This window comes from Peribacillus sp. NPDC101480 (assembly GCF_050277335.1).
Lineage (GTDB): Bacteria > Bacillota > Bacilli > Bacillales > DSM-1321 > Peribacillus.
On record NZ_JBNNSB010000005.1, the window covers coordinates 1 to 115343 of the forward strand.

Here is a 115343-nt window from a genome sequence, read left to right on the forward strand (position 1 = left end):
TTATTTGCCGTGAAAGAAAAATTAAACCCGACCCGGGCAGAGATGATTGAATTTCTTTTCACTTCCGCTGCCTTCGGATTCGTGGTTGCAAACAATGCTTCCATTTCCGGAGCGGCTGGCGGCTGCCAAGCAGAAGTGGGCTCGGCAAGTGGAATGGCCGCGGCTGCGATAGTGGAACTGGCGGGCGGTACACCAAGCCAAGCTGCAGAAGCGATGGCGATCACATTGAAAAATATGCTTGGTTTGGTTTGTGACCCAGTGGCTGGATTGGTTGAGGTTCCTTGCGTGAAACGTAACGCAATGGGTGCCTCCAACGCGATAACGGCAGCTGATATGGCGCTTGCAGGCATTACGAGCCGCATTCCATGTGACGAAGTGATCGATGCCATGTATAAAATAGGCTTGACCATGCCGGTTGCACTTCGTGAAACGGCAGAAGGCGGCCTGGCTGCGACTCCGACCGGACGTAAATTGGCAGAGGATATATTCGGTTCCTTTAAATAAACCTACATCGCTCAAATATGAAATCATAAGTTTGCTCTGTATTGCAATAGCAAAACAAAGTCACTTCTAGTTATAAATTTGAACCCGTTCAGGAGATCAGGGATATAAGGCGAACCCACGCTACATTACGGAACTTCTGGTTTCAGAGGAATTAGTTAAGTTATCCATTGTAGGTTTGAATCCCATTGATTATTAATCCTCGATGACAGATGCTGATTTTTTATGAATTTAAGTTTACCATTGATTTTATTAACGTGGCTGCACAGTCACGGTTATTGTTAAAACATCACTCTTTTAATTGATGGGGCGTAAATAAAAAATAAAATGCGCTCCTTAATGTTTCTTATTAAACATAGTATGTTGATAAACGGTATCCAATATATCCAAGACTGTCTTTTCTGCACATTAAGGTAAAAAGGCAAAGTAGCATTTTTGCCGATTTTTAGTTTTTTTGTATATGTAAAGAATGAAGAATGTGAACGTGTCTTATGGGATATCTTTCATTGCCGTATAGTCAGCCTTTGGCTTGAAACTTACTCGTCCTTTAACCGAAATTCACTTTTTTTTTGGCCAGCTGTTGGAGAGTCTTGTAGGGACAAAAATCGTTATAATTCCTAAAAAAGAGAGTATGTTCTTTTGGAATCTCGCTACACAAAAAACATCCTATTACTGCTCTAAGGTACGAAGGGGAATTTGCAACAATAAGACTACATTGTCTCCAAGCCCCTTTACAGTTTTGAATATCATCAATATTAAAAAAGATAATTTTCTTCCATATGGCAGGAATCTTGATTGACGATAACCTCAATTTCTCCTCGAATAACGAAAAGAATTTCAATTCATCAAACACCAGCCGAATATAGTGGTCTTCATATAAAAGAATCCTCTATTTACAAAAAGGAAATAATAATAACGAACAATATACTTTGGTGAAATCACCACACATTTTATTATATTTTGCCAAAGCACCGCAGTGTTACGGTGAAAGAACCGAAAGTTTCAGCGGTACATATTAACCTGACGCAAGAACATGTTCTTGTTCGGGCTAAAGTCCCGCGAATGCTTGTTATTGCACAGCTGGAATAGATTATTTTGGATTGATTTTTCTCTAAGTGGGAATGTACTATTATCCGTGTATTTCTTCATATTTTTAGATCAGAACAGGTTTTATAAAGGTAAACTGCGAGCTGTACTTTTAAGTAATTTTCAAAATGGCTAAAGTCCATTTTAAGAATATCTTCAATTTTTTTTATACGGTGATAAAGAGTATTTGCATGGATATGAAGATCTTTTGCCGTGGCAGACATGGAACGATTATTTTGTACATAGGTGATAAGAGTATGCAGAAGTTCACAGTGTTTCTCCTGATCTATCCATAACAAGGAAAACGTCTCAGAGAGGAATAAGTTAATTTCTTCAGGTGGATGGTGTAAAAAAAGGCGGCTGATTCCAATATCCCGGTAATGGACCATACCCTTTTCCTTTTGTTTTTTTAAGTGAAGCAGTGCTTTCTCAGCCTTCGTATGATTTTCTTCTGCTTGGCCAGGATTGTAATGTCCGGTACTAATCCCGGCTCGGGCTATGACTTTAAATCGTTCGTTCCACCATTTTATGCTGCTTTGGATCATTTCTGTAAAATAGACTTCACGGTCAGCATTTTGGGCAGAAGAAAACAAGGTGATTTTATTGTTATAACTAAAAAGAAGACAGTTCTTATCTGGAATTTTCTCCTTAAGGTGCGTGAGTAGAACCAGTGCATCGTTTTCCAGAGAATGTAAATCGGCATTGCCCTCTAATTCGATTAAGGCGGTTATATAATAGTGATGATAAATACCTAAATCCTTTGCAGCCACTTCAGCTTGATGAGGATTTTTTATTTTCAAAAACTGTTGATAGGCTTCATAGATCTTCTTATACATGATTTCAGTCTGTGATCTAAGTTTCATAATTTCAAGCGAGAGAAACGGAGCTCCCTGTTCAATTATTAGGCAATCGAGCTCTGACAAAGGAGAGTTCCCTTCTGCAATCAAACATCCTAAAAAGATCGATCCAGATCTAATCGGATAAATATAACGATCAGTATGGGTGTTATTATAGTGTGATCCGTAAGCTGGCTCTGTTTTATTCATATAGAGAAGAAATAGATCATCAAGATTTCCGACCCAATGCGCTCCGTGTACTGGATAGAGCTTTCCTTCCAGGTAATCTGCATAGACCAGTCTTTTTTCCATCAGTTTGTTCAATTCGTTGATAATGACATCCAGCCCTTTATTCTGTGTCGACAACCGAGTGAGAAGATTGTGGATATCCGTCCTCTTTGCTAACAGTGTATTCGCTTTTTGGAGCTGTTTGGTTAAATGAGTGAATTCATCAAGGTTTTTCTGCACTTCAGTGTGGAGCTGTGCATTATGTATGGCAATAGAGGCCTGAGCTGCAAAGCTTTGTAAAAGAAGGAGATCCGTTTGGCTGAGACCATCTTCTATATCAAAGCAATGAAGGGTCATCACTCCTATTCGTTTCGTTCCAAATGATACGGGCACAGATAATATAGACTGAATATTCCGATTTTTGAATTGAGCCCTTTCGATCGTGTCCATATTTTCAATACTTAAGTCAGCCATGCTGTCATAAATGGCTTTTGTTGTATGAATCAGGCTTACGTTGCCATCTCTGAAAACTTTTCCTGTAATGGACTCGCCTACTTTTACCTTAAAGTTGATTATATAATCTTCAAATCCAATATATTCCTTAATGATCAGTTTATTCGAATGCTCTTCATACAGTTGGATATATCCCGCCTTAGCAGATTTTACAATATTTAAAGCATAATGCATGATTTTCTTCAGCACTTCACCTATTGCAAGAGTCGAGCTAATGGCTTGGAAGCTTTCCATTAAATTCATCATGTCATATTGTGCCTTTTGATTTTCTAACTTCAACTGATGAAGAGAGACATCTTTGCTATTCAAGTTTTCCCACCTCCAATGTTGAAACCAACACGAATATCGTTCAAAAATTGTTTAATGCCACATTGTCCAGTTATCTGATATTTTATAATATTTAGTAAATAATGAAAAGAGATTAAACTCTTTTCTGATGATTGAGAGATTTCAAAATTGAAAGGGGGAAGAAAGTGGTGGAAAGCGTTGCATATATAGAACTGGAAAGTAAGTTTGAAGATCTTGTTAACATTAGACGGGATTTGCATATGTACCCGGAATTGTCATTTAAAGAAGAAAGAACGCCGATGATCATTGCGAACTTTTTAAGTGAGTGTGGTTTGGAAGTAAGAACGGGAGTAGGTGGAAAAGGCGTTACGGCATTGTTAAGGGGAGAAAAGCCTGGAAAAACAGTTGCGCTTCGTGCTGATTTTGATGCACTTCCGATCCAAGATGAAAAGGCTGTTCCCTATAAATCAAAAATTCCAGGCATCATGCATGCATGCGGCCACGATATTCATACGGCCTCTCTACTCGGAACCGCTTATGCGCTAAGTAAAGTAAAGGAGCATCTTCATGGGAATGTGCTGTTTATTCACCAGTTTGCTGAAGAGGTGATTCCAGGAGGCGCAAAAGCGATGATTGCGGATGGATGCCTGAATGATGTTGATGTCATCTATGGTGCTCATGTTTCATCGGCGCTTCCGGTAGGACAGGTTCACTTTAAAGAAAAATTCATGATGGCAGCCGGGGATAAATTTAAAATCCTGATTAAGGGAAAAGGGGGGCACGGATCGATGCCTCATCTTGCAGTGGATCCTGTATTTATAGGGAGCCAGATTGTGATGAATATCCAACAAATCACGTCCAGTCGTATCAATACAACTGATCCAACTGTCATAACAGTCTGTTCGTTTGAGGGAAGCAGCAGCTATAATATCATTCCTGATCAAGTAATTTTATCCGGGACAGTTCGAACGTTTTCCGAGGAAGCGAGAGATCTTGCCAAAAAGCATATTAGTAAGATCGCAGAGGCGGTCTGTAGTAGTGCCGAAGCCGTATGCGAGATGACGTATGAATACGGCTATCCTTCTGTATGGAATAATCCGGAGGAGGCAAATCAAGTTAAACGTATAGCTGAAATGGTTGTAGGGAAAGAAAATGTGTCGGAGGGCCCTTTACTGATGGCAATGGAGGATTTTTCCTACTATTTAAAAGAAAAGCCTGGTGCATTTTTTAATGTAGGAGGAATGAATTCTGACATTCAAGCTGTCTACCCTCATCATCATCCGAAATTTGATGTGGATGAGATGTCCATTCTTCTGACTGGGAAAATGTTCATTTCGCTCGTGTTTAATTACTTTAACAGTCAAGATCCGAAAATTGGAGACTAGTCAATTTATTAACTGTGATTGCAATGTTAATTGAGAAGGGGGAAAAGGCTTATGCAAAGCAGTCCAAGTCCAGTAAAAAATAAAAAGAGACATATGATCCTTGCACTGCTGTTTTTAGGTTGGTGTTTATCTTATCTTGATAGAATGGCCATGAATGTAGGGATTGTTGAAATCGCAAAGGACTACAATCTTAGCCCGTCGGTGATGGGGGTAGTGCTAAGTAGTTTTTTTGCTGGATACGCTTTAATGCAGGTACCTGGGGGATGGCTTGCCGACAAGTTTGGTTCTAGAAAAGTCATCGTTGTTGCTATTTTGTTTTGGTCATTGTTTACCGTTTTTACAGGGATGGCTTGGTCCCTAATGTCCATGATTATCATTCGCTTTATGTTCGGCCTAGGAGAAGGTGGGTATCCGGCAGCAAGTTCCAAGGCGATTGCAGATGTTTTTCCCAAGGAAGAACGACCAAGTGCACAGACGACAATGATGTCATCCAATTCACTTGGAGGCGTAATAGCACCGCTAATTGCCACACCATTACTTGTCTTGATAGGTTGGAAAAATCTTTTTATTGTCATTGGTATAGTGGGTGTGTTAGTGGCAGCGTTGTTATGGTATTACTTAAAGCCGGAAAATATGCAGGGTGACAGTTCGGAAAAGGAGACTTTAGAAAAAACATCTTTTAAAGATTTAATAAAGTTTCCAATTGTATGGCAATTATCTATAATGTGGTTCGGGATGAGTACGCTTATATGGGGACTTACTTCATGGATGCCTCCTTATCTAGTAAGAGAAAGGGGTCTTGACCTCCTGTCCATGGGTATGCTTACCTCCATTCCAGCACTCACTGGCGCGATCGGTATTATAATAGGCGGTAAACTCGTCCAATCCTACTTGAGTGGAAAGGAAAAGTATCTGGCTATTGTAAGTTCTATCTTAGTCATTTTGTTTCTGTATTTAATAATCACCGCACCATCCGTTACTCTTGTCATTACGTTTCAGTCTTTGTGTACAATTTTTCACGGCCTCGTTTTTGCCACTATTTTTGCCTTGCCGCATAAAGTATTTTCAAAGAATAATATTGGATTGGTAATTGGGGTTATTAACCTTGGCGGGATGATCGGCGCATTTCTAGCACCGATGGTAATGGGTTATTTAATTGAAACATTCAACGGATCCTATACATCAGCTTTCGTTTATTTAATCCTATGCGCTGTTTTGACCATCATTGCAGCAGTGGGACTTAATATGAAAAAAGGTCTTTCCGTCATCAACGATACAATGATAATGAGCAGCGGAAAATAAACGTGATGTCAAGGACAACATCCACTCGAAGCCATATATAATGTGAACTGGCTCAGGTGCACTAATATATATATAGGTACTTTTTTAAATGAGTTGAACTATAACGCAGAACGCACGCGCTTTTTAATATAACGAAGTCTTAGTTCCATTTTATCTAACCTGACCTTGCCTAAGCTGTAAGCCTTCAGGCAGGGTAAACAGGTTTCTTATATATTGCTGTTATTACGCTAGGCATAGAAACGTACGAAAAGGCCAAGGCTTTTTTGAAAAGCGCTTTGCTGCTTGTTTATCTCTTGATTTACTTCCTTGGAGGAAATACTTTGCTGTAAAGAATAGAGATTCTCAAACGAGTGATTGATATTTATTAACAAAACGAGACAAAACGAGACAACAATCTCATTTTGTCTCGTTTTGTTTCGACTGAAAATAGATAAAGTCCCAATTTTACCGCCCCACATTTTGGCACGGCAATTGCAATATATTAAATTGACTCATTATTAATGATTGGGGGCTGAAAAATGGAAACGATTCAATCGAATGAAATAAAGTTATCTCAGGACAAGGCTTATTGGATGTACAAAAAAATGCTGGAAATCAGAAAATTTGAAGACCAGGTTCATGAATCTTTTGCAAAGGGGATATTGCCAGGGTTTGTCCATTTGTATGCTGGGGAAGAAGCGGTAGCTGTCGGAGTATGTGCTCACCTATCCGAAAAGGACAGCATTACAAGCACTCACAGGGGGCATGGTCATTGTATAGCAAAAGAATGTGATCTTAACGGGATGATGGCTGAAATCTATGGGAAAGTGACAGGGCTTTGCAAGGGAAAAGGCGGTTCCATGCATATTGCCGATTTGGATAAAGGGATGTTAGGCGCGAACGGGATAGTCGGTGGTGGCTTTCCGCTCGCATGCGGTGCAGCATTAACTGCCAAATATAAAAAGACCGATCATGTTAGTGTTTGTTTTTTTGGTGATGGTGCCAACAATCATGGAACATTCCATGAAGGGATAAATCTGGCGGCAATCTGGAAGCTGCCCGTTATATTCATCGCTGAAAATAATGGGTATGGGGAAGCCACGCCTTTCAACTATGCTTCAAGCTGCAAAACGATAGCCGATCGGGCGATAAGCTACAATATCCCGGGTGTCCGGGTGGATGGGAAAGATGTATTGGCTGTGTATAAGGCTGCTGAAGAAGCCGTTCAGAGAGCTCGCAGGGGAGAAGGCCCATCATTGATCGAATGTGTTACTTATCGTAATTATGGCCACTTCGAGGGAGATGCACAGAAGTATAAAAAAGAACAAGACAAAAAAGAGCATAAACAAGAGAAAGATGCGATTGCCCTATTTAGGAATTACTTGCTGAATCAGAATCTGCTGGCGGAAAAAGAACTGATTTCTCTTGAGAATGCCGTTGAGGAATCTATTAAACAAGCAGTCAAGTTCAGTGAAGATAGCCCGTATCCAGAGGCATCCGATTTATTAAAAGATGTTTATGTATCCTATTAAACTATAAAAGGAGGAATTGAGATGAGTAGAAAAATCAGTATGTCACAAGCAATAAATGAAGCAATGGCCATGGCAATGAGAAAAGATGAAAATGTCATCCTTATGGGAGAAGATGTAGCCGGCGGTGCAGAAGTTGATCATTTGCAGGATGACGAAGCATGGGGTGGTGTCTTAGGTGTCACAAAAGGATTGGTTCAAGAGTTTGGCCGGGATAGAATTCTTGATACACCCATTGCGGAAGCAGGATATATGGGAGCGGCAATGGCAGCCGCTTCGACAGGCTTGCGACCGATTGCCGAGTTAATGTTCAACGATTTCATTGGCAGCTGTTTGGATGAAGTATTGAATCAAGGTGCGAAGTTCCGCTATATGTTTGGCGGTAAAGCACAGGTTCCCGTGACGATCCGTACGATGCATGGTGCAGGGTTCAGGGCTGCAGCTCAGCATTCACAAAGCCTTTATGCCTTGTTCACTAGCATTCCAGGATTGAAGGTCGTCGTTCCCTCTTCCCCCTATGACGCAAAAGGGCTCTTACTTTCAGCCATTGAAGATAATGACCCTGTCATCTTTTTTGAAGATAAAACGCTATACAACATGGTAGGGGAAGTTCCGGAAGGCTACTATACAATCCCAATCGGCAAAGCTGAAATTAAAAGGAAAGGCTCGGATTTGACTGTCGTTGCCATCGGTAAACAAGTTCACACCGCGATGGAGGCTGCTGAAAAACTCACAGCGAAAGGCATTGAAGTTGAGATTGTTGACCCGAGGAGCTTGTCACCACTGGATGAAGAATCGATTCTCTCTTCTGTGGCAAAAACAAATCGTTTGATCGTGATCGATGAAGCGAACCCAAGATGCAGCGTCGCAACGGATATTGCTGCACTGGTGGCTGATAAGGGATTTGACACGCTCGATGCGCCGATTAAGAGGATTACGGCACCACATACACCTGTACCTTTTTCTCCACCGCTTGAAGATATTTACCTTCCTACATCAGAAAAAGTGATACAAGTCGTTTCAGAATTATTGGGGGAGCCTTCCATCCTAGGGGTGTAAATAAATCCATATGATACATGCTCCAGCTTTTATAGAACTGAAAAAGTTGGAGCAACAAAACCAATGATGGACAAACAAACCATTCTGAAGGGAGAAATAAGATATGGCTGTCGAAGTGGTAATGCCGAAATTGGGCATGGCAATGAAAGAAGGTACTGTTTCATTATGGAGTAAGGCTGTTGGGGATGCAGTCGAAAAAGGTGAAGCAATAGCCAGCATCAATTCAGAGAAAATAGAAATGGAAATTGAATCTCCAGCTGAAGGTACGATTTTGAATATAGCTGTTCAAGAAGGACAAGGAGTACCTCCAGGAACCGTTATCTGTCATATTGGAAATCCGAATGAAAAAATAAAGATCGATGAACCTGTTGCTGAAGAAACACAGTCGAAAATTGCTGTACAAGAAAAGCCGAAAACAATAGAGTCACCCATTTTGCCAATGGGAGATCGATTGATGATCACCCCGGTTGCACGAAAAATGGCACAGGCAGCGAATCTTGACATCGAGACGATACAAGGTACCGGGCCAGGCGGAAGAATCACAAAAGAAGATGTACAGAAAGTAATCGAGAAAAGGGATTTGATGCCGGTAAATACAGAAAAAAGCATAGTTCCCCCACCCCAACCTACTTTAGAGAGACCGCAGCAGATTCCTGTGACCGGAATGAGGAACATCATCGCTAAACGTATGAAGGAGAGCTTGCAAAGCAGTGCCCAATTAACTATAACGATGAAAGCTGATGTCACTGATCTGGTCATTTTGCAAAAACAGGCTGCTGAAACACTGCAAAAACATGAATCAACTAAATTGACTATAACGGACTTTGTTGCGAAGGCTGTCGTGCTTTCACTTAAAGAGCATCCTAAAATGAATAGTGCTTATATTGAAGATAACATCATTTTTTATGAGCATATCCATCTTGGATTAGCGGTGGCCTTGGAGAATGGACTTGTTGTTCCCGTCATAAGAAATGCCGAAAATTATACCTTAAGACAGTTATCGAATAAGGGGAAGGAATTGGCGCGATGTGCACGTGACTCTCAATTGCCTATTGAAGACATGCAAGGGTCCACTTTTACTATCAGTAACCTCGGGGCATATGGAGTTGAGCACTTCACACCTATTCTCAATACACCGGAAACGGGGATACTCGGAATTGGCTCTGCTTACGATACCCCGCTTTATATTGGCGAAGATTTGGAGAAGAGAACGATCCTGCCACTCAGTTTAACTTTTGATCACCGTGTACTCGACGGGGCACCCGCGGCTGCCTTTTTACAAACACTAAAACGGTATTTAGAAGAGCCGATCACCGTGATTTTATAGAAAAGGAGTGAAACTCTTGAATCGTATAGCAATTATAGGCGGAGGTCCTGCAGGGTATGTAGCGGCAATCACTGCTGCCCAGCAGGATAACGAAGTCATATTGGTAGTGGATGGGCCATTGGGGGGCACCTGTTTAAATGAAGGCTGCATGCCAACGAAGTCATTATTGAAAAGTGCCGATACGTATGACTTGGTGAAAAATGCCGGGCAAATGGGAATTCGCCTTCCCTCCAATTCGATTGAAGTAGATTGGGATACCGTACAGGAACGAAAGAGAGAGGTCATATCTAAACTAGTGAACGGCATTCGATATTTAATGAGTAAGAATAAAATAAAAGTCATTCAGGGAAGGGCTTCCATCCTTTCAAGTAATCGACTGCTGATCGAGAACGGAAATAAAAATGAAGTAATCGAGGCAAGTAAGATCATCATTTCATCGGGGTCAGAACCGATTCCACTACCTTTTGCGCCGTTTGATGGTGAATGGATCATCCACAGCGGCCATGCCATGTCACTTCCTGCCATTCCCGATTCGCTGATAATTGTCGGAGGCGGTGTCATTGGATGTGAATTTGCCAGTATTTATAGCAGGATGGGCACCAAGGTCACCGTTATCGAAATGGGGGAAAAGCTGCTTCCAGGGGAAGATGATGATATCACAAGGATTCTGCATGACGAATTGAAAAACCAAGGCGTTACAGTCCATACCTCCACATCTGTCAAAAACATCAATGCAACCAGTAAGACGGTATATATAGAGAATAGCGATGGCAAATTGGATGAAATGCATGCTGATTACGTACTCGTATCAATAGGGAGAAAACCAAGAGTGAACGGAATGGGCTTAGAGGGAAACGATATTGATTTTTCCCGACTTGGCATCTCGGTGGATGATCGAATGCAAACAAGCAATCCATCGATTTATGCTTGTGGTGATGTGATAGGGGGCATACAACTTGCCCATGTAGCTTTTCATGAAGGACGGGTGGCGGCTCTGAATGCCTGCGGTCAATTTGCACAAGTGAATTACCGGGCAATTCCTCGCTGCATTTATACCTCCCCGGAGATTGCCAGTGTAGGCTTGACCGAAAAAGAAGCGCGTAATAAATATGGAGAGATTAAGGTTGGTGAATTCGCTTTTTCTGCAAACGGGAAAGCGGTCCTTTCCAATAAACCGGTAGGAAAGGTCAAAGTCCTTGTGAACCCACAATATAATGAAATTTTAGGTTTTTCCATTGTTGGTCAGCATGCAACAGAATTGATTGGTCAAGGAACGGTCATGCTGCATGCAGAAATAACGGCAGATATGATAGAAGATTTAGTAGCAGGACATCCAACCTTGTCGGAATCCATACATGAAGCTCTTTTAAATGTTGTAGGTCAAGCTGTGCATTGCTAAAACTGAAGGGGGAATTTGTATGGCTAGCGGTCAACGGGTGGCGATAGTCACTGGTGCAGGTCGTGGTATCGGACGTGCCATTGCAATAAGATTAGCTCAAGATGGGTTGAATGTGGTCATTAATGACGTCAATCTGGATACGGCTGAATCGGTCGTGAATGAGATTAGGGAACTTGGACGTGAAAGCTTTGCCGTTAAAGCGGATGTAAGCAATAGACGGGAAGTATTTGAAATGGTGAAGCAAGTTGTGGAACGTTTTGGACAACTGGATGTTATGGTTTCAAATGCAGGAATTGCACAAATAAAGCCTCTATTGGAAGTAACTCAAGAGGATCTTGAACAGATTTTCAATATAAATGTAAATGGTGTCCTCTTTTGTCTGCAAGCCGCGGCTGAACAAATGAAAAAGCAAGAAGGCGGGAAAATCATAAATGCTGCCAGCATCGCCAGTTATAAAGGATTTAGCTTACTAGGTACATACTCGGCCACGAAATTTGCCGTAAGAGGAATTACACAAGCGGCAGCACAGGAATTAGCCCAGTTTGGCATTACGGTGAATGCATACTGTCCAGGAATTGTCGGGACGCAAATGTGGGATTTAATCGATGAAAAAATGGGTCAATATATGAATCTTGCTAAAGGGGAAACATTTAAAAAGTTTACAGATTCCATAACCTTAGGACGCTCCGAAACCCCAGAAGATGTGGCGAAATTCGTCTCTTATCTTGCATCACCGGATTCGGATTATATGACAGGGCAATCCATCATGATTGATGGAGGAGTTATTTTCTCATAAACTATATTGTTCAATGGAGAAGCATCATGTGAATGATCACATGATGCTTTTTTTGCAAACTCAATCTATATATTGTAAGCGAATACATAATCTACTATAATTAAAAAGACCTCGATTAACATCCTATTTTATACTCCATGGTATTTTTCCTCTAGATAGACTGGTCAAGTGAAGGTTTAAACCAAATGATTAGAGGAGGATTATATGCTATCCACTAGTTGTTATCTACGTACATGGGAACGCTTTGTCAGTGAAGGTGTTCTCGATTCAAATCGTCTGAACAAGCGAATAATGGAATCCTGGCATCGCTGCAAAAAAGATCAAGTCAATCCATACCTTAATAAAGGCAAACATATTTTGACGAATGAATTATTGGACATTCAAAGAGAAAAAAACTCGTTTCTATTAGAAGTGGCATCCCCCCAATTATCCAGGATGAATCAATCGATAAAAGAATCGGGAATGATGGCTTTATTGGTCGATCCGGATGGATATGTCCTTTCACTTTCCGGAAACGAGAAAATACTCGATGAGGCAGGCAAAATAAATTTTGTGGAGGGCGTATGCTGGACGGAGGGTGAAGTCGGAACGAACGCAATTGGAACAGCGTTGAAAACGGGTGAAGCCGTAATGATTCAAGGGACCGAGCATTATTCAATTGCCTCACACAAATGGAGTTGCTCTGCGATGCCTATTTTAAATGATGACGGTAAGATATTGGGAGTTTTGGATATATCATGTCCAGTAGAATATTTCCATCCATCCATGCTGGGTATGGTAGCCAATTTGGCTTATACGATCGAACAGGAAATGGGGGTCCGTTCCTATAAAAAGGAGCTGGCACTGACACAGCGCTCGATAGAACTTGCAGAAACCTATCCAGATCTGCCTTTTATCGTCTGTAATCACAAAGAAATGATTATCTCCGCCAGTAAACAGGTTCGCAAAAAAATCCCTCAATCCATTGGTATGGCATTGGTCGATCTGTTAAATCATGGATATCGAATCGTAAAGGAGAATCCGCTTCTATCCAAAGAGGATAATAGGATTTACGGTAAGTGTTTATTCTTATCAGAGAATTATGGTCATGAAACCAATAGGCTTTTTCCTGCTTCAATGCCTTTAGAAGGGTTTGCCTTCAAAGGGGAAAGAGGGATTAGTGAGTCCTTTCATAACACATTAAATAAAGTGAAGCTTGTTGCACCGACAGAAGCAAATGTGTATATATCCGGTGAAACAGGGGTCGGGAAAGAGCTTATTGCCAAGGCTATTCATGAAAATGGCATGCGCAAAAAAGGACCATTCGTCACGATAAATTGCGGAGCCATACCTAAAGATTTAATGGAAAGTGAATTATTCGGGTATGTTGATGGCGCTTTTACTGGGGCTAAACGGCAAGGGCACAAAGGGAAGTTCGAGCAGGCAAATGGAGGGACCATTTTTCTCGATGAAATCGGTGAAATCCCTTCAGCGATGCAGGTTGCCTTACTGCGTGTTCTTCAGGAAAGAAAAATCGTTCCGATCGGCGGCACAAAAAGCATTTCATTGGATATTCGCATTATCACTGCAACACACCGTAATCTTGAAGAGCTTGTCAATGAAGGGTCCTTTCGTAAGGATTTATACTATCGGCTGAACGTTTACCCCATTCATGTACCTCCCTTAAGGGAAAGGGTTGAAGACATTCCTTATTTAGTCAACTACTTGTGTTCGAAGAATAATTGGAATATTCCATTAACTGAAGAATTATTGAACCGTTTAAAGGAGTACAATTGGCCAGGCAATATTAGAGAGCTGCAGAATGTACTTCAGCGATTGACCATCTTACTTGCAGAAGGACCTCTTGATTATGTTAAAGTGTTGAATTCCATGCATTCCCAGCCCGTTACACGGCATGATGATTTTCCTGCATGGGAAGAACCGGGTAAAAATGGCATCAAGGGAAATGAACTGACGATCCGTGAAAAAATTCAACGTGATCTGATGATAGAGGCATTACAAAAATCAAGAGGGAATGTCACTGCTGCAGCAAAGCTTATGGATATACCAAGAAGTACATTTTACAAGCGGCTCCATAAGTATGGTATTTAGATATGCGTGTGTACATTATGTAAGAAAAGCAGACTTATAGAAATCCTTGAAAAATGAAAGGGGTATGGCAAATGAAAACGAGAATTACTGAATTATTGGGGATTGAATATCCGATTATATGCGGCGGGATGTTTCAAGTTGGCCGAGCCCCGCTCGCAGCCGCTGTTTCAGAAGCGGGGGGACTCGGCATCATCACTTCAAAAACACAGGTGACACCAGAAGGTCTCCGTGATGAAATAAGGAAAGTGAAAACTTTGACCAAGAAACCCTTTGCTGTCAACCTGAACCTGTTCCCAAGTCAAACGGCAACCCCTAATGATGAGTTCATCGATATTTTAATTGACGAAGATGTAAAAATTGTTGAAACGAGTGGCCGAAGCCCAGAAAGTTTAATGCCCAGACTTAAAGAGCACGGCTTTACCGTGATACATAAGGTAGCGAACGTCAAAAACGCAATGTCGGCAGAGAAATTAGGGGTCGATGCCATTATTATTGTAGGGAATGAAACAGGCGGACATCCCGGCATGGGTGATGTAGGAACACTTGTCATGCTCCCTCGAGCGGTTGACTCCGTTACTATACCAGTAATAGCAGGCGGGGGATTTTCGGATGGCAGAGGCCTTATCAGTGCCTTATCACTCGGTGCTGAAGGTATCGTCATGGGTACTCGCTTTATGGCAACGCAAGAAGCGCCGATTCATGATAATGTGAAGCATTGGATGGTATCGGCCAATGAAACGGATACTGTCGTCATCCAACGCAATATAGGCAGTCCGTCGCGTGTAGCATTAAATGCCGTCAGTACAGAAGTGGATAAACTTGAAAATGAAGGTGCCACTATAGAGGAATTGATTCCGCTAATTACGGGACAAAGGAGTAAGAAAGTATACTTTGAAGGAAATTTAGACGGAGGCATCTGGTCATGCGGTCAATCCGTAGGACTGATAAAAGAAATATTGACCGTCAATGAATTAATAAACCAAATCGTCCAAGAAGCAAAAACCTCGTTCGAATTCATCCAAAGCCGTATCGAATCCATTCGAACATAAATAACCTAACTGGAACATGCGATCAATAGTGATTTCGTGTTCCTTTTTTTATCTATTAGAAATAAAGTTCCATAGGTGGTCAAGAATAGACTTTATCAAAAATGCATGACCGTTATTTATAACAGAAGAATGATTTATAACTCTAACGCGAAAGGCCAATTCAATAGAAAAAAGCTACATAGCCCATCAATTACTTGCTAGCTAACTTTCAGCGACTTCTTAATAAAGACATTCACATGTTAAAAAACAAAGAAAAAGGTAATTAACATTTCGTGAGTGTTTACATAACATTTTTATTCAGCTAAATCAAACAAAACTTGAGATCTTAAAACCATTCAAATTTCTTCTGGAATTTTTGATTCCTGAAACTTTTAAATCATGTAAAAATCGATTTTTACGATCTTATTTCACTCATGATAAACAAGAACTGATTGCTGAAAGTAGGTGTGGCTCTATACAAATTTAATTTGAAGGTTTGCCTTATAACCCTTGGCAGCTTCCTATTGATTCACTGCTTGTTTGCACATATGAAAGCGGTCAATGCTTGTTATTTTACATCAAAACTCAATGGCGGTTTGAGCATCATTAAGTTTAAAACATTTTTTAAAGGTTATTCATGCTAAAGGCTGCTATGAGGTTAATTAAGAAAGCTTATATTGTAATTATGTGGCTAAATGGAGGAGCTATCATCAATTTCAGGTAGAAAGCGGAACTTGCTTGATAAAAAACCTTTTGAATTGTCATTGAGGTAAATTATACTTATATAACTTTTCATAAGTGTTAACCCGTGATTTTTCTCATTTGGCCATTTAATTTATATATAAGAATAATAAAAATGTTAAATAATGTTAAAAAACCGGGATATTTAGATTGCTACAGGTTATTAGATAACTATTCTTTGAATAGGTCTTTAGGAAAGGAAAGGGGAAGCAATATGAAAAAAAAGATTAGTTGTGCACTTACCCTAGCTGCTTTTTTAATAGGAGGGGCAATCATTTATTACTCAATTTCTATTTCTTTATACACAGCTACAGAAGATTTAAATGAATTCCCTGTACCTAAAAATGCTGAATTGGTTCAGTTAAATGAACAAGGGAATAGATATGAATGGTCAAGGGCTTCTGAAGAAGACGGCATTCCCTATGGATATGCAATGGCCCTTAAAGCGAATGGATGGAAAAAGGGGAAAAGTGAGGGAGCTTCCGTTTTATACATGAAGGGAAATAATAAAATAGATTTGATCACCACAACCAAGCAATTAGAGATCCTTAGAGTGAAATGACTAAGGATGATAAATACTAATTGAATAATCCGATCTATAGCATAAAAATGATTGAAAACGAAATATGTTAACAATTAGCAGATAAATTAAAATTCAATATATAAATCAAGAAAATTTTAATGAACGTAACTGATGTGAAATTAGCTTAAATCCAAGAAATCTTATTGCGAATTTAGACCGAATTTTTAATTGAAGATCAATCATTTTAATTGGAACAATATTTATTTAAGTTTTAAAGTATAAGTTAACAATGACGACTAATTAATAAAAAAATTATAGATAAATAATGGCAATGAATTTAAATATAAAAAATCCGTATCACGTCTCACTAAGTTAAGTATTCTTAAGATATGAGACGAAATTAACATTAAAAATATAACTTCCTATAATATATATTATGTAAACTAGAATAAAGAATTATACAAAATGATCACAGCTTCATATTCCTCTTTTGTACACAGACACAAAGTTTAATACATTCATTTGGGTCATTAATTTGAGTACATAGTGTTATTAATCCACTTAAAACCTCACTACTTCACTATATCTGTTTTGATATACAAATTCGAGTACATTATAAACAATACAATCAATTTAACTGTAAACACACATACCACCGTTCATAAATTAATGAACGGTGGTATGTGTGTTGCCCTTTCAACCTATACCTCCTCGCTGGATAAAAATTTCCATTCTAGGTAAACGATATAAAGTTCAGAGGGGCGGTCTTTTCTAGGGTTTTAAACCCTTCCATTGATTAAGGAGAATTCTCTAATTTGGTGACCTTACAGGAGCTTACAAATTAATACCTAAATATGATCCGACGCCAATAACTAGTGAATTAATGATGGGGAAAGTTAATTTAGCAAATCAAACGATTTTAGATCGAGGAAAAAGAGAAAAGAACGCTTCCCTCCCCTTCATCCCATTGTCTTTCCGTTAATTCAAGACTATTAAGCAATTCTTTAGAGCAGCAAAAACATACAGTAATCCGCTTTTATAATTTAAAAAATCCGCTCTCCGTTGTTCTTCAATATCAACAGGATCTACACTTTCTAAAAGTTTAGTCCAGCGTTTATACAAAGCTACAGGCTTAATATCAATGTACAATCAGAAAGTCCCCCACAAATCCCTTTGTCAAAAGCTCGATTACATGATTTTCTGCTGATATAGCCAGATTAACACTAACATAGACATTCATATGATTACTATCCGAATGATGAAGCTAATATTACAAACAGTCCACGCTCCTGAACGATTAGCTGTTCATTAATTAAGTCTTACAGTATCTCGGAATTGGATTCAGAAAGAGTAAAATAAATTTTTCTTTGGTGTACATAATATAGGGAATAACCAATGATAGTAAAAGTGTTATGAAAAGGGTGAACAAATGGAAAGAAATAGCGCGATTGACTTTATTAAATTTTTTGCAATTTTTTCTGTTGTAGTCATTCATGTATTCCCAAGGGATAGCCAAATTGGTCTATTTATTCTCGATAACATCTCAAGGTTTGCGGTGCCATTCTTCTTTACTGCCTCTGGTTATTTGTTCGGTAAAAAGATGATACACACAAGGGATTCCATTGATTATTTTAAAAGGTACATTATAAAAATCTTAAAACTGTATTTGTGCTGGCTATTCTTTTATATGATGTATGATGTTCTTATTCTTTATAAAGCTGCTGCCGATGTCCCAAAGGAATTTGGGCAATACATTAATCAATTTTCATTTCTTGACCTTATATATTACGGAACTGGGACTAGCGGATACCAATTGTGGTTTTTAACCGCATTAATTTGGAGTGTTATCATTCTATTCGGTTTTTTTAAGTTAAATAAAGCAAGGCTACTTTTAACCATTAGCCTAATATTCAACTTGTTAGGTCTTTTCGGACAATCGTACACGGTGATCTATGATCTTCCTCTAAGTACACGGGATGCTTTATTCATTGGTCTTTTTTATACAACTTTGGGATTCTTCTTTGCGTATGATAAATTCTTTAAAAAGTCAAGAGCAATAACAGCCAAAACCAATTTATTATTAATTTTTATCTTCTTTACTATCCAAGTGGTAGAAGGATACTTATTAGAAAAGATATTATCAGGAAGTCATGGGGAATATTTTATTTCTACCATCTTTTTAACTGCATTTCTTTTTTTATTTGCATTAAATAATAAAACATTGGGGAAGGATTTGTTCATTACTAAAGTAGGAGGAAGAGCCCTGGGTATATACATTGTTCATGTAGTCTTCATCGATATTTTTGATTTAATTATATCGGCAGCAAAAATGGATCATATATCCGACAATTTATTGTTAAAACTATTTGAGACACTCCTTATAATTTCTATGTCGTACATATCTTATGACCTACTTCAATATTTCAAAAGGAGTTTAAGCAAATTGATAACAACCAGATAGTGAAAAGTTACAACGATAAAGGAGCATTAGTCCTGAAGTCCCGATGCTTCTTCGTAATATTTACGCTTGAAAAACCATAGGTCCACGCTTTCTTAATACGAGTATACTTACGCGTTGGCTTATAAAAAAAGCACCCTTTTTGACGCTTGTTCTTTGGAAGTATACTAACAACACTGCCGTTTTAGTCCTGGATGAAATTTTACTGAATTAACATACCCGTTTGTTCAAAAAAATGATCCTTTGCAACCCCTATTTTATTATTTGTTTTCCTTCTACTCCACTAAAGACAGATTATTGTAAACGCTAGTATACGATCCATCTAATAGATATTGTTTAGTTGATATGCATAGGATACTATCCCATACATATCAACTATGCGATATTTGCTTGAACCAGTTATATAAACAAAAGTAAATGCCTCTCATAATGAAAAATCCTCCAACAGAATGCTGGAGGATTCTTAAGATTATCATTTAAACTTATCCGGAAACTGCTTTACAACTCCCGCAGAGATAGTATCCGCCATTAGGATTATATGTGTGACCCCTTCGTCAATTGAAACGATTCTTCCGTTCCAATTTTTTGCTAAGCTTGCAGTTAAATCATTTGTCACTAATTTCAAATGCATATAAAGCAAATTTTTTAGATCTTCATTTTTCAAATAGGGGTTGGCACCGCTAAGGAAAGCTGCTATTTCATCAGCATTTCTATACCATTCTTTATTTAGCTGTTTCACCAAGACCTCATTTCCGCTTTTAGCCGCATCTACAATCTTTCCCGCAATAACAATATGCTCCTTAAGCAAATCCGTAAGTTTGTTCCCAGCTTTCTCTCCGTATACTGGCTTTATAGCATTTCCAATATCCTCCTGATTTTTCAGAAGCCTGGCCAATACCTGTTTTTGATCCTCCGCTCCAGCTGTCGTTGCACTTGTAATGTAATTACTTGTCCACAATACATGATCAATCCAAAGTTTCCTGAATTCATTTGCGAACTTTACCTCAGATTGACTAACACTTTGCACCTGCGGTTTAGCGTATGCACTGGTTGTTCCAGACACCATGTTTAGAGGAAATAAAAAAATGAAACCCATCAACAATAATTTTTTCATAACACCATCTCCTTCCAAAGTTTAAAAACACCTTTTTATTATTGATATATGGGATTTTAATATTCATGATAATGATTCTACTTACCCTATTAAACGGTAAATTGGACTTGGATGAGCTCACATCGTCCTATGTAAGCTGTTTTTCTATAAAAGTATTAATACACGGACACTACAACGTCGCAATTTGCACTTAAAATATGATGAATTAATGTTTAAATTAATTGAAACTTCAAGAATAAGGTGCCAAGAAATAGTGGATTTAATATGGGAGCAAGTTAATATAGAAAATCAAACGAATTTTATTTAGAGTAAAAGGGGAATTAGACTCCCCCTTCTTCTCAATATCTTAATGTCTTTTTGATTGATTCTGTCACTTGGAACTTCCTATAAAAGATAATTTTGTTCTAGTACTTCATTAATTTTTTCTTTATTGATATTTGTAATCTGCCTGTTAAAGCTATTTACTACATGCTTGATATAGGAGAGTTTGAACAGAATGGCTCTCTTATTCATTGATGAATTCTAGAATTCATTCATGGTTTTTTGCCCCTCGACATGCCTTCCTGGACAAAATTGCAGCAGCAAAAAAAATCCCAGCTGGAAGCATAGGATCTTTTTTAACTTAAATATAATTAAAGTTTGTTCTCCACCGGATGAACTGGCGCTTCCTCTATACTACTGTCGTCAGCAGACTTTTTAGACCAGTAAGTCGCGAGAATTGGTCCGGATATGTTGTGCCATGCAGCAGCCAGGACACTTGGAAGTGCCGCCAGAGGACCGAAATGTGCAGTAGCAAGCGCAACGCCCAACCCTGAGTTCTGCATGCCTACCTCAATCGAAATTGCTCTTCTATTCACTTCATCAAGTCCAAGCACTTTCGCTGCTAAGTAACCGAACAGCAGCCCAAATCCGTTGTGAAGCATTACGGCAGTGAAAATCAGGAACCCGGATGCAGCAATGCTAGTTGCATTGCCTGAGACTACTGCACTTACAATCGTAATGATAGCTGCTACCGAAATAAGCGGTAAAACGGTTAAGCTTTTTTCAACTATTACAGGGAAAAACCGCTTAATGGCCAAACCTAAAACAATCGGAAGAAGGATGACTTGGATAATGGACTTAAACATATCAAAAAAATCAACAGGCATCCATTGTCCTGCGAGCAAAAGCAGAAGCAGTGGCGTCATGATTGGAGCCAGTAAAGTTGATACCGAAGTCATAGCTATCGACAAAGGTACATTGCCTTTTGCCAGATAAACCATAACGTTAGAGGCTGTTCCGCCTGGTACACAGCCGAGCAAAACCAGTCCTGCAGCTAATTCTGCTGGTAAATTCATGAGTTTCGCAATAAGGAATGCCACAGATGGCATGATGATGAACTGGGCGCAAACCCCAATTATCACGGGCAGTGGTTTAGTAATGATGATTTTAAAATCAACGGCCTTCAATGTAAGCCCCATACCAAACATTACAACGCCAAGCAATATTGTAATATATCCCCCCAATCCCAAAAATGGCCCTGGAAAAATAAAGGCAATGACGGAAATTAAGATAACCCAGACAGCAAAATATTTGCCTGCTAATTCACTGAATGCTTCCAATACTTTCATTTCATCACACTCTTTCTTGCATGAATATTTTACTAGGATTTAATAAATTATCTGGATCAAGGGCTTCTTTAATTTTTTCCATCACAAACAGAGAGTTCCCATGTTCTTTTTTCTGATATTTTTGTTTACCGACCCCAACTCCATGTTCACCAGTGCATGTTCCCTTACGCTCAAGGGCATATAGGACAATTTGTTCATTTAGCTGTTCAGCTCTTTTAAATTCTTCCTGATTTTTGTTATCGATCATTAAGAGCACGTGATAGTTCCCATCGCCTACATGGCCGACGATCCCACCGGTAAGGCCTAGTAAATCAACAGCTTCCCTTGCATGGTGAATTGCACCAGATAGCTCTGAAATCGGAAGGCAGACATCAGTCACCATCAGTTTTTTTCCAGGATTGCCTTGAATATAAGCATAGGCAAGATTATGGCGAGCTTCCCATAGGCGGTTCCTGGCAGCATTATCTGTCTCAAATTCAATATCGAGACAATTATGTTCTGCTACTATTTCTTTAGTGAACTCTACATCTTGCTTCAAACCTGCTTCATTACCATGAAACTCCAAAAATAGTGTAGGCGCTTCGTTATAGCTTGTATCACTATAGAGGTTAACCTGCTTCATTGATGGTTCATCGACAAGCTCCACCCTTGCGATTGGAACACCTGACTGCAAAATGGAAACAACAGCTTCTACCGCATTGGTCAATTCCGGAAATGATGCTCTTGCCGCCATAACGTGTTCAGGAATTCCGTAAACTCTCAACGTCAATTCCGTAAAGCAGCCTAGCGTTCCCTCAGATCCAACAAAAAGACCGTTTAGATGGTAACCAGATGACGATTTAGCGGCCAAATTGCCAGTATGAATAATGGAACCATCTGCAAGAACCACTTCAAGATCGCGGACTTGGTCACGCATCACACCATATTTAACTGATGTCGTTCCACTGGCATTTGTTGCAGCCATTCCGCCAAGAGTTGCATCAGCACCCGGATCCACTGAAAAAAACAAACCGTATTTTTTCAGTTCTTTGTTTAGTTGCGATCGCGTTACGCCAGGCTGAACCTTAACGAGAAAATCGTTTTCACGCACTTCAAGGATTTTATTCATTAGTGAAAAATCAATGGTTATGCCTTGATGGTAAGGTATGACATGCCCCTCGAGGCTTGATCCCAAACCAAAAGGAACCATCGGGATTTTGAACATATTTGCTAATTTCACTATTTCACTTACTTGCTGTGTTGTTTCTGGAAATACAACAATATCAGGAAGACTTACAGCATGATATGACTCATCTCTTCCGTGTAATTCTCTCACAGTCTGGTTTTCTGTCACTTGATTTTCCGAAAGAACTTCCTTTAAAGCTTTTATCAAATTTACACTAGCCGCTTCCATTCAATTCTCCTTCTTTCTGCTATAACCTCTATTTTTGTCCTATCAAAAGTTTTGGTCGCTCCATACCAAGAATTAGTATTGTATTAATAAATGGTTTCCCCCTCCTTACTAACTTAAATTGATATCGCTTCCATTTATGAATGGTTCGACATGGACCATTCTTTATCATTACATAATTGGTCTAACCAATTTTCATTATACTAAATTTTTTGACTTTTTCAACAATTATCCTTTTATTAGAATTCTCCATGCACAAATGCTTATAATGTTAGTGATTATAGATGGTTCCCCACCCGTATTAGCAAAATGAAATCACCTGGAATTGCCAAATGAATGAGAATGACTGAAACTATATCTATTATTGGTCTAACCAATTTTAATGTTTGATTTTTTAAAATAATTATTTGTTTTGTTATAAAATTGCGCTTCCCCTTGATTCATAAAAGAATGCTTGTTAAAATTATTCGACTATTAGTCGTACCAACATGATTTTAGGGTTGATGTTGAAGGATGTGAAGGAAGTAATGGATTCTATACCAGTTAAATCCCCAAAAGTGTACGAAATCATCTTCAATCAAATTAGGGAATCTTTTATTAGCGGTGAATTGAAACCAGGAGATAAATTACCCCCTGAACGGGAGTTGTCCAACCGTTTTAAAGTGAGTCGAACATCAATCAGAGAGGCCCTTCGAGTATTGGAAATTAACGGAGTCATTGAGGTCAGACCAGGTGATGGGACATTCATCAGAAAATCTGATGTTCAGTCACTGATCGAACAGCTATCCACCTCAATCATCAAAGCTGAAGACAACATGGTCTATGAAATGCTTGAAGTCCGTCGAGTAATTGAAACCGAATGTGCTTTTCTTGCTGCACAGAGAGCAAACTCTCTTGATTTACAAAATATCCTTAAAGCTCTAGAAGAAATGGCACGGTCGGAACATGATGAAGAATTAGGTTTGCGAGCAGATTTACATTTCCACTATAGTATCGCACAAGCCACAAACAATTCCATATTTGCTGGATTGGTCCATACCCTTAGTGATCAAATGAAAGATACTATCCGTGCCACCAGGCGACATCGTTTCGCAAAACCGGGTCATTTTCAAGAAACGCTTCAAGAACATAAAGAAATCTACCATTCTATCGCACTAAAAGAAGCGGACAAAGCCAAGCAATTAATGGATGCCCATATCCTTCGCATTAGAGAACAGATGGCCACGGCTACACTTGAAAGCATTGGAGATGACGCCAAAATTGCTGCTTATCAAAATGAAAAAGACCATCAACGTAATGCTGAAGGTGATAAATAAGCGTCCGCTCGCGATATAACTAACCAGAACATGGAGGTATACCTGATCTTTTTAGGTGACCAATTAAATTTGACATTAAAAAAGCGCCTTTCTCAGAGGGCGCTAAGCTGGTTTTATTATAGTTAAAAAATTGATCCCCTATATAAGTAAATGTTGTTTTTATCCTTTTGACATAGTGTAGTAATCAACGTTACATTCTTTTAGTGCATCATCAATCAATATAAGCTGATCATTAATCATTGATAAGTAGGAAATATGATACTCATTAATTTGTTCCTTTAACTCCAACAGCAGCGTTTTGTCCCTAAGTACAAGGTAAATCTCGTCTGGATGTAACATATCACTTCTCCTTTTAGTCAAGATATTACCTTTTACCCAAATTATTACAAACATTAACTTTTAGATGTTTTGTACCATATTTAACAAAGGATATTTAGCTGGAGTTGGGCAATAAGTTTTTTATTGGAAACCTGTCGTATATTAGTCTTTAACGTCGAATATGCCCCCTTCTTACTTTATTGTGTTAGACTTAATAGATAAAACCATATTTTCTTGGGTTTAATTGACTTTTCTTAGTCACACATGTATTAGGAAAGGAGTGCATTAAATGGAGAAAATCAGCGTTTTTCTGGATGACTATCGGAAAGCACCCGATGGCTATGTGTTAGTCGAGACTATTGACGAATGTATAGAGCTATTGCAAAACTTTGAAATTGAACATCTCTCTTTGGACCATGACTTATTAAATAAAACCAGGAATGGTTTTATGCTTGTTCAAAAGATGGTCAAAGAAAAACTATTTGCCAATCGCATTACTATTCACTCTGCCAATTCAGTTGGCGGTAAAGCAATGTACAACTGTTTAAAGCAAGCACAACTGAATTTAACTATGCCCCCTGCCATTATTGTATCCTTACGACCATTGCCCCTCAAATTCTTCCCGTCAAAGGTACTGCAGCATTATATAGATATACGATAAACTCTTCTAAAACTCAATCTCAATGTTTCATATTGATTTTATTAAATCTGTCAGTAGGGGTAGGTAAGCTTTCCAAATAACAATATCTTAGAAGGAATGCCAAGTCCTCCCTAATAAAATAAGACCTTTAATGGCAGCAACTTTATTTTATAAGTTGTTGCTATTTATCATGATGGAGTTCACTCTAGTAGATAGATTACTAGTACATGCATACAACAAGTTTCCTGCAGTTTACGCCTATCGCCGCAAACATTTTTATGTATTTGGGAAAGGGAAAAACATTCACCCTCTCCCCTCGCTTGAAATAATCACAACAAGGGATTCGTTATAATCCGTTCCAACACTAATATTACTTTTGAGCTGGTGAGGCTTTTCACAGTTTGTGACTAGTTTTTTTCATTTCGGATTATGCGGACAGACTGCTCTGCCATATACTCCGCTCCTCTGGAAACATTATATACGACTGCGTATTCAGCACCTAAATATTGTAGAATATTTTGTATCTCATGAAATGGATTCTTTTTTCCGCAAGTATAAATATCAATGGCAGCATAATTCTTCTCTGGCCATGTATGAATGGACATATGTGAGGTGGATAGTATTAGCGTTCCTGTAACACCATATGGTTCAAATTTATGAAAGCTGCGATTCAAGACAATCATTTCCAACCGCTCTGCTGTATGATTCAATTGTTTTTCTAGTTCCTTTGCGTCATCAAGAATACTAGATTTACAGTTAAACGCATCAATAATGACATGGAATCCTTTAGTTTCCAATGTTTGTTCCCCCTTCTCTATCAATCAATGGGCCCAAATCACTTAAATCCATAAGTGTGGCACACTCCATTACTATTTAATAATTACAGTTTATGCATGTATGAGTGATTGCGATTGGACAACCTTTTTAAAAATCCGCAAAATCACAAATAATTAAGTCATTTATTTACTTACGGGAGTATGTATAACATTTGGAGATATCTTTAAAATTATACAAAAATATCGCCAACATAATAAATAAAAGTTGGCGAATCCCTAAAATAGATTTCAATAATCCATTTCCTGCTGATAAAAGCGATGAAGTGTGAGTTGATCAAGTGTATTTACTTCGGCATTGATACGCCCATAAAGGTGATAATTCTTAAATTGAAACAAAGAAGATAAATCTTTTGGAAGAGTTCCATAGGGGACATTAATTGATAGTTTATCCATGCGTTTCGTCCTGAATTCCTTTGCAGCTATATGAAAGCCCCAGTCACCAAAAGATGGAACGATTGTGTGGTAACTCATGACATCGAACCCAACACTCCCGATTGTCTGTCCTATACTCCAATAAACGAGCGGGGCATCATCCGGTGAATTGGATTGACAGACGAGTACGCCTTCATCTGCAAGGAAACTGTATAGATGGCTAAAAAGCTCTTTTGTGTATAATTTGGCTAAGATTTCATTTGCTGGGTCCGGGAAATCCACAATGATCACATTATATTTGCGAGTATTTGACGAAACGTATTTCTGGGCGTCCTGGATATGAACTTTTACACGTTTATCAAGGAATGATCCCTCGTTAAGCTTTACAATCTTGCGAACACTCTTTGCTACTTTAATGATTTCCGAATCGATATCAACAAGATCAACACGTTTGACATCACTGTACTTGAGGACTTCTCGAAGGGCTAGTCCATCTCCTCCCCCTAAAATTAAGACGCGTTTCCGTTTTTTAGACAGAGCCATCGCAGGATGAACGAGTGCCTCATGATAGATGCGTTCATCCAATGATGAGAACTGCAGTTGTTCATTGAGATACATTCTTATATCTTTAGCTTCCACTACATTGATATCCTGATATTTGCTAATCCTTTCATGAAGGACTTTATGCTTGAGTGCCTTAATTTCCCTGAGACCAATTTGGTCCCAGATATCTCCGCCGTTAAACGTTCGGCTTTCGTCTTGCATCCCATTCTTATTATTCATTTTAATCTCCTCTTTATCTTTGATGTAATGTCTCCGTTAAGGCTAGTATATGAAGGCCCTTGCTAGAACGTTTGCACAATTGTCCCATTAATTTTATTGGGAGAAAGTTACTGTTCATGAATCTTAATATAATGACTCACTTGGGATATCAGTAGTGCAGATAGAAGGAATCCTTAATAAAATAGATCACTACCGGTTCAGAATCTAACAGGGAGTGATCTATTTTGGTCCAAAAGCCATAAGTGTTGATTTAAGTCATGATTTCACTTCATTAAAATTTCAGCAGGTCTCCTTTATGCGCTTCGAGCATTTCATCCAGTATTTTTTGGCAATGGTGTCTGATGGTACTATAGGATTTATCGTCATCGCCACTAAAGCTTTATGATAATCTCCTGTGACAGCTTCAGCAGCGATCCTTTCAAAAGAATTAATTTGCTGGACCAATCTTGGACTGCTACTGGCAGATCGCCAATGCTGATTTGTCTTGGCCCTTCTTTGGTGACCAGATTCATTGGCTGATTCATCTGGAATACTCGCTATCGCCCCGTAATTGCGTATATTGACTGGCTGAATATCCCGCTTATCATTGTAAATCGAATTGATGAGACTGCAGGCCGCTTCGCTGTAATACGCTCCACCCTAGTTGAGCCGGTTTAACATTAAGTTCAGGATCTCTATACAATTCAAATAGGTCCATTTTTCAGTTGTTGAATGACCTCAGTCTGCGTCCCATTTATTGCTGAAGATTCCTTTTCTTCGATAACGGCTTTTGAATAGCCAAATGTTGCGTAATACTCGTAAAATACAAAAAAAGCAATTCACATGAAGTGTAATTGCTTTTTTTAGAAATATATGTTCGTGCTTCATCCACTCACACGGTGGATTATTAATTTTTTTCGCCTAGTTTAATTAGATCTGACATTACTTGTTTTTTACGATGGATAAAATCGTAATGGTGCTAATAATGCAAAGCGTGCCAAGCCACTCGGCAAAGCCGAAGGTTACATTCAGCCAGAAAACGGATATTAAGGTTGCGGATAATGGTTCAACCGAAGCAAATAAACTTACCTCAGAAGCCGAGATGAATTTGGTACTTTCCAAATAAAAATAAAAAGCAATGATCGTACCAAAAATGATGATGAATAAAACCGCTGAAAATGAAGGTAACGTCCAATTGCCTTCAAATGCCCATGGGGGATGGATGATGCTAAAGCATATGCCTCCAATCAACATGCCCCATCCCACAACAATCATCGCTCCCCATCTAGAAAGGAGTTTATAAGGCTGCAATGTATAGAATGCCAATGCAAAGGCTGATGTTACTCCCCAAAATACTGCCCACCCGGAAATGGATAATGTACGTATGCTTCCTCCCGTCACAAGCAAAAAGGTGCCTAAAATCGCTATGATCACAGCTACACTCACTGTAATGCTTGGAAAACGTTTGGAGCGAATGGCTAAATAACAAGTGATCAGGGCCGGTGCCAAATATTGAAGGACAGTGGCAGTGGCTGCGTTGCCATGTTCAATCGCTGCAAAATATGTGTATTGAACAGCGAGCATTCCCAGAATGGCAAAAAGGATAATATGAAGCGCCTCTTTTTTGGTTTTCCAAATCTCAAAAACTTTCAGCCTTTCATTCTTATAAGCGACACCCAATAAGATGATTCCAGATAGCAACAAGCGTACAACAGTGAGCCACTCAGGACTGAAACCTTGCTGCTGAAACAGATATTGAGCTGCCGTCCCTGACACTCCCCATAACGCAGCGCCAGTCAGTACTAGTGCAATCCCTTTGTTTCTTGAAGGTGATATAGCAACTAAAGTATCATTACTCATTTTTTTCTACCCCGCTTTTTACACGTTCCGTATGGGCTTGAATTCTTAAATAACTTTCTTTCCAATTCTTTTCTATCACCTTAAGCACCATAGTGAGATTTTCATTCCTTAATGCCTGTATAATCTGATCATGCTCATCAACGGAAAGGTGAACATCACTTACCTGATTGAAATAAAAAAGTTCCATTCGTATAAGTTTTTGTTTAAGTCCCGATAGAATCCGCTTCAATTCATCATTTGTAGAAAGATTGATGTAAATGGAATGAAAGTCATTATCTTTCTGAACGGCGACTATTTGATTTCCTTCGTCGATTGCTTTTTTCACTTCATGATTGATGGCTTCCATTTCTATTAAGTGGTTTTCTTCAATGAAATCAAAAGCCTGTTCCATAGCCAGCTTTTCCAGTGTCCAAACAATGGAGTATATGTCTAATACCCCATCGAATCTAATAGGGGAAACAATAGTTGAACGGCTCGGCTTGGTCTCGACAAATCCCTCATCCTCAAGCCTTAATAGTGCTTCTCTTATTGGGGTTCTGCTTACTCCCAACTGCTCGGCTAATTCTTTATCGCGTAATTGCTGGCCTGGCGTTAGGATTCCCTGCACAATCCAATCCCGCAAGATCATGTATGCTTCTTCACGTACAGAAGTACGTTTTATTTTTTGAGATGAATTTGTATGCTTCAACGGCTATACCTCCTTAAAATACAGATATATAATATGCAATATATCACATATTGCGTGCCGTAGAAAGAAATTATAGAAAATTTAAATCTTTGATACTTTCTTAAAACATCAAGCACATTTTTACATGATAAAAGGGAATCCTTCCATTGTAAAAACATTTCTTTTGGAATGATGAAAGTAATCCTTCTACCATGAGTCCTCGAGCTTTAAGATTTACAACGATTCACTGAAAAATAGTTCTATTTTTCAGAATATCCATAGTATGTATTTTTAAATTCTTAGAACACTAGACTGAGACTTACGGCATTTTAGTTTAATGCTCTTAGAACTCACAAAGATTAGATAGTTTTCGCAAATGAAATGAATACTTCTTCAATTTACTGACCATATTATGTGAAATTCGGTGTTTCTAAAAAAATGTCTTGAAAATATCTTGGTGCTGACCGCACACATTACATGAATATTCTATTTCCAATGCATCTTCAGTTACTGTATGAACTGTCTCTTTTTTACAAGTTTCACAAAATCTCTTTTCGGATATTTCTTTCATTTATCATTCACACTCCGTTTTATCATCAATTTTTGTACCCTTGTTAATATTATTTTGCGAATATCCAACAGAAAAAATACCTTTTTCCTGAAGTACCTCAAAAAGAAGGTAAAGAACTCAGTGAAAAAGGTAATCAAATTGTTAATTTAACCTTGGATTCCAATACATCAAAGCTGCATGAAACGGATATTCGTATTCGAAAACTCCCTCTTTTTCCAACACATATTTATTTAGGACCGTTTTTACTTCATCATAAGAAAAATGATCATCAAGAATTTTTGTTGTATTATCTCGGATCACTTCTTCATAGGTGGAATAGATTTTTTTACTTTTCAATTTAACGATCTTACAGTCCGCCAGTATTCCAAGTTGATACAAAACATTCAAGATGTGTATGTAATCCCTTTTTCTTAAATTGATCGTATATCCTCGTTGCTTCAATTCCATATAATGAGGTTTTTCTGGTCCGGTTGTCATACCTACTATCACTAATCGAGCTGCAGAATCATTCATTTTTAATAAGGTTTGACCGATTTCTGTCATACGGTAATAACAGTTAAAACCAAATACTACATCATATTTGACTTTTTTTGTCTCACTTTCCCACTTATCATGAATCAACTCCATGTTTTCGAAACCTTTTTCGTTCGCCTGGGATTCCAAAAAATTAATAATGCTTTTGGAACTATCTAAACAAGTTAGCTTCCTGACTTCTTTTGCAATTTCAAATGTATAATTACCCCATCCAGGTCCGATTTCCAATACATGATCATCCTGTTTTAATAATGCCAATAGCTCTTGCTGCACAAGTTTTGCATAAGGGTCCGCTTTATGTTGTTTTTTCGCTGCAACCTTGGAAGCCCAAAAAGCTTCTTCTGCAGCATCATCCTTTAGCCTGTTAGGTATGTTTCCTGTATGATCTGCCATCGCCTGTTTCCAAAGTTCAATATAATCTGTCATCTTTTCTCCCCTGAATTCGTATGTATTTATCGATTTTCAAATTAAAGCAAACAGCCAAATACTTCCTCTTTTAAATATATTAGCATACTATAGCTAAAACTTTGTTTTACACATAAGAAAAAGGAGCAAAAACTTTGCTCCTTTATCAACTATTGCTTATTTGTTTATACTTTTATCTTTTCGATAAAGCTGACCACGTATTTTCAAGCCATTTATCAAAGTCAGCTCCTTTTTCACCCTCATATGTATCATATATATCCATTCTCATCTTCTGGAGTTTCTCTTTGAATTCAGTATATGTGTGATTTTCTGGTAAACTCTTCTTGATCCTGACTAAGATTTTGGTCAAACCTTTAACCAACTCGCCTTTTTTCCTTGCTGGCAATTGAACATTTTCACCTAAACTTTTCAATTGACGGTAGGCGGCCTCTTGAACTTTATATACAGAATCATTACTCATGATATTTGTGAGAATGTCGATTACTTGTTTATTTTTTGACTGACCTAATTCTTCGATCGCATCTAAACGTTCTCTCCAATTAGATTTGCGATTGGCAGATTTTTTTAATTCCTCATAGTTGGCAGGTAACTCGATACCCTTTGTTTCTTTGTTGTTCAAATGAATCATTTCTCCTTCTGTCTTAGTAATCCGGATATCAAAAATGTTAATCCGATACTACAATAATCCCATTACCAGGAATGGTTTATTACATTCCTTATTATACCCTTTTCTATATTTTAATATAGTTAAATTTGTTATTCATCTGTTGTATCCTCAATCAGTCGGGTGCCGGGGGTGTGATGCTTTGCTTCTACAAACTTACCTGCACCTATAGCTCAATAAGTAGCTTCAACAGTAAAAGGCATAAATCCTGCCTGGATTCATGCCCCATAGTTGACTATGAAGTATGCAGATATTAAAAGCACAAATCTAGTCCACGTAATGTTTTTTATAATCTGGATGGATAGAAAACTTTTTACGTAAATCGGCGAGGTTTTCACCAAAACTTTCTTCTAATAGTTCTCTATGCTTCTCCATGATTTCCATCAGATACAAATCATGGATCATAACTTCTGTAATGGGCATCACTAATCCTACATGCATGGTCCATGCTGCACGGCTATCTTTGCCAAGCGAAACAATGCCTGCTACTACTTCTGAATCATCTCCACTGATAACAAGCCATCGTCCGCCATACTCTTCTGTAATTGCATAGCCCATATAATGGAGGTAAACATTAGCAAAATCACAGACGATTTCCCCATAGGCAATAATTGTTACATTGACTCCTTTATTTGCTGCCTGTCTCAGTTCATACTCTAATTCTTCGAATTCATCTTCCCATATCTCTAAAAGTATTCTTTTTTTAGCAGATAATATACAAGCTTTTACCTTATCGAGTATTTCATTGCGTCCCATGATATTCCATATATTTTCACGGTCATTTGCAGAACGTTCAAACTCCGCTAATGATTTTTCTGCCCGTTCAAAATTCTCTTCTGCTTTTATCCGACGGTTTTTTATTAGCTCCTTTGCAGGTACAGGCGTATATTGAGGTGTGTTTCCAGGACTAACCAGAATATCTCCTCTTATTGCAAGACTGTCCAGAATTTCATATATTCTTGAACGTGGTACACCGGAGTTTTTTGCGACTGCATAGCCTGTTAATGGCGATTCTTCCAATAAGGTAAGATATGCTTTCGCTTCATATTCGGTAAAATTTAGATTTTTTAATGTTTCTAAAATGTTTTCTTTCATAATCCCTCCAAAACAACCTTAGTCGCTACCTTTGTAACTAATATTTTAACAAAATCTGTTGACGCTTTCCATTTTCATCTAATATACTTACATAAGTAGTTACTTAAGTAGCAACTAATAAGAAGTAAGGGAGAAATAGTATGGATAGCTTACTTACATACATATCAATTGTTGCAATGATGGTTATTATACCAGGAGCAGATACTATGCTCTTAGTGAAAAACACGCTTAGCCATGGTACCAAAGCGGGACGGTATACGGTTCTCGGAATGGCAACGGGACTTTCTTTTTGGACGCTTATTGCAATTCTTGGACTATCTGTTGTGATTGCAAAGTCTGTGATTCTTTTCAGTGCAATCAAATATTTGGGAGCTGCCTATTTAATTTATTTAGGAATAAAAAGTTTTTTTGCTAAAAGCGTCTTTTCTTTAAAGGAAATTCAAGCACAAGCAAATACACCTGCAAAGCATTCAAATCGACATAATAAAGATTCCTTTATGCAAGCATTACTTAATAATATTCTTAATCCAAAGACCGTTTTAGTTTATATTACAATCATGCCGCAATTTATCAATTTGAATGGAAATGTAAACCAGCAATTGATTATATTAGCTTTCATATTAACCTTACTCGCTGTATTGTGGTTTCTATTTCTTGTTTATCTAATTGATTATGCAAAAAAATGGATGAACAACTCCAAATTCCAAAAAGCATTCCAAAAATCAACAGGCTTAATATTAATTGGTTTTGGTATAAAAACAGGAATTTAATTTCATTTACCAACACATCTTCTTTGATTCCATCCGTTCAGAAAATTGAACGGTTTTTTTATAAGTATGTAACGTACAGCTAACATACTGTAAACTAACCTGCACCGATAGTTTTAAAGAAAAAGCTTCCTTAAAATCTTCCATCCGTATATATGGCGCTGCAATATTGATCTGCAAAGATATTTTTCGCCTTACATCATCAATGGAGAATGATCAAGTTCCTAACATAAAAACGTCAGTATTTTCTCATAAGAGAAGAAAATACTGACGGGTAATCCCTACTATGAAGTTTAAGCATCCTGTCAATCCAAGCCACAAGCCTTGGCAAGTATTTCAACAAGGTGCATACTTTTCATTTGGTTCGCCGCTCCCTCCCTCTGGATGCCAATGCTCATTTGCATTTGGCATCCAGGGTTAACCGTCACTACGGTTGTTGCTTTGGTTTCTTTTAAGTTCTTCATTTTCTCATCAAGAATTTTCATGGATTCATCAAAGTGGAGAAGATTGTAAATACCTCCTGATGCACAGCAGCGGTCAAACCCTTCCATTTCCACATAGGAAACCCTTGGTATGGATTGCAATAATAAACGAGGTTCCTTTTGGACCTTTTGAACATTGCGTAAATGACATGAATCTTGATAAGATACGATGCCTTGCCATTCTTCAGTAAAGGGAAGCGGCCCCAATTGATGAAGAACTTGACTGATATCTTTTGATTTTTCCGAAAAAGCCCTTGCCGCCCCAGCCCATTCGTGATCATCTGACAATAGATGTCCATATTCAAGAAGCGAGGCGCCGCAGCCTCCTGCGTTATTTACAATGACATCCGCATCTGTTTTCATGAAGGCCTGGATATTCCTCTTTGCCAACGCTTTCGCTTGTTTTATTTCACCTTGATGGGAATGCAGGGCTCCGCAGCAATTCTGATTTTCAGGGAGAATGACCTCACAACCCACTAAGGTGAGCAACTCAATGGTAAGGCGGTTTATTCGTGACATCATGGAATCCATGATACACCCATTAAAAAAAGCCACCTTTAATTTCGTTTCCCCTTTTGCTGGCATTATCATACCTGTCCGGATTCGTTTGGAGGACGGCTCGATGGCTGGAAGTGCTTGTTCTAAATGTGCAAGGGCAGGGGAAACCTTTTGCAGTACATTTGTTGAACGGATAAGCTTGGATAAGCCTGTTTTTTGATAGAGATGTACTGCACTTCCAATCCTATTCATTCGTTTTGGATATGGAAAAAGATGAACCAATGCCATTTTTTTGATCTTAGTCATATTATTTTTTTGGTTTGCTGATGGGGAGTTTTCAATGGCTTCTTTTGCCGCTTCCAGTATATGTCCGTATGGCACTCCGACAGGACATGCTGTTTCACAAGCACGACAGCCCAAGCATAGGTCGATCGGTTCAGCTAAATCTTTTTGGAAATCTATTTTTCCTTCGGCTGCCATTTTCACTAGATTGATTCGACCGCGTGGAGAGGCGGATTCAACACCCATTGATTCATATGTAGGACATGCTGGTAAACAGTAACCGCATTTAACGCATTGGTTTGTCCAATCATAGACATTAGAATATAAATTTTGGAGCGCTGCATTTGTCTCGTTCGCTTTGACAGGTAGATTCATGTAACCAACACGACCCTTGTCTGGCCTTTATCAGGAAAAATCTTACCTGGATTCAGGATATTATTGGGATCCCATGCTTCTTTTATTTTTTTCATCATATTCACCCCTGTTATTCCTAATTCCATTTCCATATATGGTGACTTTAAAGTACCGATGCCATGTTCCCCGGAAAGGGTTCCGCCTAGTTCGATTGCTGCTTCAAAAATTTCACTGACTGCAAGCTCCACTTTTTTCATTTCCGTAATATTTCGTTTATCAGTAATGATGTTAGGATGTAAATTGCCATCCCCTGCATGGCCGAATACAACCAAGTTCAACCCGTATTTCTCCCGGATCTTGTTTAATCTCTCCATCATCGCCGGTATTTGACTGCGTGGAACGGTCGCGTCTTCAGAAATTTTTGTAGGACCCATTTGTGTAATGGCCGGGGAGACCAATTTACGCGCACTCCAAATCGTTTGTCGTTCCTCCTCTGTCTCCGCTATCTTGACATAGGAAGCACCTTCCGCCCTGCATATATTGGCGCATTTATTGATTTCTTCCTCAATCGCCAATGGGTGACCATCTATTTCTATGATCAAAATGGCTTCTGCCTGAAGAGGCAAACCGGAAGGCCGATAGCTTTCAACTGCACGGATGCAAGCATTATCCATCAATTCCAGTGCAGATGGTAGAATTCCTGACGATAAAATGCTGGTAATGGCATGGCCAGAGTCTATCAAATGATTGAAATGGGCGACAAATGTTTGTTTAGATTGAGGTTTTGGTATTAAGCGGATGATTGCCTCAGTAACGATGCCCAAAGTACCTTCCGATCCCACGATCAATCGGGTCAAATCATACCCTGTTACATTTTTTACGGTCTTTCCGCCAGTACGAATGATTTCTCCCGTCGGGGTTACCACCTCCAGGCCTATCACATATTCTTTTGTCGTTCCGTATTTCAATCCCTTTGGCCCGCTGGAGTTTTCTAATAGATTCCCGCCTATAGTGGCTACATTGGAGCTGCTTGGATCCGGCGGGTAGAACAAGCCGGCTTCTTCAGCCTTTTTATGAATATTTGCCGTAATTACACCTGGAGAGACAATGGCAAGCATATTTTCCCGATCAATGATCAATTTATCCCGTAAAAGGGTCATATCAAGAACCATCCCCCCTTTAACAGGTAAAGGGCCGCCACTTAGCGAAGTTCCAGATCCTCTAGGGTAAACAGGTATTTTGTGAGTATTAGCCAATTTAACCACTTTACTGATTTCCTCCGCATTTTTTGGCTGTATAACGATTTCAGGTAAATATTCCCCAAAAGAAGCGTCATAGCTATAACAATACCTTTCTGCCAAATCAAGGAACATTCTGTCACCTGGTATTACCTGACTAAGATCGTCCAAGGCTTCTTTCTCCATGCTTTTCACTTCCTTTCTTAATAGTAAGTTGGAAAAGAACTATTTATATGTAATATAATGGGATTTTATGATCCTGCTAGATATAATGATGAAAAAAAGGAGGTTATTTTTTTGAAAATTGCATTGATTCACGCAACCACAACTGCACTAAAACCAATTGAAGTGGCCTTTCGGACAGTTGCTCCGAACATTGAACTCCTTCATTTCATGGACACGGGTCTTCTCCCCTTGATGGAAAAGAGCGGCAAGTTAACTCCGGAAATCACCCGCCGCTTTTCTTCATTAGTGAATATAGCCTATGGGTCTGACGTTTCATGCATCCAACTTACTTGCTCCGCCTTTAATGACATCACTGCAATTTTACAACCTCTATATCCTGTAAAGTTATTTCGTTCAGATGAAGCCATGCTTGATGAAGCACTTCGCTACACTAGCATCGGCCTGGTTTCAACCGTAAAAGAAACACCGATTGCCCTTCAAAATTACTTATTAAATAAGAATCCGGACTGTATGATCGAGTCATTGGTCGATCCAGGGATCATCCATTTATTATCACAAGGAAAAAGAAAGGAACATGACGATCGGGTTAAAAAGATGGTGGAACAATTGGATGGAAAGACAGAAGTGATTTTGCTTTCACAATATAGTATGGAACATATTGCAAAGCAGGTTAATCCTTCTGTTCCTGTCCTAACGGCCCCTCTATTGGCTGCCAAAAGGTGTTTCGATCATTTGAATGGAACGTACAGTTGAGTTTTCTTCGAAAAAAATCAGAGCTTAGCAAGCATGATCGTTTGTCACATCTTATATATCGTTTTTAACCGTTTGTATGATGGGAACCGCCAAAAACTTTCCCGACACCTTGAATTTTTTCAAGAATTACGATTAGAAGGACTGATATGAAAATAACCACGCTTGACACGGATGCAACGATTGGATTGTAGGCATCCTGCATTTGCGAGAAAATCTCGATCGGCAGCGTTCTCATTTCCGGTGATACCATAAAGAGAGAGACCGTTACATTATCAAATGATGTCAAAAATGCGAATAATCCCCCTGAGATGGCCGCGGATCCAATTAGCGGCAGAGTCACTTTCATGAATACTGTTAATGGATTCGCTCCTAGAATGGCAGCAGCCCGTTCGAGATTGTAATCAAATCCACTTAAACCGGTTAAGACGAGCCGCATAACATAAGGTATGCAAATGACGATATGGGCAATTAAAAATCCCGTAGACGTACCGGCAAGCATCATTGGTGTAAAGTACATTAAAAGTGCAATCCCTAAGACTAATTGCGGCACACTTAATGGTGAAGTTAATAGGGCCGTAATATACGATTTTCCAGGTATATCATACTTTGCGATGCCAAGGGCACCCAAAGTGCCGAATATGACGGAGAAAAGGGCAGCTAATGCTGCGAACTTCGCACTGTTCAAAAATGCTTCCAAAAATTCAGGACGCTCCAAGATCTTGGCATACCATTGAAGTGAGAAGCCTTCAGCCGGAAAACTTGGATAATTGGCACTTGTAAAAGAAGCGGGAATAACGACAATGAGCGGTATCAAGATATAGATAATGGCCAACACGGCAACAGCGATCCGCAGGCCGCCAAACGTTTTCATCATCGGAATACCTCCTTGAATTTCCCTTTTTCAAACGCTCTGGTAAAGACCGCTACTGATATGACAGTGGTTGCTAATAGAATATAAGAAAGTGCAGATCCGAAAGTCCAATGCAGCAGGTTATTTATTTGATCATAGATGACAACAGGCATCACTGGCACATTGGCTCCCCCCATCAGTGCAGGGGTTACATAAGCACTCATTGACAAACTGAATACGAGAATGCAGCCAGATACGATACCAGGGATACTTAGCGGCAATGTAATCGAAAAGAACCTTCTGAATGGGCTTGCCCCAAGTATGGCTCCTGCCTTATCGAGAGAAGGATCGATATTATAAAGACTCGCAACGATGGATAAGATCATGAAAGGAAGATATGCATTGGAAAGCCCGATCACAACTCCGATTTCCGAAAACAATAGTTTCAATGGTGCATCTATTATGCCAAGGGCCATCAAGGTTTGATTAATCGTTCCGTTAGGCAATAGCAGGAGGTACCAGCCAAAATTACGGACAACAATACTTACCAAGAGCGGTGACACGATCAAGAGAGTGATATACCCTCTGACCCGCGCTGAACTTTTGGCCATCGTCAAGGCTACCGGATATCCAAGAAATAAAGCAACCAAGACCGAATATAAACTGATCTTCACTGTCAGCCATAAAGAAGATAAGTAATAGCTATCGGAAAATAATTGTGTATAGTTTTTCAGGCTATAAACTGCCTCCGCTCCTCCCAGATTATCTGTGGATATGAAGCTTAAATATAAAATGTATAACATCGGGATGACAAAGAAACCGAATATGAAAAGTAGAATAGGCGTTAAAAGGAGTAATCCTGGCACCCATACTTTCCTTTTCTTGATTTTAGGTTTCTTTTGCGGCTCAATAGGATTCGTATCCTTTTCTATTTCTTGACTAGCATAACTTCTGATGGGCTCCATCCAATCAACACCTCACTTCCATTTTGCCATGATGAATCGAAAGCGGAAGCTAATACTTGAATACTTTTCCCCTGTAATAGAACATTGATTTCCCATGAGGTACCAAGATAATTAATTTGGCTGATCTTAGCACGGTGGAAATCCAAAGGAGATGTAGTTTTTTCATCAAGAGAAACAATTTGCAGTTTTTCTGGTCTAATATAAAGCTTCACCTCATCCCCGGTTTTCAAATCACTATCATTTCCCATGATGTTATTTGCATCAACATGAGTGATATCAGGCCCTATCTTGACTGAAACTTTCCGCTTATCCACAGCAGACACATTCCCTTCAAAACAATTCGATTTCCCGATGAATTGAAAGACGAATTCTGTCTTAGGATGATTGTAAATCTCAGTCGGTGTACTGATTTGTTCAATTTTCCCTGCATTCATGACCACGACCCGATCAGACATGGAAAGAGCTTCTTCTTGATCATGAGTCACAAAAATGGTCGTTACGCCAATTTCCTTTTGTAAACGCTTTATCTCGGCCCTGAGTTCATGGCGCAGCTTTGCATCAAGGTTTGAAAGCGGTTCGTCAAGCAAAAGGAGCTCCGGTTCAACTACAAGTGCCCTGGAAATCGCAACACGCTGACGCTGCCCTCCAGATAATTCCCTTGGATAACGATTTTCCAATCCTGACATTTTCACTAATTCAAGCGCTTTACTTATTTTCTTTTTTTGTTCAGCTTTACCGACCTTGCGCAGCTTCAAGCCAAAACTAAGATTTTCATAGACAGTCATATGAGGAAAAAGCGAATAAGTTTGAAAAACCATTCCTAAATCTCGCTTATAAGGCGGAACCTTCGTAACATTATTGCCCTTAATATGAACCTCGCCCCGATCTGCATCGAGGAACCCTGCAATGAGGTTCAAGGTTGTTGACTTTCCGCAACCGGAAGGCCCAAGAAGAGTGAGTAACTCTCCTTGTTTCACCTCCAGGTCAATGCCATTGAGGACAACATTCGCTCCAAATTGTTTAAACGCGCCTTTTATCTCTACATCATTTTTATTTGAACCGAACCCCTGAACTGCCTCCAGGTGCTGCCTATTAATTTCCACATCTTTTTTTAATACTTCCATGTGATCAACACGCTCCTTTTATTTGAGTTTTTTCCCTAATTCAGGAGTAACCTCTTTCGCCCATCTGTCTGACACCTCGGCACGGATTTCGGCAAATTTGGCGAAATCAGGTTTGAATGTTTTATCACTTGCTTCAAGACCGATTGACTCTTCATATTTCTCTGGGATTTTCATGCCTTCTACCGTCGGATAAAATCCTTTTTCGGAAATTAATGCTTGAGCTTCTTCACTGATTACATAGTTGATAAATTCAAGGGCTTCTTTGCTATTAGGTGTATTTTTCACTAGACCTGCGCTGAAGGCTTGAAGCGGCACGCCTTCTTTAGGCACGGCCATCTTAATCGGAATGCCTGAAACGGCTAGTTCACCTATGGAATAACTTCCCATGACCGTTACGTCAGCAGCTCCTTGTTGGATTGCTGGCATCATTTGCGTTGAGTTTTTATAAAATGTATTGGAATACGCTGCAAGATCTTTAGCCTTTTCTAGACCTGGCTCCATATCTTCCGTACTGCCGCCGTTTGATATCGCCAGACCATTAAGGGTATTGAAGCCCCAATCATTCGTAATATCTGAAAATGCCGTTTTACCCTCGTACTCAGGAGAAACAAGATCATTCCAGGATTCAATTGATTTTAACCCTTTCTTTTTGAAGGTTTCCGTATTATAAGCTGGTGCAATGACTAAACCGAATGCTGGTGCGGCCGCCTTTTCAATCGGAATGAAACGCGGGTCCACCGATTTCATATTGGGAACATTGGACTCATCAATTGGTACGATCAGTTCCTTCTCCTGAGCGCGAATTACATCAACCGGTACAAAAAGGGCAACATCTATTTGCGGAGCGTTTTTCTGTAATTCGACTTTGGATAGGATTTCACCTGATAAACCGGAAATATAATTAACAGTGATTCCCGTTTCTTCTTTGAACTTTGGTGCAATCACATCTCGGATGGCACTTTCAATGACACCGCCATTACCGGCTATCGTAATTTTCTTCTCTCCTTTTTCCCCTGCACTTGTTTGTACGGATTCCCCCGGTTTTTGAGGAGTGGGGTTACCACAACCCGCAAGAGCGATCAATACTATTATCGATAATAGACTCATCAGTTTTTTCATTGTCATTGCCTCCCATTTTTCATTGATTTTCAATAATTCCTTGTTCGGTAAAATAATTCATGGCTCCTGGATGAAAATCGAGTGGAACTTGTTTGGTTGCTTCATCTATTGAAATATCAGAAGCAGCCGGATGTGTATGCTGCAGTTCAGGCAGATGTTCATATAATGTTTTCACAAGATTGTATGCATGAGGGTCAGACATTTCCTTGTAGGTTACCAAGACGTTTTTAATTGAAATAGTTTGGACATTTTTCTTCATTCCCCTGTATGTATCTCTAGGAATTTCATCATGAGTATAAACTCCATATTGTTTCTGAAGACGTTCAATGATGTCTCCTGGTATTGGAATGAAAGATAGCTCCATTTGTTTGGATATGAAAGCGATTTCATTATTCGGAATTCCCGAAGAAAAGAAAGCTGCATCAATGGTACCATTTCGTAATGCTTCTGCGGATTGTGAAAAAGAAAGATAAGATAAATTCAATTGTTCAGTCGGTAAATCAGATTCTAACAATACCCGCTCTGCAATAAGTCTTGTACCGCTTCCTGCCGTTCCCACACTAATGCGTTTACCAACTAAATCTTCTAAGGAATCCATATCATTTTGTTTAGCAGTAACAATTTGAACATAATTAGAATATAGGGCCGTTAAAGCTCTTAACTTGGATTTATCCGTCTCTGGCAAATCCAGTACATCCACTGTGGTAAAACCAATTTCTGCCCGATGGAGGCTAACCAATTCAGTATTTTCGATGGAAGCATCGGTTACCTGGGTTCCTGACACAGCTCCATTATATTTTTCATACATATTTGATAATCTTTGTCCTAATGAAAAATAAACACCTGTCATATCTCCAGTCCCAATGATTAGCATCCTATTATTTAAATCCTGTCCTTCAGAAGTTAGTTGACTCTGAATCAAGGTAGAAGCAGGTTTAGAAATTTCCTGCTGCTCATTCATAAAAGAACATCCTGTCATGAAACAAAATAACAAAGCGACTTTTATAAAGAGTGCTCCATTCTTCATCTTGGCCCTCCTTTCTTAATGAATTTAGATGCAAATATCATGCCAAGTCGATTTTCTGCTTTAATACGCAAATCCTGCCGATTTTTTGGGTGTTACTCAAGTATAAACCGGCAATTTTTTCCGGTTACACAGAAAAAAATGCCGGTTAACACGATAATCCTGTTATTCTCCTTTTGAAATGAGCTTGATTTTATCACGAAGGCTTCTTTCAGAAATTTTTAAGATTTGAGCTGTTTTTTGTCGATGGTTTTTACAATATTGAAGAGTCGCCGTTATGACCTTTTCTTCTATCTCTTTCATGGAAATGCCAATGGGAATCCTAAAACTGTTAAAATCGTCGTCATTGCCATCCGGCTGGAGAATGAACTTCTGTTCTTGTACATATTGCGGCAAATCGGTTTCTTCCATTCTTTTCGAGTTTGATAGGGCCACAGCATATTCTATAATGTTACCAAGCTCACGGACATTCCCAGGGTAATGATAATCCAGTAAAATTCGACGTGCGGTTGCCGAGAATGTCTTTTCTTCACGTTTCATATCCTTAGCGTGCTTTTTTAAAAAATAATCCATAAGGATCGGTAAATCTTCTTTTCTATCTCTTAAAGGCGGCATCGAGATGGGAATGACATTTAGCCTGAAATACAAATCCTCCCTAAATTCCCCTTCCATCACCATTTGCTCCAGGTTTTTATTGGCTGCACTTATAATCCGGACATCCAATGAGATTTTTGTATTGGATCCCAGTGGCGTCACTTCCCGTTCCTGCAATACCCTTAATAATTTAGCTTGAAGAGGAAGGGGCATTTCACTAATCTCATCCAGAAAAAGGATGCCTCCATTAGCAGCAACGAATTTCCCTTCCTTCCTCTGAGTTGCACCGGAAAATGCTCCCTTCTCGTAACCGAATAATTCAGATTCCAGCAGCATCTCAGGAATTGCTGCACAATTGACAATCTGCATGGGATTGTTTTTCCTTCTTCCCAGCGTATGGATGTTTCGGGCTACAAGCTCCTTACCAGTACCACTCTCACCCGTGATAAGAACACTGGAATCAATATCTTTCACTCTTTCTATCATTGAGAAAATACGCTGCATCGCCTTGCTGTTACCAAGGAAGTTACCAAATCCCTTTTGAATCTCTAATTCTTCATGTAATGTCTCCAATTGATTGGACATCTGTTTGAATTCGGCTGCCCTCATCAACAGCAAAGAAAGTTCTTCAATATTAATTGGCTTTTCAATATAGTAGTAGGCTCCTTTTTTTATAGCCTCGATGGAAGTTTCAATGGATGAATAGGCAGTCATCATGATGACTGTCACGTTAGGTGCTATTTGTTTGGTTTTCTGTAGGACATCAAGTCCACTTTTATTCCCTATTCTCAAATCAAGTAACACAATATCAAAGTGCTGATTCTCGATCTTTCGAAGACCCTCATCGGGGTCAGTAGTTGTTACGACTTGATAGGAATCTTCCAATGCAAAGCTAAGAGCGGTGCAAATAGCAGGTTCATCATCAATCACCAATACATGCATTTTCATATTACTCCTCCTCTTTCCAGGCTTCTATTCGATATATAAAGGTAGTAAAATGGTGAATTTCGTTCCTGAATTAGGATAACTCTTCACATGGATATCTCCGTTATTCTCTTTAATTAGCCTATACGATAACGTAAGTCCCAAACCGACTCCCTTTTCTTTATTTGTGAAAAAAGGTTCGAAAATATGGTACAGTTCCTCCTGTTTCATCCCTTTTCCTGTATCGGATATGGTAATCCGCCCTGTCTTTTCGTTCTCTTTATCAATGGTGATATTAATGGTCTTTTCCTTTGTTTCTTCAACGGCATGAATCGAATTCAACACCAAGTTAAGAAGTACTTGTTGAATTTGTTGTAAATCTATATAAAAAATAAGGTCCTCCTCAATCGTCTGCTCGAAATTTATTTGGTTTTTTTCCATTGTCACCTTATGAAAAGCAAGTAATGATATAAGTTCATGAGCGTGACAATTGGTAATATTTGGCGGACGAGGACGTGCATATTCAATTAAATCGGTAACAATCGCATTCAAACGATTAACTTCTGTAGGCAAGTGTTCCATTAGAACTTGTCGGAATTGAGGATTATCATATTTACTCGGAAGTAAATCAATGAATGTTTTTATCGATGTCAAAGGATTCCTTATTTCATGTGCGACACCTGCAACGAGTTGACCAAGAGCGTGCAGCTTTTCTTGTGTGACCAATTTTTTCTCCAATGTTTTCTTTTCGGTCTCATCACTCATGGAAAGCAAATATCCGGTTTGTATATCTTCAGAATTGAACATCTTATGCATCGAATATGAAATCATCTTCTGTTCATTTTCCTCATTAAGTACAAAGATCCGAAAAGAACCCGTACGATTATTCTCCCTTTGTTCTTGATGTAAAGCTTCGAAATTCTTCATTAATTGTGAATGATTCATAAGATTCAGAATCATTTCCTTGGAAATGTTGAGAATGTCCGATGCCTTTGCATTGCAGCTGGTAATCATGAAATCGAGATCGAATGTTATGATTCCATTATTGATATTGTTTAAGATTTGATCTTTGAATGCTTCTGCGTTAGCGATGTTTTGCCTTTGTTTCTCTAAATCCTTATTTAATAAATGTAATTTTAACGTCTGGTTATGAACGGATTTTTTTAGCTTTTGATTCCATATGTAAATGAATAGTAGGATAAGGGCTACTGCAGTTAAGCTGATAATCAACCAGAATATGAATTGCTCCAGCCTAGCAATTTTTTGATTGGATTGTGGCATGACCCATTTATCAATTATCCCATTGATATTCCGGTTTGCTTTAAGTTCTGTCAGTGTATTATCCATCATGAAAAGAAGCGATTGATTCCCTTTTTTTACTGCAATCGTATAATCCGCCGGTTCAATGACTTCATCAAGAATGATGTAATTCTTTTCTTGGCGGAATTTTTTCAAATAGAAATCAGCAGTCCATTTGTTTCCGATGAATACATCTGCACGGTTGTTCAATAATGTTAAAATACCCGAGTATTGATTCGAAACGGTCGTTAAATTTGTATTCCTCATATTGAGAAAAGTACTGATTACTGGAGTGTTATGGTCAAGGACAACATGTGAATCACGTAGATCCGTTAACGTATGAATTTCCTGTTTCCTTTTACTAGGAATGATTATTGATTGGGACATTGTAAAATAGGATTGAGTGAAATCAAGTCGGTTATCTTTTTCGGTATTATAGGTACTTCCAACAATGGCATCAATTGTTCCGTTACTCAAGGCTTTTTCGGCTTCTTCCATCCTCATCGGAATATATTTGAAATCTACGCCATTATATTTTGCTATTTCCTCCATTAAATCAATATTGATGCCTGTCAGCTCACCAGCTTCATTTTCAAATGAAAATGGAGGAAGAGCACTTTCTCCAGCAATTATAAAAGTCTTTTGTTCAGCAAAAACAGCGGGAGACCAAATCGTTTGAACATAGACTATCATGCAAAATATACTTAGTTTAAACAGCTGCTTTTTAATTAAGAGCCCTCCTTCTGTGTCAAAATCCTTGCAGTCAGTGTTTCTCGCACCATGATAATATACTTCTCCAATAAGGGCTTGAACCCTTTAAAATGCAAAGAATTCTTGACACAATCTAACAATTTCCTACAAAAAGTTGTGTAATTCTGTCTTAACAAATAAATTTAACCCCAGCAACCTTTGCTGGGGTTTAGGGTAGAGATAGACTTCTTATTTTAAATTAGAAGAAGAGCCAGTTTGCTTTTTTTAAAAATCCAGTTGATTTCAGAATTTCGCTCCCTTTCCGCCGCCTGTCTGCCAAGCCTCCTCGAAGCAAGCGTCTGTTTAGACTCTGCTAGCCAGTTATTCGGGCAGGAGTCTCGCATATTTCTTCAATCTAATGGGGGTTTCATTCTAAAAAAATGAAGGATAAACATGTCTTTCTTTAAAATCATGGTTGGCATTGAGACACTTCGGAACATATAGATGCATTGGCATTTTTATGTTAAAGTAATTTCCATTTCAAGGCTTATTAACATTTGCCGTAACGCTCCAAGATGATAAGCTGAGTGGGCAGTGGTCGCATTTTCATTTGTCAGCCATTTTCCTAAATCGGAATTTCAAAAAAAGCCCAATTTCCCAGTATTAAATTGAGAAATTGGGCTTTTTTGTTACTCGATAAAAGCACCCTATAATGGAATAACACATTATTTTCATTACTTAGTTTCTTTAAGGATCATTACTTTTTTTTCTTATCGAATATACTAATCCTTTAATCCCTTTCCATTGAGAATATTCTGCATACATTTTTCAACTCTTGACTCTCGAGTTTTAGATTGTTTCGGTTGAGAAAAATGAAGAATGTATGCTCTTTGCCGTCCCGGGGTCAATGCTTCAAAAGCAGTTTTCAAGGCAGGGATTTCATCGAATTTGTTTTGAAGCTCATCAGGAATTATGAATTCTTCGTTCTTTTTAAAATTCACTTCCAAACCGGCTTTTTCAACTTCAATGGCCTCATGAATATAGGCTTTCAGAATGGTTTCCGTTGCAACTATTTCTTGAAGATTGGTGAACCGAATCTGGCGCGCCCCCTGTACATTCTCCGTTTGTTGGATTAGAATCCCATGGGTATCCTTTAACAAGGCACCTTTGTGAAACAGAAGCGCACAATATTCTTTAAATCCATGTATTAAAACGATGTTTTTTTTCTCAAACGTGTAACAAGGATGCATCCACTTAAATTCTTCGGTCAGCCCACAGTCAAGAACGATATTTCTCAGCGTCTCATATTCTTCCTTCCACTTTTTAGCTTTACCTAAAAATTCATCAACCTTAGGATTCATTCTACTATTTGACATCACGGAACACTCCTCTTTCCGAGCAGTTTGCTTTTCTTATGCGTTAGCTAAAAACTAAAAAACAGGTTCAGAGATTTGATCTTACATTTCCTCTAACAATTTATTAAGATCTTCGCCCATTTTCGCCCAACCATATTTCGCACCATTGAACGCTTGATCTTCTTTTTCGAATCCTGATTGTTCAAGATGTAAATAGGTTGTTCCATCCTCGTGCTTTAATGTCCATGTGACTGTAGTGTTTATCCCGCTACCTACCCAAGTGTAAGATAATCTATAAGGCTCCTCAACTTCAAGAACTTCGGAATCGATAACTAAATTCCACTGTTCATTCCGGAACTGAAATTTATGTCCGACGACAGGTCTAATATCATTAGCCATTACCCACTTCGCAAGAGTATTTGCATCCGTTAAGGCGAGCCATACCTTCTCGATTGGGCTCTTAAAATTAAAATCTTGTGATACTGTTAAATTCATCTTTTGTTCCTCCTCTAATATTTGGTTTAAAAGCAGCATTCTTTCACTCCAGAATTTCCTGTAAAACGATACCCAATCCTCAATTTCCCTCAACGGGGCAGCATTCAGCCGATAACGCGTTTCCCTGCCGATCTTTCTGCTGATTAAGAGACCAGCCTCTTTAAGGATTGTCAAATGCTTTGAAACCGCAGTACGGCCCATTTCAAAATGTATAGTCAACTCATTGAGTGGCAATTCTTCCACGTCCGCCAACAAACGTAGCAATTTACGTCTTGTTGGGTCAGCGATGGCTGCATAAATATCACGCTCTTGATTTTTCTCGTTCAAAATCACCCCCCCTTTTAATTGGACACCGATTGGTGTCTTTTATTATATGACACCAATCGGTGTCCTGTCAATTTTAGTATTGACACATGGTATTTGTTTTATTCTCCTATCATCAAGTATATAGGTTCCTTATTTTCTAGTTGTTCAAAAGATTAAGCTTCAACCTTATTAGATCCTTTTACAACTAAATTTCCCTGTTTGATACAGTACATTTGTTAAGAAACTAACACTTATACATAAATAACCAATTGTTAGCCGCTTTTTTTGCAAAAGATCAGAATCGAAAACGGGCATCCTAAAAAACTTCGTAAGCTTGGAAGTAAGCAGCGATATATCCTCATTGATAAGCAAAGTGGAAAGAATTTAACCGGCATCAATATCAGGCAATGCTCTTAATCATTCGCGAGGGCGGAGGTTTATTATTCCTTGATTCACTAGACAAATTGGGTAGAGATTATGATCGTATCATTCGAGAAAGGAAGTATATCCCCCGATATCCGAAAGCAGATATGAGACACATTTGATAGGAGGAAATCCAGAGGGTGAGGGTGATACGGGGGAATTAATGGTGAACAAATTTTAAATTCAACTTTCAAGTTGATTGGATCGGGTGTTCGAGACTCCTGCGGGAAAAGCGTGTCCAAGGAGACCCCGTAGGAGAGCGCCGAGGAGGCTCCCGGACCGCCCGCGGAAAGCGAGTGCCTGAAGAGGAAATCAATTACAAACCCTCGATATAATAAATTATTTGTCTATTTCAAGACTTTTTAACATTTGACGTAATGCTCCAAGATGATAAGCTGAGTGGGCAATGGTCGCATTTACATTTGTCAGCCATTTTCCTAAATCGATTGTATCGATTTCTTTGAAAAGAGTTACATATTCCTTATGTAATCCCTCCCTTATTTCCGCCCATTTCACCTCATCAACTTGAGCAATGGTCCAGCTTTCGTCCCAGTCTTTTTCAAAGTCTGTGCCACTAATCATTGTTCGGATTACCCATAAATAATACCGTGTGTGGTCTGAGTGAGCAGCAATGGTTGATCCATTTATGGAACGTGAAGCGTCTTCTGCGGTTAAACCATCAAGTGTCCCAAAAATCCCTGTATTCGGTCTTGAATCTGTATAATAGCTCCCATCATTTCCCGGTCCTTCAAACGTTTCTTTCAAAAGCATTTTTATCGAACTTTTCAACATCTCGCTCATCTCAAATCCCCCCAATTAATTTAATCGACTTCATTACTTTATAATACACTAAGACAAATCTATAATCGTTTATATTTTGTTAAATTAATCCAAAATTCCAGAAATTTAAAGATTTACTCTAGGTATGGATTTTCCTTTTACTTTTAGTGCATTTATGAACCTTAAATGGAATTTAACGCTGCTCTAAACGTGATAAAAAAAATAAAAAGGAACGGCCTTCAGTTTGTAGACAAAAGGACTTCGGAATTAATAAATTCAAAAAGAAGTCACTGGCAGCCTCAATTTTACGAACTAAATGGTTAGCTGGCATCAGTTGATATAAAGTAATCATTTCCAGTTGACTAGCTGAATGGAAAAATGTTTAGAAAGCATCCTCATCACCTCAAGTATTAGTAATTCCATTTTTAACAATGAAGACTTTAGGCAAAAGGGTTCTATCTAAAAGTTTAAAACAAAGTTGATTGGAGCGGGTGTGCGAGACTTCTGCGGGAAAAGCTAGTCCAGGGGAGATCCCGTAGGCGCAAAGGCGCCGAGAAGGCTCCCGGACCGCCCGTGGAAAGCGAGTGCCTGGAGAGGAAATCAGCGTTCAAATTGTAAAAACCGTAAAAAAACTGTCGACAAACTAGATTTTTATCGAGTTTGTCGACAGTTTGAAGGCCATTCCTTAAATAAAAAGGAACGGCCTAAAATATTTATCTGTCTGAAAATGCTAAGTCAAAAGTTTTAGTAGCTTTTCAATCGCTCCTCCAGGGACACAATTCTAAACTTTAACTCTTGATTCGAGTCTAAGCCCCCTATTACAATTTGATTATCTTCCGTAATCGTGACATATCTGAAGGTTTCTTCGCCGTGAATCTTTATTTTTGTCTCCAATGTCGTTTCCATTTTTGCAAAAACTTGATCTGTGTATGTAAGCGGAAGAAGATCATCTAATCCTTCTTCAGGGCTTCCGAGCCACTTAAACATGAAATCTTTCAATGAATATTGTTCAATCATCGATAAATGATTTTTAAAAATTAATTTGTCAATTGTTATCTCTTTCAACTTAACCACTCCTCAATAGTAACTAAAGTTTATATGGATAAACTCATAACATCAAGGGCATTCCAATGACAAACCATTACATTTTGATTACTTGCTGACTAAATAAACCCTTTCCTTCGAAAAAATGGAGTTATGTTACCTTGAAAATAAATTGGAGAATGATTTTTTTAAAAAATACGACTAGGATTAACATGTAGAGGGATTATTTGCTGAGATTTGCACTTTTTGGTATGGATGATTATCCGTGAAACAAGGATGTTCATTTCAGTCGAAAACAGCCTCCATTTGATTATGAAATGAAGGCTGTTTTTCTTATATGAAAAATGAATAAACTACCTTCAGTTAAAGCCATTAAATTATAATTCTTGTTTTCCTTTAACACCATTTATCGAATAGCTGATTTTAATGTTGGCATTTAATGAGTGATATACTGAACAGTACGTATTTTTGGATAATTGAATTGCACGGACCACTTTATCTTCAGGCAGATCACCCTCTAATAAATAGTGAATATGAAAATCGGTAAACCGTTTAGGATGATTTTCCGATCGTGCCCCTTCTATTTCTATTTGAAAGGCCTTTGTTTCAAATCGCATTTTTTTTAATATCATTACAATATCAATACCTGTGCACCCAGCAAGAGAATGTAAAAGTAACTCCGTGGGTCTGGCTCCGCTATTTTTTCCTCCTGCTTCTTCGGCAGCATCCATCTTAATTTCATGTCCCGACGGAGTTGTGCCAGAAAATGCCAGTTCCCCTGTCCATGTAATCATTGTCTTCATATATTTCAATTCCTCCCTTTCTTGTTGTTTTGTTCTGTTCTAAAAATAGTCCGTATTTCCATTTAACGTAAATGCATATCATTTAATTATTTAAAAATATTTCCCCAATGGGGTCAGTGCGTAAATATACAGTGCACTGGGCTTCTGGATTTCTTATACTCTAACTTTTGATGACTTTCCATACCTTATATTCTTCCCACAATACCTAATTAGTTAGTCATACTGTAAAATTTGAACATTGCCTTAAGGCACTCGCTTTCCATGGGTGGTCTTGCGCCCAGTGCGCCTCTGGACGCGCCCTTCCCGCAGGAGTCTCGAACACTGGTTCCAATCGACTTTGTATTAAATTTTAGATTGAAACACTCAAAAAAACATTCCAGGTGATTTAAGAAATCCGCTACCTTTCCGCTGACTGCCTGCCAATCCTTCTCGACGCAAGCGTCTGTGAGGTCTCGGCTAGCCAGCTTTTCGGCAGGAGTGTCGCAAATTTCTTCAACCTATTCAGGGGTTCATCCATATATTTATGTGTAAAAACAAGATGGATAACTAAGTTTACCTATAGAACATGGTTGTGAGAGCTTTTCGAACCGCCATTTTTGTATAAAATGGTTTTATTTCTTCATTTACCAAGCAGTTTTAAAGTTTCCTTCTCCACTCAAAGGAGTTTTATAACTATTATTTTCCCCATCTTGCCATGTGATATTGCCATTTTCATCTTTTAGGACGAACTTGAATTCATAAAATCGATTTGCGGCTAAAAGAAATGTTCCACTCCAGCTGCCTTCTGTGCTTTGAGTGAGTTTATATTCGTAATCCTCAGGATTCCATCTGCCTATTTCTCCTCTATCCCCAATTAAGTAAACTCCATGTGTGGCAGGTACATTTTCAACTGTGAATGTAACTGGAATGGACATGCCTTTCAATTTATCAGCCATCATCCTGAACTCATTTGTTGGATTTCCTTCATCGTCGAATAAATAGGACATCCTTAGCAAGGTAAATCCCTCAAAATCATGGTTAAAAACCATTTCTGCTATATTGTCAAAGCCCGCTTCATTGTTGATCAGCGGGAGTGCATTTTCCCCGTTTAATGAAATTCCTTTTTCATTAGCCAAAGAAGCAATATGGGTCACCAACGTCTTAGGAGCGCTATATGAAGGCGCAGTATGTGCATCTTGATCTCCCATTTCCAAACAGGTGAACGTGAGGGCCATCTTCGATTTTTTAAATTGATTCAATAATCGGGAGTAGTTATAATACCCTGCACTATACTCTGCTGAATGCGGCAGTACTGGATCATTCATTTTCCAATGGACGCCGGAGATTTTAGCTCCAATTGGAACGCCAAAGACTTCATCAAAATGTTTATGGGCAAATTTAGAGATTTTTGCAAGATGCTTTTCGAGTGCACCTTGATACCATTGCATAAAGTCGTATCCAAATTGAGTGTCGATTGCTCCGCCCCTGGTGAAAAATTCATCCCCATTTCCTGGCGGCTGAACCTCTTTCCAGTTTTTATACGTTTTGCCCCAGGCAGCATTTAATTTTTTTATTGTTGAATATTTTTCTCTCATGTTAAGCCTGAAATCACGTTTCGCTCCTTCTGTATAAGCTTGGAGCTGTCCCCTTTCAGGATATTCCCAGCCATCAGCATTTTGATAGGAGGGGTATCTTAGTTCCCCAGCTGGCCCTGCACTTAAATATATTTTAGCTATTAAATCCTTCTTATCAGCAAAGTTCACTGCAAAGGATTTATACAATTCGTTGTACTGATCGGCTGTACCTTCCCACCATGGAGCAAGTACTTCCTTATTCCAGAAACCACTTTCACTTTTGAATGCCATGTTTTCTAGAGTGTCTTTATTCCAGAGCCAACTCGGGATGGGATAGTTGCAATCGTCCCCCACATTACCGCCGCATTGATGTGTAGACAAAATGGGTACCCATTTTAAACCAGAAGCTTTTACGGTATCAGCGTATTTTTTATAATAAGACCAATCAAACTGATTATCTTTTTTACTCTCGACTAATCCCCACCAAATATCTGTCGTTATTGCATATACTCCATTTTCCTTCAACTGGGTTAACTGTGCTTCAAATGCCTCCCAATCTGTTATTTCACCCAATGGGGCCATTACATAAAGCTTGTAATCTGGTTTTACTTCTGCTATTCCAGGTGTATTTGATAAAGGAACAAAATACAGCATAAAGGTAAAAACACCAACAGATAATTTGTTCATAAAAACGCCAACCTTCCCCTATAACTTTATTCATTCGTTCATCGAAATCGCTTACATTCATTCGTTTTAATAAAGGAATTCCTATACTAGAAAGTATATTGCCTTTGGAAATATTTATCAATTATTCTGCCAGGGAAATTTAGTTCAAAACACAGCAAAGAAAAAATGGATAGTCTAAGAGACTATCCAGAGCAGCTGGTTATAAAACGATATAAACATTATCATCTTCTATTTCAACATTGAATGTCCTAACGCAACCATTATCAGGTTTTTGGACTTCTCCATTCTTGACACTGATTTTCCAGTCATGCATCGGGCAAAAGACGTGATCACCACTTACAATGCCTTCCACTAGAACCCCACCTTTATGTGGGCAACGATTTTCAATGGCCCGGAATTCACCATTTGCCAAATGAAAAAGAGCAATTTCATGAGAGCCTATGGTTACTGTTTTCCCCAGGTTTTTTGGCATCTCATTTACTGTTGAAACCTTTATCTTTTGAAGAGTTTTCCCCATTTAGGCTGCCCCCATATTCATTTATTTGATATAGCTGGAATTTTCACTTTTTGGAATAAACCGGTTTGGATTGCATTGCTCTCAATGATTTCTTTCCACGGTTCTTGCAATACGGATAAGGCCTCATCCAAGCGTTGATTAAGCTCCATCCTTTTTTGCTTATCACCAATAATCGCCTTAATGGTATCGAACCCTACACGCTCAACCCAGACAGATGTTCTTTCTAAATAATTGGCAGTCTCTCGATAATGTTGGATGTATGCACCCGTAATTTCAATTACCTCATCACTTGTTTTCACTTTGCATAATAATTCAGCAGCTCTTAAATGGGTTCCGCCGTTGCCGCCAATATAAATTTCCCATGCACCGTCCACTCCGACAACACCAAGATCTTTGATACCGGATTCAGCACAATTACGAGGACATGCCGACACAGCCATCTTAACCTTATGCGGTGTGCCTACACGTTCAAATTTCTTCTCCAGGGCAATGCCCAGCCCAATTGAATCTTGGGTGCCAAAGCGGCAAAAGTTTTCACCGACGCATGTTTTCACAGTTCGAAGGGTTTTTCCATAAGCATATCCAGAAGGCATATCCAGGTCAGCCCATACTTTTGGAAGGTCTTCTTTTTCAACGCCGAACAAATCTATTCTTTGCCCGCCTGTAACCTTAAGTAACTTAACATTATACTTATCGGCAACATTTGCTATTTTCCGTAATTGATCAGGATTAGTGACACCTCCATACATTCTTGGCACAACGGAAAATGTACCATCCTTTTGAATATTTGCATGTAGCCTTTCATTGACATAGCGGGATTCTTTTTCATCTTCATATTCAACAGGATGGATCATGCCTAAGTAATAGTTCAGTGCCGGTTTACACTTCGAGCAACCATCACTTGTATTCCAGCCGAGAACATTCATGACTTCCCGAGTATGGGTCAGATTTTTTTCGCGTATTTCAGCAACAACCTCATCTCTGGATAATGTGGTGCACGTGCATATGGATTCCTTCTGGTTTGACTTACTGAATTCAGCGCCTAATGTCAGCTCAAGAATATCGCCGACTAACGGCTTACACCCTCCGCATGATCTCGAAGCACTTGTGCAGCCTTTTACTTCCTCAATACTTGTTAACCCATTAGATTCGATAGCCGTCATAATATCGCCCTTGGTTACTCCATTACAACCACAGATGATTTCCTCATTTGACATCGCAGTGACAAGACTAACACTAGTTTCACTCGTTCCAGCGTTTAAATATTCGGAAACCTCGGCATTTTTATTGATCATGCTCAATAGGTTATTGCTTTCCTTTGTATCCCCGAATAATACCGCACCAGAAATTTTTCCATTTCGAATCATTACTTTTTTGTAAGTGCCATTCCATTCATTAAATTCCTTGATTGATTTAGCTTGTTCATCCTCGAAAATTTCTCCAGCCGAAAATACATCAACACCAGATATTTTTAACTTAGTAGAGAGCACTGAACCCTCGTAAGCTTTGTCTTCGAGGCCGCAAATCCTTTTGGCTAATACTTTGCCCTGTTCATATAGGGGAGCGACCAAACCATATACCATTTCACGGTGTTCCGCACATTCACCGACTGCAAAAATATTCGGGATTCTTGTCTCCATATAATCGTTCACGATAATTCCTCGATTGACAGGGATGCCGCAATCTTGGGCCATAGCAACATTTGGCTTAATCCCAACGGCCATGACTACTAAATCGGCGCTGATTTCCTCGCCATCACTAAAGCGCAATCCTTTGACATCAATTTCACCTAAAACCTCCTGAGTCTGTTTCCCAAGATAAAAATTCATCCCCTGGCTTTCAAGTTCCCTTTGCAGCATTTTTCCTGCTGCTGGATCTAACTGTCTATCCATCAAATATTCCGAAAGGTGAATAACATCTACCTGCATACCTAGATTCAAAAGACCCCTGGCTGCTTCAAGACCCAGTAATCCTCCACCAATGACAGCAGCCTTTTTGTTGTTTTTTGAATATTCGATCATTTTTTCACAGTCTTCAATATTTCGAAATGCTGTCACTCCTTTTTTATCAGCTCCGTTTATCGGTAAAATGAATGGGATTGATCCGGTAGCTAAAATTAATCGATCATATGCGACTTCACGATTTGCATCTGAATATATGATTTGCTTAGTGGTGTCGATGTTCGTGACAGTTTCACCTGAAAAAAGTGTAATATTGTTTTCTTTGTACCAGTTCCAATCATTTATTGTTATATCATCTATCGTCGTAGCCCCTTGCAATACATTCGATAGTTGGATTCGATCATAATTCGGATGCGGCTCACTTCCGAAGACAGTCACCTCAAACATTTCCGGTTGAATTTTCAAAATTTCTTCTATACATCTTACTCCAGCCATACCATTCCCAATAAGTGCCAATTTCTGCTTAGCCATGTTTTGTCCTCCAATAAGATTTTTTTGAAAGGATGATATGATTGATTATAGGTGACGTCACTTTTTATTGCCACAAGTGTGTAATAAAATCTTACATAGTTTTTAAAAATTAATAATTAATGTTAGTTTTTATTACAAATATTCAGAAAATTAGGATATAATATCCTTATTGATCTAGCACAAATCCAAAATGAGGTGATTTTCATCGTCCAGCAAAAAGAAACTTATTTAGACAGAAAAGTAATTTCCATAGGGGTGGTCAGAGAATTAACCGGACTATCCGATAGACAAATCCGTTACTATGAAGAAAGAAAACTCGTTTTCCCCGAAAGATCTAAGGGGGGTAACCGTAAATACTCTTTTTCCGACGTTAAGGCATTAGTGGAAATTGCCGATAAAATAGAGGATGGAGTGCAAACCAATGAAATTAGGCAGGAAAAATTAAAAGAGAACAGAAAAATTGAACAGGAAAAAATGCGAAAAAAAATGCTGCAGGGCCAATTAAATGCACACTTTGGCCTACGCAATTGATTTTCGCTAAGCAACCGCAATTATAAGCCGATTCACTACATACCGTAACTATGCATATTTCAAACTTCGATTAGCCAGGTAACAAATTCACTTTACATCTATAAAAACTGGACATGATGACTTTCATGTCCAGTTTTCATTTTCATTACAGTAAAAGTTTTTTGGCTAATCATTCCTCTTCTAAGCGAACTCCTTATCTTTTGTCTTCTCTGAAAACCATGATAGCTTCTCGGATAATTTCACCACTTCTCCTATTACAATCATTGCGGGATTGGCAACCTGCTCTCTTGTAATAATCCCCACTATTGAGTCGATTGTTCCTGTAAAAGTTCGTTGAAAACCTGTCGTTCCTTGTTCAATGACAGCGATGGCGGTTTCAGGCTTCTTTCCGCAGGATTGTAATTGTTTACAGATATATGGCAGGTTTTTAATACCCATATAAATTGCAATGGTGTCAACACCATGTGCCAAATGATGCCAATTGATGTTATCAGGTTTGCCGGTCACGCAGTGTCCCGTGACAATTGCGAAGGAACTCCCCCATTCCCTGTGAGTCACGGGAATTCCAGCATAAGCTGGCGCAGCGATTCCAGACGTGATTCCAGGAACTATTTCAAATTGAATTCCGTGCTTTACTAGTACTTCTGCTTCCTCACCGCCTCGTCCAAAGATGAAAGGATCTCCCCCTTTTAGACGAACAATCGTTTTTCCCTCCATTGATTTACTAATTAACAATTGGTGAATGTCCTCTTGAGGGACATAATGTTTACCAGGCGCTTTACCGCAATAAATATATTCAGCTTCAGGTTTACCGTATAAAAGCAATTCACGATTTACCAATCGATCATACAAGATGACATCCGCTTCCGCGATGAATTTGATTGCCTTGACAGTAATTAAGTCCGGATCACCAGGTCCGGCACCAACAATATAGACCTTACCTTTTTGCATCCTTTTTCCCCTTTTGTTGTTTAGTCATGAAAGCCCTGTGTAATTAGGCTCTGCTGTTCAATTATGATAAAACCAAAAATACATTATGATGAACGGGAAGAAAATCTCCCTTAATGAGACGTTAACTCAACTATTGGATGAACTTTTACAGCACTGACTTTAAAGCCAGGCATTTTGCATGTCGGGTCTAAATCCTGTGAAACGAGGCGATTGACATTTTGTGAGTCTGCCCAATGAAAAGGAACGAAAATTGTATCATGGCGAATGGTTGCTGACCATTTGCTTCTTACAACAATACTTCCCCGCCTTGATTCGATTTTCACCAATGTATTGTCTGGAATATGATATTTCTTTGCTGTTTCCGGATGGATTTCCATATATGATTCGAAATTTCTTGCGGCTAATGATGAGCTTTTTCTCGTTTGTACTCCTGTTAAATAATGTGACATGATTCTCCCTGTTGTTAAATAAAGGGGAAAATCCGAACATGGCTGTTCTTTTGGAACAAGAGGCACATTATTAACCACAACCATGGCCGCCTTTCCATCCGGATGGGCAAAGGACTTTTCAAATAACCTTTTTGTCCCTTTATGGTCAATGGTTGGGCATGGCCACAATATGCCTCCTTCTTTTCTTAATCGATCATATGTTATACCATAATAATCAGCGGTCCCCCCGCGGCTTGCCACTCTCAATTCTTCGAAAATCTCTTTCGCAGATTGAAAGGGGAAATACTCCTCTTTTCCAAGAGCTTTTGCTATATCACAAATGATTTGCCAATCATGCTTCACTTCCCCAGGGGAGGAAAAACTGGCTTCCCGCAAGGTCACCCGTCCTTCTAAATTTGTCATCGTTCCTTCATCCTCTAAATAAGACGAAGTAGGTAAAATTAAATCTGCCAATCTAGCAGTTTCAGAAACGAACATGTCTACTGCGACAAGAAACTTTAATTTTTTCAAAGCCTTTTTGACAAAGTTAGCATTGGGATTTGAAACAATTGGATTGGAACACATTAAAAACATGCCTGTAATTTCACCTTCATTTATCTTCTCTATCAATTCGTATGCCGATACGCCTTTACGCGGCAAATCGGCTTCATCAATTCCCCATATTCTTGCAATATGTAATCTATGTTCCTCATTTTCAATCATACGATACCCCGGCAGCTGGTCAGCCTTTTGGCCATGTTCTCTTGCTCCCTGCCCATTTCCCTGTCCAGTGATAGCTCCATAACCGGAATTCATTTTTCCTATTTTCCCTGTAGCAATAAGAATATTAAGAAAATTACGAACGGCGGCCGAACCATCTGTTTGCTGTTCAACTCCCCTTGCTGTAAAAATCATTCCTGATTCTTCTTTACCGAACATTGCAGCCGCTTTTTGAATTTGGTCGATAGGCACCCCTGTCATTTCTGCAATTTCCTCCAACTTTAAAGATGTAACATACTCTTTAACTTCGTTGTAGCCATTTGCACGGTCCCGGATAAATGCTTCATCAGTAAAACCTTCTTCAATGATCACTTTCAATAATCCGTTTGCCAAGGCGGCATCCATCCCTGGTTTTACTTTTAGATGTAAGTCGGCCATTTTCGTTGTTGCTGTTTCTCTTGGATCTACAGCAATGATATATGCCCCATTTTGTTTCGCTTTTTCGAAGTATGGCATGATTGTCGGCTGGCATTCCGCAATATTCGTGCCCGCCAAGATAATGCACTTTGTGAACGGAACCTCTGATAAGCTGTTGGTTAGGCCCCTGTCCATACCAAACGTTTGGCTTGCTGCCGAAGCAGCTGCGGACATGCACAATCGGCCATTATAATCTATATACTTTGTTTTTAAAGCTACTCTTGCAAATTTTCCAAGCAAATATGCTTCTTCATTTGAAATGGATGCACTCCCATATACAGATAAGGCATTTACACCATCTTCCGCTTGAATTCTTGTGAAATTCTCCTTAATGTGATTTAATGCCTCCTCCCAAGATATTCGAATAAATTCACCATTTTTTTTAAGTAATGGGTATTTGATTCGGTCGTTATGCAATGCATGTTGGTGTGCATTCATTCCTTTAATGCATAAGCGCCCCTCTGAGGTTGGATTATCTTTTCCAATCGTCATATACTTTTTTCTTGTCACTATTGTTTGTTCCAACAGCTGCATCTTACATTGCATACTGCAAAATGGACATTGTGTTTCATATCGTTTTTCTGATTGGACCTCTTGTTGCTTCGTGCGGAAATATTTTAATAATAATTCAGTCAAGGCTGCTCACCCTCTACTCTTTGATTTCTTCTGATACAAACATTATCCGTTTATCTAAAGGTATTTCCACTTAGTTCATTCACTCATCTACGCCATTTCTAATCGTTGAGATAGTTGCTGGCTAAGTTCATTATCAAACAAAACTTCTCTAACATGAATTAAACCCACTCGTTCAATCCATTGCCAAGTCCGTTCTAAGTAATTGGCTGTTTCACGATAATATTGAATAAAGCCGATGATGATTTCAATTGCTTCATCATTTGTCCCGGCTATACATAACAGTTCACCGGCACGAATATTACGTCCGCTGCTTCCGCCCACATATATTTCCCAGCCCCTGTCAACGCCCATGACACCTATATCTTTCGTTGTTGATCCTGCACCGTTATGCATACAAGCAGATATGCCCATCTTAATACGATAAGGTGTTGATACATGCTCCAATCTTTTTTCCAAATCTACAGCAAGTAAAAGGGATTGCTGTTTTTCACAAGAGCAAACATTCTCACCGATACATGTTTTGACGTTTTGAACGGTGTTACCATATTTCGAACTTAACGGCATGTCTAAATCAGCCCACACACCTGGAAGGTCTTCTTTTTTCACACCCATTAAATGAATCCTTTGTTCACTTGTTACCGCCACATGAGATATATCATATTTATCTGCAACATTTGCAATTTTTCGCAAGTCTTTCGCATTCGTCATCCCGCCGTACATTTGCGGGATAATAGAGTATCGATTATCACTTTGAACTGTTGCATTCTTTTTTTCATTTATGAATAGGGTTTGCTGCCTGGTCTCGTATTCTGGGTGAATCATCCCTAAATAATAGCTAAGGGCCGGCCGGCAAGTTGAACAGCCTCCGTCATTTCCCCATTGAAGAACATCCATTGCTTCTTCGACAGTTTTTAAGTCTTGGAGCTGCATTTTATACACGACTTCATCTTCCGTTAATGTAGTACATGAGCAAAACGCAGTTTGTTTCTCATCCTGAGTAGAGAGATTACTTTGAATATAGGTCAAAAGCTCGGTAACTGCCGGCTTACATCCACCGCAAGAACCGGTAGCCTTTGTGCATTGTTTAACTTGTTCCACTGTTGTTAATCCCTTTTTTTGAACCGCTTCAATGATTGCACCTTTTGAAACAGCATTACAATTGCACATGATTTCATGGTTTGCCATCGAAGCGATTATTCCCTCACCCGTACTTGGTGATTGGAACAGTGCACGCTTTTCCTCTGATGATACTAATTGGCGCTTTAAAATCATATCGAGTAATCGCGAGCTGATGTTTGTATCTCCATACAGCACAGCACCTATTATTTTTTTCCCTTGAAAAACCACCTTTTTATAAACACCATCTAATTCATCAATAGTTGTGATTGATTTCGTTGTTACATCACCAAGGAAATCTCCAACAGAGAATAACTCAACTCCTGATATTTTCAACTGGGTTGACAGGACCGAGCCTTGGTATCCGTTGCATTTCATCTCACAAATATGCTTTGCCAGCACTTCACCCTGTTCATATAGAGGTTTCACCAGTCCATAAACAATGCCTTGATGTTCAGCACATTCACCAACCGCATAAATATTTGGGATGCTGGTTTCTAAATAATCGTTTACAATAATGGCACGATTTGTATCAATTCCGCTTTCTTTGGCCAACTGAATATTCGGTCTGACTCCCACAGCCATAACGACCAAATCTGCTTCCAGCTCCGTTCCGTCTTTAAAACGGACGCGCTCTACACGTTCGTTGCCGATTAACTCCTGTGTTTCCTTTTTCAAAAGAAAATTCATTCCCTGGTTTTCCAACTCTTTTTGCAGCAAAAGTGATGCCTTTGAATCAAGCTGCCTTTCCATTAAATGGTCAGCAATATGAACGACATGCACTTCCATACCAAGGTTTAACAGCCCTCTCGCTGCTTCTAAACCTAATAAACCACCTCCGATAACGACAGCTTTTTTATATTTGCGTGAAGTTTCAATCATCTTTTGGCAATCTTCAATCGTCCGAAATGCTATGACGCCTTCTTTATCAACACCGGTAACAGGAAGAATAAACGGGACAGAACCTGTGGCAATTATCAGCTTATCGTAGTAAACTTCCCTTTCTTTGTCCGTTTTTAACTTCCGAGTCTCTTTATCAATTTTTACAACCGTTTCCCCTGTGAACAATTGGATATTGTTCTTCGTATACCAGTTTCGATCATTTATCGTAATATCTTCAAAAGAAGTGTTGCCTTGGAGCACAGTCGACAATAAGATTCGGTTATAGTTGACGTGTGGTTCACTGCCGAAAACAGTAATCTCAAAAGCAGCCGGATCATTCCTGATAATTGATTCAACACAGCGTAATCCCGCCATTCCGTTGCCTATAAGGACCAGTTTTTGTTTAAACATTTTATCCCCCCAATTAAGTACTGAAACAAGCCGATATAATTTGTAAACAAAATTCTAAATCTTAACTGAATTCTTTCCGAGTACCCACGTTTTTTTCCATGAAAGCTGAGCTAGACCCAGGATAAGCAACGCCACGATTCCAACTGCGGAAAATACTAAAAATCCTGTAGCATATGTGCCAGTAATCTGTTTTAACGTTCCTAGTATGTTTGGAACCAAGAATCCGCCAACACCTCCGGCAGCTCCTACAATTCCTGTGATAAAACCAATTTCTTTAGAAAACCGCTGTGGAACTAACTGAAAGACAGCCCCGTTGCCCATACCGAGAAATAGCATTCCGATGAACAACAGAATCGTAACGACAGTAAGGGAATAAAGAAAACTAATCCCAAACATACATAATGTGAGTCCAATAAATAAAAACATAAGCAGCTTAACTCCACCTATTTTATCGGCAATATATCCTCCGACGGGACGAAAGAAGCTTCCGGCGATGACACATAATGTAACAAATTCCCCAGCCCTAATTCGTGTTAGCCCATACTCATCAACAAAAAAGATGCTTAAAAAGCTGGTAAACCCGACAAAGCCCCCAAAAGTCACACTGTAAAGAATACAGAAATACCACGTATCCCTTATTTTAAATACATTGAAATATTCCTTGAGCGGTTTTGCAGGCGGTTGAGATGGTGCGTCTTTTGCGATTAAAATATAAATGACAAACACGATGGTTAAAGGAATCAAAGCTAATCCCATAACATTATGCCAGCCAAGAGACTCTGCAATACGCGGTCCAAACAATGTCGCAAAAAGAGTTCCGCTGTTACCGGCTCCCGCAATGCCCATCGCTAGACCCTGCAAATGCGGGGGGTACCAGCGGCTGGCCATTGGAAGTGCTGCAGCAAAACTTGCACCTGCCACTCCGAGCAAAATCCCAATTAAATAAAGCTCGGCTAAACTTTCTCCGAATAACCAACCCCAAAAAAGCGGAATCATCGTAACAAGCATCCCGCCGATCGCTGTTTTCCGCGGACCGATGCGATCAGTCAAAAAACCTAGGACGATTCGAAAAAACGAGCCTCCCAAAATCGGAATAGCCACAATCAAGCCTTTTTCAGCTGGGGAAAGCCCGAAATCCTTTGTAATATAGACACCAAGTGCACCTAATAATACCCAAATCATAAAACTGATATCAAAATAAAGGAATGAAGCTAATAATGACGGAGCATGACCGCTTTTTTTCAATTCAGATATTTTCACTTTTCATCTCTCCAATACTTTATTAATTGAATATTCGTTTATTTTACTCTTATAAAAGCAAGATTTCTTTGTTTATGTCAGAAAACATTACACACTTTTTTTGTAAGTTATAAAATGTGAATACTTTGAAGTCGTTATTGGTTAAAATTTAATAATTTCATTTCGTTTTTCCTATATAAATCGAATGATAATGTGGTTTACTTAGGTGAGGTGTAGTCCCAATCTTGTTTAAGTTATGGCAGGAGATATACCAAAGATACCTCCAATAACTTTTCCATTATCTCCATACAAAAAAAGAGAAGCCTAATGCTTAAGCTTCTCTTCCAGACTGTAGATCAACACGACTATTTAATTGAGTTTGTTTACAGTTTTAATATTGGTCCGTTAATTTCCACTCCAGGCACACACTTTTCCCGCAGGGGTCTCGAACACACGCTCCAATCAACTTTGTTATAACTATTATGATAGAAATCCTTTTGCCTACAGTCTTTTTGTTTAAAATAGAAGAAATAAAACTAGAGGTGATATCTATTCAGCGAGATTAGCTTAATATGATGATTGAATCTTCATTAGAAGGCGGGTTCTTCACACAGCACGAAATAAGGAACTTTTTCATATGATGTGTTATGAGCGGCATGAGATTTAATAATCTGATTATATCCGGGGAAAGGTTGGGTGCAATAATATGAAGCAATATCCATTTCATAACATCCCATTTCAAAATCTTCAGAAAAAAGACATGTCATTTGAAGAGGTATTCGTTCATATTGTTGAGTTCATGAAATTGAACCCTTCCGGTAACTATCGATTAATGGTCGGTACAGATTCGCAAGTACATAAAAAACATACTGTTTTCATTACGGGCATCGTGATACGGCAGGTCGGAAAAGGTGTATGGGGTTGTATAAGAAAAGTGATGATTCCTAGAAGGATGCTGCATTTACATGAACGTATTTCCCAAGAATTGTCGTTAACGGAGGAGATTGTGTCACTGTTTACAGAAGAAAGAAAAAACCAATTAATCGATATTGTCCTGCCTGCTGTATACCAAGGGGCAACGTTCACGATGGAGGGGCATATTGATATCGGGATTGGAAAGCGGAACAAAACCAGTGAGTTTGTAAAAGAAATGGTAGCCAGGATGGAATCCATGGGCGTGGAACCGAAAATCAAACCCAATGCTTTCGTCGCTTCAAGTTATGCCAACCGATATACAAAACAAGAGTAGATGTCTTTAGAAAATGTAATATTCCAAATCAACCTACACTGAATTTGTAAAGGGCTGTGAAAATAAATCAAGACAATTCTTATTGTACGGTATTTGAAAACAGCAAAAAACCGGCCTCAGACCGAGACCGGCTTCAACATTTAAAGATATAAGCCGCCATTGCCGTATTCAGTAAGAAAGTTTTAAACCACCACTCCTCAAAGTGGGTGTTTGCAGAAATAATCCTGTTGTCCAAGTCAGTGACGAGGCATAACATTCCTGTTTCAATATAAAACTCCCTATTACAGCTTAAAGGTTAAAACTTTATTATCATTACGAACAGTGCAGCTTGTATTGTTATAATACTTGAATTCCTCATATGTTACAATGTTAATTATCACCATATTAATAACCTATGGCTGACTAAGGGAATGGACGTCGTATTAGCCCTTTATAATAGCATTCGTTACAATCAAACTATTGATCAAAATAACCGATAAAATCCCCTTCGTCTTTATTTTGCAGATATAATACCGTTTCTTTGTCAGAAATAGTAGGCAGTCCAAAATTTTGTTCATACCTCTCAATTCCTTTACCTGTAATTATAATCCAATCCCCTTCCTTTCCAGCTTGTATCGCCTCCTGTATAGCAAGTGTTCTATCAGGAATAACCTTCCCATTTCCAGCAGAGTAATCGCTTTTCAGTTTATTTAGTGTCGATTCCATCCCCTCCATTCCCTCCGAATTCAGATCATCCATCGTCAAAATGGAAACATCACTATGTTCCGATGATACTTTAACCATTTCAGCCCTTTTGGTTGTATCTCGTCCACCTCGGAAACCAAAGATATGATAAATTTTTTTGGCTCCGCATTCTTTGGCAGTTTGAAGCATGTGATGTATGGCATCTGCAGTATGTGCATAATCGATGACGATTGTCGGTCCATATTCTTTCTTATACATTTCAAACCTTCCAGGCACACCGGAAAATTGTTTCAATGAAGTGAGAATTTCCTTTTTTGAAATTGGAAACATCTTCGCTACGGAATAGGCGGCAGTCGCGTTATATAAATTATGAAGTCCAGGTAAAGGTAACTCAATTTTCACAAAGTCATGATTCTCATTCAATAAAATAAAGGGATTTGTTGCAGTATTATAATTGGTGATGGTTAAATCGAAGCGATTGGATTTTCCAAAGACAAAGGCACTGACGTTCTTTTCCCGTAAGTATTCTTGTAGTCTTTCTCCCCAGAAATCATCCCCATTGATGATCGCAAGACCATTAGGTTTCAATTTTTCAAATAGAAGTAATTTTGCCAGGAAATAATCCTCCATCGTACCGTGGAAGTCGAGATGGTCATGATACAAATTCGTGAAGACACAGAAATCAAATTCAATTCCTTCTAAACGGTATTGAGCTAATCCATGTGAAGACACTTCCATTATGACAACCATGTCCCTACTTGCAGCCAGTAAGGAATTCAACTCCATGCTACCTGGAGTCGTATTATGGGAATCGACTTTGTTTCCATTGATAATATGCTGTATCGTACCAATGACGGAACAGGTTAACCCATTTTCTTTCAATATTTGCTGAAGCATATAACTCGTTGTGGTTTTTCCATTGGTACCTGTAATTCCTATCATTATTTTTTGCTTGCTTGGATCTCCATAAAACCTTTTGGCGATTAGCCCTAATGCTTTACGGCTGTTCTCCACTCGTAAATAAGGAACTTCCAAACCCTTAATATCGCGATCGCCAATCACAGCTGATGCCCCTAAACGAATTGCATCTTTAATGTAATTATGGCCATCTGACTTATATCCGGTTACGGCAACAAAAAGGTATCCCTTTTTTATTTCTTTAGAGTTATCGGTTACACCTGCGATGGATATATGTTCAACGTCCTTTGGCAAATCCCAGTTGATCGCATCTTTCAATATGTCTTTAAGGATCATTAACTTTTCTCCTTTTTCATTTAAGCTATTCACCTAACTTTTTTTGAAAATGAAATGCATAAGTTCCAACATGCCATTTTTAGTATTTACCAGTACTCTAAAAATAATTGTTAAACCAGAATTTGTTAGTTGAACAGTAAAAAGAAAAGCAGCCGATAAGGCTGCTTTTCTTGGCTATTGCTGTATAGAGGTGTGGGCACACCGCAGGATACTTACGATTGGATTTCCAGTGGTTTGGATTCGGCCTTTTGATTGTACAATGGCAAAATGAAAAACATTCCTATAATAAAAAAGAAAGCTGCGGTTTCAAATATGGCGACGAGTGAAAATTGCTCTTTCAGCACGCCTGCCGCACTCATGGTCAAAACCATCGATCCAGTGAATAATGGGCTTAAAATTCCATTGACCCTTCCAATGAACTCGCCTTCGGTTCTCTGCAATATCAATGTATTGATACCGATTTGGATACAAGGCAGCATTAGTCCATTAAAGAACTCGGCAGTAAGTGTAATCCAAAGATTTGTCGAAAGTCCCATTACCGCTAATCCAATGGCATTCACAAGCATTCCGAATGCTAATAATCTCTGAGGTGCCACTTTTTTGGCAAAAATCATCACCCCAGCTCCGCCTAAAATCATACCAAACCCATTCACCATAAATAACCATTGCAAATTTTCCTTAGGAAGTTCCAGTTGTTCGGTAACGAGAAATATAGAAAGTGGCTGAATGAAACCCAGTCCAAGCCCGGCTGCCAGAAAACATAATCCAAGCAAACTTAGTTCTTTTTTTCGCAACACATAGCTCACTCCGCTTTTCATTTCCTGCCATAACGTTGTTTTTGCTGTCTCTTCATTCAGTTTACGATCTTTTGGAAGAAAGGCGAGTGCTCCAGCTGAAAGTAAAAACGCCAGGCCAGTAATCGCAATCGAGATGTTTATCCCGAATGATTGGAAGGCAAATGTACCGAGAATCGGACCTAAAACCATAAATACTGCGAAGACGGTCTGATAAACGGACATCCCTGTCTGAATTTGACTTTCAGGCAAATGCATCTTAAATAGCTTCATGCCTGATGGCTGAGAAAATTGAGAAAGTATCGCCGAAATCAAAGTTGCGAAGAATACCATTTTCCAACTGCCAAAGATAAGCGAGATTAGCACAGCAAATACAGATATTGCACTTAATATATCACACCAAACCATCGTTTTTTTCGGACTCCAGCGGTCCGCAAACGTCCCTCCAATGAATGAAAAAATAAAGATGGGAGCAAATTCCGCTACTGATATCATGGAAATGGCAAAAGCATCCCCGTTTGTCTTTTCCATGACGAACAACAAAACTGCAAAATTCCGTACCCATATCCCTATTTGTAAAAACAGGCCAGAAAAGATAATGGCCCGGAATACACGATTTTTAAAAATGTTAGGTTCCTTATTACTTAATGTTACGGATGTGTTTTTTTCCATATAAAAACCTCCTGTGAGATTTCTGGACAGGAGGCAGTACAATACAAAATTAACAAACTAAAAGATCCCTAATGGACGGAACACAATGATCTTTGTTTGTATTTTAGTACAGACTAATCCTATCCAGAAAAAAAGTTCGTATTTAGCACGCATTTTTTCTCTTAAAGAATAGGATTAAATGATCATTGTTTAAAGGTCACCCTTCCATTTTATGCTAATTTGATAATAATCTATTTAATCTGATAAATCAAGGTGAAATTTATAAACAAAAACATTTTCCAGAAAAGTTTGTGCAATTCCCCGCATAAAAAAAGGCTCCCTATAAAAGAAAGCCACAGATCGGAGACAACTCGAATAAAGCAAGATTGCCTTCAGATTTTTCATTTAAAAACGTTCCAGTTTATTGATCGGGAGTTCGAGACTCCTGTGGGGAAAGCGGTGCAAAGGAGACCTCACAGGCGCAAAGGGCGGACCGCCCGCGGAAAACGATTGCTATACGGTCCAATCAACGTTCGAATACTTTCTTTATAAGAAGGCGTTTAATATCCTTAAGTTCCCGGGTACTGTCACTAATTTCGGTCCTTTCTTACACTCACCATCATTAGTTCATGATAATTCCCGGAATACCTCAGGCAATTGTGTTTCTTCTTTTAGTTCTCCAATATACGTTCTTGTTTAGGACTTCCCTGTACAAGTAAATGGGAAGATGGCATTAGAATTTTATGCTCATGAAGAGCAGTCATCATTTCAAACCTCACACTCCTTGATGTTTCAAAGTAATCATCAGGTTTCACAAGTCCCACAATGCATAGTTCATATCCAACATATTTAAGATTCGGATTTAAATCCGTAATGCCGATGTATCTAAAATCCTCTTCAGGTGTACCATCCTCTAGCCTTAGAAGGGTTTCACCATACTTCTCATTACAGATAAGGCATATATCCTCCAACAGCCGTTTTACCTTTTCTGGACTTTCTTGGTAGCTTACAGTGATACGCTCAATGATTCGCATTCTCCCTTTATTAAAATTTTGAATTGTCCTGATTTCACTGTGAGGGATTGTCAGCAATTTTCCTGACCATTCCCTGATCTGCATGAACCGGATACCTATTTCTTCAATTGTCCCTGAACTTGTCCCATTGAATGTAACGAAATTTCCCACCCGGAATTCATTATCTGAAAGCCTTACAAATCCCAATAAGATATCCTTAAGCATTTGCTGAGCCGCAAATCCTATAACGACCCCTACAATTCCAGCTCCAGCCATGATTCCCTTTATGTCTATAAACTGTCCAATCAGATAAATGAGGAAAAGTCCTGCTATGCCGTATCTAAGAGCAGACCGGGTAACTCCCTGTATCGTTCTTTCAACTTCTTCCACAAAAAAATTAGATCTTTTAAAGAACCATTCAACCATTTTATTCAAAATATAATAAACGGCCAATAAAAGTAAAGCCAATATAAATAGCCTCAATAACAAAAATTCTTGCAAATAATCCATAGCCCGCTCTGTAAATTTCAAGACATTCATGTTCCCAACTCCAATTTCACTTTTATTCAGAATCAATTAAAATCCAGTCATCATCCTTGCCTATTATCCCTTTATCAAGGATAAGTCTTGTTTTAAGACGGTATGAAACCCCTCGTTTATAAGGCTCCTTCAATATAGGAAGACAAAAGTTAAAAGGAATTTCATTGCTTTCCCCTGAATTTATCTCCCTTGAAGACAAAATGGTGCTCGTTTTAAGGATCTCTTCCAATCCTGTAGAATGAGTATCCATGATCAAATCACATTCGATCCTCCTTATTCTTTGCGCAAGGGTACCACCCTTAATCAAGAAATACCCATTTATGCATTCACCAGATTTATACGTATTTTTCGGAAGGATTAAATCTATTTGTGCAGAACCTATCCCTAAAAGTAACAAAGATTTTCTCAGTATCAACTAATACACTCCATTTATATTTATTTGTTTTTCTACTAAACCCTCATGTTTATACATTTCCGAAAGGGCAACCTGATCTGGACTACAAAAAAACCTTTACCATTTTGGTAAAGGTTTACTAAAAGAAAATAGACCTTTACCAATAGGTAAGGTCTGGCTAACAACAATATGCTGCCAACAACACCGAGAGCAAAGAGCCCCGTAATGACGACGTTGTTGTAAAAGCTACTCCCCTTTGGAGAATGTATTCAAGTATATAATTTATAATACGGTAGGATTAGAAAGTTTGTCAAACCTTTATATTTTATTTTTTTTAGGCGCTTCCCGGGAAATTCGAATTATTTGTACATATCTTGATATTAATGAAAATATAATGAATCAACTTGTCCCGTTATTGAAAAAGAATGAACTTCTGGGTTTTAAATAGGCCAGTTCGTGGAATATGAAGTATGTAACAGCAGTGACCTTCTATTTAAAACGCCGCTTTCAAAAAGAATAAAATGAACAAACTATGTATATTTAATGGAAAACTAAAATTATATTTAAAAATTAACAAGATTTCTCTTTTACTTGCGCCAATCATGTTGTAATATAAATGTAACAATTGTAATATTTATTAAACTTTCGTTACATAAGTATCCTATTAGGGATTGGGGAGATTAATTATGAAAAAATTTTTAGGTATGCTATTATCCATTATTTTATTTTTCACTCTAAGTGGTCAGGTTACCGCAAAAACGACATCACAGAATTTGTCTGATGCAAATGCATTAAAGATAGCCGATAATGCCAGCAAACATTTTTGGAATGCTTTACATGGATATAAAACCCGTTCATGTTCACAAAAAACTTTCAATTATAAAGGGACAGAGTATTCATACCTTTGCCAAGAGTTTAATACAAAAGATAAATTGACTACCTACTTAGCAGAGACATTTACTAATAATGCAGTTGAAAAGGGTCTGACCAAATATAATTACATTACCCATAAAGGGAAATTAGCCCGTCCAATCGGAGACGGCTTCAGCATGTTGGAGTGGAGAAAAGCAAAAATTAAATTGGTTTATCAAAAACTGAACGTTAGGTCCTACAACTTAACTGTACCTACAGTCGACGGTGAGTCAGTAAAAAGAACGGTTACCTTTTATAAATCCGGATCCACTTGGAAAGTCAATCAGTTCGATGCAGTTCAATAAAAAGTTGGTTTAAATGTAACGCCTCATATGCTGTATAGTTGGTTAAAAACTATATTTCATATGAGGCGTTTTTCTGTTTTCCCTTTTATCTTGAGAAATCTTTTCACATCATGGAACTTTAAAAACAAAAAAACACAGCTAGGTTGCTGTGCCTTAACGGATTTTTGCCTTTCGAAAGCCTTGATAGGAATCATAGGCGGCAAAAAAGATTGTGATGAGTATGAGACCCCAGTAAATCGAGGTTTTCCAATCATCGATTGAGAATAGTGTTTTTTGGTATGCAATGAATTCGGGGTTCAATAAATTAGGATTACTGATGATGATGATGAAGGTCAGAGTGGACAACAGCTGGTATATAGCATGGAATAAAGCTAATTTCAGGGTCCATTGTCTTAAAAATAATTTATAAATCGCCAAGAGAACCCCAATGATAACGACGCAAGATACCGGCAGCCAATAGGTATTCAATACCTCTTGATTAAAAGAAGGTGTTACGAAAATGAGACTGTCATTTCTTTTTTCATAGACGCCTAACAGGTTTGCTGCATTGAAATAAAGGGCCGCGAATACAGAAAGACCTAACAAACTTGCAAATATTTCGATCATGGAAATCGCTTTTTGCTTTGAAATGTTCGGAATATCTTTTAGGTTTTCCGGTGTCCATGGTTTCAAGTCTTTGGTTAAAGGGGACTGATCTTTTGAAGTATCCATGCGTTCTAAAATGACAAATGAGAGCGTCAGCCAGAAAAACACTTGGATACCTGTACTGATGATACCTGATATCGCTTTCCCGATTATGGTGAAAACCGCATCCATAACCGTATTATCACCCATTACCCGAAACGGATTATCCCCTACTAATCCAAAAAGTGAAATGACTGCAGCAATTGGTAAAATCATTTTCAACAGACTGATATAAAAATCATAATAACGCGGTCCAATCAGATGCATCGGCCGATCGCGATAACCACTTGCCAGTGTAACCGGATCTCCTAATTTTAATAGAACCGCTTTCACGTCTTGCTCCGTGTGATCCTCCGGAAGCATATCTGCGATTGTAGATTGAAGCTCAAGCCCAATATCCTCCCGGTTTTTTTCAGGCAGCCTGCGGGTCACTTCCTGAATATAAAGTTCAATCAGCTCCATCTTCTCCCTCTCCTTTTAATAATATATAAAGCTCTTGAGAAGTTTTTTCCCATTCTTCCTTTAACTGAGTGAAGATTTCTCCCCCATAATCACTTAAAGAATAGTACTTGCGCGGTCTACTTTCAGAAGTATCCCAGCTGCTGGTCACCAATTCTTGTTTTTCCAGGCGTCGAAGTAAAGGATATAAAGTACTTTGATCAATGGTAATTCCCGACTTCTCTAAACGCTGGACAAGCGAGTACCCATACTGAGGGGTTTTGAGCTGACTCAGAACAGCTAACGTCAAAGTGCCTCTGCGCAGCTCAGTGGTTAATGAATTCAGTAAAGTGCTCATCCAATCACCTCTTCCCTATACTATGTGACGTACACCATACCTTATACTATGCATCATACACTATTTTAGTTCTTACAACACCATAAAAATTAAAATATATTTAATTTAAAGCATAAAAAAGAGAAGCGTTTCACGCCTCTCCTTTTTCATTATAAATATCACACAAGAATGACCCTTAATATCATGTGATAAATTGGATACAGTGTAAGAACCCTGGGCTGTTTTCAATAAATTAGTCCCTTTGTTAAAAAGACGGAAAAATTTTGCAAGGCTTGATTCATCGTTAAGTAATTTCAGTATTTAGACGGATCCGTGCGACGGGAAGGTAACACTTTGACACAAACATACCGAGTTTGTTTTGGTAGGAAGGGATTATCTTCAAAAGTAAATTCCGTTCCAAGGATATGATGGAAAACTTAAGAAGAAGTTGTCAAAACCCTACTCGGACAATAGATCACTAGTCCGTATCAAGCTAATACGTTCTATCATTTACTAAATGCTACTGTGCAAATTTTAATGTTAACCTTTTTATGTGATAGCGCTATAAGACATCCATGTAAAGCTAAAGCTTTTCCCGGCTTGATCTTATTGCTTTATTAAATATTCTATTATCGCTTGAAAAGCATCTATTCCCTCTGAATCAGGAGAATGATAGGAAGATAATTTTACAATCACCGTATCAGCTTTTGGTGCAATGTGTATTCGCTGGTCAAACTTCCCTCTAGCTGAATATCCGCCGTATGGATCATGGCTAACCCACCATTTATTATGATAGGAGAATCCTGTAAGATAATGATGAGTACTTTCCGCAAAATATTTTTGATTCCCTCCTTTTTGAATTCCCCTTATCAAATGTTCCGGAATAATTTGTTGGCCATTGTAGTAACCATTGTTGCGCATCATTTCGCCAAATCGTGCCAAATCACGCAATGTTGCCCGCATACCGCCGCTGGCTATATCCGTACCGATTTTATCCAAGTGCATGAGCGCGTTTTCTTCTACCCCCAATTTGGACCAGATGAATTCTTGAATTAATTCTGCTAAGTTTTTCCCTGTCAAGCGTTTGACAATCCATCCCAATGTTTCTGATTGTCCGTTTTCATACTTAAATACAGTACCAGGCAATTTATCTTTTTTGCTCGATAACATAAATTCGTATAGGTTTTCAGGCCCATTATAGTTATCAGGTTTTGGTATTGAACCGGATGCAATGAAAATCGGTGTCCCACGGCCTATTCCCATTGGCGTGTCAACTTCCATATATTTCACAGGAACTTGCATATCAAGCAATTGCTGAACAGTTCCCTCACCAAGTCCTGTTCCTTCTAACTCAGGAATGTAGAAGGAAGCTTTTTTATTTAAATCCAATAATCCTTCATTAGCAAGCAAACTAACAATCAGGCCGACAAATGATTTTGTAACCGAGTTCAAAGCATGCGGCAGAAACGATTTATAGCCGTAAAAATAGTTCTCGTACAAAACTTTTCCTTTATGCATCACTAAAAAAGCATCAGTATTCGTTCTCTCGAGATACGCTAAAACACTTTCAGCATTAGTAACGTTTATTTTTGCTAAATCTAATGAATCTTTGGCATATGATAAAGGGGTGGGCCTATGGTTACCTCTCCAGATGATACGGCTGGGACTCAGTTCACCGATCTGACAATACCCTCGCAAATTTTTTTTTGAAGTAAACCAATTATCCTTAGTCACGATATCGTCTGAATTTGTCGGAAAAACCTTCATTTCATTCGTTGTAATGGACTTCATGACAATCCCTCCTGTTTTTTATTTCTTTAAAAAGATTGCTCTATAAGCACATCTTCTTTTGTTTCTTTAACTTTATTTTTAATCGTTAATGATGCAATTGCCCCTGCCAATGCAGCAGTGATTAAAAACCAGGAAGCGGCATTATATGAACCGTTGAAAAGAGTAAGGATAAACCCAATGACGACGGGGGAAATTCCTCCGGCAATTTGTCCGCCAAAACTGACAAGACCTGTTATAGACCCAGTTAATTCCTTTGATGAGTATTTAATGACAATCGTGTAAAGGGAGGTTCCGATAAACGCAATGGAAATTGCATTAAAGGTCATATAAACAATCCCTAGGGAAACAGACGTTGCATTAAACATCATAAAAAGAAAGAAACCAGAAGATATGGATCCTGCTATGGCCAAATATTTTTCTTTTCCCACCATATATTTATCTAATATCAATCCGCTGACATTAAACATAAGAAAGGAAGCAATATAAGGGATTGACATTAAAGCACTTGCTGACAACAAATCTAACCCTTTACTAACCCAATAGGACGGCATCCAGGAGATCATTCCCCAATTCACGATATTGGAAAAGAATTTTGCAATGAAGATTTGCCAAAAGTTATTGGTTTTAAATACCTTTTTATAAGAAGGTGCCTTCTTTGGAATCTGATCCTCGTTACAGATTTGTACCTCTACAGGAGTTTTTAGATGGACCCAAAGTGCCCATGCGATTAAAACGCCAATACACCCAATACTGACAAACATCGATCTCCATCCAATGGAAGCTATTAAAATTCCTATCATTACAGAACCGATCGCTCCGCCGAACGTTTGTCCAGAAAGAAAAAATGAACTTACTCTTCCTCTTTCATTTTCGGGGAAGTAATCAGAAATCGAACGCATACTGGCTGGAAATACACTTCCTTCCCCCATACCAAATAGGAAACGTAAAAAAAGTAGTGAGGCAAATGACCAAGCAAGACTCGTAAGTGCCGTAAAAAGCGAAAATGCTAAAACGGAAAAGACCAACACTTTTCGTGAACCGTACTTATCGGTAAGCCACCCTCCTATTGGATGCATCAAAGCGTAACTGAAAAAGAAGATACTTAAAACCAATCCTGATTCAAAAGAGTTAAGGTGCAGGGCTTTCTGAATGGGAATGATTGCTACATTTATCGACGCTTTATCAATATAACTTATTGCCATTCCGACAAATAGGAGAGTGATAATAATAGATTTACTCTTTTTATTGGTCGTATATGCTTGCATTCCATTCGCTCCTTTTTAAGGTATGGCTATGATTTGGACCTTTTGAGGTAATCATCACCACTGTTCGCCGTTATCATACCTATACTTATTCAATAATAAAACTTGAAATGGAAGGGCTTTCATTTTTTCTTGCAAAATATCTTATAAATAATAGACCAACCAAAGTTGGTAAAAGACATAATCGGTATGTCTACTGCATTTTATATTTACTAATTTACTAGACGTGCCGTTCCTTCCCAGAATACTCAAACAAAGTGAATTCACCTTCATTTCTTATTTTTTTAGCAATTCTATTGCAATCACCTTTTTTGGACTTCCGTTGTCCCATTAAAATTCTAAACATTCTTATGTCTCTGTACATTTTCTCGACAGGATGTCCTTTCATTAGTCCATGCCCCCAAAAGATTTGTACAGCTTTGTCGGCAACTCGATTTGCGACCTCTGAGGAAAAAACTTTAACCATGGATGAGCTCCTCTTACCTCTTCACCGTTATCAATCTTTTCTAACACATCGTAGAGCATGCAGCGCGCGGCGTATATTTCCGTTGCCATTTCCGGGCAGCATATGTTGAATCGCTTGAAATTCTCCAATCGGCTGTTCGAACTGAATTTAATGTTCCGCCTATTTCCACTAATACGTGCCCCCATAAAGCTACACTTGATTTTGCCAATTCCTCTATTACACATAGCCCTTTCAGTCTAAGTGCTTGCCCTCCTGACTCTTTCGGAAGGCTACTGCCGTAAAACCCCAGTTCCTACGACCGTTTTCTGACCCATTTAATTTGTTCCATTGAAATTTCTTTCTCTGCATCAATTTCGTGTTCCTTTTCAAACGGTAACAACTCATTGTGAATAAATTGAAGCAGACTTTTCCTTAATTCTTCAACATTTTCTATTTGTACTGCATCCTGCATCCTGTACTCCTTTCCAACTGGTACAAAAGAAGAAAATTCACTTTTTTAACGCAATTTTAATATTTTCAATATTCTAAATTTTATTTTAAATATGATTGTAAATAAAGTAAAATAGCTATATATCATATATACTTGAATGGAATTCATATTAAGGAGGGATAATTGTGCATCTAGAACAATTAAAATATATTGTAGAAGTGGCTAAAACTCGTTCTATTTCCATCGCTGCACAAAATCTTCATGTTTCCCAATCCACCATTAGCAAGGCGATTACCCATTTGGAGCGAGAATTAAGCATAAATTTGTTTACACGTTCACGGTTAGGCGCCCTCCCGACAGCAGAAGGGAAAAACATCATTAAAAAAGCGTATGAGATTGTCATAAAGCTTGAAGAAATACAGGAAGAAGCACAAACGCAAACCTCCTTAATAAACGGAGAATTTAATTTATCGGCAAGCCCCAGCTTATTTATGCCGATTTTACTCAAAACGTTAGCAATCTTTAAAAAAGACTATCCTAATTTCAAGGTTATCATGACCGAAAAAAAATCACCCAATATTATGGAAGATCTTATTCAAGGGAAAATTGATATTGGATTAGCGATGATCGATGAAGTAGATTGGAATGCTCATGAAGAGCTGGTTTATGAAACCTTATTAGAAGGGAGGGTTATGGTATGTGTCAGCCAACATTCACCATTTGCGTTCAGTGATCATATCACTCCTGAGGAGCTAATCGATGAAACCATCGTGATGTATGATGAGGGAATATGGAAGGATTCCATTTCAGCATATATGAATAGATACGGACCGATGAATATTTTATTTGCTTCTAACAATACCGAAGTCATAAAAAAAGCCGTTTCAGAAGGATTGGCGATCAGCTTTTTGATGGATATCGCACTAAAGGATGATCATTATGTAAAAAGTGGAGAAATTATTCCAATCCCTTTAATCAATATTGAACCTAGCCTCAGATCCTTCGGATGGGTCCGGTCAAAGAATAAACACTTTTCTTTAGCAGCAAGAGAGTTTTTAAAATATCTCAAATTACATATCTCTAAATTAGAATGAGGTATTACTATTACTCGCAATCCTCTGTAGAAATTCAAAAAGTTTTAAGAATAACATGCTACTAAGTACTATTTTTCAAATGCGAATTAATCCATTTCTATAAAAATTAGGAAAAAGAGGATTCACGATTACAGTGTCCATGACCATTTGCTTTTAGAAGAATTATCCATGGTCAGAATGTTGGAACAATATGGCAGTGTACCTTTAATTCAGGTATGTAACATAATAAATCGGCATGCAGTTAAGGGGTGAGTCCGTTTATCCTTCAATTGAGGCTACTGTTCCACCAGTCGTAATCAACATTAATTTTTTCAATGATAATGATTCCCCTATCTATTTACTACAATATGTTTTCAAAGAAAGTATTCAATTCGCATACATTCCATGTTTTATATTAATAAATATAATAATTCAAGATTAAAATGCTTAATTTTTGTACATCATTCAATTTTTGAATCACAGAATGGTTTTTGCTTCCTGAATCTAAGCTGAGTTATGAATTTTTTCATTGAGATACTTAATTACAACATTGATGTTTAAGCGTAAAAACCCGTATTCATCAACGTATTTATATGTTTTTAAAGAGAATATTATAGTTTTGCTAATGTTTTTATATACGTGAATCATTTCGTGAAATAAAGTAGAATAATATTCTTCTGCAATTTTAAAATCTTTAATTGAAACAATTGATTTTATGCCATGTCGGAAAATATAACGCCTGTCCAGAATAAAAACATACAAAATCCTTAAAATTTATCAGGCAAAAAAAGCGATCCATCCAATCTAAGAACCGCATTATTCCATTTAACTTTTTCTTATTCAACTAAACTGTCCCTCAATAAAAAAACTGTCTTAAAGACAGTTCCGATCTCATGATACTAAAAAAATTTTCCATAACATCGTTATCGTAACAACTCCCTCTATAAGACACACTCTGTGTAATGCCATGCTCCTAGAGGATTTGTTCAATAGCAAGGCATCGTCACCAATTTTATAAAATGCCCACCGTTAACTAAATAGGAATTCTTATAAACCTTGAGGACTAATTTCTTAAGCTAATTATTTATTACGAATCCATTCAAAAATTTCCAATTGTTTCAAGCTCTCTTCATTTAGATCCCTTTCTTTATATCTTTAAGTTCTTTTAGATAACAATTAATTACCCCCTATTTTTGACTGCCCCAAAAAAGCCCGCATTACTTGTTCGGCTGAAACTTCCAACAATTCAGCACCTCTTTCCATGGCTTCCTTTAAAGTCATAGGAGCGTTCACCAAACTGTGAACACTAGTTATTCCATGGTCATATAAAACTTCAATACCTGTTCCTATCGATCCAGCCAAAACAAATACGGGAATACCATGCTTTTTAGCTTCTTGTGCAACTCCCATTGGTGTTTTGCCCGAAACAGTCTGGTAATCGATTTGACCCTCACCCGTAAAAACACAATCGGCATCGGACATTCTTTCACCCATTTTCGTGTACTCCATAACAATATCGATGCCCCTTTTTGTTTCTGCACGGAAAAAGGCTTGAAATGCACCACCAATTCCACCTGCAGCACCAGCACCAGCTTTATCATGCAAGTGTATGCCTGTCTTGATTTCCACCAAATCAGCCCAAGATGATAAAGCTTTATCAAGCAATTCAACCATGTCAGGAGTCGCCCCTTTTTGGGGTCCGAATACAATTGATGCCCCATCGGGACCGACTAATGGATTTTGGACATCCGAGGCAATCAAAAACTCGGAATCTGCTATTCTGGAATCAAATTCATCCGTATTAATTTCTGATATCCGCGATAATTCGGCACCCCCGAATCCCAGCGATTTACCATTTTCATCAAACACCTTGATTCCCAAAGCCTGGAGCATACCGACACCGCCATCATTGGTAGCGCTTCCACCTACTGCTAAAATAAACTTTCGACAGCCATCATTCAATGCCTTTTGAATAAGCTCCCCTGTTCCGTATGTAGTAGTGATCAATGGGTTCAACTCATCTGGATCGATTAGGCACAGACCTGATGCACTGGCCATTTCAATCACGCATGTTTCCTGATCGCCCAATATTCCATACGCTGCCTGAACGTCTTCAAGTAAAGGCCCCTTAACTGTCGCTTCAACTTTTCGCCCATTCGTAGCTGCCACAAGACTATCCAGCGTACCTTCCCCGCCATCCGCTGCAGGAATCAATTCTGTCTTCGCATCCGGCAGTGCCTTCTTGACCCCTCGCTCGATTGCTTTGGAGGCTTCTAACGCTGACAAACTTCCTTTATAGGAATCTGGTGCAATTACAATTTTCATGCTCAATCCCCCTTGAATATATTTCAATTTAATTATAATCCCCGGAAATATTTTAATCATATACAAAAAATGATTTTATGGTAAGTTTTCTGTTATATTCCCAACTTCCAAAGTATAATGCTTAGGGCTTAAACTACCGCCCCCCTTTTCATGATAACTCATAGCAAGGACTGAAAACGGGAAAGCCTTTAGTCATTCACGAAAATGATCGTCATCAATGGGTGGGTGTCCTGCCAGGAATACGAATCGATTCGGGCATTGAAGAAAAGGTGTCATACATATTCCACTCTTTCCGGGAAGCTGAATCAGCTTTTACGATATAACTGAGGTGGAAAACAAAGACTCTGTTGGAAAGGATAGATGGGCGGACTAAACCGAAATTTCCAAGAAAGATTTGTAGGCAGTTTATCTGAAAAGTTGTTCAGGACACTGCAAAAATTAACTTAAATATCGGGAGTATAAATCCAATAAAAATCAACTAATCCACGGTTGCTGCATTATGCCATAACTTTACAGTTAGCCATTTGGGTAAGCCAATCGAAAAGGAGAAGTTGAAAGAAATTGTGAGGACAATATTGCCTATTTAAATTATTTTCGTTTCATCCCTATAAAAACCTTGCGTTGGAATTCTGTATAATTGATCGAATTACCGAGTAGATTAAAAATACATGATTTTTTTTGCATATCAGGAGGGATTGAATGAGTGGCATCGCAAATCTTTTAATTATCCTTGGATTTACCGTTATTTTCATCATCATTATCGTTTTGGTTTTACTATTACTTTATATGATTTTCTTTGATCGCACGCAGAAGCATCATGCAATTTTAAGGAATTACCCCGTGCTTGGGAGAATTCGTTACTTTCTGGAAAAAATCGGTCCTGAAATGCGGCAATATTGGTTTAACAGTGATAACGAAGGAAAACCCTTTTCCCGGGATGACTATGAACATATGGTGAAAAGTTCAAAATATTTACGGGATGTCATAGGTTTTGGCTCAAAACGGGATTTTGATGAAGAAGGCTTCTTTGTTAAAAACAGTATGTTTCCAAAATTGGCCGAAGAAGAAAAATACGATCGAGAAACAAAAGTGACGACTAAAAGATATATTCTAGTAAAAGACCCGCTTTTCTCACAGCGAGAGGAAAAATGGGGAGATGAAGTATCCTCTGCGTTCTTATTGGATGATGAGGATGCCGTAATCATCGGCCCAAACACCAAGAATCCCTTTCGATTAAAAGGGCTTATCGGCATGTCCGCCATGAGTTATGGTTCTTTAGGGAAGAACGCTATCACTGCCCTTTCTGAGGGATTGGCTGCAGCTAAAGGCACATGGATGAATACAGGGGAAGGCGGACTTTCTCCTTATCATTTAATCGGCGGTGTGGATATAATCATGCAAATCGGTCCAGCCATGTTTGGGGTTCGTGATAGTATCGGCGAAATGGATTGGGATGAGTTAAAAAGAAAAAGTGAAATACCCGAAATCAAAGCATTTGAAATCAAATTGGCTCAAGGTGCCAAAACTCGCGGAGGGCATATCGATGCTGAAAAAGTGAATCCGGAAATCGCTGAGATCCGCAAGGTCGTACCGTTCAAAGCGATTGATAGTCCGAATCGGTTTCATCAATTCAATGACGTAGAATCCATGTGCGATTTTATCGAAAAAATCAGGGAACATACAGGCATCCCGGTCGGCATCAAAATGGTCATCGGTGGCAATGACAGTGTTGAAGAGCTTGCTAGCTACATGAAAGAAACCGGGAAAGGTCCGGATTTCATTTCCTTGGATGGCGGTGAAGGCGGCACGGGTGCATCTTACCAGGAATTGATCGATAGCGTAGGATTACCGATAAAATCCGCTTTGCCGATTTTAGTATCGACATTGGAAAAATACGGTGTCCGCAATCGCGTTAAAATCATCGCCTCCGGTAAATTGTTCACGCCTGATAGAATAGCGATAGCTCTAGCCATGGGAGCCGACCTTGTTAACATAGCTCGAGGTTTCATGATTGCGATAGGATGTATACAGACGATGAAATGTCAATCCAATGCTTGTCCTGTCGGGGTAGCAACCACTGATCCGGAATTGCAAAAGGCACTTGTCATTGATGAAAAGAAATACCGTGTGGTCAACTTTCTTGTTACGCTTAGAAAAGGATTATTTAGAATCTCAGCCGCTGCTGGTTTAGATTCGCCGATCCATTTTCAACCTAAGCACATTAGCTATAAGGACGATAAAGGCATTGTCACTTCCCTTGAAGATATTATGAACGAAGTTAAGGGACAAATAGGTGTCAGGCAATGAAAAAACCACCGCCCAAGTTGTTTGATGGGCGGTGGTTTTTTATCAATGAAGCCATTATTCAAGCAAGTAATCGAATATCCCCTTGCCTCCACTTTTCCCTTCCCCATAGCGATAATGATACATAAGTTGCAGCAATATAAGCCGTTTTAGACGACATGAGATAAAATCAGTTTCGATACGTTATCATTCAAAATATCAAATGGATTGATAATACCATTTACCATCACGTTTAAACTTTCTGCATTGGTCATTTAAAAGAAGGTATTCTAGGTGTGCCAATGTTTCACCAACAGCAAACCTGGTCTCGTGAATGGACAGATTTCTAAATAAGATCTGGCAAGCACTATTTACTGAAATCGGCTCTTTCATGTTTTCATGAATAACATGCAAACGGTCCTGATGGTGTTCCAACAATTCAAAAATTCTTTTATTGGCATTTTGAAACGGTTTCCCATGTGAAGGGATGACATATTCAACATCCAGCTTTTGTATTTTTTTCAAAGAATTAAAAAACTCTTCCAATGGGTTGCTGAAACCTTTAAACCAATAAGAAATATTTGGAGATATCCTAGGCAATATATGATCTGTCGAAAAAAGGACACTTTTTTCCTTATTGTATAAGGATATCAAGCCATCAGAATGTCCCGGCGTGAAAATCACTTCATACTCATATTTGCCAAAGTGCAGTTTCATTCCTTCTTCAAGATGATGATTTACGGTAGGATAGGGTTTTACTTGTGGCATGAATCCTCTTTCGTCACTGGATAAGGCCACGGATAAATCGTCTTCCATACCACATGCTTTATAATTTTCTTTAAGCAGATTCAGCGAATCGGCTTCCCAATACGTAGTTCCCGCATGTTCATCCACTTGTGTCATCCAAACATCCGCACCGGTCAATTGTTGTAATGTCCCTGCATACCCGAAATGATCAGGGTGATAATGGGTGATTATAATATCGGTAATATCGTGTTTTTCGATAATCGGGTTCCATAAATCCCTTGTCGTTTTGTTATTTAATCCCGAATCAATGATTGTCCACCCTTTTTCACCTTCCGCTAGGAAACAATGGACATGATCCAACCTAAAAGGCAATGGAATGGTAACTTGAGTTACTTTCAGTTCATTCAGCAAGTATAACTTCCCCTTCCGATGTAACTTCATTTACATAAAACAAAAAATCGAAATTGCTAAAAACAAAACATTTAAGTTTATTAAATAAATGTATATCATTAATCAATTCGACGAATTTTTTCAATTTCCTGTTATCAATATCCAGAGCCAGCGATTAAAATCCAGAAGCAAAGCCTAGGGGCATTGGTTAAATCAAGAAATAAAAAAAACCGCCATTAAAATTTATGGCGGCACCTCGTTTTACATATTTTCCTCGATTGTTTGAACAAGGATAAAAAGAAAATGATAGATTAAATTAAAAGCTTCCTCTAATGTCATGTCTTCTCGGAATCCTTTAATGTTATCCAAGGCTAAATTAACATCCCATAGCCCGTCGCCCTGGTTAAACATTAAACTGAACGAACCTATTTCAGCTTGAAGTTCCTTAGTTAAATACGTTTTTAAAACTTCTCCCATTTTTTTCTGGAATTTCAATCCGAACATCGCGTTATACGTACCAAAAACATCATCGACTTCTAAAGAAAGTGCCTCAACACCGATTAATTCGAACCATTGTGATTCAAAGTAAAGGAATTCATCTTTGTTATTTTTCAAATACTCGATCGGTTGTGATAAAAATGCAGAGTTCTCTTCAGAGATTAACTCTTCGCTCTCTTTATTACTTCGCTCCATATAAGCATCTGTAAAACGGGATGCATTTTCTTTTTCCACTAAAATGATATCATCGGCGATTAATTTATGCTTTTCGACATAATCCTTTTCTTCTTTAAATAACTCAACCTTGTTTTCGATTACGGATTTTGATATGTATGATTCCATTTGTTTTTTTAGCATGATATGTCCTCCTAGTATCTTTTCAAGCTTTCGCAATATCAATCATAGCATATTCACTATAGATAAAATAACTTTGTGAAAGAAATTACAATATCAGTTGTGGCAATCATTTCGTGTCTTCGATATAGTAGTGGTAAGCGTTTATACATATGAGAGAAATGAGATGTTGAATCATGCAAAAAATCATTGTAGTTGGTGCAGGAATTTTGGGAGCTTCCACTGCCTATCAGTTGGCTAAAAATGGGGTTGAAGTGATCATTATTGACCGACAAGATATCGGTCAGGCAACATCTGCAGCTGCAGGAATCGTTTGCCCTTGGATTTCGCAAAGACGCAACCAAGCTTGGTATCTCCTTGCCAAAAATGGTGCGGCTTTTTATCCGGGTTTAATTGAAGAACTTGAACGGGACGGGGAAACCGAGACTGGGTATGCCCAGGTCGGAGCTATAAGTTTACATACCGCTGAAGATAAACTGAATGCCATGAAGAACCGGGCTGCAAAACGGAAAGAAGATGCACCGGAGATCGGGACGATCACAATACTTTCTGCAGAGGAAACACGTGCCTTATTTCCGCCTCTTTCCAGTGAATATGCAGCCGTTCACGTGAGTGGTGCGGCCCGGGTGGATGGACGCGCACTACGTGATTCCTTATTGCGGGCATCACAAAAAAACGGTGCAAAACTTATGTATGGTGAGGCCATACTTACATATAACGGTGCACAAGTGACAGGTGTAACACTGGGAGATGAATTCATATCTGCCGATAAAGTGATTGTTTGTGCTGGCGCTTGGGCACCGCAATTACTGAAGCCACTCGGCGTGAATTTTCAAGTCACCTTCCAAAAGGCTCAAATCATTCATCTGGAAACGCCAAATGACAATACTAATGACTGGCCTGTAGTCATGCCTCCCAGTGATCAATATCTTTTGGCTTTCGATAATAATAAAATCGTTGCTGGGGCGACTCACGAAAATACGGAAGTTTTCGATACTCGAATGACCGCAGGAGGACTCCAGGAGGTTTTCGATAAAGCCTTGCAAACCGCTCCCGGTTTGACAGATAGTACGTTTGTTGAAGCAAGGGTCGGATTTCGTCCATTCACGCCGGGATTCCTTCCGGTCATTGGTCCTTTGCCTGACTGGGAAGGAATAATCGTAGCCAATGGTCTTGGAGCATCCGGTTTAACAATGGGCCCATATATAGGCTCACTATTGGCAAATCTCGCACTTGATAGAAAAATTGAAATCGATATAGAAAATTATGATGTCAGAGGTGCTCTATAAATTTAGCTTCCCATTACCTAACTTGCTTTATGAACTTCGACTGATCTGAAAATTACTAGATCAGTTTTTTTCAAATGGTCCTTTTCATAAGAAAAACCAAGGACCTTTAATGGGTCCTTGATTCAGACTGTAGACAAACTCGAGGAAAATCGAGTTTGTCTATTTTTTATGGCTTGTACAATTTGGACGTTAATTTACACTCCAGGCACTCGCTTTCCGCGGGCGGTTGGGGAGCCTCCTCGGCTTTTGCCTGCGGTGTCTTCCCTATACGCGCTTTTCCCGCAGGAGTCTCGTACCTTCCGTTCCAATCAACTTTGCTTTAACTCTTAGATAGAACACTTTTGCCTAGGGTCATTTTTGTTTTAAAATAGAAGTATTAAAACTTGAGGTGATGAAGATGCTTTCTAAACATGATTCTATTCAGCGAGATCAACTTGAAATGATTACTTTAGATCGACTGGTGCCGGCGAACCATTTGGTTCGTAAAATGGAGGCTTCCATTGACTTCACTTTCATTTATGACTTGGTGAAAGATATGTATTCAAAGTTAGGACGCCCAAGTATTAATCCAGTATTTTAGTTGAATTGACATTTATTCAATGTACATTCGGTATTCGTTCCCTGGGTAAACGATTTATATGGCTTACCGCTGGTTCTTAGGCTATGGTTTTCATGATAAAGTACCTCCTACTCCACGTTCGGAAAAAATCATGCTGTTCTTTGAAATGAAAAAATAAGAATCTTCAATTTCAATTTATTTCATTTATTTATTAATATCTGATTCACTTACTTCTTCATAAATAACTTTTAACTCTTCAATAGTAAGTGATTTTAAAAATTCCTCTAGTTCATCCATTTTAATGCCTCCTATAATAAAGAACATTTGTTCTTATTATAATCCCCAAAATATCACTAGTAAATAGTTAATTTTACCATTGAGCATACAGCCCCCTATTTAACCAACGGTCATTCCCTTTGAAAAATAGTGCTGTAACATCATTTTCATTTGCTCTTTATTTGCTGCAAATTGCTTATGACGATGACCATTTCCTCCAGATGGATGAGGAAATCCTAGTAGCATGTTGTTAGCATCCAAATAATTCTGACCTGCTAAATAATTTAAGACCTTGGAAACATTAACGCCTAAAGGAATAATAAGCGGGCTTTCAATCGTACCTATTTCGGCAGCAAAGCCCTCCATTATATTTTTTTTAAGCAACTCGGTCTTTAATATGTTCGGAGTTGTTCCACTGTAGTTTTTACCGTTATAAAAAACTGGATAGGTTAAAACAGAGGTAGTATGAACGAGGTGACTTGCTTCGTTAAAAAGGTCCAGTGCGGACGATATGTTTAAGTATGTGTGTAATCCAAGCTCATCTAACATTTGAATCAAATTTTTTCTCATCGTTCCTTCAAAACTGGAATTCTTTTTTACTTCGTTCAGGATCTCTTCATCACTATGTATAAGCCCTTTTGCATTAATTACTGTAGAATAAGATTTTTTCATTTCATTTGATGTAATCCAGGAGTGATTCCGACAATCACCACTTTTGCCCGTTCATTTACATATTCAAAAGGTGCGTAATAGATTTCGAGCTTCTTCTTTTCATCTCTTTCAAGCAAAAATTGCTCGCTCAGTATCATTTCATCTGTATAGGCAGCAGGTAAAGCATTAATTAAGTTTTTAAATTGCGTAAAAATAGAAAAATTAGCGATCCCCATAAAGTACTATCCCCTCTTTCTATATATTTTGGCCATATCAGTATATCAGAAATTCAGTTTCGCACATTGGAGCATTATGAATCTTTTTGAATCCGTATATTCCTTAACGGAGATTGAAAATACTAGTCGTTTATAAAGTGTTGTTTGATCTCTCCATCATGATAAAAACGTAATGTAGTATGCCTGATGGTACCCTACTTAAAAAGTTTTACTCAGACGAGATAAAGTTAAAAGAATGAACCTTTTCAAAAAAAAAAGATAAATTGCTTCCAACCCTTGGGTTGAAAAGAATTTATCTTAAAAATGGTATTTGGGGATGAAAAAATTTGGGTTTACAAAATGAAACTATTGATTGAATCTTCCGCGCTGGCGAAGCAATTCACGATTCAGGTTCGGATCTTTTTCAAATGCAGCGCGGCCGTGAAGCCAAAATATATTGTTGACGACAACTAAATCTCCAACTGGCAGTTCCAGTTCAAGTACACTTTCATCGTTTTCTAATGAATTGGATAAATCGCGTAAGTATTTGGCTTGTTCAATCGAATCAGGATAAACAAATTGATCGATAAAACATATACCAGGTTTGTTATTATGATTGAAGAAGGTCAATCTTTCAATTTCCTGATCAATGTTCTTGCTTTTCGGTGCCTTATACGTGAATTTCTGGCTTGATAATGGATGATTTACATACATATCAAGCTCTTTCCAATCGTCTAGGTGCAATAAGCGTGATTCGCCACCGCGGGCATTTTGTTCGATCATCTTCATCATCAGTAACCAGTCCGTTGGTTCATCAACAAAGGTTCCGTCCGTATGAAGTGTAAATAAACGATAGGCCTGACGCAAATATGAATCACTGCTATCCGTGTCTTGAACACTAAAACGGGCATAATATTTTCCTGACATGGCATCATGGTTTGGAGTTCCGAGCAAGTATGAAATAGCCGTTGCAAAAATGACATATTCATCTGTATTCTCCGTGACACCCTCCAAGCCAAGGGTGAAGCCGCCGGATTCCCGATCATGAACGATGTTACGAAGCAATTCACCAAAGTCTTCCCCTACTTGATCCAAAAGATATGAAGCAATGATGAGTCGTGCATATGGCGTATATTCCAGATGCTGAACAGACTGATTATCCTTGGATACCGTTTCTAAAAAAGCAGCAATCGCCTCTTTTGAAATTTCAATATGATATAAACGGCTGGATTGAGGGTGAACTTTCACCTCGTATTTTTCTGTTTTCCTTTCAAACTTCGCTCTCTTTTTTTCTGCAATGTTCATGAATGATTCCTCCTGTTATTTGTAATATAGGTGACAAAGTTAACAGGAAATACAAAAAGCCAGTCGCACATGATCCCCAAATAAAATCGGAATCCAACTGTACAACTGGCTTATATTCACTTCACTGCTCTATGCAAATAGAGTCACAGCGAATATGCAGTTTATGTATGATTTATTTTTCCTGTTTCCAATCATTAAGATCTTTACACGATTCTGAAAAGGTATTTTCCAAAAGGTGTTAATGTCATAATATTGGCTTAATTACATTAAAACGTTTTTCCGTAAAAATGTCAACATCTTTTACAAATTATTCTGATAAATCATTTTACTAACTTGGTAGTTTCGTTTTTTCTGCCGCTTTAATTTGCTGAAAATGGAGATCCAGGTCCTTCAAGGCAGCAATCAATGCATTAGCCGCTTTCCCCCGATAATAAGATGTAATCGATTCTATCGCTTCATCAACACCATCATTTAAACTGATCCCTTTTAATAAACGCCCAATAAATTCCCGTCCATGCTCTGTTGCCAGTGTACATGAAGCCTCCAGGACAACACCATATTTAGCATCGACTTCCGCGGTGATGGTCAATGTTTCAAAGACACTTTTCGCCGCCATCCCTTGAGGTAAACGTGCGTGACCTGCAATAAAAATTGTTTTACCATTGAACATGAGGCCTCTTCCTCTCTTTAACGAATATTATTTAGTCAATACTGCTTCCAATAAGTGTGATTGTTCCGGAATGCGGGTAACAACCTCTTTTCCAATTTCAATGGAGGCTGTTGCTGCAGGTGACGGTGCATTACAAACATGAATGGTCCGTTTCCCCATTATAATATGAAAATCATCCACCATATTACCATCATCCTGTAACGCCTGTGCCCGGACTCCGGCAGGTGCAGGGATTAAATCATCTTCTTGAATTTCCGGAATCAATTCCTGCAGGCTTTTCGTAAATTGCTTTTTACTAAAAGAACGGACATATTCATCCATCCCTTCCTTCATGAATTTACTGGCCAGTTTCCAAAAACCTTTATAGCTTAAAACTTCAGTTAAATCCTTCGCATTGAAGTCAGTTTTTTTATAACCTTCACGTTTGAAACTTAGTACAGCATTTGGGCCAGCATCTACTTCGCCGCTAATCATCCGTGTGAAATGAACTCCTAGAAATGGAAACTTAGGGTTAGGTACCGGATAAATCAAATGATTGACAAGAAAGCGCTTTTCAGGCTTCAATTTAAAATATTCACCGCGAAACGGGACAATTTTCATATCAGTTTTATACCCCGCGGCTGCTGCGATACGGTCACTGTGCAATCCAGCGCAATTAATGACTATCCTTGCTTTTATTGTCCCGTTGTTCGTAGCGATGATGACTTCATCAGAATCCTCGTCAATCTTCTCCACCTTTGTATTCAGCTTGATTTCACCGCCGTTGCCTCGGATGATATCCGCCATCTTTTCACTTACCTGACGATAATTGACGATGCCGGCTTGCGGGACGCGAATGGCACCAAGTCCATTAACATGTGGTTCAATTTCCTTTAACTCATCCACACCGATTCTTTGGATAGCTAGCTCATTTTGCAAACCGCGTGAAAATAAATCATCTAGAAGGGGCAACTCTTCTGGCTTTGTTGCAACAATGACCTTTCCGCAAATATCATGTTCAATTCCATGCATCCGGCAGAATTCCGTCATTGATTTGCTTCCTTGACGGGCAAACCGTGCCTTGAAACTGCCTGGTTTATAATAAATACCTGAATGGATGACACCGCTGTTATGCCCCGTTTGATGATCTGCAACAACAGCCTCTTTTTCAATGACTACCACTTTAGCATTAGGAAAACGCTGATAAAGTGCCATTCCCGTCGATAAACCTACAATTCCCCCGCCAACAATTGCGAAATCATACACAATTAACACTCCTTTTATTGATGATTTTTAGTATTCAGCAACTCCATATACGTAATTAAATTGTTCTTAGTCCGTAAGATGTGAAATTCTACTGCTGCCCTTAGTTCTGCAGGATCCCCTCTTAGTGCCGCTTCATAAATCATCCGGTGTTCCCGTTGCGTTTCTGGGTAATAATCAATCAGCAAATTCGGCGCAATGGGTGAGATACCCAACGTTTCTACCATTTTTTGAACTCTTGGCCACGGGCACCCTTTTCGGAGGGTTTCATGAAAAGCCGCATTCAAAAGGATATAATGTTCATTGGTTTCATCAGATAACTGAATCCCTTCCATTTCAATCAAAATTCCCTTTAATTTTTCTTTATCCTCCTTTGTTAAATAAGGAAGCGACTTTTCTACAGCAAGGCCTTCAAGCAGAGATCTGGTATGATAAATTTCTTCAATATCATCCCGGGTAATCGGTGTGACGATTGCTCCTTTATGAGGAACCATTTCCACCAACCCCTCCATTTGAAGTTGTGTAAGGGCTTCACGAATGGGCATTCTGCTTACCTCCAGGCGATCTGCCCACTCCTCTTGAATGAGTCGCTCCCCCTTTTTCAACGTCCCATTCAAAATCGCCTTCCTAAGACTTTTCGTTACATTTTTTACGATTGTAGATTTATCTCTTTTAGAATTAGCATTATCCAATTCAGCGTCCACCTTTCGATATTGGATACAATTTAAACTATATCAACTATATAAAGCGATTTCAATACTAAATTTTTAATATATTGTATCCAATCTAAATAAAACTGGATACAATACACAGGGTAAAATAACTAATTTCCATCAAAATATAAATTGGTTCCTCCATTTATATTTAACTTCAATTCACAAAATCCAAACCAGGAACTAACGCCAAAACTTTCCAAAAAATCTCATCATTATGATATCATTATTGTGGTATTCAAATTTATTTAAATAAGGGGTTGCTAGTTAATGAGTAAAGAAGTCTACATGATTGGCGAAATAAGGACTAATAATTTCACCGATAAAAATCTTTTCGAGAAAATCGGATCCCTTTGGAGCAAAACAAATGATTATAATATTGAAAATGATATGAAATATGGGATATACCATCAGTACGAAAGTAACTATCGTGGAGATTATACATTAGCTATAGCCACCGAAACCCCCGTATCGAATGAAAATTTTGTCATTCCAGATCAAGAATACGCGGTGTTTGAGTGTTTACAAGATGAACATTCCATAGGTGAAACCTGGAAAAAGATATGGCAGTTGGAGGAAGAGAAAAAAATGAACAGGAAATATAGCCTGGATTTTGAAAAATATTACCCTGATGGAAAAGTGGAAATACATATTGCGGTTTTATAAAAAGAAGCTACTATGTGAAATAAACCCACAATAGCTATACAATTTAGCTAGCCTTAAGGGCATGAATCGGTCCCCCACCGAGACTCATGCCTTTTTATTTCAGCTTTGTGCCCTAGGGATTAATCACGTTATATTGTTCAGTTCATTATAGAGTAGTTTTTTCGGGAAGAACTTCCCTTTAAATCAAGTTTTTTGTATCAGGATGCATTAATATCTTATCTGAAGGCTTCAACCGTGATAAAATCAAACAAATATAGTTATCATAATTCATATATAAAATAGGAAATTGGCAAAATGTCATTAGAATAAAGGGGAAAATATGAATGTCAGAATTAATCGATTGGAAAAATAGTGCTCGCGGTCATAAGTTCATAGCATCTTTTAGCGGAGGAAAGGATAGTGTCTTAGCCCTTTATAAAGCAATGAAGATTGGAGAAGCTGTAGGACTTATCGTCATGCTGGAGGAAGAAGGAAAACGTTCCAGATCCCATGGAATGCCTCCGGAACTCATACATGCCCAAGCTGAATCAATAGGATTGCCTGTATATACTGCAGCTGCCAGTTGGACTGATTATGAAAAAGTATTTATGCACCTTTTAGAAAATGCTAAAAATCAAGGAGCAGAAGTTTTAGTAACAGGAGACTTGGATATGCCTGCCCATGGCTGTTGGCATGATAAGGTTACGAAGAATGCCGGGTTGAAGCTTGGAATGCCTTTATGGGAAATGAATCATCGTGAAGCTGTCGAAGAGTTCATGAATCTAGGATTTGTAACGATCATCGTAACCGTTAATTTATCATTGGGAATGACAGAGGATGATTTAGGGCGAACGTTAACCCATGAATACGTGAAGGACCTTGAAGCTCGCGGTATTGACCCCTGCGGAGAAGGCGGAGAGTTCCATACGACCGTAATAGACGGCCCCATTTTTAAACAGCCAATTACCGTTCGTAAATGTGAGATAATCAAGGACGGAGAATATGCTTTTTTGCCTTTGGAGCTAGATAAGATGACGAATATGAGTACCTTATAACCGAACTAATTACCTATTTTAGCGGTAACCACTCCATACTGCACACCAATTATGAGATTTTCTATAACGATTGAGGTGCAGTTCGAGTCCTTTGACAGTAGGAGAATATCGAGTTTTAGTTAACATAATATTTTTATTGTAACTTAATTTTGCAGTAACCATTCATTTCTGATAACTTTCTGTTTCATTATTTGTTAAACAGGAAAACAACAGAATTTCAGAAAAGTAAATGTTTTTAATATACTAAATCGAGTGACTCTTTATAAAAATCAGTACGGTGGTATCAAGAAAAAAAGACTATATATTCTAGTCTTTTTTGAGAAGTCATTCGGTTGATTTAAAACTCTGTCCATTACCTGGCCAAAACTCTTATAATTTTCAAAATCCTCAGTGAAGTCGATTTTCCTAGCAAAAGGCGCGTATCCCATTCCGAGTGCCCTTTCACCTCTCCACACCAATGATACTAGTTTTTTCTACCCATTCAGATATATCGAAATAATGTTTACTCTGAAATAACTCCCCATTGAAGGAATTTGATACCCATATAAAAATACTGAGTACTACAGGAAGTGCACTTCGTCCTTTTCAGTTAATAATAGAAATCCATTAATGTTTCGTCCATTAAATCCTGTGTGAGTCCTATGTAAATCATCGTATCTTTTGGATTGGAATGATTAAGGATTTGCTGCAGTAAAGCGATATCCTTGAATTTTTGGTAATGCAAGTAGCCGAAGGTTTTTCGTAGGGTATGTGTACCGACATCCGGAATGTCTGCCATTTCAGCCGCTTTGTTCAGAACCCGATAGGCCTGTACCCTGGTGATTGGACCATTACCCTTTCGACTTGGAAATAAATACTGATCATTTTTCAGGTTCGATTTCCGGACATACTTCCTAACTTCTTTACGAAGTTGAGGATTGACAAGGAACCGCTTAATTTTATCTGTTTTTTGCTCCACAATGACAATATGCGTACCCTCAAGAATGTCTTTCACTCGCAATTGTAAAAGATCCCCTATACGTAACCCGATGTTTATCCCGATTGAAAACATCATATAATCCCTGTAGCTGCAATATTTTAATAGTGACTTTTTCATTTTTTCTATGTGATCCAACCGGCGTATAGGCTGGACATTTTTAATTCTTTGAGAGGCTGATTGCATGAATGGCTCTTTCTCCTTTCCCCTTCTTTCATTGTACGTGAACAGGTGAAAAAAAGGCAAGTTTTATAAATTTTGATACCCTTATAAACCTTGATTTAATGCGTTTTTGAATGTATCAATACAGGTCCTTTGTTACATTCAGAATATTCTTATAAAAACAAACCAGAAAGCACCTATAATCTACCAACCGCCATTAACCGGCTATATAGATTCATAGAGCCTTTTTAACTTCTTCTTGATTTATGACTCCAATAAAGTAAAACAACAGCTTTAAAAGCTAAATATGAAGCTCGTTTTTTATGACTTTTATTATATTTTTGTACATGCACTATTAAAAATAACTATTTTTCTAATTTTTAACATAGTCTGCAAAAAATTTCGATTTCACCATGCTATGGAATATTCGGCCTTGATTTCAATATATTCCTGTAAAAACAAATGAACCTTGGAGAGAGGCAGCGATTTCTTCCAAAGGAAAATGAAAGCTGCTCAAACAGACAACAGAACAACTATCGTATCCTCAATTATAAAAAAAATAGCCACTGCCCCCCTGCTAACCAGATTGTTAATGAAGAAGTTTTGCAATAACTTTTATAACTTTTTACCCCCTCGCTCTTTCTAAACAATTTTTCATTGATAACGGAATTCGAATACAGGATTAGCGACCAATCTATTAACGATAATAATGTTATGTAAACACTCAATATTTGATAAAGAGAATCTTATTTACTTCCCTTTGTCATATATTCCCCCAATCAATTAATGAATATAAAAACTGGCATTATCAATAATCTCTACGTCTTTGTGACTTTTCAGCTCATCCATCAACTGGAAAAGTGCTCCATCCTTCTGTTTTGCTTCAATCATGCAATCCAGCTGTGGTAAGCTTCCCTTTATTTGTTGCAAAAATTCCATGAACATTCCAGTATCCACAAAATCAGCATGTGCTCGAAATTCTTTATCGGACCTTGGACTTGAAATATGCATTTTAGGGGGTAGCTTGGAATTACTCCATGTATTCAATATTCGGTCCCAATGATCTTTCCAATCTTCATTTGGTAACTGATGTGCGAGGTAATGGTGATAATCAAAAACCATTGGTATGCCTAATTTTTCACATAAATAAAGTGTTTCCGACAAAGTATAGGTAGTATCATCATTCTCAAGAATGACCATTCTTTGAATCGATTCCGGAATCAAACCCCAATTATGGATAAACTGCTCTAATGCCTGTACATGCTCGCCATAACCGCCGCCAACATGCAAAACACAGCGGTGCTCGGGATCCACTCCCATTTTTTTTAATAAAGTAAAGTGCATCCTTAATGTTTTTAAGGATGTCTTCAGTATATCGATATTTGAGCTATTCAAGATGACAAAATGATCTGGGTGAAAATCTATCCTCATTTTTGGGTGATTCTTTATGAATGTTTTTAATTTAGCCAGTTCTTCTGAAATAGGATCTATGTAATCCCATTCTGGAATTTCTGGATGATTGGCTAAAGGGATAAGTTTTGAAGAAAGCCTGAAGAACTGAATATTATTAGCTTCGTTATGAATCAGTAAACGCCAGCAATTATGAAGATTGGATATTGAAATGCGTTCGAGCTTCCTTATCGCTGCATCTCTGTCCTTAATTTTAGAAAACTGAGCAAAAGTCATCGTTTGGGATGGTGAACAGTTTGGCACATGATTACTCATGGCTACATAACCAAGACGGATTAATGTCAAAGTGATAGCTCCTTTCACGTTGAATGTTTAATGGAAGTATTCCCCTATGAGACCAATATTATAAATGTGAAAGCATCCATGACTCCGAGAAATTAAAAAAACGGCCTTTTTCCGAATGAATATCGGGCAAAAGCCGTATTTTCCAAACACTCATTTTCGCTTGAATTTTTCATACTTTTTTTGTTGTACTTACACTTCAGGAGTAGGAGTTGGTTTGGCATATCCACTTTTATATTTTTCATCGACTTTATTCCGGATCTCTTTGACGCTCATACCGTCATTCAAGTCCAATATGGATTGCGCAGCAATTTCTAAGCAAACTCCGCATCTTGTCCCGTGGTCATCCCAAACCACTTCACCATTTTTTTTATTCTCATGGATAAAACAATCGTAATTATTTTTATGGTTAGCTGACTCTCCGCAACCGCAGTAACAAGGTATTTTTTCTAGTAAATCTTTATTTTGTGCAACAGCTAAATAGATTGTCTTCATATCCTCCGGTTTTTCAGCTAAGAAATCCGGTGCTATTTCCTTACTGCTGGTCTCCTCCTGAAGGTCTCCAGATACCGTATGCTCTGAATGTCCTTCATGACTGCTTTCTTTTTTCACAACATTTCCCTCTTCACTTGAACAGCCTGAAAGTATTAATGAAGAACAGATTCCCAAAGTGACGGTCATTAATTTTAGCTTCATTTATACACTCCTTGGTTATTTTCATACTCCCATTTTATGGCACACAAAGGCTTATTACAAGCATAAGGTTCCTAAACATAAGGATTTAAAATGACACGACTTCGTGCATATTTTTAAAGTATTAACCACACACTTTAAGAAAAAAGAATGAGGTGATATTGTTGTGAGAGCGCCACTACCATCATTGTTAATTTTATTAGGCACATATTTCCTTATTATCCTCCTTGATAACCTACAGGGCTTGAATATATTGCACTCTTTCTATAGCATCAAACAATATTTGATAGTAGGTCGTGGAGAAGATTACTTTCTGCTCTTGTTATTCACCATAATCTTTTTATATTTGATCATAATCTCAGCCATCAAAAACCGGCAGCCTCCCTCTTCATGAAGCAGCTGGTTTAATTTTTTGTTTTATATATGCGGTTATCAATAATAAAATGGGGATTCCAATGAGTAAAGGTAGATGTAAAAGGTAAGGGACGACTTTTAACCCTTCATTTATATGAGCCTGATAGCTAGGAGCAATCATTATCGAAGAGATGAAAATAACACCGCCAACCAGATAAATGAATATAGGTGATGGTTTCATTTGAAATAAGTCCCCTGCGCCAATAATGGCACAAAAGAAAAAGATCGAAATTTTAATGAAGCCTAAAATGATCATTAAAACAAGAATAAAGGTATCCAGTCTCTCAATAAAATCAGCGATATTAATATAACTCACGGCTGTAAGAGCTGGGAAATTAGACCTTAATACCGCCTCGGGACCTAATACGGACAAGAGAATGAACGAATTAAGAGTTAAAGAAACCCCACCTATTATTATCGCAAAAAGGCCCACTTTAACAGCAGAACTCTTTTTATTCAAATACGGAAGGATCATCGTAAATGTAATCAATTCTCCAAAAGGCACGGTTATACCTGTAGGAATCAACTCTTTCCATACCATTCCCCATCCGTTGCCTAATACAGGCTGAAGGTTTTCCAATTTTGTATATCCTCCTAATATAAACATAAAGTTTAAAATCAAAAGGGTCACGATAATAATGGTAAAGCATAAGCATGCAACACGTGCAAATGCTTCCAATCCTAGATGAACTCCATAAATTAAAACAAGTATCATGCATATCCCCAGCGTTATAATGGAAGTGCGTCTATAAGTGGAGCTAATTAATAATTCTTCAAAATCGCGTAATACTCTTGAAGCAAGATAAACAAAATAGATGATATAGGAAAAACTCAATACGCTGCCGATATATTTACCCCAAATTTTCCGGACATAGCCGGTCATCGGTATGTCAGGATATTTTTTGAATAATGAAATATACACGAAATACAGTAAACATCCGAAAAGGGTTGATAAAAGGTTAACAATCCAGACATCCTGCTTGGCACCCTTTCCTATAATAAGCAGTAGATTACTGCCAAACATAAAAATGATCATCATACAAAATAACTGAAATCCATCAATTTTTATTTTAGGCAATGCATCCTCACCTCCCCATTCATTTATTTCGGCTCATAAGGTTCCATTAGCAATCCGGAATTGATAATCTCTACATGAACCTTCAATGATATCTGCGCATCTGAATATAGGTTATCCCAATTTTTTTTGTTTTGGCGCCAATAAACGGGATTTGTTCGGGACAGGGCATCACCAAAACCAAAAATATCTGACTTTTCTTTTTGAGTGATGCTAATCGTCTTTTTAATTTGCCTTTTTAATTCATTTTCCATTTTTTTTTCGAATTTTTTTAACACTCTCGGATCACTTAAATTAAGCTCACATGATGTTTCCAACAGTTCTCCCATCACGTTGATATCAGTATGAATGACAGGTTTTTCATGATGGATCTCAGTTAACATTTTACTTTTCACACCGATTGTGTTGATTGTTACATTTCCTCTTTCACAAGGTAACACAACGGAAGTATTTTTCACTTTAGATGTAACGAATTGAGCGGCTCGGGCCGTTTCTCCATCCAACCATCTCACCAATTTGCCTTTTCTGAAAACGGCTAATCCTTTAACCTTAATAGTAGTCGGGTTCGTCGTCTCTAAATTTCCTGTTTGCTTCCCCTTCTGGGAAGCATTGCTTATACTGATTCCCGGAAGTGATACATCTTTGCCTTCACTCAACAGTGAAGCAATGATTTCATAAGCTAACACCTCACTAGATGATCCATACGACTTTTGATTATTTTGTGTTGTACTGATGATATTTTTACCAGGAGTAATCTCAAGAGGTTCAATTACTCCAAGTACATCCTTCGCAGTCTTCCCGCGCGAAATAAAGATCGGGATACTTACCCGCGAATATTTACCTCTATCTAGACCATCGAATATTAAATCCAAATCATTTCGAGCTAACTTCTCGCCAATAATAATGAGCGAGAGATGTGTTGTGTTATTTTCCCTCGGAATAACGGAAGCTGACTTACCTAAAGCCTCCAAAAGCGTTTTTCCTGTTATCGTATAGTTGATGACAGCGAGACTTTGACCTCCTGATGTGTTGGTTTGGGATAGGCCGCTAGGATTTATGACTTGATATGTTACTCGGTATGGTTGTTTTGGATCGTCATTTTGGTCAACTCCCATAGCTATTATGACCCCAAGTTCGTTTAATTCCCGATAATTTGAACACCCTGAAAACAATAAGCAAATGGCTGCCATCCATAAAAGTGAAATATTAATTTTCATTTTTCGTTCCCCCGTATTTAGCCGAGTTTTATTTTCTTGATGGTTTTTTCAAAAGTGATGGTAGCGGGAAACGAAAAAAAACATCTTTTTGCTCCTTGAAACGAAATGGAGCAAATGGGGCAAAATAGGGTACACCAAAAGACCTCAGGCTGCTCATATGAAGCCAGATACATAAAGTGAAAAGCAATATGCCATATAAGCCTATAAATGCCGAGATCAAAATCAATATAAATCGAATTCCACGAGTTACATTGACTAGACTGGTATTTGGCAGTGTAAAACTGCTGATTGCAGAGATGGCTACAATGATGACAACTGCCGCTCCCACAAATCCCGCTTCAACAGCTGCCTGCCCTAAAATAAGTGCACCTACAATTGATACGGCTGGTCCGATCGCCCTTGGCATTCGAATTCCTGCCTCCCGTAATATCTCGAAGGCCATTTCCATTACCAGTATCTCGACAATCGCTGGAAAAGGAACATTTTCTCTTTGAGCCATTAAACTGACGAGTAAAGTAGTAGGAATAAGCCCCTGGTGATGAGTAATTAGTGCCAAATAAATAGAGGATGCATACATCGACAGAAAAAAGGCTCCAAATCTTAACATCCTTAAAAAAGAGCTGATATATTGATTTTGATAATAGTCCTCCGGAGATTGAAAAAATTGAGAAAAAATCGCCGGGACGATTAAAACAAATGGAGTTCCTTGAATAATGATGGCAATTCGCCCTTCCAACATATTTCCAACTACCGCATCTGGACGTTCTGTATTCAAAAGAAGGGGAAAAATCGTCGCTGAATCATCCCGGATTAATTCCTCAATGTAATTCGATTCAAGAACCCCATCAATATCAATGCCCTTTACTCGTTCTTTGACTTCCTTCACAATACTCTCATCCGCAATTCCCTGAATGTACATGATTCCAATATCCGTTTGAGTGACACTTCCGACTTTCAAGCTTTCTAAGCGTACATCAGGATTTTGAACCCTAGCACGAATTAATGACGTATTGGTTCTTAAATTCTCAGTAAAACTATCTTTTGGTCCTCTAATGACAGTTTGGCTTGTCGGCTCGGTTATCGCACGGGATGGTTGACTTTTAGTACTGGCGATGAATGCTTTTGCACTGCCATTCAACAATACAACCGTATCTCCTGTCAAAACCGCTGATATGAATTCCTGCCAACTTTCTTTAACGGTTAATTGGGATACCGTTAGAATATGGCTTGCTCGTTCTTCTATCTCTGTAAATATTTGTTTATTTTCTTTAAACCAATCTATTAATGGTTCAATTATATTTTCATTAATGATGGTAGCATCAGCCAAACCGTCAAGGTGGATTACAGCTGCCTGTATCGATTTATCGTGTGGAGATTCAATCATTCGAACAGACAAATCTGAACTGTCCCCAAGCACGTTCTTCAATCTCTTTACATTTTCATTTACCTCGCAGGATAAGGTGCCATTGGTTGTAGATTTTTCTTTAGCTCTTTTAAGAGAACGTCCTATCCTCACTTTTCCGCCCCTTACTGATTAAGAGTGTGTATATGTTCGTTTCACTGATGATTGACTTTATTATTTGTATCTAATATAAATATATGTAATAAAAGGATGGTGAGAAAAATTTTGATATCACTTTCCATCGAAAAAAGCCGATTTTTCCTTATAAGGGAATCATCGGCTTTAATATTTTGGTGGGAATTATTCACCATCTCTCAAGTCAAAGTAAATTCGATTTTACGTCCGTTTCAATAATATTAACGAGCTACTTTATTTCTTACTTTTAGATAAGGCTAGCGGAATGGTTACCAGCGAAACCCCTGCTGCGACCCAAAGCCAGCTGGTGATTCGTTTTTTTTCGCTTCCGCTTTTACTGGGTATACTCGATCCGTATGATTTTCTGGAGGTCGGCCGTTCTATGTCCGCTGTTTCATTCGCTTTATGCAAATGCTGATTCTCTGGTAATTGGGTTGTTCTTTCCAAATCGCTTGTATCTTCTCCCATTCCTTTAAGAAAGGTCATCAGAAAAGTCATAGCTTGTTTGACTTCTTGGTCATTCAAGGAACGCAGCAATGATAGGTAGCTTGGCTTTTCCGGCATTTTATCAGACTCTGCCATACGGGCAATCCCTGAATTGATCTTGAGGATAAGCGGTTCAAGCTGCTGAACATTAAGTGTTCCTAACGTGCCAAGTATGAGAAGCAGATTTTTTAGCGTATTTGCCGTTTCTGGGGTGTCTGCTGTCTTGACAAGAATGTTCAGCACTTTGTCCCCTTCCTTCAACAAGCTGTTAACCATTGATAAAATCCCTCGATCCTGCATGCCCTTCATGACTTCAAACGTTTCTTTAATCACTTCTTTATTTTCCAAAAGGGTACGCTCGATATCCTCGAGTTCAATTCTTCTTTTTTCTTCATCGCTAATGGAGATTCGATTGATCACTTTTGTCGCTTTAGCCACGGTTCCTCTCCTCCTTTTTGATCTTCAAGAGGTCACCTGGGAATATATAATCTTCACGAGCCCATTTTTTTTGTACTTGTACACCTATCTGCGGTTGTGGATTACCATTACGATGGTTGATACTCGGCAATGGATTGTCTCCTTTAACCCTGAGCACTTCCATTTTTGCTTGAACTTCCTTATAGGCAGGAGTATCAGTATCTTTATCTGAATGGCTGCTTGTCAATTGGTTGATTGCCCCGTCACCTGAATCGTTCATTGGCAGATAAACTTCTTTACCTTTTACACGATCCGTAATCAGGCATTGCACTTTTGCATTTCCATATGGTGAAGTAAGCCGAACAAGAGTGCCATCCTCAAGCCCTCTATCTTTTGCCAATTCCCGGGATACCTCAAGGAAGACTTTTGGCGTTTTGGAAGTAATGCCTTTTGATTTATAGGTCATGTTTCCTTCATGGAAATGTTCCAATAAACGGCCATTATTCACATGGATATCGAACTCATCCCCAAAGTCAATCGGTTTGGTCCATTCGACTGGAAATAACCTTGCTTTTCCATCAGGGAAAGGAAAAGCTTCCGTGAATAACAGTGGCGTATCTTTACCATCTGGCGTCACTGGCCATTGAAGACTGTTATAACCCTCCAAGCGTTCATACCTTACTCCTGCATATAACGGTGATAGTTTAGCGGCTTCTTCCATAATTTCACTTGGATGCTCATAATTCCAGCCGGCTCCTAACGAATTAGCGACATTCATAATGATTTGCCAATCAGGCTTTGAGTCGCCAAGCGGTTCAAAGACTTGATAAAGACGTTGAATACGGCGTTCCGTATTCGTGAAAGTACCTTCTTTTTCAAAGCTTGGGCTTGCGGGAAGGACGACATCCGCGAATTCAGCCGTTCTTGATAAGAAGATATCTTGTACCACAAAGAAGTCCAGTTTTTCAAATGCTTTATGGACATGATTGATATTCGAATCGACCAGACCCATATCTTCACCCTTTAAGTACATTGCTTTGATGGTACCGGCATGTATCCCTTCGACCATTTCATGATTATTCAGGCCAGGGTTTTCTGGTATTTTTGCACCCCAGGAGTTTTCATATTTCAAGCGGACCTTTTCATCTGTTACTTTTTCATAACCTGGCAGGCGATCCGGCATACTGCCAAAATCGCTGGCTCCTTGAACATTATTATGGCCGCGTAATGGGTAAGTACCTGTTCCAGGTTTACCGTAGTTGCCTGTTATTAGCATAAGATTGGAAATTGCAGTACTTGTATCGCTTCCTCCTCCATGCTGGGTAACTCCCATGGCCCAAAGCGTTGCAACACTTTCCGCATCATGAATGGCCTCTGCCAACGTAATTAAATCTTCCTTAGCTACACCTGTTACTTTTTCTGCATATTCCATTGTGTAAGGTTCCAAAGTCTTGATGTATTCTTCCATTCCATTTACACGATTTTTGATGAATTCTGTATCTGCCCATCCTTTGTCGACGATATATTTAGACACGGCCGACAGCCAAATGATATCCGTTCCCGGAGCAGGCTGGATGAAGAGGTCGGAGCGTTCAGCCATTTCATGCTTTCTGATGTCCGCCACTATCAGCTTCTGTTTACCTAGTTTATGGGAACGTTTGATTCTTGTAGCCAACACGGGGTGTGATTCGGATGTATTGGAGCCTATGATCAATACAAGTTCGGACTTTTCGATATCCTTTATGCCCCCTGTATCTCCGCCATATCCAACCGTTCTGAATAGTCCTAAAGTAGCCGGCGTCTGACAATACCGGGAACAGTTATCCACATTATTGGTGCCAATGATTCCCCTAGCCAGCTTTTGCATTAAATAGGACTCTTCATTGGTGCATTTGGAAGACGTTATGAAAGCCATCGAATCCGGACCGTGAGAATCTTTGATTTCAGTGAATTTACGGGAAATCAATTCAAGGGCTTCTTCCCATTCAGCTTCCCTGAACGCATCCCCTTCCCTAATTAATGGTTTTGTGAGTCTTTCTTCACTATTCACGAAATCCCATCCGAATTTCCCTTTTACACAAGTCGAAATTCCATTTGCAGGTGCCTCCACTTGCGGTTCGATCTTAAGGATTTTACGATCTTTGGTCCAAACGTCAAAGCTGCATCCTACCCCACAGTATGTACAAACTGTTTTTGTCTTCTTGATCCTTGCATCCCTCATGGCGGATTCCATATCTGAAATCGCTAAAATCGAACCATAACCCGTTTCAACATTTTTCGTGATTTCTATCATTGGTCGAAGTGTTTGTTTGGCAATGCCGGTTAAAAATCCGGCTTCCCCTTCCATTCCCTTTTCCATCATTGCATTACACGGACATACAGTTGAACAGTGTCCACATGACACACATGAAGATTCATTGATTGGAACATTATCATCCCAAATGACACGCGGGCGTTTTGCTTCCCAATCAATGGTCAATGTTTCGGTGACCTGTACATCTTGACACGCTTCAACACAACGGCCGCAAAGGATGCATTGATCAGGATCATATCGATAGAATGGATTCGACCGATCCACTTCATATGGTTTTTGATCAAAAGGAACACTTTGATGATTTACCTTCATTTCCTTAACCGTATTGTGTATTTCACAGCCGCCATTATTATAATCGCAAACCGTACAATAAAGCTCATGGTTATACAATATCTTGTCCATAGCCATGACCTGTGCTTCTTTTACATCAGGTGCAACTGTATCAATTACATCACCATCGTTGATCTTGGTTGAACAAGACCTTACAAGTTCTCCATTAACGCTCACTAAACATGTATCACATGTTTCGATAGGACCTAGGCTAGGATGGTAACAAACATTCGGGACTTCAATGGCGCTATCCGTCAGCATTTGTAATATTGTTTGATTACCTTCCAGACTGGTCTCTGCACCATTGATTTTTATATGCACTTTCTCTGGCAAACTAATCGCTCCCCTCTTACACAACGAAAAAATTCATCATTTTATATTTTCTACCCCCGCACATTTTTTCTCAAACTTGCGAAAGTAAAAAATGGAAGACTCCTTTTAACCAATTTCATATCAGAAATGAACAAAGTCGAAGTGAGACATAGTATTCACTCACTTCGACTTTATCGTCATTGGTTAGATTTTGCTTTCAATACAAAAGAACTTAAAGGGGGAACGGTTATCAGACTCCCTTTAATCCTTTCTATTTCTTCCAGGCCAGCCCGCTGTCCATCCACTAAAACGGTCCAATTATCTTCGTGGGGAAGAGAAATCGTAATCGCGTCCCAATTTGCATTATGAATCACTGCAATTGTTGAATCTTCAGTTATTAAAGAGAATGCAACCACATTTGGCGGAGCATCAAAGAATTGTAAATGCTTTTCTATTTCTTCGGGTGTGCTTAACCGAAAAACAGAATGATTTTTCCTGAGCGAAATTAGCCCTTTCATATACTCCACTTCCCGATTGAACTCCGCTCTTCTTTTCCAATCCAATCGGTTAATCCAATCAGAAGATTGATAGCTATTTTCATCTCCATCCTTCGTGCGCATGAACTCTTGTCCAGCATGTATCATTGGAATTCCCTGTGACAGTAAGACAATTGCCGAAGCTAATTTATGCATCTGTTTCCTTTTCTCTTCCGTCGCATCTGGATTAGTGATGAGAAGCTTATCCCATAGAGTATAATTATCATGTGCTTCAACATAATTGATCACTTGATCTGGTCTTTGATATGTTGCGATATCATCATCATATTTCAAACCACCAGCAATTCCTTTTTTGATAATATCTTCCATTCCTGGTTTTCCATTCACGAATCCTTTATCATGTTCATTCATTACAAACCCTTTTAAACCATCACGGATCGCATCATTAAAATGAGCGATTCCAGGCATTTTAAAAGCATTCTTTTGATTTGCTTTCAGCTCTTGGGCCAAGCGGGTATCCATATCCCAGCCTTCACCCAAAACAATGAGGGTCGGATCAATTTCTGCCAATGCCTTTTTCACTTCATTCATCGTTTCCACATCATGAATCCCCATTAAATCGAAACGGAAACCATCAAGGTTAAATTCCTTCGCCCAATAGGTTACGGATTCAACAATGAATTTGCGCATCATTTTACGTTCAGACGCGGTGTCATTTCCTACACCAGTTCCATTAGATAAGGAGCCGTCAGCGTTATAGCGAAAAAAGTAAGTGGGAACGAGTTTATGGAAGTTTGAGTGCTCCACAGAATAAACGTGATTATAGACAACATCCATGATCACTCGTAAACCGTGATCATGTAAACCTTGAATCATTTCCTTTAACTCACGAATCCTGACTTTTGGTTGATACGGATCAGACGAATAAGAGCCCTCGGGAGCGTTATAATTCTGTGGATCATATCCCCAGTTATATTGTGGTTCATTCAATTTCATTTCATTGACTGTGGCAAAGTCGAATATCGGGATAAACTGAACATGGGTAACGCCTAGATCTTTAATATGATCAAGACCCGTTTTCACTCCTTCTGGACCTTTGGTTTCGGCTTCAATCACTCCTAAGAATTTACCTTTATGATGGATTCCGCTTTCAGGATGAATAGATAAATCCCGTGTATGCAATTCATAAATGACTATGTCCTCAGCTTTTTCGAGAGGTGGTTTATCTCGTGTCCACCTTTCAGGGTTCGTATCTGTTATATCTATCACGACTCCTTTAATACCATTAACAGTAACTGCACGAACATATGGATCGACGGCTTCACTCCAGTTTTCTCCCACTCTCACTTTATATGTATAAATCAATCCATCCTGATCACCGTTCAACTCAATCGTCCAGGTACCTTTTTCCGAACGCACCATCGGAATCTCTATTCCATCTGAATCTTCCCAATGTTTATAAGTAACTAGCTTAGCTTCAGATGCAAGTGGTGCCCATAACCGGAATGCCGTTTTATCTTTAAGATAGGAATTTCCTAAATCTTTGCCTTCATAGAAATATAGTTCATCCAATTCCGACGGCTTTACTGGATTAATATTTGCAATCGGCAGGGATTCCAACTGATTTTCCGTTTCATTACCCGTAGGTTTTCGATTATTTTTATTTTCCTCTTCAAAATAAGAAAGTGAATCTTTAATAGGTCATTCCTCCATTGAAATTCCCATTTTAGAACAGGAATTATTAATTTTTATAATCATGAGCGAATTTTCCCTTATGTTATGATTCCACAGGCTTTACCCATCAAAACATTCGATCGGCAAATTATGTCGAAAATTCAGAAATCTATATTTTGAGCGAAAGCTGTAGGTCATTTTGCTGAACCTTACCTATCCTTTTATGAAAATGAAGCCAAAAAAGATAAAAAAATGCCTCCATAACAGTTTTACGGTCTTGGAGGCATTTCTAGTACTCTTTATGGTGTTTTAATAATTTTCACAGAGTTATCTTCAACAATTGCAGTGAAGTTCTTAATTTCAGGTTGCTCAAATATAAAGTCAGTGATGCCGTCTTCAAGCTGTTCTTGTAGAACACGGCGAAGCGTTCTCGCTCCGAAAGTTGGGTGATATCCGAGTTCAATTAGCCTTTGTTTCGCTTCATTAGTTACATCTAACGATAAACCATTTGCAGCAAGTGTTTCGTCAAGCTCGTGAATCATGATATCAACGATTTGCAGAAGATCTTCTTTCTTCAAAGCCGAGAATTCAATGATGCTATCGAATCGGTTCAGGAATTCCGGTTTGAAGAAGCTGCCTAAAGATTGTAGGATTGATGCTTCCTCCACAGCTGAACTTGTACCGAATCCCATTACTTTTTGTTTCTCACCGACTCCAGCATTACTCGTCATGATGATCACGGTATCTTTAAAAGTAACGGTCCGTCCTTGACTGTCGGTTAAGCGGCCATCTTCCATGATTTGCAGGAACATATGCATTACATCCGGATGTGCCTTTTCGATTTCATCCAATAAGATGATGCTGTAAGGCTTGCGGCGAACTTTTTCCGTCAATTGTCCAGCTTCCTCATGTCCTACATATCCAGGAGGAGAACCAATTAATTTAGAAACACTGTGTTTCTCCATGAATTCACTCATGTCAAGACGAATCATCGCTTCCTTGTCCCCGAATAACTCCTCAGCAAGAGTTTTTGCCAATTCGGTTTTACCTACTCCTGTCGGACCAACGAAAAGGAAAGAACCGGTAGGACGGTTTTTTGATTTTAACCCGGCACGACTTCTTCGAACGGCCTTGGAAACCTTTTTGACAGCCTCCTCCTGCCCGATTACTTTTTTCATAAGCTCCGCTTGGAGGTTAACCATCCTTTCTTGCTCATCTTCTTGGAGCTTACCTACAGGTATACCAGTCTTTTGTTCGATGATGTTTTGAATGTCTTCAACGGTAACGGTTGGCTTAATTGCATCTTCCCCAGCCTGCAATGACTTTTCCAGTTTTTCTTCTTCATCACGAAGAATAGCAGCTTTTTCATACGCTTCTTCTTTTAAGGCCATTTCTTTTTCTCTATAGATTTGAGCCAAACGTTCTTTCATGTTTTCTACTTGGCCGTCTTCGATGGTCAAGTTCAATTTTGAACCAGCTTCATCCATTAAGTCTATTGCCTTATCAGGCAGGAAGCGGTCTTGAATGTAGCGGTTAGAAAGTTCAACAGCAGCTTTAAGGGCTTCCTCACTATATGTCACACCATGATAAGATTCGTAACTATCCTTTAATCCCCTTAAGATGACAAGTGCCTCAGCCGTTGTCGGCTCATTAACGTGTACAGGCTGGAAGCGCCTTTCAAGGGCACCATCTTTTTCAATTTTCCTATATTCTGATAAAGTGGTTGCTCCGACAAGCTGAAGTTCGCCGCGTGCAAGTGCAGGCTTCAGGATATTTCCTGCATCCATTGATCCTTCTGCCGAACCAGCTCCCACAAGTTGATGAATTTCATCGATGAATAGTATGACATTTTTTCTTTCCTGTAATTCGCTGATCAATTGCTTCATACGTTCTTCGAATTGCCCTCTAATTCCAGTATTCGACACAAGGGACGCTACATCAAGCATATATACAAGCTTATTACGTAATTTAACTGGCACTGAACCTTCAACAATCGCTAAAGCAAGACCTTCAGCAATGGCTGTTTTACCGACACCAGGTTCACCGATTAAAACTGGATTATTTTTATTGCGTCTATTTAAAACTTCAATGACGCGTTTAATTTCTTCACTTCGTCCGATAACCGGATCTATAAGTCCTGCTTTAGCAGCATCGGTCAAATTTCGGCCATACTCCTCAAGCAATCCTCCTTCATCGCCATGTTCAGCTGAATCCGGTTTTGGTACACCATTATAATTAAATGGATTGAATGAATTTGGAGTTCCGTTAAATTGGAATTTCCCTATATCCATCCCGCCCATAGCTGCTCCAAGTTTGTTTCGCTCTTCTTTATAACAAGTGGAGCACAGTTTCACATCATGCTCCTGACCATTCATATTTAGGTGAACTTGAATATTAGCTTGGTTTACATGGCATTTTTCACAAAGCATGTAGTACTCCTCCTTCAAAAAATGAATTTAAAAAACTTTGACCTTCTTTGACTTTCTGACTTTATTATACATTGACCTTCTTTGACTTTCAATAATTTTGTTTGGGAATTTTTTTGATAAAAAAGAAATTGCCTTGAATTGGTTTGCTAAGCATATTAAACTATCGATTTCCAGTCAAATAAAAAGATTCTATGTATGCCCCTTAGAATATTCAATTATTATTGATTACCCACTTCAGGACTCACCATAACCTTAAACTATTAACAAAACGCCAATTCTCTTGTCCATGTGCCTCATTCACTCTTATTTTTTAAAACAAAAAAAGACTATATTAAGTCTCTTTAAGGTTTGTACAATTTTTAAACGTTGGATTTCCACTCAGGTACTCGCTTTCCGCGGGCGGTCGTGGAGCCTCCTCGGCGTCTTCGCACCTGTAGGGTCTCCCCTTGACGCGCTTTTCCCGCAGGAGTCTCGCACCTTCCGTTCCAATCATCTTTGTTTTAATTTTAAGATAGAACACTTTTGCCTACAGTCTTTTTTGTTTTTAAGTAGTATTAATACTTGAGGTGATATCGATGCTTTCTTAAAAGTCCCCTCGTTGTTCAACCCATGCCATGCTTTCCTTTCCGCTATAGCTGCTTCAATTCCAATAAAAAATCAAAAAGGTTTCGGAATGAAACCTTCCGAAACCTTTTTGTCTACAAATTGAAAGAGACTTCATTAAGTCTCTTAGCTTTTTTATATTAAGATTGATTTTCTTCTATTATATACGTTTCGCACCAATATACTTTGGCTTCCAATAGGTATTATTGGTTTTAGCGTATGACACTCCTTTAGATGATGAAGAGTGAATGAATTCATTGTTTCCTATGTATATAGCCACATGTGTAGGTTTTTTCGCTTTATTTGGTGCAAAAAACATTAAGTCACCTTTTTGCAGGCTTTTAACTTTCTTACCTTTTTTATATATGTCAGCAGCAGTTCTTGGTAAATTCTTACCAGCTTTTTGATATGAATACTTCACTAAACCGGAACAATCAAAACCTGAAGAAGAAATGCCACCCATTTTATATTTAGTACCTAATTCACTTTTAGCCACTTTAATCGCTTTTGTATGATATGAAGCAGCTTCCACTTGGTCTCCAGCAAAGGATGCGGTTACAAGCGTAATAGCCAATGACAATCCGACGACAATTTTCTTAAACAAATTATTTTACCCCCTGATGTATTTGCTAAACCTAATATACTAGAAAAGGTATATCACTCGCATCACAGGATCTTTACAAATATGTTACATTTAGTAGATTCAGGAAGAATGACCATATAAAACATAAAAATTAGTCGAATGATGTGTCCATTTAGCTTCTCATAGAAAAAACAGTAGTTAGAAAACCACTGTGCATTTATCGATTAAGGAAGATTAGGAATGCACTCACCCCGAACCATGATTTAAAAGAGAATATTAATATCATTCATGTTTTTTGTTTATACGAATGGATCCCGCTCTAGAATGAAGAAATTTGCGGCACTCCTGCAGCAAAACTGGCTAGCCGAGAACCCACAGCCGCTTGCTTTGATGGGCTTGGCAAATGGTCGTGGAAACGAAGCGGATTTCTGGTATCAACTAACTGCAGGCAAACTGGCTCTTCTCCAATTTGTCTACAGTCTGAACAGCGATAAAAAAAACACTGTTAAAATTCTTTTGAGAAAAATGGAAGAAATAATTTCACCCCACGTTTATTAAAAGGTAAACATTTCAAATCTGCAATTAAATGACTTATGTATCCTAATGAACAAGTGGCGAAAATTCCGTCAATCCCCATAAAGGCTTCGAATTGAAAGGCAATGATACCAAAGAAAGCGATACCGGCAATCGAATGGGTATAACTTCTATGTGGTGTAAAGGATGCCAGGATAATATAGACGCCTAACAGCCACAACCAGCTTTCCTGCAAAGATAAACCGCCACCTAAAACCGCTAATCCAGACAGGGTCAGCATATGCCTTTGTCTAATGAATGATGAAATAATGATGATTCCGATTCCTGCTCCTACACCGATCCACTTTTCCGTATTTGTGCCTTCCAATAGACTATAAATGATCATTAATATCCCAATCGTTTGTGCTATCGTTCGGATAAACTTATGTGAAAAAGTAATCCTATTACTTAACTTCCCATCAATATCCATATCGGGCATAAGGCCAGAAACACCCCCAATGCCAACCAAGAATAAAGTGGTGGTCGGATCTGTTTGAAGTGTGTTTGCCGTCAAGAATCCAACTGTGGCCCCAATAGCCATGTGTGCTGTACCGTTCACTGTCTCTCTCCTGTCCCTCAAAGAAGTAATTTGTTCCGAAGAAACGAATGTTTGTTCGAATCCCTACATTCTAACTATACAATATTTTGGGGGAAATTTCTTTAATTCTTGTAAAAAAGCCAGGATAACCAATAATTGGAGCAAAAAAATACTCTTAGTTATACATTAAAAACAATTCTTCTAAATTTCTATAATTGCTTTGTTTAGGTAATTTCCACACTATAAATCCGCAAAATATTTTTCTCTAAATTGACGTTTTTCATGAAATTTTATCCATCATATGAATATACTAATCTATAAGGGGAGTGATTCAGATAGCTTTTTTAAATGCCTTCAATAATTTTAAAAAAGGGAAAAAGTCTAAGAAAATAAAGAACATGGATTTTCGGGAACAGCATGTAAATAAATCGTCTGAGCTCATTGGGAACAATGAAATTGTCCAGAATATAATTAACAATCACCTTTCCAAAAAAAATAACCACTTGTAGGGTGGTTTTTTTAATTATTATGGGAAATGGTTTCATTCTTTTCCAACTTCTCGCTCGCTTCGTAAATATAGTTATATTGTAAATAGTAATCGTAAATGACGTTTTGCAGGATTTTAAGCAGGGATTTATCGAATGTATCGAATTCAGTTTGATAACTATTTAAGACAGTGACGAATTTCCCTTCCATGTTTTCGAAATAAAAGAGAAGGAAATTCTTGTAATATTCACTATCGCTGTTGCTTTTATTCGTAATGCACGGATCGCCGGTTTGAATGGACTTATCAAGCATCGCTTTGATGGATTTAGGCAGCTTTGCTTTTTTGAACTGGTTCAGGGTATAGATATCATAGGTAAAGGAAAGTCCTAATTGATTGGAATAAAAATCCACGGCACAGTCCAATGTATAGATTAATGGTGTTTTAAAGTCCTTGCTGCTGGCAATTTCCTCTGATATCTCCAATTGAAATTCCTCGGATGTTAAATACGCAGCAAATTTCATCTTTGAACTGCTCATGCTGAATACTTCATAAACGGCTGCATCTTGTTTTTCAATTTCAATTTCGATATTAAAAAATTTAAAGTGTTTTAAACGGTAAAAAGCAATCGGTGCCAATAGGAAAAGCAATATCCAAACTAGGTAAAGAAATAACGTGTTAAAGATGATTTGATAAAATTCAGACGTTACGATCGGTTCGATGATTAACGATATCAATGTATGTTCAAAGCCCTGAGAAACAGGTGGCGCAGGTACAACGGTTTCCTCTGGCTTTTTCAAAGTTTGGATACCTAAATGAGCCATCGCAACTAGTGTATAAACAAAAATTAAAATTGTTCCAATCACATAAAATTTTGGCATGAATCCAATAATCCTGTCGAAAACAGAAACCCGTTTATCTTTCTGCTCCTCTATAGCCAATGTGGTTGCTCCTTTTAAGATTATTAATATCAGGAAAAATCTACAGGGACTTAAAAACTTCCTGGAGACTGCCTATTAAATTTATATGTTTGCTATTATGTTAAAATACGTAAAATTCGTTTAATCATTGACATATTCCAATTTACTTTCGACGTTTTCATTAAAATTAATAATATTTCGCCGTTAAAAATGCCCAACCTCTTCATTGAAAATGAAAAGTTGAGCAAATGTTTAGGGTTTTATTTAGGACGGCCCTTTATCGCAAATTCTTCGACCTTCCTTAAAAACAACTCCATGGCTTTTGATGCTTCGAAGTCCAACTTTTTCACGATCGAAAAAGGTCTTATAATGGGTTCATTTTTCAAATGAAAGGTTTTCAATTCATTGGACTTCAATTCTTTTTGTACAGTCAATCGGGATAGAAGGGCAATGCCAAGCCCAGCCATCACCGCTTCTTTCACTCCTTGAATACTGGTGAAAATAAAGGTTTTCTTTATGTTTAACTCCAGACTGCTTAGAAGTTTATCGGAATATGTACGGGTCCCCGATCCTTGCTCCCTAAGTACCCATGTTTGGTTTTGGAGCATATTGCCCTCGATGAGATCCATTTGTGAAAGTGGATGATCCGGGGGAACGACAACGATCATCTCGTCATTCATGAATGGCCTGACATCTATATCTTTATAATCCGTTTCACCTTCAATCAAGCCTATATCAAGCTTATTCGATCGTATTGCTTGAATGACATCATTTGAATTCGAGATGATGATTTGTATGTCCACCATCGGATATTGAGCCGCAAATTCTGCTAATACTTTTGGAAGGTAATATTCCCCTATCGTGAAGCTTGCTCCTATTTTCATCGTTCCGCTAACCACGTTATTAAATTCATTTATTTCTCTTTTTGCTGTCTCATAATGATTAAGCATTTGCTTTGCATGTCTATACAAAATTTTTCCCGGCTCTGTTATTTGAACTTGTTTGGGAGAACGATAAATTAATTTTGTTCCTAACTCATTTTCCAGATTCCTTATGTGAAGACTGACTCCTGGCTGCGACAGGTTCAGAATGTCCCCAGCCCTTGAAAAGTTTTTCTGTTCGATTACGGTTACGAATACTTTTAATGGATCCATGGTTACCTCCCTATATACCTATGCCTTTCATTTTATCATAAGTAGAAGTAATCATTGAAATAGCAAAAATATATTTCACTTATTTTTAATTTAGCTTTAAAGTTAAGCCATCAACATAGATGGAGTGATCACACTGGAACAAACAAACGTTGAAACTAAAAAACTCGGTTTTACAAAAGGGATAGCATTGACTTTGCTAATTGCCATTTCAGCAAAATACTTAGCAGAGCTTCCATTCCTTCATATAATGGGACAGTTAGTCATTGCGATACTGATTGGTGTTGTTTGGAAATCACTGATTGGCGTCCCAGCCTACGCCATTGCAGGAACAAATTATTCAAGTAAAGTCCTTTTGAGAGTGGGCATTATCTTATTGGGCATGCGCTTGAACCTAAAGGATATTTTTAATGCCGGTCCGAAAACATTTGCAGTTGGTGCCATTAGTCTGGTATTTGCTATATTAGTAGTTTATGGAATGACCCGCATATTTAAAGTCGAGAAAAAGCTAGGCATATTGACAGCTTGCGGAA

92 protein-coding genes, 1 other RNA gene and 5 pseudogenes (1 of these 98 running past the window's edge) are annotated in these 115343 nt (G+C 38.5%); 26 read left to right on the forward strand and 72 right to left on the reverse strand.

All coding sequences use genetic code 11. The features are described from left to right. Positions 1-504: L-serine ammonia-lyase, iron-sulfur-dependent, subunit alpha (gene sdaAA / locus ACQKMF_RS17165; RefSeq protein WP_427574191.1), on the forward strand; the 504-nt coding region annotated here is incomplete at its 5' end. A gap of 1142 nt (positions 505-1646) precedes the next feature. On the opposite strand, the gene ACQKMF_RS17170 is transcribed toward sdaAA, so the two are convergent. Continuing rightward, entirely contained in the window at positions 1647-3473 is a 1827-nt protein-coding gene (locus tag ACQKMF_RS17170; protein WP_402937000.1) for a helix-turn-helix domain-containing protein, read from the reverse strand. Positions 3474-3640: 167 nt separating this feature from the next. On the opposite strand from ACQKMF_RS17170, the gene ACQKMF_RS17175 reads away from it, so the two are divergent. Then, positions 3641-4837: an amidohydrolase gene (locus ACQKMF_RS17175; protein ID WP_427574193.1), complete on the forward strand. Its 1197-nt coding sequence runs from the start codon at positions 3641-3643 to the stop codon at positions 4835-4837. Between the two features lie 51 nt (positions 4838-4888). Continuing rightward, positions 4889-6139: an MFS transporter gene (locus tag ACQKMF_RS17180; protein ID WP_427574195.1), complete on the forward strand. Its 1251-nt coding sequence runs from the start codon at positions 4889-4891 to the stop codon at positions 6137-6139. Positions 6140-6240: 101 nt separating this feature from the next. Here the strand turns inward: ACQKMF_RS17180 and ACQKMF_RS17185 are convergent. Next, a pseudogene (locus ACQKMF_RS17185) lies at positions 6241-6442 on the reverse strand (IS6 family transposase); the annotation flags it as partial. Between the two features lie 215 nt (positions 6443-6657). Between ACQKMF_RS17185 and ACQKMF_RS17190 the strand changes: the two are divergent. From ACQKMF_RS17190 to ACQKMF_RS17225, 8 genes are all read left to right on the forward strand, one after another. Further along, positions 6658-7650 carry a thiamine pyrophosphate-dependent dehydrogenase E1 component subunit alpha gene (locus ACQKMF_RS17190; protein ID WP_402937006.1) on the forward strand — a complete coding sequence of 331 codons (993 nt, stop codon included), beginning with the start codon at positions 6658-6660 and terminating at the stop codon, positions 7648-7650. A gap of 21 nt (positions 7651-7671) precedes the next feature. Beyond that, entirely contained in the window at positions 7672-8706 is a 1035-nt protein-coding gene (locus ACQKMF_RS17195) for an alpha-ketoacid dehydrogenase subunit beta (protein WP_101222150.1), read from the forward strand. 103 nt (positions 8707-8809) lie between these two features. Then, positions 8810-10033 carry a dihydrolipoamide acetyltransferase family protein gene (locus ACQKMF_RS17200; protein WP_427574197.1) on the forward strand — a complete coding sequence of 408 codons (1224 nt, stop codon included), beginning with the start codon at positions 8810-8812 and terminating at the stop codon, positions 10031-10033. 16 nt (positions 10034-10049) lie between these two features. After that, positions 10050-11432, forward strand: a complete 1383-nt coding sequence (gene lpdA / locus ACQKMF_RS17205; RefSeq protein ID WP_427574199.1) for a dihydrolipoyl dehydrogenase — start codon at positions 10050-10052, stop codon at positions 11430-11432. Positions 11433-11451: 19 nt separating this feature from the next. Beyond that, positions 11452-12228, forward strand: coding sequence for an acetoin reductase (locus ACQKMF_RS17210; RefSeq protein ID WP_402937012.1), 777 nt, complete (start codon positions 11452-11454; stop codon positions 12226-12228). Between the two features lie 204 nt (positions 12229-12432). Next, complete coding sequence (locus tag ACQKMF_RS17215; RefSeq protein ID WP_402937014.1) at positions 12433-14319, forward strand: sigma-54-dependent Fis family transcriptional regulator; 1887 nt, start codon at positions 12433-12435, stop codon at positions 14317-14319. A gap of 71 nt (positions 14320-14390) precedes the next feature. Beyond that, positions 14391-15368 (forward strand): NAD(P)H-dependent flavin oxidoreductase, encoded by a 978-nt coding sequence (locus ACQKMF_RS17220; RefSeq protein WP_402937016.1) that lies wholly within the window; start codon positions 14391-14393, stop codon positions 15366-15368. Positions 15369-16302: 934 nt separating this feature from the next. Next, positions 16303-16650 carry a hypothetical protein gene (locus tag ACQKMF_RS17225; RefSeq protein WP_034311933.1) on the forward strand — a complete coding sequence of 116 codons (348 nt, stop codon included), beginning with the start codon at positions 16303-16305 and terminating at the stop codon, positions 16648-16650. 939 nt (positions 16651-17589) lie between these two features. On the opposite strand, the gene ACQKMF_RS17230 is transcribed toward ACQKMF_RS17225, so the two are convergent. Beyond that, positions 17590-17760, reverse strand: coding sequence for a hypothetical protein (locus ACQKMF_RS17230; RefSeq protein WP_402937019.1), 171 nt, complete (start codon positions 17758-17760; stop codon positions 17590-17592). Positions 17761-18040: 280 nt separating this feature from the next. On the opposite strand from ACQKMF_RS17230, the gene ACQKMF_RS17235 reads away from it, so the two are divergent. Then, positions 18041-19072 carry an acyltransferase gene (locus ACQKMF_RS17235; protein ID WP_427574203.1) on the forward strand — a complete coding sequence of 344 codons (1032 nt, stop codon included), beginning with the start codon at positions 18041-18043 and terminating at the stop codon, positions 19070-19072. 469 nt (positions 19073-19541) lie between these two features. Here ACQKMF_RS17235 and ACQKMF_RS17240 read toward each other — a convergent pair whose 3' ends face one another. The 3 genes from ACQKMF_RS17240 to ACQKMF_RS17250 all read right to left on the reverse strand — a co-directional run bounded on the left by ACQKMF_RS17240 (position 19542) and on the right by ACQKMF_RS17250 (position 23186). Next, positions 19542-20183: a glycosyltransferase gene (locus ACQKMF_RS17240; protein WP_402937023.1), complete on the reverse strand. Its 642-nt coding sequence runs from the start codon at positions 20181-20183 to the stop codon at positions 19542-19544. A gap of 632 nt (positions 20184-20815) precedes the next feature. Continuing rightward, the gene (locus tag ACQKMF_RS17245; RefSeq protein WP_427574205.1) at positions 20816-21793 is read right to left on the reverse strand and encodes a bile acid:sodium symporter family protein; all 978 of its coding nucleotides are present in this window, start codon (positions 21791-21793) and stop codon (positions 20816-20818) included. Between the two features lie 4 nt (positions 21794-21797). Further along, on the reverse strand, positions 21798-23186 hold the full coding sequence (locus tag ACQKMF_RS17250) for an FAD-binding oxidoreductase (RefSeq protein ID WP_101222165.1): 1389 nt from the start codon (positions 23184-23186) through the stop codon (positions 21798-21800). Between the two features lie 524 nt (positions 23187-23710). Between ACQKMF_RS17250 and ACQKMF_RS17255 the strand changes: the two genes are divergently transcribed. Continuing rightward, on the forward strand, positions 23711-24499 hold the full coding sequence (locus ACQKMF_RS17255) for a FadR/GntR family transcriptional regulator (protein WP_230175957.1): 789 nt from the start codon (positions 23711-23713) through the stop codon (positions 24497-24499). A 159-nt stretch (positions 24500-24658) separates the two neighbouring features. Here ACQKMF_RS17255 and ACQKMF_RS17260 read toward each other — a convergent pair whose 3' ends face one another. Further along, positions 24659-24838 (reverse strand): hypothetical protein, encoded by a 180-nt coding sequence (locus ACQKMF_RS17260; RefSeq protein WP_260357679.1) that lies wholly within the window; start codon positions 24836-24838, stop codon positions 24659-24661. 268 nt (positions 24839-25106) lie between these two features. Between ACQKMF_RS17260 and ACQKMF_RS17265 the strand changes: the two genes are divergently transcribed. Then, positions 25107-25478, forward strand: a complete 372-nt coding sequence (locus ACQKMF_RS17265; protein WP_260357680.1) for a cyclic-phosphate processing receiver domain-containing protein — start codon at positions 25107-25109, stop codon at positions 25476-25478. A gap of 386 nt (positions 25479-25864) precedes the next feature. On the opposite strand, the gene speD is transcribed toward ACQKMF_RS17265, so the two are convergent. The 8 genes from speD to ACQKMF_RS17305 form a co-directional block, all read right to left on the reverse strand. After that, on the reverse strand, positions 25865-26254 hold the full coding sequence (gene speD / locus ACQKMF_RS17270; RefSeq protein ID WP_157830986.1) for an adenosylmethionine decarboxylase: 390 nt from the start codon (positions 26252-26254) through the stop codon (positions 25865-25867). A gap of 267 nt (positions 26255-26521) precedes the next feature. Continuing rightward, positions 26522-27448 carry a spermidine synthase gene (locus tag ACQKMF_RS17275; protein ID WP_402937031.1) on the reverse strand — a complete coding sequence of 309 codons (927 nt, stop codon included), beginning with the start codon at positions 27446-27448 and terminating at the stop codon, positions 26522-26524. Between the two features lie 279 nt (positions 27449-27727). Continuing rightward, on the reverse strand, positions 27728-28051 hold the full coding sequence (locus ACQKMF_RS17280; protein ID WP_427574478.1) for a hypothetical protein: 324 nt from the start codon (positions 28049-28051) through the stop codon (positions 27728-27730). A gap of 318 nt (positions 28052-28369) precedes the next feature. Next, on the reverse strand, positions 28370-29287 hold the full coding sequence (locus ACQKMF_RS17285) for a DMT family transporter (protein WP_427574209.1): 918 nt from the start codon (positions 29285-29287) through the stop codon (positions 28370-28372). Continuing rightward, positions 29280-29975 (reverse strand): GntR family transcriptional regulator, encoded by a 696-nt coding sequence (locus ACQKMF_RS17290; RefSeq protein ID WP_427574211.1) that lies wholly within the window; start codon positions 29973-29975, stop codon positions 29280-29282. The genes ACQKMF_RS17285 and ACQKMF_RS17290 overlap by 8 nt, the downstream gene beginning before the upstream one ends. Before the next feature lie 691 nt (positions 29976-30666). After that, positions 30667-31485: a class I SAM-dependent methyltransferase gene (locus tag ACQKMF_RS17295; RefSeq protein ID WP_427574213.1), complete on the reverse strand. Its 819-nt coding sequence runs from the start codon at positions 31483-31485 to the stop codon at positions 30667-30669. A 172-nt stretch (positions 31486-31657) separates the two neighbouring features. After that, positions 31658-32113, reverse strand: coding sequence for a HEAT repeat domain-containing protein (locus ACQKMF_RS17300; RefSeq protein ID WP_101222175.1), 456 nt, complete (start codon positions 32111-32113; stop codon positions 31658-31660). A 303-nt stretch (positions 32114-32416) separates the two neighbouring features. After that, positions 32417-33244 (reverse strand): TrmB family transcriptional regulator, encoded by an 828-nt coding sequence (locus tag ACQKMF_RS17305; protein ID WP_101222176.1) that lies wholly within the window; start codon positions 33242-33244, stop codon positions 32417-32419. A gap of 140 nt (positions 33245-33384) precedes the next feature. Here ACQKMF_RS17305 and ACQKMF_RS17310 point away from each other — a divergent pair, with 140 nt between their 5' ends. Continuing rightward, positions 33385-34014: a homoserine/threonine efflux transporter gene (locus tag ACQKMF_RS17310; protein ID WP_101222177.1), complete on the forward strand. Its 630-nt coding sequence runs from the start codon at positions 33385-33387 to the stop codon at positions 34012-34014. 302 nt (positions 34015-34316) lie between these two features. Here ACQKMF_RS17310 and ACQKMF_RS17315 read toward each other — a convergent pair whose 3' ends face one another. Further along, positions 34317-35648, reverse strand: a complete 1332-nt coding sequence (locus ACQKMF_RS17315; RefSeq protein ID WP_427574216.1) for a (Fe-S)-binding protein — start codon at positions 35646-35648, stop codon at positions 34317-34319. Continuing rightward, positions 35645-37051 (reverse strand): FAD-binding oxidoreductase, encoded by a 1407-nt coding sequence (locus ACQKMF_RS17320; protein WP_101222179.1) that lies wholly within the window; start codon positions 37049-37051, stop codon positions 35645-35647. Before ACQKMF_RS17320 ends, ACQKMF_RS17315 begins: the two co-directional genes overlap by 4 nt. Before the next feature lie 111 nt (positions 37052-37162). Here ACQKMF_RS17320 and ACQKMF_RS17325 point away from each other — a divergent pair, with 111 nt between their 5' ends. After that, on the forward strand, positions 37163-37804 hold the full coding sequence (locus ACQKMF_RS17325) for a hypothetical protein (protein ID WP_101222180.1): 642 nt from the start codon (positions 37163-37165) through the stop codon (positions 37802-37804). A gap of 64 nt (positions 37805-37868) precedes the next feature. Here the strand turns inward: ACQKMF_RS17325 and ACQKMF_RS17330 are convergent, their stop codons facing one another. The 16 genes and pseudogenes from ACQKMF_RS17330 to nirB (ACQKMF_RS17405) all read right to left on the reverse strand — a co-directional run bounded on the left by ACQKMF_RS17330 (position 37869) and on the right by nirB (ACQKMF_RS17405) (position 56788). After that, positions 37869-38675 (reverse strand): ABC transporter permease, encoded by an 807-nt coding sequence (locus ACQKMF_RS17330; protein WP_094246734.1) that lies wholly within the window; start codon positions 38673-38675, stop codon positions 37869-37871. Continuing rightward, the gene (locus ACQKMF_RS17335; protein WP_260357687.1) at positions 38675-39619 is read right to left on the reverse strand and encodes an ABC transporter permease; all 945 of its coding nucleotides are present in this window, start codon (positions 39617-39619) and stop codon (positions 38675-38677) included. Before ACQKMF_RS17335 ends, ACQKMF_RS17330 begins: the two co-directional genes overlap by 1 nt. Beyond that, positions 39583-40743, reverse strand: coding sequence for an ABC transporter ATP-binding protein (locus tag ACQKMF_RS17340; RefSeq protein WP_427574219.1), 1161 nt, complete (start codon positions 40741-40743; stop codon positions 39583-39585). The genes ACQKMF_RS17335 and ACQKMF_RS17340 overlap by 37 nt, the downstream gene beginning before the upstream one ends. A gap of 18 nt (positions 40744-40761) precedes the next feature. Next, positions 40762-41862 (reverse strand): extracellular solute-binding protein, encoded by a 1101-nt coding sequence (locus ACQKMF_RS17345; RefSeq protein WP_427574221.1) that lies wholly within the window; start codon positions 41860-41862, stop codon positions 40762-40764. 19 nt (positions 41863-41881) lie between these two features. Continuing rightward, positions 41882-42889, reverse strand: coding sequence for a TAXI family TRAP transporter solute-binding subunit (locus tag ACQKMF_RS17350; protein WP_427574223.1), 1008 nt, complete (start codon positions 42887-42889; stop codon positions 41882-41884). A gap of 162 nt (positions 42890-43051) precedes the next feature. Beyond that, positions 43052-44428 (reverse strand): sigma-54-dependent transcriptional regulator, encoded by a 1377-nt coding sequence (locus ACQKMF_RS17355; RefSeq protein ID WP_427574225.1) that lies wholly within the window; start codon positions 44426-44428, stop codon positions 43052-43054. Positions 44429-44452: 24 nt separating this feature from the next. Further along, entirely contained in the window at positions 44453-46396 is a 1944-nt protein-coding gene (locus tag ACQKMF_RS17360) for a transporter substrate-binding domain-containing protein (protein WP_427574227.1), read from the reverse strand. A 779-nt stretch (positions 46397-47175) separates the two neighbouring features. Then, entirely contained in the window at positions 47176-47769 is a 594-nt protein-coding gene (locus tag ACQKMF_RS17365; RefSeq protein ID WP_427574229.1) for a YdeI/OmpD-associated family protein, read from the reverse strand. 81 nt (positions 47770-47850) lie between these two features. Beyond that, entirely contained in the window at positions 47851-48243 is a 393-nt protein-coding gene (locus tag ACQKMF_RS17370; RefSeq protein ID WP_427574481.1) for an SRPBCC family protein, read from the reverse strand. Positions 48244-48336: 93 nt separating this feature from the next. Beyond that, positions 48337-48576: pseudogene (locus ACQKMF_RS17375) on the reverse strand (ArsR/SmtB family transcription factor); the annotation flags it as partial. A 735-nt stretch (positions 48577-49311) separates the two neighbouring features. Next, entirely contained in the window at positions 49312-49773 is a 462-nt protein-coding gene (locus tag ACQKMF_RS17380) for a hypothetical protein (protein ID WP_427574231.1), read from the reverse strand. A gap of 723 nt (positions 49774-50496) precedes the next feature. Next, complete coding sequence (locus ACQKMF_RS17385) at positions 50497-50817, reverse strand: hypothetical protein (RefSeq protein WP_063593579.1); 321 nt, start codon at positions 50815-50817, stop codon at positions 50497-50499. Positions 50818-51173: 356 nt separating this feature from the next. After that, positions 51174-51599, reverse strand: a complete 426-nt coding sequence (locus ACQKMF_RS17390) for an OsmC family protein (RefSeq protein ID WP_101222189.1) — start codon at positions 51597-51599, stop codon at positions 51174-51176. A gap of 623 nt (positions 51600-52222) precedes the next feature. Beyond that, on the reverse strand, positions 52223-53839 hold the full coding sequence (locus ACQKMF_RS17395; RefSeq protein ID WP_427574234.1) for a family 14 glycosylhydrolase: 1617 nt from the start codon (positions 53837-53839) through the stop codon (positions 52223-52225). 199 nt (positions 53840-54038) lie between these two features. Continuing rightward, complete coding sequence (nirD, locus tag ACQKMF_RS17400) at positions 54039-54356, reverse strand: nitrite reductase small subunit NirD (protein WP_101222192.1); 318 nt, start codon at positions 54354-54356, stop codon at positions 54039-54041. Positions 54357-54373: 17 nt separating this feature from the next. After that, positions 54374-56788 carry a nitrite reductase large subunit NirB gene (nirB, locus tag ACQKMF_RS17405; RefSeq protein WP_427574237.1) on the reverse strand — a complete coding sequence of 805 codons (2415 nt, stop codon included), beginning with the start codon at positions 56786-56788 and terminating at the stop codon, positions 54374-54376. A 204-nt stretch (positions 56789-56992) separates the two neighbouring features. Here nirB (ACQKMF_RS17405) and ACQKMF_RS17410 point away from each other — a divergent pair, with 204 nt between their 5' ends. Next, positions 56993-57319, forward strand: a complete 327-nt coding sequence (locus tag ACQKMF_RS17410) for a MerR family transcriptional regulator (RefSeq protein WP_101222264.1) — start codon at positions 56993-56995, stop codon at positions 57317-57319. Positions 57320-57499: 180 nt separating this feature from the next. On the opposite strand, the gene cobA is transcribed toward ACQKMF_RS17410, so the two are convergent. The 4 genes from cobA to ACQKMF_RS17430 all read right to left on the reverse strand — a co-directional run bounded on the left by cobA (position 57500) and on the right by ACQKMF_RS17430 (position 64200). Further along, the gene (cobA, locus tag ACQKMF_RS17415; RefSeq protein WP_427574239.1) at positions 57500-58270 is read right to left on the reverse strand and encodes a uroporphyrinogen-III C-methyltransferase; all 771 of its coding nucleotides are present in this window, start codon (positions 58268-58270) and stop codon (positions 57500-57502) included. A 110-nt stretch (positions 58271-58380) separates the two neighbouring features. Beyond that, positions 58381-60531: an assimilatory nitrate reductase catalytic subunit NasC gene (nasC, locus tag ACQKMF_RS17420; RefSeq protein WP_427574241.1), complete on the reverse strand. Its 2151-nt coding sequence runs from the start codon at positions 60529-60531 to the stop codon at positions 58381-58383. Positions 60532-60618: 87 nt separating this feature from the next. After that, the gene (gene nirB, locus ACQKMF_RS17425) at positions 60619-62940 is read right to left on the reverse strand and encodes a nitrite reductase large subunit NirB (protein ID WP_427574243.1); all 2322 of its coding nucleotides are present in this window, start codon (positions 62938-62940) and stop codon (positions 60619-60621) included. Between the two features lie 54 nt (positions 62941-62994). Further along, positions 62995-64200, reverse strand: a complete 1206-nt coding sequence (locus ACQKMF_RS17430) for a nitrate/nitrite transporter (protein ID WP_427574245.1) — start codon at positions 64198-64200, stop codon at positions 62995-62997. Positions 64201-64885: 685 nt separating this feature from the next. Here ACQKMF_RS17430 and ACQKMF_RS17435 point away from each other — a divergent pair. After that, positions 64886-65428, forward strand: coding sequence for a ribonuclease H-like YkuK family protein (locus tag ACQKMF_RS17435; protein WP_230175939.1), 543 nt, complete (start codon positions 64886-64888; stop codon positions 65426-65428). Between the two features lie 146 nt (positions 65429-65574). Here the strand turns inward: ACQKMF_RS17435 and ssrS are convergent. The 5 genes from ssrS to ACQKMF_RS17460 all read right to left on the reverse strand — a co-directional run bounded on the left by ssrS (position 65575) and on the right by ACQKMF_RS17460 (position 70779). Continuing rightward, a non-coding RNA gene (ssrS, locus tag ACQKMF_RS17440) (6S RNA) lies at positions 65575-65761 on the reverse strand. Between the two features lie 123 nt (positions 65762-65884). Beyond that, a complete protein-coding gene (locus ACQKMF_RS17445) occupies positions 65885-67366 on the reverse strand; it encodes a UDP-N-acetylmuramoyl-L-alanyl-D-glutamate--2,6-diaminopimelate ligase (protein WP_427574247.1) in 1482 nt (493 codons plus the stop codon). Between the two features lie 212 nt (positions 67367-67578). Beyond that, positions 67579-68832: an MFS transporter gene (locus tag ACQKMF_RS17450; protein WP_101222199.1), complete on the reverse strand. Its 1254-nt coding sequence runs from the start codon at positions 68830-68832 to the stop codon at positions 67579-67581. A 650-nt stretch (positions 68833-69482) separates the two neighbouring features. Beyond that, positions 69483-70364 carry a mechanosensitive ion channel family protein gene (locus ACQKMF_RS17455; RefSeq protein ID WP_260357700.1) on the reverse strand — a complete coding sequence of 294 codons (882 nt, stop codon included), beginning with the start codon at positions 70362-70364 and terminating at the stop codon, positions 69483-69485. Between the two features lie 22 nt (positions 70365-70386). Beyond that, entirely contained in the window at positions 70387-70779 is a 393-nt protein-coding gene (locus ACQKMF_RS17460; protein WP_230175936.1) for a sporulation protein, read from the reverse strand. 665 nt (positions 70780-71444) lie between these two features. Between ACQKMF_RS17460 and ACQKMF_RS17465 the strand changes: the two genes are divergently transcribed. Then, complete coding sequence (locus ACQKMF_RS17465) at positions 71445-71975, forward strand: IseA DL-endopeptidase inhibitor family protein (protein ID WP_230175935.1); 531 nt, start codon at positions 71445-71447, stop codon at positions 71973-71975. Positions 71976-72128: 153 nt separating this feature from the next. Here ACQKMF_RS17465 and ACQKMF_RS17470 read toward each other — a convergent pair whose 3' ends face one another. From ACQKMF_RS17470 to ACQKMF_RS17500, 7 genes are all read right to left on the reverse strand, one after another. Then, a complete protein-coding gene (locus ACQKMF_RS17470) occupies positions 72129-73121 on the reverse strand; it encodes an HAAS signaling domain-containing protein (protein WP_427574250.1) in 993 nt (330 codons plus the stop codon). Beyond that, complete coding sequence (locus ACQKMF_RS17475; RefSeq protein ID WP_034306796.1) at positions 73108-73455, reverse strand: PadR family transcriptional regulator; 348 nt, start codon at positions 73453-73455, stop codon at positions 73108-73110. Before ACQKMF_RS17475 ends, ACQKMF_RS17470 begins: the two co-directional genes overlap by 14 nt. Positions 73456-74040: 585 nt before the next feature. After that, the gene (locus tag ACQKMF_RS17480) at positions 74041-75225 is read right to left on the reverse strand and encodes a serine hydrolase domain-containing protein (protein WP_402937073.1); all 1185 of its coding nucleotides are present in this window, start codon (positions 75223-75225) and stop codon (positions 74041-74043) included. A 26-nt stretch (positions 75226-75251) separates the two neighbouring features. Beyond that, positions 75252-76490 carry an MFS transporter gene (locus tag ACQKMF_RS17485; protein WP_402937075.1) on the reverse strand — a complete coding sequence of 413 codons (1239 nt, stop codon included), beginning with the start codon at positions 76488-76490 and terminating at the stop codon, positions 75252-75254. A gap of 217 nt (positions 76491-76707) precedes the next feature. Continuing rightward, positions 76708-76953, reverse strand: coding sequence for an acyl-CoA dehydrogenase family protein (locus ACQKMF_RS17490; RefSeq protein WP_427574253.1), 246 nt, complete (start codon positions 76951-76953; stop codon positions 76708-76710). Next, positions 76875-77138 carry an acyl-CoA dehydrogenase family protein gene (locus ACQKMF_RS17495; RefSeq protein ID WP_427574496.1) on the reverse strand — a complete coding sequence of 88 codons (264 nt, stop codon included), beginning with the start codon at positions 77136-77138 and terminating at the stop codon, positions 76875-76877. Before ACQKMF_RS17495 ends, ACQKMF_RS17490 begins: the two co-directional genes overlap by 79 nt. 107 nt (positions 77139-77245) lie before the next feature. Then, the gene (locus ACQKMF_RS17500; RefSeq protein ID WP_402937079.1) at positions 77246-77404 is read right to left on the reverse strand and encodes a hypothetical protein; all 159 of its coding nucleotides are present in this window, start codon (positions 77402-77404) and stop codon (positions 77246-77248) included. 164 nt (positions 77405-77568) lie between these two features. On the opposite strand from ACQKMF_RS17500, the gene ACQKMF_RS17505 reads away from it, so the two are divergent. Next, entirely contained in the window at positions 77569-78477 is a 909-nt protein-coding gene (locus tag ACQKMF_RS17505) for a LysR family transcriptional regulator (protein WP_402937081.1), read from the forward strand. Positions 78478-79632: 1155 nt separating this feature from the next. Here the strand turns inward: ACQKMF_RS17505 and ACQKMF_RS17510 are convergent. Next, a complete protein-coding gene (locus ACQKMF_RS17510) occupies positions 79633-80781 on the reverse strand; it encodes a glycerate kinase (protein ID WP_427574255.1) in 1149 nt (382 codons plus the stop codon). Between the two features lie 699 nt (positions 80782-81480). Between ACQKMF_RS17510 and ACQKMF_RS17515 the strand changes: the two genes are divergently transcribed. After that, the gene (locus ACQKMF_RS17515) at positions 81481-83088 is read left to right on the forward strand and encodes an FMN-binding glutamate synthase family protein (RefSeq protein WP_427574257.1); all 1608 of its coding nucleotides are present in this window, start codon (positions 81481-81483) and stop codon (positions 83086-83088) included. 195 nt (positions 83089-83283) lie between these two features. Here ACQKMF_RS17515 and ACQKMF_RS17520 read toward each other — a convergent pair whose 3' ends face one another. Then, entirely contained in the window at positions 83284-84222 is a 939-nt protein-coding gene (locus ACQKMF_RS17520; RefSeq protein WP_402937087.1) for an MBL fold metallo-hydrolase, read from the reverse strand. A gap of 240 nt (positions 84223-84462) precedes the next feature. Then, positions 84463-85056 carry a branched-chain amino acid aminotransferase gene (locus ACQKMF_RS17525; RefSeq protein ID WP_101222207.1) on the reverse strand — a complete coding sequence of 198 codons (594 nt, stop codon included), beginning with the start codon at positions 85054-85056 and terminating at the stop codon, positions 84463-84465. Positions 85057-85229: 173 nt separating this feature from the next. Here ACQKMF_RS17525 and ACQKMF_RS17530 point away from each other — a divergent pair, with 173 nt between their 5' ends. Together ACQKMF_RS17530 and ACQKMF_RS17535 are read left to right on the forward strand one after the other, a co-directional pair. Further along, positions 85230-86342 (forward strand): NAD(P)/FAD-dependent oxidoreductase, encoded by a 1113-nt coding sequence (locus ACQKMF_RS17530; protein WP_427574260.1) that lies wholly within the window; start codon positions 85230-85232, stop codon positions 86340-86342. 397 nt (positions 86343-86739) lie between these two features. Then, a pseudogene (locus ACQKMF_RS17535) lies at positions 86740-87054 on the forward strand (transposase); the annotation flags it as partial. A 243-nt stretch (positions 87055-87297) separates the two neighbouring features. Here ACQKMF_RS17535 and ACQKMF_RS17540 read toward each other — a convergent pair. The 6 genes from ACQKMF_RS17540 to ACQKMF_RS17565 form a co-directional block, all read right to left on the reverse strand. Further along, on the reverse strand, positions 87298-87849 hold the full coding sequence (locus ACQKMF_RS17540; RefSeq protein WP_427574262.1) for a hypothetical protein: 552 nt from the start codon (positions 87847-87849) through the stop codon (positions 87298-87300). Next, positions 87846-88064, reverse strand: coding sequence for a hypothetical protein (locus ACQKMF_RS17545; protein ID WP_427574264.1), 219 nt, complete (start codon positions 88062-88064; stop codon positions 87846-87848). Before ACQKMF_RS17545 ends, ACQKMF_RS17540 begins: the two co-directional genes overlap by 4 nt. A gap of 345 nt (positions 88065-88409) precedes the next feature. Beyond that, positions 88410-89348 (reverse strand): glutarate dioxygenase GlaH, encoded by a 939-nt coding sequence (gene glaH / locus ACQKMF_RS17550; RefSeq protein WP_101225337.1) that lies wholly within the window; start codon positions 89346-89348, stop codon positions 88410-88412. A gap of 328 nt (positions 89349-89676) precedes the next feature. Continuing rightward, complete coding sequence (locus ACQKMF_RS17555) at positions 89677-90018, reverse strand: DUF3870 domain-containing protein (protein ID WP_053535078.1); 342 nt, start codon at positions 90016-90018, stop codon at positions 89677-89679. A 27-nt stretch (positions 90019-90045) separates the two neighbouring features. Next, positions 90046-91263, reverse strand: a complete 1218-nt coding sequence (gene lhgO, locus ACQKMF_RS17560) for an L-2-hydroxyglutarate oxidase (RefSeq protein WP_101225338.1) — start codon at positions 91261-91263, stop codon at positions 90046-90048. Between the two features lie 14 nt (positions 91264-91277). After that, on the reverse strand, positions 91278-91952 hold the full coding sequence (locus ACQKMF_RS17565; protein WP_063233736.1) for a GntR family transcriptional regulator: 675 nt from the start codon (positions 91950-91952) through the stop codon (positions 91278-91280). Positions 91953-92243: 291 nt separating this feature from the next. Between ACQKMF_RS17565 and ACQKMF_RS17570 the strand changes: the two genes are divergently transcribed. Next, entirely contained in the window at positions 92244-92639 is a 396-nt protein-coding gene (locus tag ACQKMF_RS17570) for a GyrI-like domain-containing protein (RefSeq protein WP_260357710.1), read from the forward strand. 323 nt (positions 92640-92962) lie between these two features. Continuing rightward, positions 92963-93673 carry a diphthine--ammonia ligase gene (locus ACQKMF_RS17575; protein WP_230175924.1) on the forward strand — a complete coding sequence of 237 codons (711 nt, stop codon included), beginning with the start codon at positions 92963-92965 and terminating at the stop codon, positions 93671-93673. 589 nt (positions 93674-94262) lie between these two features. Here the strand turns inward: ACQKMF_RS17575 and ACQKMF_RS17580 are convergent. The 14 genes and pseudogenes from ACQKMF_RS17580 to ACQKMF_RS17645 form a co-directional block, all read right to left on the reverse strand. Next, on the reverse strand, positions 94263-94835 hold the full coding sequence (locus tag ACQKMF_RS17580; RefSeq protein WP_427574268.1) for a tyrosine-type recombinase/integrase: 573 nt from the start codon (positions 94833-94835) through the stop codon (positions 94263-94265). A 759-nt stretch (positions 94836-95594) separates the two neighbouring features. Then, positions 95595-96566, reverse strand: coding sequence for a UV DNA damage repair endonuclease UvsE (gene uvsE, locus ACQKMF_RS17585; RefSeq protein ID WP_260357711.1), 972 nt, complete (start codon positions 96564-96566; stop codon positions 95595-95597). A 189-nt stretch (positions 96567-96755) separates the two neighbouring features. Next, positions 96756-97259: a PCYCGC motif-containing (lipo)protein gene (locus ACQKMF_RS17590; protein WP_402937101.1), complete on the reverse strand. Its 504-nt coding sequence runs from the start codon at positions 97257-97259 to the stop codon at positions 96756-96758. Between the two features lie 385 nt (positions 97260-97644). Further along, complete coding sequence (locus ACQKMF_RS17595) at positions 97645-98748, reverse strand: GerAB/ArcD/ProY family transporter (RefSeq protein WP_260357713.1); 1104 nt, start codon at positions 98746-98748, stop codon at positions 97645-97647. Positions 98749-98771: 23 nt separating this feature from the next. Further along, a complete protein-coding gene (locus tag ACQKMF_RS17600) occupies positions 98772-99962 on the reverse strand; it encodes a Ger(x)C family spore germination protein (RefSeq protein ID WP_427574271.1) in 1191 nt (396 codons plus the stop codon). A gap of 28 nt (positions 99963-99990) precedes the next feature. Continuing rightward, positions 99991-101478: a spore germination protein gene (locus ACQKMF_RS17605; RefSeq protein ID WP_260357715.1), complete on the reverse strand. Its 1488-nt coding sequence runs from the start codon at positions 101476-101478 to the stop codon at positions 99991-99993. A gap of 423 nt (positions 101479-101901) precedes the next feature. After that, a pseudogene (locus tag ACQKMF_RS17610) lies at positions 101902-102423 on the reverse strand (DUF1641 domain-containing protein); the annotation flags it as partial. Further along, positions 102416-105379 carry a formate dehydrogenase subunit alpha gene (fdhF, locus tag ACQKMF_RS17615; protein WP_427574273.1) on the reverse strand — a complete coding sequence of 988 codons (2964 nt, stop codon included), beginning with the start codon at positions 105377-105379 and terminating at the stop codon, positions 102416-102418. The gene fdhF and the pseudogene ACQKMF_RS17610, both read right to left, overlap by 8 nt. Before the next feature lie 176 nt (positions 105380-105555). Then, a pseudogene (gene pulA, locus ACQKMF_RS17620) lies at positions 105556-107442 on the reverse strand (type I pullulanase); the annotation flags it as partial. 386 nt (positions 107443-107828) lie between these two features. Then, positions 107829-109958 carry an ATP-dependent Clp protease ATP-binding subunit gene (locus tag ACQKMF_RS17625; protein ID WP_427574275.1) on the reverse strand — a complete coding sequence of 710 codons (2130 nt, stop codon included), beginning with the start codon at positions 109956-109958 and terminating at the stop codon, positions 107829-107831. 763 nt (positions 109959-110721) lie between these two features. Next, positions 110722-111165 (reverse strand): C40 family peptidase, encoded by a 444-nt coding sequence (locus ACQKMF_RS17630; RefSeq protein WP_230175920.1) that lies wholly within the window; start codon positions 111163-111165, stop codon positions 110722-110724. Positions 111166-111649: 484 nt separating this feature from the next. Beyond that, positions 111650-112276 carry a metal-dependent hydrolase gene (locus ACQKMF_RS17635; protein ID WP_101225347.1) on the reverse strand — a complete coding sequence of 209 codons (627 nt, stop codon included), beginning with the start codon at positions 112274-112276 and terminating at the stop codon, positions 111650-111652. 498 nt (positions 112277-112774) lie between these two features. Beyond that, complete coding sequence (locus ACQKMF_RS17640; RefSeq protein WP_427574278.1) at positions 112775-113680, reverse strand: hypothetical protein; 906 nt, start codon at positions 113678-113680, stop codon at positions 112775-112777. 239 nt (positions 113681-113919) lie between these two features. Then, the gene (locus tag ACQKMF_RS17645) at positions 113920-114813 is read right to left on the reverse strand and encodes a selenium metabolism-associated LysR family transcriptional regulator (RefSeq protein WP_427574280.1); all 894 of its coding nucleotides are present in this window, start codon (positions 114811-114813) and stop codon (positions 113920-113922) included. 133 nt (positions 114814-114946) lie between these two features. Here ACQKMF_RS17645 and ACQKMF_RS17650 point away from each other — a divergent pair, with 133 nt between their 5' ends. Beyond that, positions 114947-115343, forward strand: partial view of a YeiH family protein gene (locus ACQKMF_RS17650; protein ID WP_427574483.1) — the start only. The gene runs 629 nt beyond the window's last position; only the first 397 of its 1026 coding nucleotides appear in the window; its start codon is at positions 114947-114949; the stop codon falls past the right edge of the window.

Excerpts from the sequence above, each read along its gene's own strand:
- ACQKMF_RS17370 (WP_427574481.1), bottom strand. The coding sequence starts at position 48,243 with ATGAATTTAACAGTATCACAAGATTTTAATTTTAAGAGCCCAATCGAG.
- ACQKMF_RS17295 (WP_427574213.1), bottom strand. The coding sequence starts at position 31,485 with ATGACAGATTATATTGAACTTTGGAAACAGGCGATGGCAGATCATACA.
- ACQKMF_RS17355 (WP_427574225.1), bottom strand. The coding sequence starts at position 44,428 with ATGAAAATGCATGTATTGGTGATTGATGATGAACCTGCTATTTGCACC.
- ACQKMF_RS17345 (WP_427574221.1), bottom strand. The coding sequence starts at position 41,862 with ATGAAAAAACTGATGAGTCTATTATCGATAATAGTATTGATCGCTCTT.
- ACQKMF_RS17215 (WP_402937014.1), top strand. The coding sequence starts at position 12,433 with ATGCTATCCACTAGTTGTTATCTACGTACATGGGAACGCTTTGTCAGT.
- ACQKMF_RS17235 (WP_427574203.1), top strand. The coding sequence starts at position 18,041 with ATGGAAAGAAATAGCGCGATTGACTTTATTAAATTTTTTGCAATTTTT.
- ACQKMF_RS17475 (WP_034306796.1), bottom strand. The coding sequence starts at position 73,455 with ATGAGCACTTTACTGAATTCATTAACCACTGAGCTGCGCAGAGGCACT.
- ACQKMF_RS17180 (WP_427574195.1), top strand. The coding sequence starts at position 4,889 with ATGCAAAGCAGTCCAAGTCCAGTAAAAAATAAAAAGAGACATATGATC.
- ACQKMF_RS17450 (WP_101222199.1), bottom strand. The coding sequence starts at position 68,832 with ATGGAAAAAAACACATCCGTAACATTAAGTAATAAGGAACCTAACATT.
- ACQKMF_RS17305 (WP_101222176.1), bottom strand. The coding sequence starts at position 33,244 with ATGAAAGAAAACATTTTAGAAACATTAAAAAATCTAAATTTTACCGAA.
- ACQKMF_RS17220 (WP_402937016.1), top strand. The coding sequence starts at position 14,391 with ATGAAAACGAGAATTACTGAATTATTGGGGATTGAATATCCGATTATA.
- ACQKMF_RS17350 (WP_427574223.1), bottom strand. The coding sequence starts at position 42,889 with ATGAAGAATGGAGCACTCTTTATAAAAGTCGCTTTGTTATTTTGTTTC.
- ACQKMF_RS17340 (WP_427574219.1), bottom strand. The coding sequence starts at position 40,743 with ATGGAAGTATTAAAAAAAGATGTGGAAATTAATAGGCAGCACCTGGAG.
- ACQKMF_RS17195 (WP_101222150.1), top strand. The coding sequence starts at position 7,672 with ATGAGTAGAAAAATCAGTATGTCACAAGCAATAAATGAAGCAATGGCC.
- ACQKMF_RS17625 (WP_427574275.1), bottom strand. The coding sequence starts at position 109,958 with ATGCTTTGTGAAAAATGCCATGTAAACCAAGCTAATATTCAAGTTCAC.
- ACQKMF_RS17275 (WP_402937031.1), bottom strand. The coding sequence starts at position 27,448 with ATGAATAATAAGAATGGGATGCAAGACGAAAGCCGAACGTTTAACGGC.
- nirD (WP_101222192.1), bottom strand. The coding sequence starts at position 54,356 with ATGGGGAAAACTCTTCAAAAGATAAAGGTTTCAACAGTAAATGAGATG.
- ACQKMF_RS17380 (WP_427574231.1), bottom strand. The coding sequence starts at position 49,773 with ATGAGCGAGATGTTGAAAAGTTCGATAAAAATGCTTTTGAAAGAAACG.
- ACQKMF_RS17250 (WP_101222165.1), bottom strand. The coding sequence starts at position 23,186 with ATGGAAGCGGCTAGTGTAAATTTGATAAAAGCTTTAAAGGAAGTTCTT.
- ACQKMF_RS17210 (WP_402937012.1), top strand. The coding sequence starts at position 11,452 with ATGGCTAGCGGTCAACGGGTGGCGATAGTCACTGGTGCAGGTCGTGGT.
- ACQKMF_RS17525 (WP_101222207.1), bottom strand. The coding sequence starts at position 85,056 with ATGCTAAAAAAACAAATGGAATCATACATATCAAAATCCGTAATCGAA.
- ACQKMF_RS17395 (WP_427574234.1), bottom strand. The coding sequence starts at position 53,839 with ATGAACAAATTATCTGTTGGTGTTTTTACCTTTATGCTGTATTTTGTT.
- ACQKMF_RS17555 (WP_053535078.1), bottom strand. The coding sequence starts at position 90,018 with ATGTTCAATGGTAAAACAATTTTTATTGCAGGTCACGCACGTTTACCT.
- ACQKMF_RS17455 (WP_260357700.1), bottom strand. The coding sequence starts at position 70,364 with ATGAATGTCTTGAAATTTACAGAGCGGGCTATGGATTATTTGCAAGAA.
- ACQKMF_RS17580 (WP_427574268.1), bottom strand. The coding sequence starts at position 94,835 with ATGCAATCAGCCTCTCAAAGAATTAAAAATGTCCAGCCTATACGCCGG.
- ACQKMF_RS17600 (WP_427574271.1), bottom strand. The coding sequence starts at position 99,962 with ATGAAAATTAATATTTCACTTTTATGGATGGCAGCCATTTGCTTATTG.
- ACQKMF_RS17390 (WP_101222189.1), bottom strand. The coding sequence starts at position 51,599 with ATGAAGACAATGATTACATGGACAGGGGAACTGGCATTTTCTGGCACA.
- ACQKMF_RS17490 (WP_427574253.1), bottom strand. The coding sequence starts at position 76,953 with ATGGTTAAAGTTTTTTCCTCAGAGGTCGCAAATCGAGTTGCCGACAAA.
- glaH (WP_101225337.1), bottom strand. The coding sequence starts at position 89,348 with ATGAACATTGCAGAAAAAAAGAGAGCGAAGTTTGAAAGGAAAACAGAA.
- ACQKMF_RS17545 (WP_427574264.1), bottom strand. The coding sequence starts at position 88,064 with ATGGGGATCGCTAATTTTTCTATTTTTACGCAATTTAAAAACTTAATT.
- ACQKMF_RS17500 (WP_402937079.1), bottom strand. The coding sequence starts at position 77,404 with ATGCAGGATGCAGTACAAATAGAAAATGTTGAAGAATTAAGGAAAAGT.
- ACQKMF_RS17190 (WP_402937006.1), top strand. The coding sequence starts at position 6,658 with ATGGAAACGATTCAATCGAATGAAATAAAGTTATCTCAGGACAAGGCT.
- ACQKMF_RS17480 (WP_402937073.1), bottom strand. The coding sequence starts at position 75,225 with ATGAAGTCCATTACAACGAATGAAATGAAGGTTTTTCCGACAAATTCA.
- ACQKMF_RS17315 (WP_427574216.1), bottom strand. The coding sequence starts at position 35,648 with ATGAATCTACCTGTCAAAGCGAACGAGACAAATGCAGCGCTCCAAAAT.
- ACQKMF_RS17510 (WP_427574255.1), bottom strand. The coding sequence starts at position 80,781 with ATGAAAATTGTAATTGCACCAGATTCCTATAAAGGAAGTTTGTCAGCG.
- ACQKMF_RS17240 (WP_402937023.1), bottom strand. The coding sequence starts at position 20,183 with ATGAAAAAATTATTGTTGATGGGTTTCATTTTTTTATTTCCTCTAAAC.
- ACQKMF_RS17335 (WP_260357687.1), bottom strand. The coding sequence starts at position 39,619 with ATGGAGCCCATCAGAAGTTATGCTAGTCAAGAAATAGAAAAGGATACG.
- ACQKMF_RS17470 (WP_427574250.1), bottom strand. The coding sequence starts at position 73,121 with ATGGAGCTGATTGAACTTTATATTCAGGAAGTGACCCGCAGGCTGCCT.
- ACQKMF_RS17465 (WP_230175935.1), top strand. The coding sequence starts at position 71,445 with ATGAAAAAATTTTTAGGTATGCTATTATCCATTATTTTATTTTTCACT.
- ACQKMF_RS17260 (WP_260357679.1), bottom strand. The coding sequence starts at position 24,838 with ATGTTACATCCAGACGAGATTTACCTTGTACTTAGGGACAAAACGCTG.
- ACQKMF_RS17485 (WP_402937075.1), bottom strand. The coding sequence starts at position 76,490 with ATGCAAGCATATACGACCAATAAAAAGAGTAAATCTATTATTATCACT.
- ACQKMF_RS17570 (WP_260357710.1), top strand. The coding sequence starts at position 92,244 with ATGAGTAAAGAAGTCTACATGATTGGCGAAATAAGGACTAATAATTTC.
- ACQKMF_RS17320 (WP_101222179.1), bottom strand. The coding sequence starts at position 37,051 with ATGGAGAAAGAAGCCTTGGACGATCTTAGTCAGGTAATACCAGGTGAC.
- nirB (WP_427574243.1), bottom strand. The coding sequence starts at position 62,940 with ATGTTTAAACAAAAACTGGTCCTTATAGGCAACGGAATGGCGGGATTA.
- ACQKMF_RS17265 (WP_260357680.1), top strand. The coding sequence starts at position 25,107 with ATGGAGAAAATCAGCGTTTTTCTGGATGACTATCGGAAAGCACCCGAT.
- ACQKMF_RS17645 (WP_427574280.1), bottom strand. The coding sequence starts at position 114,813 with ATGGATCCATTAAAAGTATTCGTAACCGTAATCGAACAGAAAAACTTT.
- ACQKMF_RS17365 (WP_427574229.1), bottom strand. The coding sequence starts at position 47,769 with ATGTCAAATAGTAGAATGAATCCTAAGGTTGATGAATTTTTAGGTAAA.
- ACQKMF_RS17225 (WP_034311933.1), top strand. The coding sequence starts at position 16,303 with ATGAAAAAAAAGATTAGTTGTGCACTTACCCTAGCTGCTTTTTTAATA.
- ACQKMF_RS17530 (WP_427574260.1), top strand. The coding sequence starts at position 85,230 with ATGCAAAAAATCATTGTAGTTGGTGCAGGAATTTTGGGAGCTTCCACT.
- cobA (WP_427574239.1), bottom strand. The coding sequence starts at position 58,270 with ATGCAAAAAGGTAAGGTCTATATTGTTGGTGCCGGACCTGGTGATCCG.
- ACQKMF_RS17495 (WP_427574496.1), bottom strand. The coding sequence starts at position 77,138 with ATGGGGGCACGTATTAGTGGAAATAGGCGGAACATTAAATTCAGTTCG.
- ACQKMF_RS17540 (WP_427574262.1), bottom strand. The coding sequence starts at position 87,849 with ATGAAAAAATCTTATTCTACAGTAATTAATGCAAAAGGGCTTATACAT.
- ACQKMF_RS17590 (WP_402937101.1), bottom strand. The coding sequence starts at position 97,259 with ATGAAGCTAAAATTAATGACCGTCACTTTGGGAATCTGTTCTTCATTA.
- ACQKMF_RS17330 (WP_094246734.1), bottom strand. The coding sequence starts at position 38,675 with ATGAAAACGTTTGGCGGCCTGCGGATCGCTGTTGCCGTGTTGGCCATT.
- ACQKMF_RS17445 (WP_427574247.1), bottom strand. The coding sequence starts at position 67,366 with ATGATCCTTAAAGACATATTGAAAGATGCGATCAACTGGGATTTGCCA.
- ACQKMF_RS17575 (WP_230175924.1), top strand. The coding sequence starts at position 92,963 with ATGTCAGAATTAATCGATTGGAAAAATAGTGCTCGCGGTCATAAGTTC.
- ACQKMF_RS17245 (WP_427574205.1), bottom strand. The coding sequence starts at position 21,793 with ATGAAAGTATTGGAAGCATTCAGTGAATTAGCAGGCAAATATTTTGCT.
- ACQKMF_RS17255 (WP_230175957.1), top strand. The coding sequence starts at position 23,711 with ATGGATTCTATACCAGTTAAATCCCCAAAAGTGTACGAAATCATCTTC.
- ACQKMF_RS17435 (WP_230175939.1), top strand. The coding sequence starts at position 64,886 with ATGAAGCAATATCCATTTCATAACATCCCATTTCAAAATCTTCAGAAA.
- ACQKMF_RS17300 (WP_101222175.1), bottom strand. The coding sequence starts at position 32,113 with ATGATTCATTTGAACAACAAAGAAACAAAGGGTATCGAGTTACCTGCC.
- nirB (WP_427574237.1), bottom strand. The coding sequence starts at position 56,788 with ATGGCTAAGCAGAAATTGGCACTTATTGGGAATGGTATGGCTGGAGTA.
- ACQKMF_RS17200 (WP_427574197.1), top strand. The coding sequence starts at position 8,810 with ATGGCTGTCGAAGTGGTAATGCCGAAATTGGGCATGGCAATGAAAGAA.
- ACQKMF_RS17285 (WP_427574209.1), bottom strand. The coding sequence starts at position 29,287 with ATGAGTAATGATACTTTAGTTGCTATATCACCTTCAAGAAACAAAGGG.
- ACQKMF_RS17310 (WP_101222177.1), top strand. The coding sequence starts at position 33,385 with ATGGATAGCTTACTTACATACATATCAATTGTTGCAATGATGGTTATT.
- ACQKMF_RS17360 (WP_427574227.1), bottom strand. The coding sequence starts at position 46,396 with ATGATAGTCTATGTTCAAACGATTTGGTCTCCCGCTGTTTTTGCTGAA.
- ACQKMF_RS17515 (WP_427574257.1), top strand. The coding sequence starts at position 81,481 with ATGAGTGGCATCGCAAATCTTTTAATTATCCTTGGATTTACCGTTATT.